Source organism: Pseudoalteromonas sp. DY56-GL79 (genome assembly GCF_041414765.1).
Taxonomy (GTDB): domain Bacteria; phylum Pseudomonadota; class Gammaproteobacteria; order Enterobacterales; family Alteromonadaceae; genus Pseudoalteromonas; species Pseudoalteromonas piscicida.
Genome location: NZ_JANHZS010000013.1, coordinates 57,672 through 152,574, shown reverse-complemented (window position 1 = coordinate 152,574; position 94,903 = coordinate 57,672). Strand labels below are relative to the sequence as shown.

Below are 94,903 nucleotides of genomic sequence, written 5' to 3'. Positions count from 1 at the left end.
AGGCGGCAAGTCGAGCGTCGCGACCAAAACACACTCAGAAGAACAAAAATCAAACAGCAAAGGTCAACAGGCCCTAGGCGATAACAGCATAAATGAAGCACAGATTTTAAAAGGAATAAAAAATGAACAACCATATAAACTATGTAGAATTAGCAGCAAAAGACTTAGTAGCAACACAAGCTTTCTTCGAGCAGGTGTTTGATTGGCAATTTGAATCTTACGGGCCAGATTATATTGCGTTTGCAAATTCAGGCCTTGATGGCGGCTTTTTCCGAGCCGATGTGTCTTCTAAACAAGCGCAAGGTGGAGCGCTCGTAGTGTTGTACAGCGATGAATTGGAAGCCGTGCAAAGCAAAGTAGAGCAAGCGGGCGGAGAGATAAGCAAGGCTATATTTGAATTTCCTGGCGGTCGTCGCTTTCACTTTATTGAGCCGAGCGGCAATGAATTTGCGGTGTGGTCTAAATAACTTGAGTTTAAAAATAACTAGGGCCTGTTGATCTTTCAAGTTTGTTTCTGCAGCAGTTTGATTGGTATTTATACAAGGCAGAGCCAGCGTAGCATAGTCATTCTATGTAAGTCTGGCGATAACACAGTAGAAATGCTAATCAAGCGCTGCCCTTTGGGTTCATCTGAGTGCGCTTTGTTCATTGTTGCTCAACTTTTGCCTAGATTACTAGGCGGCAAGTCGAGCGTCGCGACCAAAACACACTCAGAAGAACAAAAATCAAACAGCAAAGGTCAACAGGCCCTAGTTAACACATCCCTTATTCAAACCTCAGCTTAAATAACCAGGCGATGTGCTGTAAAGCCCCTTTACAGCACACGTAAATACTGAAGTTTTGCTGCAATAATCTTTCGTTTTCAGAACAGATAAAAACTTGAATTCGTTGCTATTGTGAACAATAGTTATTAAACACTGATGCAAGCATCTCTTTGTGTTTGATACCTGCTTACTGCGTAATCAGCCAATAGACTTATCTAACGAGTTTAGATTCAGCGTAGAAGTGCCGATAGTAAGGGCAATCATTGTACAAAACACCGATAAACGCATCATCACCATAATTAGGTTTGATTAGGCAATGAGACGGATATTCTTAGTTGTTGGTATTTTACTCTCCTTAACCATGCTTATGGCCGATAAATTGGCCCTATTCTTACTGTCACCAGTGACTTTTATCATCATCATCGCTTTAGTTTTTTTGTTTGTAGCACTGCTTTGGTGGCAAGCTCAAGATACTAAAAAAATTATGGTTGATGATGACTCTACCGTGCCACAAGCGGTGTTAGACAGCGATGGCGTTATTCTACAAGCCAATGACCAAATGCAATCCATACTGGGTGTTGGCAGCACAGTAATAGGGTTAAAACTTGAAAATTTAATCGCGGTGAGCGGTAACATCCATAGCGAGGGCAAGAGTGGTGCAACAAGCATGTTCGAAGCGCTCGTAACGCAAAGTTATGGTAATTGCACGACCAAATACAGTGGCAAAGTTATTAGTCCTGTTGCTTTACCAATTAAAGTCGCGGATACCGTTACAGGATATCTCTGTTATTTTAATACTAGCAACAGAGAAAATCGCCTCGCTCAGGCACTAGAAGAAGAAAAAGAATTGCTCGAAGTGACACTGAGCTCTATTGGTGATGGCGTGATCTGTACAGACGTAAATGGCGTGATCACTTATATTAATCCAGTCACAGAAGCCATTCTCGCGATGTTAAATGAAGAAGTGGTCGGGCGGCGATTTGATGATGTGATGTCTATGTATCACGAAGAAACCAAAGCTTCGGTGAATCAATTCCCTGAACTTTGCCTAAAGCAAGGCCATACCATTTGTTTACCTGAACTCACTTCCATCACCAATCATCTTGGTCTTACCTTTGCTATCCAAGATTCCTTCTCTCCTATTATAGCTAAAGATGGCAGCTACCTTGGCACTGTAATGGTCTTTCAAGATGTGACAGAGTCGAGATTGATGGCGAAAAAAATGAATCACCTTGCTCATCACGATGCATTAACTGGGTTACCCAATCGCTTATTGCTGCATGACCGTTTAGTGCAGGCTTGTAAACGAGCCAAGCGCATGAGTCACCAGTTTGCTTTGGTATTTATTGACGTCAACAAATTCAAAAAAATCAACGACTCACTGGGGCACGATTATGGCGACTTATTACTCAAAGAAATTGCGAGTCGATTAACTCAGCAAATTCGAGGGTGCGACACCGTTGCCAGAATGGGGGGCGATGAATTTGTGTTACTCATTGACGGGATCAAAGATAAAAAATACGTACGTAAGGTTGTGAGCAAAGTATTGAGTAGCGTTAATGGACAATATTGTTTGCGCCAAGTTAGCCTAAAAGCCACGGTGAGCGCTGGCGTTGCAATTTACCCTGATGATGGTGACAACACGGAAGCCTTGTTAAAGCATGCTGATACCGCAATGTATCGAGCTAAAAAGGCCACACAAACGGAATTTCAATTTTATAACGCACGCCTAGATCACGAGTCGGAACAGCGTTTAGTGCAAGAAAGTCGGATCATTCAGGGATTAGATAATCGAGAGTTTATTCCTTATTACCAGCCTATTGTTGATGCGCATACCCGCAAGATTAAAAAACTTGAAGTGCTCGCAAGGTGGCAACAAGATGAACAATTGTTGGTACCTGAAGACTTTTTTGAAGCGGCATGTGATGGCGATCTGATGGTAGAAATTGGGCAACAGCTCAGAGCACTGGCCTTTCAGGCGATGAAAACATGGTTTTACGAGTACGATAATCTTGTGGTTAGCTTTAATTTTTCGCTTGCTGAACTCACCAATAAAACAGTAATAAAAAACTTTATGGAGCAGGCTGCGCAACATCAGTTGCCATCTCGGCAAATTGAAATAGAAATCAAAGAAGTTGACCTGATAGAACTACTTGATAAAGCACCGGAAGTGATGGCGGAATTAGAGCAAACCGGCATGCGGATCTCAATTGATCATTTTGGTGTTGGGCATACCAGCATGCTGTACTTGCAAAAGCTCACGTTTGAAACCATTAAAATTCCACCAGCTTTCCTTGCGACCCCTCAGTCTGTTGCCTCACAAAATGATATTGCAAAATTGATTGTACAGATGGCAAAGAGCTTGGATGTAGAATGTGTAGCGGTAGGTGTTGAGACAGCGTTGCAAGCTAAGTCCCTTAATCTCAATGGCTGTCACCTTATCCAAGGCAACCACCTTTTTGCTCCCGCTCCAGAGTCCGAGATCACCCCTATTCTCATTACCCACATGAGCGTAGAGCGGCGCAGATTAGGCCAAAACTAGCATTGATAAAATTATCTAAAAAATATTCCTAAAACTTTCCCTTCGTTCGTTTATAGATTTACAGAGCTTCACTCACTTGCTCTGCCAACAACAAGAATGAAGGGAATACCATGAGCAATAATACATCTCGTTATAACAAACATCTTATTGCGCTTGCTATCAGTGGCGCGTTATTGGGTTCGCACACAGCGGTTGCACAAACAAAAGCACAAGAGACGCAAGAAACTACAGAAAAAAAGAAACTACTCGACCTTGAGCGAATTGTCGTTACCGGCAGCGGTGGGCGTGGCCAAACTAAGTTGGAATCATCGGTCTCAATTACCACCTTAAATGCCGAACAGTTGGCGCGAGAAGCACCTCTAGGTACGGCGGATCTGCTGGAAAGTGTGCCAGGCTTTTGGGTTGAAGATTCAGGTGGTGAAACCAACAATAATGTTGCACCTAGAGGACTACGTGGCGGTGAAGGCTTCCGTTATATCGGCGTTGAAGAAGATGGGCTACCTGTGGTGTACGACGGCGTTTGGGTTGATTTTTATCAGCGTCAAGATATCACGATTGAACATATGGAAGCGGTTCGTGGGGGCACCTCAGGCCTACTAACCACCAACGGCCCCGCGGCATTAGTAAACTTTATTACCCGTAAACCAGATGACATTGAAGAAGCGACGATCCGCCTAACTGCTGCCGATTACGGCATGTATCGCGGCGAGTTCTTTTATGGCACACCCATTAGTGACAACTGGAAAATGTCGATAGGTGGCTCATATCGTCGTTCTGATGGCGTGAGGGACACAGAGTTTACCGCAGATCACGGCGGCCAACTTCGACTCAATTTAGTGCGTGAGTTTGATAAAGGCCAACTCACGCTGTCTGCCAAACACCTCAATGACCATACCACTTTCTTTGTGCCTATTCCGCTTAGAGATCAAAGTGACCCTAAAGGCATTGCTGGTGTCGACCCACAACATGGCACCTTAATTGGTAATGGTCAGCGCTTTTTACACTATTTACAGCCTGATGGCAGCTATAAAACACGAGACCTTAAAGATGGGCAGCATACCAAGTTTAGTACGCTAGGCTATCATTTAGATTGGGAGTTAAGCGACCGTTGGCTACTAAATACAGCTGGCCGTTACTCACAGTTTGAAAACGACATGTATATTTTGCTTAACTTCGATAACTCGACGCTGGTCAATGCCAATACCCGACTTGGGCAGCAAGATGTGCAAAATATGCTGGACCAGTTTGCCAGCGATGGCGCCGTTGCCGCACGGTATCGATACGTCGATAGTGGTGAAATACTGACAGATGTCAGTAATTTAAACGGAAACGGCTTAGTCACCACAAGCTACCCGCTTTATTCGCGCTATGATGCCGAGCAGTTTGTTAATAAGCTCAATTTTACCTATGAAGGTGATCAGCATACGCTGACCATAGGGTGGTTATTTGCCTATGTAGATGCGGACTCCTTGCCAGTTGATAAATGGGAATCGCAGTTTTTAACGGAAGTAAAAGACAATGCTCGATTACTCGATATTGTTGCAGTTAACAGCAATCAGCAAGTGGTTGGTCAACTAACTGACCACGGCTCAACGGGTTATGCTCCTGGTTGGGGTCAGGCAACCGCTTATGGTACCAGTACTTCCAACTCTTTATTTATCAATGAACAATATCAAGCAACCGATAACCTTCGTATTGATGGCGGGGTTCGGGTTGAGTGGTTGGAGCTAGATAGCACCGCCTCCGCAACCACATTTGCACAGCCTGTTGCGGGCGCTTTTGACAGCGCTGGTAATGACATAGATAACAATCTTGCCAACAATTACGTCGACATGCCGTCAAACAAATTCCTGTCAAAAACTCGTAGCGAAACCGAAACCGCATGGACGGTCGGATTCAATTATACCTTCTCGGATGATGTGTCAGTATTTGGTCGTTATGCCGATGCATTTGAAATGCCAAGGTTAATGAGCTTTGGTCAGAACATTCACTCAGGGGTTGATGCCGACTTTAATGACAGCGTTAATCTAACCTTTAGCGAATTCGGTACTCGCTATGCTGGCGATTCAATTGGTGCATCACTGACCCTGTTTAGAACTAAATTTAATGACTTAGTGGAACGTAATTTTACCGGCAGCGATGGTGAGGTGGCGAATCAAACGATAGACACTGTCACCGATGGTCTTGAGTTTGAAACAGTGTGGCAGGCGCATGACAATTTACAGCTTGAGCTGACAGGTGTGTTACAAGACCCAAAAATGGAAGGATTTACCGGGGCATTTGCACATTGGGAAGGCAAGCAAGTGAAGCGCACACCTAAAGTGCAGCTTCGGTTAACGCCAACCTACTACTTTGACGACGGTGATATCTATTTAACTATTCACCATTTAGGAGAGCGTTACTCAGACGGGGAGAACAAGTTTGAGCTTCCTGCCTACACCACAATCGACATGGGCGTGAATTATCGCTTTACCGACGCAGTTGCACTGCACGTGAAAGCGACCAATATCAGTGATGAGCTCGGGTTAACCGAAGGAAACCCGCGTGCCATCAACGATGTTCAAGCAGGATACGACTATTACTATGCTCGGCCGATCTTAGGACGCACCATCAGCGCCTCGCTGACGCTGAATTTTTAGGGCCTAATCGGGTTCACCTGAGTGCGCTTAGTTCATTGTTGCTTAACTTTTTGCTCAGCCCACTATGTAGCAAGTCGAGCGTCGCGACCAAAACTCACTCAGGGGAACAAAAATTAAATAGCAAAGGTCATTAGGCCCTGTATTTCCCTTGCTAATTTGCACACTGCCCAGTGCTCATTAGTTCACTCAAGCCCGCTACAAGCGGGCTTTTCTCAGGAAGTTATTTATGAACCAGAGTGTCTTTTATACATTTTTGCAAAGCAGTTTATTGCTGTTTTCTTTGTTGCTCACACCACTTTGTGCAGCGCTACAGATCACCCCAAAACCACTGAGTGCTAGTTTTGGTAACGGTCACTTTAACCTTACCCATGACAGTAAAATTACCTTTAACCAGCATCAAGCTCAAAGCGTTGCGCAGCAATTAGCGACCTTTTTGCGCTCGCCGACGGGCTATCAGTTGCCAGTATCTCAAGCTGATAGCTCAACTAAAAATAGTATTGCCTTTAAGATTGTCGATGCACCGCTATCTCAAGAGGGATATGCGCTGAGCGTGACACCTGAAGGGGTTGAAATACAAGCTAATACTGCGACCGGATTATTTTGGGGGATGCAGTCGCTGCGACAATTACTCCCTGCTGAGATAGAGTCGCGTATGCCCATCAATCAGGCGAGTTGGGCAATACCTGCGGTAGAAATAAAAGATCAGCCCAGATTTTCTTACCGTGGCATGCATTTAGATGTGAGTCGGCACTTTTTCGATGTGGCTTTTGTGAAGCGTTATATCGACTGGCTGGCGATGCATAAATTCAATGTCTTCCAGTGGCACCTAACCGATGATCAAGGCTGGCGAATTGCCATTGATGCGTACCCTAAACTAACCGAGATTGGGGCAACCCGGCCTCATACAGTGGTTGGCCATACCTATGATTATCAACCATTGTTTGATAATAAAACGGTGTCGGGCTTTTATACCAAGGCGCAAATTAAGGAAGTGATTGAGTATGCGCAGGCGCGACATATTGAAGTGATCCCTGAAATCGATATTCCGGGGCATAGCAGTGCGATGCTTGCCGCATATCCCGAGTTATCTTGCCACCAGCGCGCGGTAAAGGTGCAGCCGCAGTTTGGGATTTTTGAAGATGTGTTATGTCCCCGTGAAGACGTGTTTGCGTTTCTTGGTGTTGTATACAAAGAGGTTGCTGAGCTATTTCCGAGCCAATATATCCACATTGGTGGCGATGAGGTGATAAAAAAGCAGTGGCTAGAGAGCCCCGAGGTGAAAAAGTTGATGCAACAGCATCAGTTAACCACACCTGAGCAGGTGCAAAGCTATTTTATTAAACGGGTCGCCAAAATCGTCCAAAATCTTGGCAAAACGGTGATTGGTTGGGATGAAATATTAGAAGGAGGGGTAGCGGATGACGCCGTGATTATGTCTTGGCGGGGCACGGAAGGAGGCATTCAAGCTGCAAAAATGGGCCTTCAGGTGATCATGAGTCCTTATCAATATATTTATTTTGATGCCTATCAATCGCGCAATCTTGACGAGCCTAAAGCTATCCACGGGCTTTCAAGTCTAAAAAACGTTTATCAATATGAGCCGCAGCCCAGCCACTTAACCGCTGAGCAGCAAGCCTTTATTGTTGGTGCGCAAGGTGCACTTTGGACTGAATATATAAAAACACCTCGTCATGCCGAGTATATGCTGTTTCCGCGCTTGAGTGCGTTGGCCGAAACATTGTGGTCGGATAAAACACAGAAGTCGTGGTCTGATTACAGCCAATATCGTTTACCCGCGCTTTTAAAACGCTACCAGCAGATGCACCTTAATACCGCTTATAGTAGCCATAAGCCTATCATTTCAAGTGAGATTAATGGACAGCAGCTCATCGCCACCATTACCTCTGAAATTGCCAACACGGCTATTTACTATACCTTAGACGGCAGCGAGCCAACGCTACAATCGCAGCAATATCAAAAGCCGCTAGTGATAACTGACGAAACGCAGCTTCGCGCCCGCAGTTATGTAAGCGATTTAGGGCAACTGGTAGGCGACGCGCGTTTAACCCTTTCACCTCATTTAGCGCTTGGAAAAGAAATAACGCTTGCCTCGCTAGCTGCCGAAGGCTCTGCGACTAAGCTGCAGGATGGTCAATTTGCTTATGATCAATTTTACAGCGTTGATGATTATGCGATTTTTTACGATACCGATCTTGAGGCGGTTATTGACTTAGATGCGTCAACGCAAGTGCAGCAGGTTAAGCTGGGCTTTGACAGCGGGCGACATAGACAACTGCACCCGCCAACACATATTCAAGTACTGGGTTCAAGTGATAAACAACAGTGGCAAACGTTAGCTGAGGTTAATAATCCGCGTGGGCCCATGTCGGTGTTGTCGTTTGCTCCTGTAAGTGTGCGCTTTTTAAAGGTGGTGGCCATTAATAGTAAGCAATCTGACGATATCCAGATCCCCAAACTTCCCCTGTATATCGATGAAATAGCGGTATATTAATCACCAGCCCTAATGCTAAATTCGTAATTAGGGCATTATTTATGATTCCATTCCCAACTTCCTCGGCTCAAACGTTTACATAGATAGAGTGGCAGCAGTACGCGCTCTATCCGAACAATAACAATATTTTAGGAGCCAACATGTTTGCAAAAAAACAGATAATTACTGCCTCACTGTCAGGCTTAGCCTTGTTGACTGCGAGCCACTATAGCGTCGCACATCCTCACCCAGATAACTTAGCATTACGCTGGCAAGTCGTGGATCATGGCATTGGAGAGAATATCTTTCTTGGCAGTTTGACGATTACTAATAATGGTCTTGAGCCGTTGGATGAGTCTGGCTGGGCGCTTTATTTTAGCTCGGTAAGGCCGCCTGCAAGCGTACTACCAGACTCAGATCCAAATGGTCAGTATGCGCGCCAGCATATTGCCGCGCAGAATCTAAGTTTAGAAAATGCCGATGACGCAAAAAGTGGTGATTACTTTGTACTTAAGCCCACTGCGGGTTTTGCCCCCATTCAACCGGGTGAATCTCGTACTATTGAAATCGTTGCACAGTATTGGCAAATGCTGAAAAACGACTCACCGTCGGGTTTTCACATTAGCTACAATAATCAAGCGCCTCAAGCTGTGCTGGTGGACGTGATGATGGACCCTAGCGATCCAAAACAAACAAAGCAAGCGGTTAACGATAATATGCAGGTGCAAACGTCCGCCATCCGATTCGCCGAAAACAGCGCGACGCACATGACATTGCCGCTGAAAAATCGCTTGGTTCCACAGCCCCATTCAGTGGTCACACCGAATGATGAATTCTTAACTTTGATGAGCCAATTAACCAGTATTTCAGCGCCGACTTCATTGACCAAAGAAGCCTCCTTCTTACAAACTGCGCTGCGCGATATTCTGAGTGGCACATTTGCGATTAATAGCACGGTGCAAAATGGCCCGAACCTTATCAAGTTGCAGCTAGACCCAAATCTCGATACCAATCAAGACAATCAGCCGGACGCAAGTGGTTATAAGCTTGAGGTCGATGCATTTTCGGGGATCACCATTACTGGAAGTGACACCCAAGGGGTGTTTTATGGTATTCAAACACTTCGTCAAATGATCCCAACCACTGTGTATAAAACGGCTAAAAACTCAGCCACTTTGTCCGACAATGCCGTACTACCCGCTAGCACTATTTTGGATGCACCACGGTTTGAATATCGAGGCATGATGCTGGATGTGTCGCGTAATTTCCAAAGCAAAGAAACGGTATTTAAGTTGTTAGACTTAATGGCTTTTTACAAGTTAAACAAATTTGAAATTAACCTTGCCAACGATGAAGGTTGGCGACTAGAAATTCCCGGTATTCCTGAACTCACGGAGTTTGGAGCAAAGCGGGGATATGACCTGAGCGAAAGTACGATGCTGCATACGTTTATGGGAGCTGCCAATGGCTTTGCACCAGGAGATGGGATTGAAAATAAACCCATGGATGAAACCGCTGCAAACTTAGGCACCGCGCCTAGTTATCAGGGCTTTGAAATTGCTCAGCAGAACTTTCTCGGTAAAGGCTGGGGCTATTACACGGTGAATGATTTTAAAGAAATTCTTCAGTATGCCGCTGACCGTCATATTGATGTGATCATCGAATATGATTTTCCAGCCCATGCGCGCGCAGCAATCAAAGCGATGGAATATCGCTACAACAAATATAAAGATAGCGACCCAGTTGAAGCAAATCGTTTTAGGTTGATTGATCCGCTCGACCAGTCGCAGTATTACACCCCACAATTTTATACCGACAATTTTGTTAACCCAGCACTTGAGAGCACTTTTACTTTCCTCAACCATGTAGTGAGAGAAACACGCGCCATTTATGATGCTGTGCCCGATTCGACACTGACTCGGCTACATGGCGGTGGTGACGAGCTGCCACATTTAGGTCCGAATGAATGGTGGGCGCAATCTCCAGCGGTAGATCAAAACCCAGCTACGGCGGGCAAAACCGATGCAGAGCTGTTTGACTACTTCTTTTTACGCTGGAAGCAGATAGTCAATCAGCATGGCTTTGATATGGCAACTTGGGGCGATGTGTTATCGCACAATGGTACGGGTAATGTAAGTTACGGTGAGATATTCCCCGTGTTTTGGAATAACGTGTGGGGTTGGGGCAATGAGCATCAGGCCTACAAATTTGCGAACCAAGGTCACAAAGTGGTGCTGGCCCATGCGACAAACTTGTATCTTGACCTTGCGTATAACAAACATCCTGATGAAATAGGCTATCATTGGGCAGGTTACACAGATACCAAAAAGGCGTTTGAATATCGTCCGTTTAATATTTACGCCAATGCAGAGCGTGACAAGCTGGGCAATCCAGTGCCGTGGGACCCAAAATGGGTGTTACTGAGCGAAGCGGGTAAACAAAATGTTCAAGGTATTCAGGCGCAACTATTTGGCGAAAACCAAAAGTCACCAGAAATTCTTGATTACATGACTTTCCCGAAATTACTGGGTGCCGCTGAGCGTGCATGGGTGCAAGATATGCCAGCGCAAGGCGCAGCGACTACCGAGGCTTGGCACACCTTTACCAACACTTTAGGACAATACGCTCTACCACTATTGGACTATTACCAAGTGGTCGATATTAATGCTCAAATACCACAGCAGGTAGGGGTAAATTATCGTATTCCATTACCTGGAGGCGCGATTGAAGGTGGTAAGTTAATCGTCAATACCCGGTTTGTTGGCATGGCTACGGAGTATTCGGTTGACCAAGGCGCAACATGGCATCGCTATGAAGGGCCTGTGACATTGACCGCGTCGTCTAAAGTACAACTTAGAACGGTGAGTGATTCGGGCAAGGTAAGCCGAGTCGCAACGGTTAATTAAGCAAATTGATTTAAGCAACGCCAGCGAACCTACTAATTTATGGGTTCGCTGCACGCTAACACAAATGGAAGAGTAGGATGCGTATTCATGCCACCGTTATTATCTTTTAAGCGCAAAGCAGTCGATACCACTAAGGTAGCTGCAAACGACGACCTTGCACGTCGCCAGCAAGTAGAGCAGCTGTTTTTAAAACAACAGCAAAAGCTGATCCGCCATATTATGGGCAAAGGGTTAGACAAACGTGAGGCGGAAGACGTTGCCCAAGAGGCGTTTGTGAAGTTGCTTGGACTTGAGCAGGATAATGTCAGCAACTACATCGCCGCGTACTTGTATAAAATTGCAACCAATTTGGCCATTGATAAGCTGCGGCGCAAAGCGCGTAGCCCGTTTGATGATCGTGAGCACGATAGCGATCAAATGCCACAGCCTTGTGCAAGTGCTAACCCTGAACAAAACCACCACAACCAAGAGCTACTTAAAGAAATGGAAAAGTCTCTCGCAAGTTTACCCGACAAATGTAGGCTGGCTTTTTTATTGTATAAAATACGTGGTCAAAGCTATGAGGAGATAGCTTTGACCTTACAGATATCCCCAAGTATGGTAAGAAAATATGTATTACGTGCAGTTCGTCATTGCTACCAGCAGTTACAGCATGAGCTTTGATCATGAGTGTTAAGGATATAAACATGACTCCACTATCTGACGATTTAGCAATAATTGAAGAACAAGCCGCTGATTGGTTATTAGTCTTAGACGAGCAGCAGATCTCACCTCATGACAGCACTCAATATCCACAGCCGCTAAACGCTTGGCTAGCTGAAAATTCACTACACAGTGATGTGTTCAACAAAATGTTGGAGCTTTGGACGCTTTCAGCCCAACTTGACGATGACTATGTTACTCAGCAGCTTGCACAGCTGGATGCACAAAACACCACGGCTGTAACTGACATTAAGCCACAATCCAAACGCCGCGCTCAGTCTTGGTATCTTGCGATTGCCGCTACTTTGCTGCTGTTTGGTTTGGTGACTTTTATGGCACCGGAGCAGCCACTACAGCAAGCACCTGTTGCCAGTGCTAAGCCAGCACCAGTCGATACAGTGTACAGCGAGTTCTTTCAAACTAAGGTCAATGAGCATCGCACCATTACGCTTGATGATAATAGTCAGGTTGATTTAGGGGCCAATAGCCAATTGGCTGTACGCTACAGCAACACTTCAAGAGAACTACTGTTGTACCAAGGTGAGGCGCTGTTTAGCGTGAGTAAAGACAAGCAGCGACCGTTTATCGTGCGCTACCAAAACAGCCAAGTAGAGGCGCTAGGCACGGTGTTTAATGTTCGCGCCAATCCGGCTTCAATTAGAGTTGATGTGCTTGAGGGCCGTGTGGCTGTGACTCAGCAACAAGCAATTAAATTGGCCCAAGGGCAAGCGGTAGAAGTCACACAGCAAGGCGACGTTACCCGTAGTAAAGCCCAAGGTGAAGCGTTGACCATGGCGTGGCAAAAAGGCTACTTAGTGTATCAAAACGCAGAATTAGGCAATGTGCTTAATGATGTGTCGCGATATAGCGAAATCAAAGTGAAGTTAAGCGATCAACGCCTAGCAAAACTGACCTACAACGGCACCTTTTTAACCACTGAAATAAGCGATTGGCTCAATAGTTTAGAAAAGATTTATCCGATAACCGTGATGCAAAAAGGTGAGGAATACACCCTAATCGCGAATTAGCTAAAAGTGTCATAGCAAAGTCACAATATAAGTGGTACAAAGTTTATACAATAATAAATACATTGATTTAAACTATGTTATTCAAGCTATTAATCCCGCTGTTAGCGTGGTTAATATGGTTTGGTGGCGTTGCATTTGCTACCACGGATCATCAATTTAACTTGCCTAAAGCGACTTTGCAGCAGCGTTTACTCGATATTGCCGCGCAAAGTGGCTGGCAGTTAAGTGCAGCCGAAATCCAAGATAACATTAGCGTTGAGCAGATAACTGGCCGCTACACCCTCGAACAAGTCTTGCTCACCAGCTTTCAGCAAGCTGACTACGACTTTTCCCTAGACCCAGAGCAGCAGCGTATTTTTGTGACTCCTAAAAAACTTGAGTCTGCACAACACTTTGAGCGCATTATCGTAACGGGTGTAAGCGGTAAAAACCGTAGCATTTTAAACTCGTCTATTTCAATCACTCAGCTTGCAAGCCTACAACTTGAAAAACAAACACCGTATTCCAGCGCAGAGGCGCTTAAAAATATCACCGGTTTTTGGGTTGAAGACTCGGGAGGTGAAACCAACAATAATGTAGCACCAAGAGGACTTAGAGGCGGCGAGGGGTTTAGATTTATCAGCCTCATGGAAGATGGTTTGCCCGTGACCTATGACGGTATTTGGGGGGACTTTTTTTTACGTCCAGACCTAACCCATCAAGCCATTGAAGCGGTGCGTGGCGGCAGTAGCGGTATTTTTACGGTGAACGGGCCAGCGGCAATGGTGAACTATATCGGCAGGCGAGGTTCAGAAAATCCTTTTAATTTAGTGAAAGTGAGTCAGGGATTGAGCTATGACTACGCTCGTTTTGATGGCGTGTTTAGCGGAGCGTTGAATGATGAATGGTTTTATACGGTAGGCGGGTTTTATCGTACTTCTGATGGTATTCGGGAGCCGGGCTATCAAAGCGACTTAGGCGGCCAAGTGAGTGCGCGCATGAGCTGGTTAACCGACGCATTTGAGCTTGATTTTAGCTATAAACATTTGAACGATAAAACCAGCTTTTACGCGCCCTTAGTGATGCAAAATAGCGGCGAAATTCGAGAGCTGGCGAGCCTGCCTTATGACGATGGAACACTATTGAGCGACGACTTAAGATCGCTCACCTTCTTCACTCCAGAAGGACGCGTGCAGCGTGACTTAGAAGACGCCCAGCAAACACGCCTAAATAGCTACACTTTACTGTTTAACACGCCGCTTTTTGAACACCTTAACCTGAGCAATCGTGCGCGATTTTCAAGCCTAAACAATGACTTGTATACCTTAATGAATTTGGGCAACCAAACCATAGTCGACGCCACAAGCCGATTACAACACGCTGATATCACCGAATTTAAACGCCATTTTGCAAATAGCGCATTGCGCCCTCGATACTTACGTTATTCAGATAACACCTTAGTTGCCAACCCCGCAACGCTTAATGGTAATGGTCTCGTGACCGCTAGTTATCCTTTATATTCACGTTACAAGCAACAGCAGCTGGTAAATCATTTTAGTGTGGATTATCTCCACGCGCAGTGGTCACTGACCCTCGGTCATATTTACGCTCGAAGCGATTTCGACGAGTTACCACTAGATAAATGGCTCGGCGCGTTACTAACGGATGTAAAGCATCAACCCGAGAGGCTGGACATCGTACTGGTTGATGGGCAAGAAAATGTGATTGCCAATTTTACCGAGCAAGGTTTTTTATCTTACGCCGGTCCCGTTTATTTAAGCGGTAGCGGCTTGTCTCAATCACATTCGCTGTATGCCAATATAGACTGGCAGCTCACTGAAAACCTTAGGGTTGACTTGGCGCTGCGTAATGAACACCTGAACCTCACCAGCACACTACTAGAGGGGGTAAAGTCGTACACCGATTCATCAAAAGCCGCTTATTCTCACTATCTCCCGGCTGCCACTTGGCGTGATTCCTTTACGCAAAATGCGCTCAGTATTGGCACAAATTACCAAATTGGCGACGCGATGGCGATATTTGCACGTTATTCCGATGCCTTTGAAATGCCACGGCTCATTAATTACGGCAATGGCCGCGGATGGGCCAAAAGTGAAGAGGAGCGCGTACAGCAAGACTTTGGCGAACCTATTCGCTTGGCGTTAGGTGAAGTTGGACTGCGTTATCAAACCGCTGATTGGCAGTTTAGTGGCGCGTTATTTGAAACCAAGTTTGATCCGCTCCCGCTCACGGTGTATCGCGGCGCGGCTACGACTCAACAAGCCGTTTCAATCAATACCCAAACACGAGGGCTGGAGTTCGAATTTGACTATCAATATAGTCCAGCTTTGCAATTTAGAGCGATAGGTGTGTGGCAAGACGCTGGGTTTTACGGCATTCCTAAGCAATTGCCACAAAGCGAATTTAATGGCAATCAAATAACACGCACGCCGGAGTTACAACTACGACTGACGCCGGAATACAAAGCAGGACCTATTACCGCGGCTATCACTTGGTCGTATGTTGGTAAACGCTATTCGGATATTGCCAATCGGTTTTCCTTACCAGCCTATCAAACATGGGATTTATTTACCGAGCTGGCAATTAATGACAAGCTCAGCGCACAGCTTGAGGTTAAAAACCTCACCAATGCTTTGGGATTGACTGAGGGCAATCCTAGGGACGATTTAAGCCATCAAGAGGCTATCTTTTATGCTAGACCCATTTTTGGTCGCACCATCAAACTTTCGTTAAGTTATCAGTTTTAAGCGAAACCGATATTATTCGAGCAATTCTATTCCTTGACTTAAAGTGAACTTGAAGTTGTATGCTCCTCTTAACCGAATGACAGTGAACAAACGATAAGAGGCAGAGGCAATGCAAAATAGCTTAGATAAAATCGTCAATGATATAAAAGCCAACTGGAGCGGATTAAATTCAAGCACCACAGTAACAGTACGTGAGTTGTTAAGTGAACTTACTCAGTCTCCACCGCACGAGCCTTGGCTTGCGAGCATTATGCGTGAAAGGCTGGCATCAAAAACACTCTACCAAGACCCTGAATATGGCTTTATGTTGCTAGTCCATGCCGAAGAAAAGGGCACGTACCGCCCGGCCCATGATCACGGCGCAGGTTGGGTATTTTATGCCGTGCAATCCGGCGAAATGGAAATGACAACATACAAACCCGTCACCACAGCAAGCGGCGAAACCCACCTTGTATCCCGAGGAACAGACACGCTCAAAGCCGGCGATTGCCGAGTGTTTCTACCCGGCGATATCCACGACACCCGCTGCTTAACAGATAACTTCGTTCAATATCGTTTAACCAGTTGTGACTTTAAAGAAGAGAAACGCTCAGGACGGATGATCCAGTATTTGAGTGAGGTGTAGTGGTTTGCCAAAACTCGAGGCGATAATTGGTTTAATTGTCGTCGCTGACATCTAATCAAGCTGTTTTGAAGGGAGTTTGTGCAAATCTCGGCCGTTCAACAGCTACCATGATAGTTTGCAGTCAATCATGGTAGCTGACGTTCAGACAGCTCGCTTTTTGGACAAAAACGATAAGTTGTATCTACTGATTTAGGTAGCGATGAGATCGCAATAGGAGATCACGGCTTAACGCCCCTATATGTGTTTGCTGTGAATAATTTTAACGGCTAACTGACATAACGAAGTTGAACAGGTTTAAGCGTTGCCAAATTGCTAATACAAATTAGCTGCTTAAAAGCAGCTAATTTGTATTGTTATGCTTACTTAACCGGAGAAGGTTCATATGTGCTATATTTCATCGGCACGGACTAAGTCTTGAAGAATAACTAGGTACTGATTCGCCATATAGTCAATTGCGACATTGATATCAAGGACTGGAAAATTTGCTGTTTTACCAAAAACCGAACGCCCAATTGTTCCTAAGTTTTTTCCATGGGTATCAAAACTGGCAATTCGATAAAGAAAGTAGAGATAACTTAACCTAGTGCCTTGGTCATTACGAACTTGGTCGAGCATGCTGCGTACATCCATGCTTCTATGTAAATTCGCCCAAGACGGATCAGCGAATTCAAGTTCACTCTTTCTGGGAAGTTCAGGTTCATTCGTAAGTTTTAGGTAGTCGCTTTTGAAAGAGTTCAGAAGCTCCTCATATCTGTCATGCTTATTGTTTTGGTCGTCAAAAATATATAAGAGCCTAAAATAGCTTTCCAATAAAGGCCTAATAAGGATATGTGTGATGTGTCGCTCATCTGCGTTTGCGGAATCATCTAAAGAAAACCCTTCGATCTCTTTAAGAGTCCCAGCTATTGAGCGGAAACGAAGTGCCTCCTGGGCAAAATACGAATTCGGGCCAGTGTCAACCGCAATACTTTTCAGAGTAGGAAGTTCTTTTTCTAGAAGCTGGAAGTGATTTGTCATCTAAGCTCTCTTTGAAATATAACATTTTAGTATTTATGCAACATACTGTTTGTGTTGTATAATCGCTTGTTGGACTGAGCCGCTACCAGCTCGGTGTGTCAGAGTTGGTGTTGTTTATGCTATGGCTTTATTTATAAAAAATAGGCTTTTTGGAGGTTATCACTTTCCTAGCTAGTGTAATCAGCTTAGCTATTGTTAAGTAAGTTTTCCCTGCATTGCTCAGCGCTTATTATGTATTCATTACACCTAAATTTGGCTTGATAAGCAATTATATTTTTTACGCGTACAAAGGCCGCTAGCCTGAGCAATTAAGCAGGTTAACTACTTGATTTTACGCATCAGTCCTAATCAAGCATCCCCTCCTTGGCTAATATCAAAGCGCATCCATGCGCTCCTCGTTCATTCTTTTGAAACGACGCAAAAGAACGAACCAAGAAAACGTCGCCCCAGCATCACACTCAATCCTCAAACCCTAAGCCGATATAGTGCAACCGTCTTGTAAGGCACGTCCTTGTGCTGACAAGACTTGGCCGACATCCTGTCGGCACATTGCATATCGGCTTATGCTTTTCGGGCGTGGTATTGACTGTTGTTTTTGGTTTTATCTACTAAAGCAGCCGATTAGCTTACAAGCACCAAAAAAGCTCTCAGCACCGTTTTTCTCCCTCATCACACCCGAAAGTAAATTGCCAATGAGTCATTTCAACGCATGGATGCGCGAAAAGCTGTGACAGGGCCAAGGATGGCCCTTACACCGCGGTGACGTTCATATTGGCGATTTACTTGAGGAGTCAGTGTGATGTCGGGAGTGCCCTTTCTTTTGCTAACTTTTCTTTGGGCATCAAAGAAAAGTAAGTCGTAGCCCATGGACGGGCGTCGAAATCTGTCAGGAGGACGGGCTGACTTTACGATAAATTTCGAGCTATCAGCCGTTATCAAAATAAACCTCCGTGTTTAATATCAAAGCGCATCCATGCGCTTCTCGTTCATTCTTTTTAAACGACGAAAAAGAACGAACCAAGAAAACGTCGCCCCAGCATCACACTTAATCCTCAAATCCTAAGCCGATATAGTGCAACCGTCTTGTAAGGCACGTCCTTGTGCCTGACAAGACTTAGCCGACATCCTGTCGGCACATTGCATATCGGCTTATGCTTTTCGGGTGTGATGGAGGGGAAATCGCGCTGTCTGTTAGTTCTGGTTTTATCTCCTGAAGCAGCTAAGTCGCTTACAAGCACCACAAGAATTTATCAGCGCCTTGTGTCTCCCTCATCACACCCGAAAGTAAAGTGCCAATGAGTCATTTCAACGCATGGATGCGTGAAAAGCTGTGACAGGGACAGGGATGTCCCTTACACAGCGGTGACGTTCATATTGGCGATTTGCTTGAGGAGTCAGTGTGATGTTGGGAGTGCCCTTTCTTTTGCATACTTGTTCTTTGGGCATCAAAGAAAAGTATGTCGTAGCCCATGGATGGGCGTCGAAACCTGTCAGGAGGACATATTAGCCTTACCCTCCATGGCTCGTATCAAAGCGCATCCATGCGCTTCTCGTTCATTCTTTTTAAACGACGAAAAAGAACGAACCAAGAAAACGTCGCCCCAGCAGCACACTCAACCTTCAAATCCTAAGCCGATATATAATACCAATTGCACTAAGTCTCCAATCAATTTGAAGGGTGAAATACCATATTAGCGTCGTTAAAAATTTCTCATTTAGAACAACTAAATAGCAAAATTTTTGCCTAGCTACTAAAGCTATTTCTCCGCTTCAAATTGCTCATTTACCTAATACAATTGGTATCGCAACCGTCTTGTATGGCACGTCCATGATGCCAGACAAGACTTGGCCGACATCCTGTCGGCGTATTGCATATCAGCTTATGCTTTTCGGGTGTGATGGAGGGGGGAATAAGTTGCTTGTGAGATCTTCTACGATTTTTACGATTAAGCTGCTTGCAAGCATTGCAAAAACTATCAGCGTAGCCTCCTAATTCGCAGTGCAGATAGCTTTGTGGGAGGCAAAATAAGTGACACTCATCACAATTAGCAAACGGCGAAACCCACTCTGTATCCCGAGGAACAGACACGCTCAAAGCCGGCGATTGCCGAGTGTTTCTACCCGGCGATATCCACGACACCCGCTGCTTTACAGATAACTTCGTTTAATATCGTCTAACCAGTTGTGACTTTAAAGAAGAGAAACGCTCAGGACGGATGATCCAGTATTTGAATGAGGCGTAGTAAGTTCCTATAGTCGAGGGTGTAATGCTAAAGGTTTTGCTGTTGATTTTCTTGAATAAATAAAATAAAAAAGAAACTTATATCTATTAGTTATATTTCGTGTATAGTGGGTGCCTCAATAAGTTACCTATTAATGTAACATTTAGTTCAAGTTCTTCTCAGTTTCCTTTCGAACCAGTTCGTCATATATGCTCTGCGATATCTTTTCCTTTATTACATACTTAGTGACTAATATTTTTTAATATATCGAGGTATATATGTCTAACAAGATTTTAGGTTCTGTAAAATGGTTTAATGAGTTAAAAGGTTTTGGCTTTATTACACCTGAAAATGGTAGTCCAGATGTTTTTGTTCACTTTAAATCAATTGTAAGTGAAGGCTTTAAAACACTAAATGAAGGTCAAAAAGTAGCTTTTGATGTTGAGCAAGGGGCTAAAGGTCCAAATGCTGCAAACGTTACTTTGGTATAAGTAGCGAATAGACTGGAGAGGACTTCCAGTCAATATCCATCTCTCAAAGTAAAAGTCCGTTTCAATATTAACACCATAATTTCATAAAACTCCATTTAATTGATGTGCGTTTTTTAACTCACATTGATAGGGAGTTTTATGCGTTTTTCGTTCATATTATTTTGTTTTGAGAGGTAGGATTTTAAATTGAAAAAACAGTCGAAAAAAAAGAGTGGCGAAGATGCGGCTCTTGATAAAAGTAAGTCAAATAATATTCACGTTGTAAGAAGAAAAATCGAAGATATTCTGTCTGAACGAGAGCGAAAGAAATTATTGGGACTTTGATTTAAAGAGAAGTGAGTTATGGCTAGACCAAGAAGACAAAGTAGTAAAAAAACACGGAAAGAGGATTTTGAAGGTAAACTTGAACAAGTGGTAGGTGAATATCGTCAAGCAAAAGAAGTGCTTGATGCTCTTACGGAAGATTCGGTCGAATATAGCGAGCAAAAAGATAAGTGTGACAAGCTCTTTGCGCGTGCTGAACGTTTCATCAATAGACAGTCTTAAGACTCATAAACTTCAACATTAAAGCAAATGACAAGGCATGTATCTGCCTTTAACCCCGCTTTAAATTTGCTTACCTGAGTTGCAAAGTTCAAGGAATGAACCAAAAGCTAATATAGAAAAGTTAGCGTTTATCTTAACTAATTCGTCTGAACAAACCCTACATTAGTTCGCTCATCTAAACCACTTCTTTGTTTGTCTAAATAAAGGTAGTGGATCATAGCTACACTAGTTTTTTATACACTACCCTCTGACTCTATGACCAAAATTCTCGCCTCGCCACGAGGATGCGCAATATGCTCAGTGTCAATTGATGCATAAAAAAATATGACCTGTGTGCAATAGGGCAAGCTAGTGGTGGGTGTCAGCGATTTCGTCTTGCTACAAAATCCGTTAATATAAATGAACTAAGGGCCCGATTTGAGCAGGAACGGGCATTCAAAATATCCCTTCGTGTAGTTCACTTAGGCATGGGCTTACATTTTCAAAAAACGACCAATTTCAGACGGGTTTTCAATAGATGGTCAGTATAACTAATTAGTGGTCATATTGAGTACTCTAGTCGAAAATGAGAATATTAAAGAACTGAAATCATTGGTTTTTATGTTGGCGCAAACCTTGCTGTCTCAAGGTTTCTTTAATTTCATAATGGATTAAAAAATGAGAAACCTCGGATATTTTTTGTTTTTACTAATTTTTGCGTCAGGTTGTACTACAAACAATAGAGACCAAAGTCACACTCTCAACGAAGAAAAACGCCAACCAAATGACGTTACTATTGTAGAAGAGGTCGTTTTTGAAAGCGAAGGTGTAAAATTATCAGGGAGCATGTATATACCTAAAGATGCGCGAGCTGCAGTAGTATTAGTGCACGGCTCTGATCCTGTCCCACGAATGACTAAGTTAGCACAGTCACTGGCTAAGAGAGACTTACTAGTTTTGACGTACGACAAGCGTGGGGTTGGTGAATCTGGTGGCGTTTACGTAGGGCCTCAGGTGGGAACCAATAATATAAGTGTTGATAATTTAACTTTGCTTGCGAAAGATGCAAGTGCTGCGGTAGATGTGGTTCATGGTTATGACAAAGAGTTATCGATTGGACTTATTGGCGCGAGTCAGGCTGGCTGGATTATTCCAATTGCCGCACTCAATAATCAATCAGTAGAGTTTATGGTTCTCTTCAGTAGCCCTACAATCACAACTCTGGAACAACTTAGGTTTCAGTTTTACACCAATGGTAGAGAAGACTTTTGGGAAACTCATACTGATGAAGAATCGCGTGAACATACGTTAAATGATCCTGACAGATATGATTTTAAAGCAACGGACCCGAAAATTTCTTTGAATTCTTTATCGATACCTGGGCTCTGGCTCTTCGGAGAGCAGGACATACAGGTCCCAGTCAAAATGTGTATCGAGCAACTGAATAGGATGAAAGCTAAAGGCAAGCCTTTTGAATATGTATTATTTCCATCGCTAGGCCACAATACTAATAAAGCAGAGCCTCTAGATATTGCGATACAATGGATAAAGCAAAATAATTTTTCCCACTAATTCGCAATTGTTGTTTTGCTGATGTTGATCAAATAGAAGAGCGTAGTTAACTAATGGCTCAAATGTGACGAAGCGGCTATGCCGAGCGTCACTGAGCTCTCTTGCTGCTAGGTCGACTTTATGAGCACCCTAAATGAATCTCCGCTTCTGACAGTTCAAGTTTAGACTTGTCCAGTTTAACGGATATCGGTGTTTAACACCGACCCAAACCTTATACGCTACCTTCTGATTCTATGACCAAAATTCTCGCCTCGCCACGAGGATGAGCAACATGCTCAGTGCCAATTGACGCATAAAAAATATCACCAGTTTGCAATAGGGCTGATTGCTCAACGCCATTCTCTTTGTAAAACATGTCAACCGCACCATCTAACACAACAAAGACTTCTTCACCGTCATTAACATGCCACTTATAAGGCTGATCAGTCCAATGCAGGCGGGTTGTAATACCATTCATATTAGCGATGTCTTTTGCGCCCCAAGCGCGCTGTGCTGTGAATGTTTTGCTTCTAATTATTTCCATGATGCTTCTTATTTTTGAATTGCTAATATTCTCAAATTTTTGCGTTTATAGGCTTTGTTGCGTTTGATGAATAGACGGTTACGTAAGGTAGTGCTCAAAAAATCAAGAGCAGTATATTGCTTGGTGCTTTATACAATGTCCAGTTAAAGGGCTCACAAACTATAAAGTTATTTTATCCAGCATAAGCGCAAATAGTGTTGGACGTTACTGTGATCATTCAACTGAGCGATCGTTTTATCCTCTTTCTCATTGGCTAATGCCACTTTGGCTTTAAATTTAGGTGAGTGGTTTCTACGCTTTCATGTCATGGGCATACAAAAGCACTAATGTACCACCTTGTTTTTTGGCTAGTTAGTTGCTGCTTGAACACTGCAGGATAACCTTTTTCTAATAGAACATTTTCGGCCAGTGTTTCTAAAGCATTAGCTTGGACTATTTCATTTTCACTACGTCTAATTGCATAACCTGAGATTTTGTATCCCGATCGAGCATTTACGGACGAAAATAGCTCTCTAACTCTGACTCTGCCTTTTGCTCCTTCCATCTCAAGTTGTTGCTTTATAAACTCTGCTTGTTCTTTAGCGCTAGCTCCAGATGTCGTACACCAAAAGATATCATAATCCCAATCTTCCCAATCAAAAGAAGGTTTAACGCTTCTGTCTGTTCTTAAATTACTATCTTCTTCTATTTGAAATTCTTTCTCTTTTGCAATTATTTTTGCAGTTTCTTGCTTGATCATTGGTGTCCCGCCTGCTTCTAAAACGCCTAACAAGCGGCTTCTTAATTCACCATCCACCATAACTAAAACAAACTGCTTCGCTACTTCCTGCTTTCGCTCGTTTTTTTCTTCTAAAGATAGCTGAACGAGATCATAAATTTTGAAATTAAATTCTCGTTCGGCATTTATCCTCTCACGCTCATCGCGCGCCTCTTTAATTGCAATATCTACGGCAGCAACCTGCTCCTTTAACTCTCGATCTAAATTTGAGACCGAAAAATTTAAAATAGCTACCATCGCAGCTATTGTGACCGTAATAAGAGGTATAAAAACGTTTTGTAAAAATGCACTAAAAGGTTTCCAATTCACCTTTAAATCCTCCAAAAATCCCGTGTTCCTATAGTGGGTTCTTGTTTGCGTCCTTTCGAATATCCAATCCTGACGGTACTCTTATTGGCACTTGAATACACCGAGTCAATTAGTTGAGTCAAGGTTATGCTTGTTGTCGGTTGCTTCGACCAAACACCGTAAAGCAAATATAGCCACTCTTTCGTAGTTCCGCTGTCATTCGGTGCCGACGATACTTAATTTATTCGCTTTCGGTCGTAGCAGTCTGGTTGTGCACAGCGAAAATATCACCGAATTCACTTTGGTGAGTGCAGACCTAAGCGATTACCTTCTGTATCTATAAATAACGCGAAAAAACCGCTTTCGTCTGCATGTGGAGTTTTGGGGGTCAGTATTTTCCCACCGCTTTCTTCTACTTTTGATAGCACTTGCTGTAAGTCTTCACCCGCGTTTAAATACAGAGTGACGCCAGTGCTGGAAGGAGTGTAACCTTCGCCTTGAACAATCACACCTACGGTAGATTGCCCTTCGTACGGGAAGAGTGCCATTGTCATTTCAGACATATCTATGGTTTCAATGGAGACCGCAAAAATGCTGCTGTAGAACTATACGGCGCGGGTTAAGTCGGTTGCTGGAATTTCAAAAATTGATGCGAAGCTGTGCACGTTATCGTCCTTATTTTATTGTGTTTCGGCTAGTTATTGGTGACTAGGTTGGGTTTACTGGGCTCGTTTAAGGCTCAACGAGTTCGACTTTAAGATAGTGCGGGGAGACAACAATTAATTGTAAAAAAGCGACAGGACTATTTATAGAAAAGTCGTGAAAGCGTCATACCTTCGTCATCGAGAAACGCTCGCGGGTTTACCCCTGTGAGTGCTTTAAAGTCCTTAATAAAGTGAGACTGATCATAATAGTTGCTTTTGTACGCGATGTTGGTGAAGTTGCCTTCACGATTTATGAGGAGTGTTAAAGCGCTTTGCAAGCGTACAAGTTTACTTAAATGTTTTGGACTAATACCGACAAGGTCTAAAAACTTCCGCTCTAGTTGGCGCCTTTTGTTGGGATTTGATTTGGTGATTGCATTAACCGATATATCGCCATTTTGTGCAAAGATAATGTCTACCGTTGTTTTTACAATGTGCTCAATTGTCTGCGGGTCGCTGAGCTTGTGAAGGAGAAAGGCCTCTAAAATCTCAATCCTTTGGCTTGTGTTTCGCGCTTGGATGATATCACTTTCAAGCTTTGCGGCCTCATCGGATTTAAACAGTTCGTAAATCGATGTTTCTTGATTTTTTAAGCTCTTTATCGGTTTCGAAATAAAGTGGGAAAAGGCATAAGGAAAAAAGCTGGCTGCAAAGGTGTGAACGTATCCGGTTGGTTGAATATAAAAAGGTGAAACGGTTTGACCAAGTACCATTGCGCGCGGTTGCAATATGTATTCATGTTCTGATGTATAGCGCTTAATATCGTCGCCCAATATAAAGGCCAGCTCAATGCAGCCGTCGGGGACAATACGTTGCTTTGCGGCATTTTTATCTGCAGTAATTTCCAGTGTCCAAAAGCAATTGATAAATGAGGACAAATTTTCACTAGGTAAAAATTTTTCGTAATCCATAAAGTCTCCGTATCAGCTATGGACACTGGTAAATTTAGCAACCGTTTTATGGTCTGCTCTTTAGACGCGCTATACTTGCTACTGACCTTTATTGATATGCTTATTTATCCAATCTTGGTAATAAGATACACGCGTTAATACGGCGGTTGAACCGTATTTTCCTAAAGTATAATTTTCCAAATCGCCCTCAATTTCTCTCCATGCAGCTAATCCAACCAATACCGGCGTAGAGCCTTGATAAATGATTGCTGCGCCGCCGCTATCTCCAGAGCCTAAGGTGCCCTCTAACGGCAACGCATCGGCTCCTTGTTCGAAGGTAAATTTGAGCCAGTGGGCTTTTGCTTCTGTGATCACGTTGTTGTAAACATGCATTTGATAGTCGTCTTGAGTGAAAGCCCAATCTGAGAAAAATTTGGTGACTTGATACCATGCATAGGTCGTTAGGCTTGGTCCCTCAGAGTCATGCTCTTCACCCGTTATCCCCGTTCCGATAGCGCCGCGACCAAACCCAGTTATTTCCATGCCTAACTCTTCATTTCCCTCATATATAGCGATGGGTTGAATGTGTGTTACTGGCTTGCTTAAGCGAATTAAAGCAATGTCTTTGGCGTTATTTAGCTGCTCCATAAGTGGTGCCGGGTCGCCTTCACTCCAATCACCTTCTACCTTTTTGTAATCCGGATGAATAATGATTTGTGCAATTTGATTTTCAACACCATGCACCATGATAGGTTTGTCTTGATAGTCATACATAAACGTATAAATGACGTGAGCTGGTGCCAATAACCAATGCTTATCGATTAACACTGAACCGCCTTGGAATGGCATATCAACATAAAACTGCGGGATGCTGTTAACCTTATACAAGTCAGGGTCAACATCATGTCTTTTGACAACCGCATGGTTCTGAAAAGAGGCAAACATGAGCAAAAAAATGGCAAGGTATTTCATCATTATCCCTTATTTATTATATTGTTATTATTTCCAAAGTGGCCAATAAATCATCATACTGAAACTTTCTTTTCAATGCATCAATAAATGTACCTGTTTTATACTACGCTCTCTCCCTCAAAAATATCTGTACGCTGACCAAATTAAAATAAATAAAAACAAATGGTTATTGTCATGCTATGACGCTAAAAATATTGCAAATTAGCTGGGAAACATGATTGATAAGAAATGTGACTGGTGCAATCAAGTTTGTGAGGTAACAGCATTAAGGTAAAGTTAATTTACGTGATCTAGGCTATTTGCCGTTTATGTAATCAAAAGCGAGTTGCTTGCAAGGAGACCTCTGAAAGCTAACCCGCTTTGCGGCAATCACATAAAATAAATTGAAAGGAACAACGCATGATAAGGATGATATTTGCAACTTTTCTATTGCTTTGGGGCATGCAAGTTGGCGCTCAAGAGCTTATCTTATCGAAGGTCGTCAAGTTAAAGGTCGACTCACCTATCACTATTTCGCATGTGTCTGAAACGTTAGTTTTAGCGTTTAAGGATAGTAAACTGCTTCACGAAACATTAGACCCGCAAAGATTTGTACCTGCTGTTGATTTATCTGGACATGAACATCAATTTGTACGGAGTTTGTTTGAGGTCGATTCAAGAATGAAGTTGCCTGCTTGGCTCCGGGTACTTTCAGAAGAGGTCGCAAGCACCTATCAAATACAGAATGTTCAACAAAAATCTATTCAAGAAATTACGATATTTAGTAGTTACAACAAAGAGGAAGCACACGGGATAGTGTTTGTTCTTGAAGCGCAAGTAATTCATAAAATAGAGGTTGTTGGGCAACAATTACAGTTTCAAAATGTGGTAAATAACATAGCGACAAGGTATTAGGGATCTAATAATCAAAGTGCGGCGCCGTAGAGCCAATCACCGCTGCTCAGCACGTTAAGTTACTGGCTTTCGATTCGCTAAAACTATCTAAGGCTTTGCTGTTAATCCAATCAAGCTTCAAACCTAACTACACACTTGACCTCAAGTTCACTTGAAGTAGTACAGTCACCACTTGTTGATATGGCGCAATGGTAGGAGTGGTAACGCATGATAGAAGATACGGTAAATGCAGAGGATCAAACTGCTCTAGGAGCCAGACAAAAGCGGGTGTTGTTCAGCTTGGCTGTGGTACTCATTTTGCCTACGCTTGGCATGAGTAGTATCAATGTCTTGTTGCCAACACTTGCTGAGGAGTTTGACGTGGGGCAGGCATTGGTGAATTGGGTAGTTGTGGCATATTTGCTTTCGCTTACCGCGTTTATTCTTGGTGCTGGCGCTATTGGTGATAGCCTTGGCCGAAAAAGGGCACTGCGCATTGGGGTTAGCGTCTTTTGCGTGGGCTCCATTGTCGCAGGGCTGAGCGTAAATCTTTGGATGCTGATTGCTGCTAGGCTGTTCCAGGGCATTGGCGCTGCGCTGTTATTATCCCAAGTATTTGCGCTGGCAAGCGTTGCGATGCCAAAGCGTAAAGTTGGACTTGCAATGGGGCTACTCGGTACTACCGCTGCGATTGGCACGGCACTGGGGCCATTGCTAAGTGGCGCAATGCTAGAGTGGTTATCATGGCAGTTCACTTTTTGGTTGATGATATTGCTTGGTGGCGCAGCTAACTTTTTAATTGCAAGATTTCTGCCTGATGATGTTGCAAATCCACCTGAGCCGCAGCGTTTTGATGTTATTGGAAGCGTGTGGCTGTCGGCGTCATGCCTATTTTATGTGTTGGCTATGCCATCGAGTAGTTCGTTTAGTCTTGTCTTGCATAGCGTATTTTTCTTATTTTCAGTGACTTTTATCTACTGTTTTGTACAAAGCCAAAAGCGTGCTCAATTTCCACTTGTGAGTTTGGCTTTTCTTAAACACAAGCTACGCAATGCCTCGTTAATCGTGAGCTTTATAGTTGACGCCATCGCAATGTCGACATTAGTTGTCGGGCCTTTTTATCTTACTTATGCGTTAGGGCTGAGCCCGGTCACGGTTGGTCTTATTGTATCTATCGGGCCTTGTATTGCTGCTGTCGCAGGTTATCCATCAGGCGAGGTGGTTGATCATTTTGGTATCGCGTTTGCTATGTTTTTGGGTTTGCTGATGATCCTCATTGGGACAATTAGCTTTGCAATCCTACCTTCATTATTTGGACTTTATGGCTATGTTGTGGCGTTATTTGTGTTAACTCCCGGAAGGCAGTTGTTTCTAGCGGCTCACCATACCTTTGTGATGACGACAGTAGCCGAAAAAGAAAAGGGCATGGGGTCAGGGCTCATTAATTTATGTAAAAACTTAGGGCTAATGACTGGAGCCTCATTACTTGGTGGTGTATTTAGTGTGTTGTTGCAGGTAAAGAGTGCGGCCTTGGCAAGCTCTGCACAACTTAATATGGCATTTTCACTGACCTTTTTACTCGCTGCACTGTTTATTTTGGTTTCGCTCGTTGCCGTATTTGTGATTAGCCGAAAGCAAGCGTTTTAAAAGTAGAATACGTATCACGAAAAATTTTTTCGTCCTTTTTTCAAACTTAAGGTTTTCTTAATTTTCGCTTTTTAAAGTTTTTACATCAGAACAGGAAAGGTGTGAAAACGATGGGCGAAGCACTACAAGCAACAAACTCACAAAGTCGTCTTAGATGGGCAAACAAGACTTGCGGCGCGCGCGCTGAATTGGAGCACGCTATCCACAGTGGTTTTGCCCATGCTTTTGGCGCTGATATTCATGAGTATTATCCCCTTTTAAGCCATTTAAACTACCGCCAAAGCGATTGCTTTTTAGGTCTTAGATTTGCAGCCAAAGACGCATTATTTGTGGAGCAGTATCTTAATCGTCCGGTAGAGCAGTGCCTCTCAACGGTTTCAGAGCGTAATCATATCGCAGAACTTGGCAATTTGTTTTCAACAGGCCGAATGGCAACGTTAAGCCACTTTATTGTACTGACTCAAGCGCTGCTTGAGAGTGACATCCGCTACTTGGTATTTACGGCGACCAAACAAGTACGTGCATTGATGAAGTTATGCCAAGTCGAGGTTAACAAGATTTCTTTGGCAGACGGCACTATCGCTTCAGCCAAAGATTATGGCAGCTATTACCAATGTGCTCCGATGGTTTGTTCGGTCGATTTACATCAAGCCCAGCAGGTGATCACAAACACTGAAATGTATCAACATTTACTACAAGGACTCGAAGTGGAAATCGCGAGCTTAAAAGAGGCATTTTTATATGTGTGATTTCTTAAAAAAACTGCCACATCAAGACAGTGATGTGATTTTACAGCAAGGGCAAACTCGTCTCACTTTTGCTGAGGTAAAGTCTTACACGCAAGCTTTGGCAGAGCGCTTTATTGTGATGAATGGTGAGGGTGTTGCGGTCTCTCTAGACAACTCTATCGCTTGGTTATTGGTAGATTTTGCACTATTACAAGCGAATAAAGTGTCTATTCCAGTACCTCATTTCTTTACCACAGCGCAAGTTGAACACACCCTTGAGCAGTCAAAAGCAAACTGGTTGATCAGCGATACCAAGCTTGAAAATAGCGCTGAATATTCGGTGTTAGATGTCTATGGTCAAGCAATCTATGTATATCAAACTAGGTGCGAAAGTACGGGAACCTATTTTCCTGAAACGCAAAAGATCACTTATACCTCAGGTTCAACAGGCGCACCAAAAGGCGTATGTCTGTCGGTTGAAAACCAACTTGTCGTGGCGAGCAGTTTATGCGAAACCATCGCACTTAATCGCCCTAAGCACTTGTGTTTATTACCGCTACCTGTGTTGCTAGAAAACATCGCGGGTGTGTATGCGCCGCTGTTGAGTGGTGGCATGGTTGAGGTAACCGAGCTTGCGTCGCTAGGCTTTTCGGGCAGTCAGTTGCTATATCCACAAAAGTTGCTGCAAAAGATAAGTGAAGTACAACCAAATAGCTTAATTTTAGTGCCTGAGCTGCTGCGTTGCCTGCTAAGTGCCACGCAGCAAGGGTGGCAACCCCCTGCAAGTTTACGCTTTATTGCGGTCGGTGGCGCGAAAGTTGACACTGAACTGCTACAGCAAGCTAAACAGCTGGGCTTACCTGTGTTTCAAGGGTATGGACTTTCCGAGTCGGGGTCTGTTGTTGCACTGAATACTGGTGAGCAAGATGGTAGCGTCGGTAAGTTACTGCCTCATATTCAGGCACGTATTGTGGCAGATGAGTTAGAGATCAAAGGGAATAACTTTTTAGGTTACTTGGGCGGCGAAGCGATAGCCCAAGATGCGTGGTTAAAAACCGGCGATAGAGTGTCGAAGCGTGAGCAGCATTTTGTCATCGAAGGCCGGCTAAAAAATCTTCTGATCAATAGCTTTGGACGCAATATTTCTCCCGAGTGGCCGGAGTCCGTTTTGCTTGCCTATGTACCTTTACTGCAATGCGTTGTGGTGGGTGATGGCAAGCCATTTTTAACGGCGCTTATTTATACCCCGACACAACTAACAGCAGCTGTGATTGATAACGCCATTGAGCTTGCCAACCAGCAACTCCCTGATTACGCAAAAATAAAACGTTATGTGCGCGTAGACGAAGCCTTTTCGGTAGGTAACGGCATGCTTACCGCGAACGGTAGACCTAAACGCGACGTGATTTTAGCTAATTTCGCGCAGCAAATTTCAGCGCTTTACTCCCAGAATCAATACGAAGCGGCAGAGTCCGTAGCTTCGGTTTAAAAGGAAAACGACAATGAGCAACTTTTACCAAACCCTACAATCAGAAACGGAACAAGCGCGCCAATATCTACTAAGCGCACCAATTATTCATGATGTTTTTCATGGTCAGATCACCAAAGGCCAATACGTTTCATTTTTACAGCAGGCGTTTCACCACGTAAAGCACACAGTACCACTCCTTATGGCGTGTGGCGCAAAACTAGATGACAGTAAAGAATGGTTGCGAGAAGCAATAGGGCATTACATCGAAGAAGAAATGGGACACCAAGAGTGGATCCTTAATGATATTGCCGCCTGTGGTGTGGATAAAGAAGTAATACGTCATAGCATGCCAAGCTTCGCAACTGAAATGATGGTTTCTTACGCCTACGACAGTATCGCTCGTAAACACCCACTGAGCTTTTTTGGCATGGTTAATGTGCTTGAGGGCACGTCCATCGCACTTGCCGATGATGCTGCTCGTCAAATTGCGAATAAGCTTGGTCTGCCCCGTAGCGCATTTTCCTATTTAACATCTCATGGCGCGTTAGATGTTGAGCATATTGACTTTTTTGCGGGGCTGATGAACAAGATCAGCTGTGAAAAAGAGCAAGCGATCATTATCCACAGCGCTAAACAGTTTTATCGTTTGTATGGCGACGTATTCCGCAACATTGAAGCGATGCCTACAGGTGTTGAATTTGCGGAGGTAAGCTGATGAAAGCAACAAAACTTGCCATTATCACTGGGGCATCTCGGGGGATCGGCCGGGCTATTAGTAAACAATTGGCCATGCATAATTGGCGTTGTTTGCTAATTGGCCGAGACAGCGAAAAATTAAAGCAGGTGATAGCGGGGTTACCGGGAGAACACGATTATCTTGCTTTAGATATCACCGCTGAGGATGCTGCGACACAAATCGCGAGAAAAGCGGCGACTATGGGTGGGGTTGACTTACTCGTCAACAACGCCGGCATTAACACCATGGCTGGGTTTGCTGAAATTTTACCTACTGACTTGAAAAAGCAGATGGAGACGAATTTATTAGCGCCCATGCTAGTTAGTCAAGCCTGTTTACCACAACTGATCTCAAACCATGGCACCATAGTTAATGTAGGTTCAGCGTTTGGTGCTATCGGCTTTCCATATCAAAGCAGTTATTGCGCTAGCAAGTTCGGTCTGCGTGGTTTTACAGAGGCACTGACGCGGGAACTCGATAACCAAGTAGCGGTTAAATATCTTGCGCCACGCGCAACCACAACGGAAATGAATGACGATCGCGCGACAGCTGTAAACCATGCACTAGGTAATCAGATGGACTCGCCAGAGGTCGTCGCACAAGCCTTTATGAAATTGCTCCATAGCAACACCAAACGTGCTGGCATAGGTTTTCCTGAAAGATTTTTTGCGAGACTCAATGGCTTGTTACCAGAGCTTGTTGATAACGCATTAATCAAAAAAGTGAAAACCATCCAAACCATTTTTTCCACTAAGGAGTCATTACGATGAACGCACTAAAAACCTTGTTAGCTTCAGCAACATTACTGGTATTCAGTCAAGGTGCTTGGGCAGCATTTGACGATGATCTTAGCCAAGTCCAAACTAAATGGGCAATGGTAAATTATGAAACCGAGGGCGATGCCCAAGAAAAAGCATTTGAAGAGTTGGTTAAGCAGTGCGTGGCATTTGTTGAACAATATCCAGATCGTGCAGAAGCTTACATCTGGCGTGGTATTGTGCAGTCGAGCTATGCGGGAGCGAAAGGTGGCTTGGGGGCGCTTGGTCTTGCCAAAGAAGCGAAAGCCTCATTCGAAAAAGCCATTGAACTTGATAAAAACGCACTGTCTGGTTCTGCATTAACGAGCTTGGGCACGCTCTATGCTCAGGTCCCAGGCTGGCCAATTGGGTTTGGCAGCGATAAAAAGGCGAAAAAGCTGTTCCAAGAATCATTAGCGATCAATCCGGCAGGAATTGATGTAAACTATTTCTATGCACAGTTTTTATATGACGAACGTGATTATAGTGCCGCACTTGCACACTTGAAAAAAGCGCAGAATGCGCCAAGCCGTCCAGGTAGAGAAAAAGCAGATGAATACCGTCAAGAGGAAGTGGCACAGCTACTGGCGAAAGTCGAAAAAAAGCTAAAAAGAAGGAATAAATGAGGCTATTACTCGTAGAAGACGATGAGCTACTGGCTCAGGGGCTCATCGCATCACTCAAAAAAGAAGGGTATGTCATCGAGCATGCGCCGACGCAAAGACAAGCAATCAGTTTTGTTGAATCTGGTGAATTTGAGCTGGTGGTGCTTGACCTAGGTCTACCTGACGGAGACGGTTTGGCGGTACTCAAGGCGCTGAAAAAAACCAAATCGCAAACCGCTGTGCTCATTCTAACGGCAAGAAATAGTCTTGATGATAAAATTGCAGGGCTGGATTTAGGGGCTGATGACTATTTGGCTAAGCCGTTTGAGCCAAAAGAACTGTTTGCGCGTTTGCGGGTGATTGGTCGACGCTTCACCAAACAAGTGAGCAGCACCTTGAGCTGCAACGATGTCGTGTTAGATCTCGCCAGTCACGAGGTGCTTGTAAGTGGTAGCGCTCAAGAATTACCTCGTAAAGAATATATGTTACTCAAGGCTTTGATGGAAAACAGCGGCCGTGTGCTGTCTAAAACTCAGTTAGAATCTAAGCTTTATGATTGGGGAGAAGCCTTAGGCTCTAATGCTATTGAGGTACATATTCATCACCTCCGTAAGAAAATGCCCGATGGATTTATCAAAACGCTGCGTGGCATTGGCTATGTGGTTGGCAAGGGGGCTTAGTGGGCACGAGAAGCTCGCTTGGAGGTGCTTCAATAACGAGAAAGTTGACCCTAATTTTAGTGTCAGCTTTAGTGCTGACTGCATCCATGGCGCTGCTACGGGGTTATCATTCCAGCATGGCGATGGCACAAGCACAATTAGACAGCCATTTAGAGTCCATCGCAACACTCGTTAATACTCAAGTTACTGCGACTACCCTGCCCAGTGGTGCGAGTAACAACGCATTTTACTTTTTAGTCCTTGAGCACAATCAAGTTGTTGCGGGCAGTGAGCTACTTGCTAAGTACAAGAACAAGCTTAATTATGATGCTGGGTTTAGCACTCAAAATGTGGGGGCGACTAGACTCAGAACCTTCAGCGAAGCGTTCGGTGAAAGGCAAATACTGGTAGCAGAGCCGGTACAAAAGCGTTTTGCCCTTGCTGAAGGCATGATTGTATCTGCAATGACGCCGCTGGTGGTGATCATGCCGTTTCTTGCGGTGTTTATTGCATGGATTATTTATACGGCGTTAAAGCCTTTACGAGATCTTTCTAAAGAGCTTAGACGGCGTAACCCCAAAGACTTTACTCAGCTGGCAGTGCAAAGCGACAAAGCGGAAGTGGCAATCGTTATCGCGACGTTAAATGACCTCTTTCAAAAAGTTGAAGTCGCATATCTTAAAGAGCGTTATTTTGCTTCCGATGCCGCGCATGAGTTAAAAACGCCGATCGCAAGCTTAAAAATCCATCTGCATAATTTAACGCACGATACTAAGCATCCCAGTGCCACTGCTATGTCAAAAGGGCTTGAGCAGCTAAACCATGTGGTTGAACAAATGCTGACGTTAGCGCGTACAGAGCCGGAACTGTGGCATAAGCAATTTGCGCAGCAAGACCTAGTGGCATTAACTCAAGACTTGATTGCTAACTGTTACCCGAGAATCGAACAAAAATCACAAAATATCAGCTTAGAAGCATCAGAAGCGACCATAGAGGGCTGTGAGTTCACATTAACCACATTATTTTCTAATCTAATTGGTAATGCGATTAAATACACGCCAATTGAAGGTGACATAGAAGTAAAAATTCAGCAGCATGCGCAGCGGGTTGTATGGCAAATTGATGATTCGGGTTGTGGTATGTCCGATGCGGAAATAGAGCGAATTTTTGACAGATTTTATCGCGTTGGTGGAGATAAACACCCTTCAGGGGAAAAAGGGGCAGGTTTAGGAATGGCGATAGTCAATCATATAATTGCAATTTATCACGCAGATATCTCTTTTGCTCGCAGTCATTTAGGTGGGCTTAGAGTTTGTGTAAATTTACCGAGGGGGCTGGATGCTAAGGACTAAGGTCTCTTCGCTGTCTTTCGCGCTTGGTTTGCCTTTGGCGACCTGTAGTTTCGCCTTGTGGGCGGAAGAAAGTTATACCATTATTCTTAAAAATCATTTATTTACTCCAGCACAAGTTGAGGTGCCTGCAAATCGTAAAGTAAAGCTCATCATCGAAAATCAAGACCCTCAGGTTGAAGAGTTTGACAGTTTTGATCTTAATCGTGAAAAAGTGCTTTTTCCGAACCGTAAAAGTGTGATTTATATCGGCCCGCTAGCACCCGGTGAATATAGCTTTTTTGGTGAGTTTTCACCAAATACAGCACAAGGTATCGTTATCGTGAAGGAGCCAAGCAATGCTTCTTAATGCAGTGGTGGTGAGCGTGAACCAATTATTACCAGTAACTGTACTTTGGGTACTATTAGCACAATGTACCAATGCTGCTTTACCACTTAAAACGACACTCATCGCGCTGAGTGCGGGGCTAGTCGGCTGTTTTGGCATATGGTTTTTGGGTGGAGAAATAGCCTCGAGTTTTGATTATCGCGGGTTCGAGTTATTGCAAATAGGTCTGTTACTCAGTTTATTTTGCTTAATAATTGCAACAAAACGCACCGGACATACGGCCCTTGCTGCCTTGGCCTTTGGACTAGCAGTGGTATTGTACTTGCACCATTTGGCAAGCTTTGCGTTCTCTTATTCGAAGCCAGCGGATGGTCAAACCCTCGCTATTGGCACCTCGCTTGGTGTGGGGATCTGTTTGAGCTTTTCTATTCTACTCTTCTTTTTCCTTGATTGGTTGAAGAGTAAGCACTTACCTTGGTTGTTGCTGCTGTTATTGGCTTTACACGGTGCGAGTAAGGTGTCGATTGCATTGGACTTGGCGCTTCAAGTGGACTTAATTAGTGCCGCCAGACTTGAAATAGACTTGCGACAAATTGTGGACGAACACAGTGTTGTTGGTCGAGTGCTAAGAGTATTAGTGGGGTATGAGGCAACACCAAATGCTGCAACGCTTGCAGGGTTTGGAGGCGCGTTGATTACGTTCTTGGGATGTACATATTGGAGAACAGCGCATGCGAAATAATGTTTTACTCGCGCTGCTGGTGAGTTTTTTTGGGGTGGTGGCATTTAGTGCAAAAGCGGATGGTATGGTGGTGGACAAAGTTTATCATCCTTATGTAATGCCGCTTGAGCGTGAGTTGGAGTGGCGACTACTATCTCGGCAAACCGAGCAAGGGAACGTGCTGGCACAGCGTTTAGGGCTTGGTTGGAGTCTCACTGAAACAATGACTATCGAAGGTTACGCGATAGGTGAGCGCGACGATGAGGGCAACTTTGACTTGGCGGCTTACGAGTTAGAGTCGCGTTGGCAATTTGTAGAGCAAGGGCGCTACTGGGCGGATATAGGCATATTGTTCGAGCTTGAAAAACGCCATAAATTCGATGCCTATGAAGCTACCGCAGGGTTTTTATTTGAGAAGGAATTTGGCCGCACGAGCCTTACCATGAATGCATTTTTGGTGAGGGAGTGGGGTAAGGACATTGAGGATGAATGGGAATCTGAGTTTAGAGCACAACTGCGCTACCGCTTGTATAGTGCTTTTCAGCCAGCAATTGAAGTCTATGTCGGAGAAGACTTTTTTGGTGTTGGCCCAGGGTTTATCGGACTGCATCGATTTGAAGGTCAAAAACAGCTGAAATGGGAAGCGGGTTTTATTTCGGAGATCAGCCAATCTGGCAAAGATCATAGCTTTAGACTCGCATTGGAATTTGAGTTTTAAGTGTCGCTTTTACTTTGTTTAAATAAAGGGGAGATGCAGCAAAAATGTCATTAGCTTATGGTGCATCTAGCTGCTAACTTTAGAGTCGAACTATAGATATCAAGGAAACGATATGTATCGCACGCTAACTTTATTGGGGTGGTTGTTCGTTAATAGTGCTTATGCACAGGTTGCGCTTGAACGTGATATTCAAGAGCACATAGTGGTTGCGAACAAAGTATCTTTGCAGGTTTATCATGTTGCGGGCAACGAACCTGCCGTTGTTTTTGAAAGTGGTTCTGCAGCGCCTGCAATTTATTGGACACCAGTAATGATGGGTCTCGCGCAGCAAGTACCCAATGCATTGGTGGCCTATAACCGTGAAGGTTATGGCAAAAGCGAGCTTAGCCACAGAGCCTATAGTATTGATACGGATAATCGTAATCTTCGTGAAGTGTTGAGAACGCTTGATATTCGGCCGCCATTTATTTATGTTGGTCATTCATACGCATACTATGTAATGCAAAACTACATCACCTATTATCCAGAGCAAGTTGCAGGCTTGTTGTATGTTGACCCTGTGACCGTTTACTTCATCGATAAAACCCACGCCTTAGCGCAGGATAAGCTACTTAAACCCTTGAGTACTCTGCCAGAAAATACCTTCGGTGAAGCTCTGCGCCGGGAAACTCAAGCGCTAAGTGAAACCGTTGCGAGTGTTCGGGCGCATCAAGCACCTGATCATATACCGTGTCGTGTTATCGTTGCCCAAAGACCATTTGATCCAACTCAGCGCGATGTTAAAGCATGGCGAGAAGGACAAGAAGCGTTGGCATCACATTGTGATTCTGAGCTAATTATAGCCAAGGGAAGTGACCACACCGTACCTATGAATGCCCCGCAAGTGGTCGTGGAGCAAGTGGTGCAATTAATTCGGGAATTAGAGTCAAAAAAGCCTCTCTAGCTTTATGAATATTTTATTGCAATCTCTATTATTTACACAGGGTTAGGGGAATAATGTGTTTAAAAAATAGGGTGTTGAAAAAGCCGTGAAAAAAATATTGATATTTGTCATTAGCAAGTCATATTGATGATTAAAAATACATTGACTTAGGGCGGAATCCCTATATGATGTTCATAGACAGAATTTGAGTCAGTGTTTTAAAATCTCCATTACGTTGTTGTATAAGTGTTTGCTTGTAGTAGTACCGTCCTGAAGTTTTATCCACTCTACAAATTTAGGTCTATGCGCCCACATGGGCATAGCTCATCAATGCGCAGCATTGGTTTTTGTTTTTATATCAGGATTAGTATTATGTCTAACACTCTTACAGGTACCGTTAAGTGGTTTAACGAGTCTAAAGGTTTTGGTTTCATCGCTCAAGAAAATGGCCCTGACGTGTTCGCACACTTCAGCGCAATTACAGGTGACGGTTTCCGCACCCTAGCTGAAGGCGACAGAGTAGAGTTCACAGTTACTGACGGCCAGAAAGGTCCTCAAGCTGAGAAAATCGTTAAGCTTTAATCGCTTAATTGATGAAGAAAAAGCAAGCTAAGGCTTGCTTTTTTTGTGCCTGAATATCAAAAAATTTTCCACTCAGTCAATAAATATAATCGCTTCAGTTTTTGACTATTACTCATCTACTTTCTACTTTACAACGCATTGGCATTACTGATGTCTTGAGTGCTTGACATTTTTATTACTTGATCCAGATCCTGTTATAAATGCAGGGTGTAAATTAATTGGTTTATTTTGTTGTTTAGTGTTGTTTTTGTGTTAATGTTTGTAACTGCCAGCGGCGGTTTATATCAATCCTCGTAATGAAGTTATCTACCTTTGAGTAGATAACGCTTTAATTTTTGCTAAGCCATATGCATTTCAATATTAACCTAAGAGCTTGTTTTAATTTTGAAAGTGTTATCCATAGCTTGCTAATGTGTATAAGTTAAAACGAATTGACATAACTGGCATCGATAACTTAAACAGTGTTTAAAAGGACAATTAAGATGAAGAAAAAAAGCTATTCAATGCTACTAATGTTGGCGCTCACTTCCGCATTTTCTGCTGTTGCTGGAGATATCGAGCAAGGTGTGATGAAAAACCCAACTACTTACTATTCGCTAGACTTTGAACAATCCCCACTAGCTATGCATGCACCTGTCGCGAGAGATGAGTTTTCAATGAGTAGTGCTGAGATCATGCCAATGGCACCGGCTCAAGGGATCACGTATTTTGAGCTGGGTATCGTACGTTCGCAATTAGGCGGCGATCAAACTATTTCACAAAGTCAACTTTCTACAGGAACTAACCACGGTGGCAGCTATCTATTTATCTACGCTTGGCAGTTTGGTTATGGCAATCCGAATAATGCGGTGATGAATGGGATCTCTAAATCAACTGGATTGAGTGAAGCTCGGTGTGGCAACGATTTACACCGTTGTTCGGTTGGGGAAACTGTCACGGGTTGGTTGTATGGTTGGGACTTCTCAGGTCAAGAGTCTGGTCAAGTTAAAGTTTCTTCAAATTCAACAGCTTCGCCATTTGGTACGTCAAGCGACTCGCTTTATATTAATTAGTTTGATTTGAACTAAACACTAAGGTGCATTTGAATAATACTAAATGCACCTATCTAGAATATTTTAGCCATTTAGTCCCTTTCTTTCACTGTTGAGCCTTTCCAAAATCGATATCGAATTTAAATAGTTGGCTCTAGCCTCTTTGGTTTGAGCTGAAAGCGAGTTTGATAAACTAAAAGTATGCTTCATGTCATTAAGTAGATTGTATTTTTGAGATGGATTTTCCACCATAGAAGTTGGTGCACCGATCGCCATCATTTGACCAGTACTGATAAGCCCCCCTTCAAACAACTCTTTAGACATAGCGCGAGCTTCTTGAGCCGAAATATTATTTACATCATATTTAGAGGCAATATTTTGCCAGTTCTGGTGCGCTTGTTTGCCAGCCTCACTGATTGCTACAGTATCTGTGGCTACTACTTCCTGTTTCTCACCTTGTCGAGACGTGGACTGCTGTTGTGCAAGTTGAGAGTATACGGCACTGACATTACTAGATTGATTAATAATCATTGAGAATTCCTTCCATGCATTTGGTTAAATACGATTATTAGCCAGCAATTTTAGTGCCAAAATCTCATCCTAAAGTCTCGGATCGAAAGAGTTGACATCGTCCCTATTAAATTCAGAACGTTGATATTACTATATGCTACAAACTGAAATAGTGAATGGATAGTATATGTCTTTACCTGCTTGCCCCAAGTGCAATTCTGAATATGTTTATCAAGATCAAAGTCAACTAATATGCCCTGAATGTGCTTACGAATGGGACCCAAACGCGACTGCGACCGAGGACGACATTCAAGTAAAAGATGCCAATGGCACACTATTAGTGGATGGCGATAAAGTCACTGTGATTAAAGATTTAAAAATCAAAGGCAGCTCACAAGTCATTAAGATTGGTACTAAGGCCTTGGTAAGGCGCGTGCTCGATAAAAAAGATCATGAGCTTGACTGCAAGGTAGATGGCGTTGGCGAAATGATGGTTACGGCGAAGTTTGTGAAGAAAGCGAATACTTAAGTGGATAAGTGTTCAGAGGTTATGGAGTTTTAAAGCGCCATTGACCTCCGCGAAAGTTAGCGCTCATAAGGTCACTGGAGTCACAGACACGCAAAGCAGAGAAGCCATAGGTAATGACGGAACAACGGTGACATCCATCACTATTTTGACTTTAGAACATAGCGAGCATAGTTTTACGGTGTGCAAACGATGTAATAAATGGGCATAGTGTTGTGGTTCAATAAATCTGGACACTACTTTAGGTGGTATCATTACCACCTGACACTGCCGCGTTAAATACGGCTGTCAAATTTGATCAATATCTAAAAATCAAATCTGACAGAGTAAAGGCAAGCCTTATCTAAATCAGGCTTATGTTTTTTAGACTAGATCTCTGCAGCAACCACCGAAATCTCAACAAGTAATGCATCACGAGCCATGCTCGCTTCTACGCAAGCGCGAGCTGGTGCATAACCTTCAGGCACCCATGCATCCCAAACCTCGTTCATTTCTGCAAAATACTTCATGTCTTTAATATAAATTGTCGCAGAAAGAATGTGTTTGCGGTCGCTGCCTGCTTGAATAAGTAGCTCATCAACTTTCTCAAGCATGGTTTCAGTTTGTGCCCTAATTCCTTGCTCGGCGTCTTTACAGACTTGGCCACATAAATAAATAGTACCATTGTGTTTTACAATGCGGCTCATTCGTTGTTTGGTATCAATTCGTTCAATCACTGTTTTTCCTTTCTAATCGTTACTGTAATCGGCAGGTTTAGGCTGAAATGTTATCTCTTTTTATTGAGATGAGCTACTTGCTTGGTATTGGTTTTTATGAAAAGCAGCGACGATTAAGTGCTACCCATACAAACCAATATACGTGAGAGTATTTTGGATTAAAGCAATTGGGTTTAGCTAGAGCTCCAATACCTTACGGTACGCTTCTGTTTTACTTACTTTCGCAAATGCAATACGTAATCGTTCGACAATGTCGGCTGGTAACTGGTTGTTCGTTGCAAGATAACCTTTTACCGAGAGTGCCTTCACATCGTATAAAAAGGCAAAGTGGTCGGCTGGAAGGTTAAGTTCCGTGGCCATGGTTTTGATATAACGCGGGTCATCAATCACTAAATCAACGCGATTTGCAACGAGTAACTCATATGACTTTTCGATGTCGCTGGTTTGAACAAAGTTAAACCCGAGTGCTTTAAGTGTGCCTTCGGCGATATCACCACGCTGAACTGCTATTTTGTATTGTTTGGCATCCTCAAGTGATTGGATTTTTATGTCCTCACGATAACGATTGGTAACAAACCCTAAATGAAATACAGCAACAGGACCAATCCAATGAAAACTGTCTTCTCTTGCGGGGGTCTTTGCGATGCTATAAATTAAGGTATGTTTGTCATGCTGCGCTAATTTAAAAGCTCTGGCCCAAGGGTAAATAGAAAACTGTCCCTCGAGTTCAGCCGCTTTTAAAATCGCTTTGACCAGAACGGTACTTGAGCCTGCAACTTGGTGGTTTTCTATGGTTTGATTGGGTGGAGAAAGTTCCGTAACAACCTGTAATTTCGCCCATAACGGTAATGGGCTAATCAGCAAAATAAACAGTAGTAGACGTCCAACAACAGCATTCGTCATTAGCAAACAACTCCACACGTTAATGCGTTAATCTATATTTAGCATAGATGGATTTTATTTTTCCGTCATTAACCATTCGTCGCAAGGCGATATTTATTTCCGTTTGTAACTCAGTTAAATGAGGCTGCAAGCGCATATGTACGGGTAATCGGCTTATTTCATAGCAAGATTGAAATTTGCGATACTTTGGTTGTTGTGAAATATAGTAATCTGCTGTCACCGAACCAATCATGATGTAGTCTAAACGCTCATGTTCAAGCTGTGCTAGTAGTTCTTTCTCCGATACATTTTCATAAACAACTATCTTGTCTTCACCCAAGTGCGCTTCAAAATTATCGTAACGATACCCTCTTACTTTGCCGACTAATGCGCCATAAAACTGCTCGGGCCTATGCTTGCCCACACAGCGAGATTGATACCCAAGCAGCACTTCGGTTGAGAAGGCATAGTCGATGCTGTAAATCCCTGGGACGTCTGCTTCGGCCCGCCACGCTTTATTGATCCCAGGTTCAATATCTATTTTACCTTGATCGAAATAGCGCTGTCCTCTGGCGACAGAGAGCGGCATAAACTCAAATTGGTATGAAGTCAGTTTTGCCAACTCTTGAAAAATGTCGACAAAAATACCTTTGGGTTTTCCTTGCTCTTCAAAATAGTAAGGAGGATTGGCACCGTGATAGACCAGTACGGTATAGGTTTTCGCCTGCGCTAATCCGGTTATTAGCAGCAGAGAAAGCATTACTATTTGAAAACACCGCATCGTAATCTTCAGGCTAAAGTAAAGGTATCTTCATAATATGCATGATTTTTAAGCGATGCAATTACTCCTTTCCTGATACCGTATCGAGATAAATACATGAGACTGATTATTTGTCACAAACTATAAATATGGTGAATACTGCTTATATTGAAAATTGTCGACAATTTACAGCGGGGCTGGTTGACGTGCGCGTCAACCAGCACTATATTGTCTACAACTTAAATTACTAAGACTGGCTAACTAATGATGAGCTTTTTTGACGAGCAAGCGGTTACTTCTTCTGATAAAGCATTCTTTCGTATGCGAAAGGAAATTGTAGAAGGTGAAATAACGGCAGGTTCTAAGCTCAGCGAAATGGAATTGTCGACAAAGTATGAAGTCAGCAGAGCGGTTGTTCGCGAGGCAATTAACCGCTTGGAGTCATGTCACCTAGTTGAGCGTAAAGCTAACGTAGGGGCGCGCGTTGTTACCCTCACACCGGAAGGATTGATGGAGCTTTATCAGATCCGTGAAGCACTAGAAGGTATGGCAGCAAGGCTTGCAGCACAGCACATGACTGATATTGAAATTCAAGACCTAGAAGGTTTGTTGTCGAGTCAATTCGATGAAGTCAAAAACCAACATTCTTATTATCAAGAAGCGGGCGATCTCGACTTTCATTACCGCATTATTCTTGGCAGTAAAAATGCGAGTCTTATCTCTATGCTAGTCAATGGACTGTACCACTTGGTACGTATGTATCGTGTGCAGTTAGGGATGGCCGGTCCCCGCGTCACCACGGCATTTGACGAGCATAAACATATCGTTCGTGCGATCAGTAACCGCGACCCAGAACTGGCAGAAATACTGATGCGTCGACATATTCAATATTCTAAAAATAATATCGCAACCAAGTTAGCAAGCAATCAATCACACTTTTAAGAGAGAGCATCATCATGAGCGCAGGAAAAAAATTTCGTGAAGCATTAAAAGCCAATAAACCGCTTCAAATCGTCGGCACTATCAACGCATATAGCGCGATGATGGCAAAGAAAATCGGTCATCAAGCTATCTATCTTTCTGGTGGTGGCGTTGCTAATGCATCTTATGGTTTACCTGACTTAGGAATGACATCTCTAAATGATGTAATTGCAGATGTAAGTCGCATTACCTCGGCATGTGATCTACCTTTAATGGTCGACATTGATACTGGATGGGGCGGCGCATTCAATATTGCAAAAACCATTCGAGATATGGAAAAAGCAGGTGCAGCTGCGGTACATATGGAAGATCAAGTAGCGCAAAAACGCTGTGGTCACCGTCCAAATAAAGAAATCGTGTCGACCGAAGAAATGGTTGACCGTATTAAAGCAGCAGTTGATGCGCGCACCGACCCTGACTTTTTCATTATGGCAAGAACAGATTCGTTTGCACAAGAAGGGCTAGAAGCGGCAATTGAGCGTGCGAAAGCCTATGTTGCAGCAGGCGCTGATGGCATTTTTGCAGAAGCGGTACAAACTGAAGAGCACTATCGCGCATTCAGCGAAGCACTTGATGTGCCCATCCTTGCGAATATCACTGAGTTTGGTAAGACAGAACTTTGGAACAAAGCTGAGCTGGGTGAGTGGGGCGTAGATATGGTGCTTTACCCATTGAGTGCGTTCAGAGCGATGAACAAAGCGGCGGAGCTGGTGTATCAGTCTATTTTAGAAAATGGGGATCAGAAATTGGTACTCGATACCATGCAAACCCGAATGGATTTGTATGATTACCTTGGTTATCACGATTATGAGCAAAAGCTCGATGCATTATTCGCCGAAGGTAAAAATAAGTAAAAAATTAAAGCTGTTGAGGGTTGCTCAGCAGCACAAAATATCAATACCCAGCAGGTAAAAAATTCAGGAGACAATAATATGGCTAAAGTACTAAGTGGCGCGGGCCTTCGTGGTCAAGTAGCAGGAAAAACAGCACTATCAACGGTAGGTAAGTCGGGCTCAGGTTTGACTTATCGTGGCTACGATGTAAAGGATCTAGCTGAAAATTGTCAGTTTGAAGAGGTGGCTCACCTTATCCTTAAAGGTAACTTACCAAACCAAGCTGAACTAGACGCTTATAAAAGCGAGCTAAAAGCAATGCGCGGTTTGCCGCAGGCATTAAAAGAAGTATTAGAACGTATTCCTGCTGACGCACACCCAATGGACGTATTACGTACGGGTTGTTCAATGCTTGGTAACCTTGAAGGTGAAGCAAGCTTTGATGAGCAAGGTAAAGTAACCGATCGCATGCTGGCAAGTTTCCCAAGCATTATTTGTTACTGGTATCGTTTTAGCCATGATGGCGTTCGTGTCGATGTGGAGACGGATGACGATTCAATCGGTGCACATTTCTTACACTTATTGCACGGCGAAAAACCAAGTGAGCTACATGAGCGTGTGATGCACGTATCACTTATCCTTTATGCAGAGCATGAGTTTAACGCATCAACCTTTACAGCGCGTGTTTGTGCCTCAACGCTTTCTGACATGCACTCATGTATTACTGGTGCGATTGGTTCTCTACGTGGTCCACTTCACGGTGGCGCAAACGAAGCGGCAATGGAAATGATTGAGCGCTTTGAATCTGCGGATCACGCAGAGCAAGAAATGATGGGTATGCTTGAGCGTAAAGAGAAGATCATGGGCTTTGGTCACGCTATCTATTCAGAATGTGATCCTCGTAACGAAATCATCAAACGTTGGTCTGAAAAACTAGCGGCAGATGTGGGGGATACCGTACTTTACCCTGTATCTGTGCGCTGTGAAGAAGTCATGTGGCGCGAGAAAAAACTATTCTGTAATGCCGATTTCTTCCATGCATCAGCTTATAACTTTATGAAGATCCCAACTAAATTGTTCACGCCAATCTTTGTTATGTCACGTCTGACAGGTTGGGCTGCACACGTTATGGAGCAGCGCGCAGATAACCGTATCATTCGCCCATCGGCGGAATACACTGGCGAGGAGCTACGCCCAGTTCCTGCCATTTCTGAGCGTTAATCGAACACTGTTCGAATCTATTCTGGCGGTCGCCATGACCGCCTGTTCTCCGTCACCGATTGTTGGAAGTTGTTATGAATACTCAATTCCGTAAACGTTTACCTGATTCTGAGCTTTGCTATTACGATACAAAAGAAGCGGTAGAAGCCATCAAACCAGGTAGCTATGAGACTTTACCTTACACCTCGCGCGTCCTTGCTGAAAACTTAGTACGCCGCGCTGAGCCTGAAAAACTCAATGATTATCTTGAACAAATTATCGAGCGTCGTCGCGATTTGGACTTCCCGTGGTTTCCTGCTCGCGTGGTTTGCCATGATATTTTGGGCCAAACTGCTTTAGTCGACCTTGCGGGTCTGCGTGATGCTATCGCTGAAAAAGGCGGCGATCCGGCTAAAGTCAATCCAGTCGTACCGACTCAGCTGATTGTCGATCACAGCTTAGCTGTAGAGCACGCCGGTTATGAAGAAGATGCATTTGAGAAAAACCGCGCGATTGAAGACCGTCGAAATGACGACCGTTTTCACTTTATCAACTGGACCAAAACGGCATTTAAAAACGTTGATGTGATCCCGCCAGGCAACGGTATTTTGCACCAAATCAATTTGGAAAAAATGTCGCCAGTTATTCAAGCGCGCGACGGTGTTGCCTTCCCTGATACACTTGTTGGCACCGACAGCCACACGCCACACGTAGATGCACTCGGTGTTATTGCCGTTGGTGTGGGTGGCCTTGAAGCGGAAAGCGTGATGCTTGGTCGTGCGTCTTACATGCGATTGCCTGATATTGTTGGTGTTGAAATCATTGGTAAACGCCAACCGGGGATCACCGCAACAGATATCGTACTGGCGATCACTGAGTTTTTACGTAAAGAGCGCGTAGTTTCTAGCTACTTAGAATTCTTTGGTGAAGGTACGCAAGACCTTAATTTAGGTGACCGTGCGACAATTTCAAATATGACACCAGAGTATGGCGCAACCGCGGCCATGTTCTATATCGATGAGCAAACCATTGATTATTTGAAGCTCACAGGCCGTGATGACGAGCAAATTAAGCTGGTGGAAAAATACGCTAAGCTAACTGGGCTTTGGGCTGATTCCCTAGAAAACGTGCAGTACGAGCGTGTACTTAAGTTCGATTTGTCGACGGTGACGCGTAATATTGCCGGTCCTTCAAATCCGCATCGCCGCGTTGCAACTAACGATCTGGCTAATCAAGGTATCGTTAAAGAGATTGAAGCGCCAAAAGATGGCTTGATGCCTGATGGTGCGGTGATCATCGCTGCTATCACTAGCTGTACTAATACCAGTAACCCACGCAACGTAGTTGCCGCAGGCTTGCTGGCACGTAATGCCAATAAATTAGGTCTTGCTCGTAAACCTTGGGTGAAAACGTCTTTTGCACCGGGGTCAAAAGCGGTACGTTCTTATATGGAAGAGGCAAAGCTCCTACCTGAGCTTGAACAGCTCGGTTTTGGTGTTGTTGCCTTTGCTTGTACGACTTGTAATGGCATGAGTGGCGCACTTGATCCGAAAATTCAACAAGAAGTGATTGACCGTGATTTATACTCAACGGCAGTGTTATCGGGTAACCGTAACTTTGACGGTCGAATTCATCCTTACGCAAAACAAGCCTTCTTAGCGTCACCTCCGTTGGTTGTGGCTTATGCAATTGCAGGCACCGTGCGTTTTGATATTGAAAATGGTGTCTTAGGTCGCGATCAAGAGGGCAATCCAGTCACGCTTAAAGATATCTGGCCAAGCGATGAAGAAATCGATGCGGTGATCAAAGAAAGCGTAAAACCAGAGCAGTTCCGCGCCGTTTATGAGCCAATGTTTGACCTCACGGTAGACTATGGAGAAGACAACGACCCACTTTATCAGTGGCGTCCAACGAGTACCTATATTCGTCGCCCTCCTTATTGGGAAGGGGCACTCGCGAGCGAGCGTACCATGAAAGGCATGCGTCCATTAGCGATTTTAGGTGACAACATCACCACTGACCATTTATCGCCATCGAATGCGATTTTGGCAAGCAGTGCGGCGGGTGAATATCTGGCCAAAATGGGCTTACCAGAGGAAGATTTCAACTCATACGCGACACACCGAGGTGATCACTTAACGGCGCAGCGTGCGACATTCGCCAACCCCAAACTATTAAACGAAATGGTGGTAGAAAACGGTGAAGTAGTACAAGGTTCACTGGCGCGTGTTGAGCCTGAAGGCAAAGTCACCAGAATGTGGGAAGCCATCGAAACCTACATGGAGCGTAAACAACCGCTGATCATCGTTGCTGGCGCAGATTACGGCCAAGGTTCGTCTCGTGACTGGGCTGCAAAAGGTGTGCGCTTAGCCGGGGTTGAGGTTATCGCAGCGGAAGGGTTTGAGCGTATTCACCGTACTAACTTAATCGGTATGGGAGTACTACCGCTTGAGTTTAAAGCGGGCACTACCCGTAAAACGCTTGAACTCGATGGTACAGAAACCTATGACGTTGAGGGTGAACCGGCACCTGGCGCTACATTAACTCTTGTGATTAATCGTCAAAGTGGTGAGCGTGTGGAGGTACCTGTGACTTGTCGCTTAGATACCTTTGAAGAAGTATCTATTTACTCTGCTGGCGGCGTGTTACAACGCTTTGCTCAAGACTTCCTCGAAGCGGAAGGCGTATAACCATGAGTCAATTTAAGCCGCAAATTAAAATTCCCGCCACTTATATGCGTGGCGGCACCTCTAAAGGGGTGTTCTTTAATTTAACAGATTTACCCGAGTACGCGCAGCAACCGGGTGAAGCGCGAGATAACTTGCTGCTACGTGTGATTGGCAGCCCAGATCCCTATGGTAAACATACCGATGGCATGGGCGGCGCAACTTCCAGTACCAGCAAAACCGTGATTTTAAGTAAAAGCGACAAAGCTGACCATGACGTGAATTATCTTTTTGGTCAGGTTGCTATCGACAAACCATTTATTGATTGGAGCGGAAATTGCGGCAATTTAACGGCTGCAGTTGGCGCGTTTGCGATTAGTAATGGCTTAGTCGACGCGAATAAAGTGCCAGAGAACGGCGTCGCCGTCGTTAAAATCTGGCAGGTGAATATTAGCAAAACCATAGTAGCGCATGTTCCAATCAGCAATGGAGAAGTGCAAGAGACGGGCGACTTTGAACTGGATGGCGTAACTTTCCCAGCAGCAGAAGTGGTGGTTGAGTTTATGGATCCAAGCGACCCAGATGTTGATATGTTTCCGTCGGGCAATCTCGTCGATACGTTAACTGTGCCTGATGAAGGCACCTTTGAAGTGACCATGATAAGTGCCGGGATCCCAACGCTTTTCTTCCGTGCTTCCGATTTAGGTTATGAAGGTACTGAGTTACAAGAAGCGATTAATGGAGACTCAGCTGCACTAGAGCGATTTGAAAAGATCCGTGCTTATGGCGCAGTTAAAATGGGTTTAATAGGTCATATTGACGAAGCGAAAGTTCGCCAACATACCCCAAAGATTGCTTTTGTTGCACCTGCTAAATCTTATGCAGCATCGAGCGGTAAAGCAGTGGAAGCCAATACCATCGACTTAAACGTTCGCGCCTTATCCATGGGTAAGTTACACCATGCGATGATGGGCACTGCCGCTGTGGCGATAGCAACCGCGGCAGCAATTCCTGGCACCCTAGTTAACGAAGCCGCTGGTGGTGGTGATCTTAACTCCGTAACCTTTGGACATCCGTCAGGCACCTTAAAGGTTGGCGCTGAAGCACTACAAGAGTCTGGCCGTTGGCAAGCTAAAAAAGCCGTCATGAGCCGCAGCGCTCGCGTGCTAATGGAAGGCCGAGTTTGCGTCCCAGAGGCGTAGCAGCATACTAAATTAAAGGCTCTATTCCCAGGAGCCTTATTTTCAAGATAAGAAAACTCCCGAGTTGTTGCTTGGTCGTGAAAGTGTGCCTGCCATTCGGCTTCTTTTTTGATTTCCACCATGCAGACTTGTAATTCATAAGGACGATATGATGTTTGAAGCTTTACTTTCTGTGGCAATCACAACCGCGGTATTACTTGGCTCACCCGGTCCTGCGCCACTTGCACTGGCTGCGACGGGGGCGAGTCAAGGTGTTAAAAAAGGTTTCCCGTTCTTAGCTGGTATTTTGGCAGGACTGCTTGTCGCGGTGATCTTTGCTGCCACTGGGGCTGCAGGGTTACTGGTTAGTCATCCCCAAGTGACACTCATGCTCAAATGGCTTGCAGCCGCCTACTTAATTTATGTAGCCTACAAAATTGCAGCAAACAACGCGGCGCTTGGCAGTGCAGGTGCGCAGCTACCGAGCTTTAAAGATGGGTTTATTCTTAACCTCCTCAACCCCAAAGCCTACGCCGCGTGTATCGCTATTTTTGCGATGGCTTCGGTGCCGGCAAGCTCAAATCTAGTTGCTACGTTACTTGCCGCTAGCGTGTGCTACGTAGTGGCGATAGTGGTCGACACAATATGGCTGGCATTAGGTGGTGTGATTTTTAAAACGCTGAAAGATGAAACCGTGCTCAAGCGGATCCGAGTTAGCTTTGCGTTAACTTTAGTTGTACTTGTTCTTTACGGGCTATTTGTCGTTTGAGTTTGATGGGAAGTCACTGGCATAGCTTTTAGGCTTAAATAGGTGTAATAATCTAAGTTATGTATCCGCCACTCAAAAAAGCCAATGATCGTTCCACCTGGTGAAAAAGACATCCCCATAAGTGATATCCGTGTTGAGTTTTCGGACTCAGCGTTTGCTTTGAGAACGTTAAGAATAGGGGAATATAAACGGTTGGAGCGTCTGTTTTCGCTTAGATATGGTGATGAGTACGATGCCGAAGAGTTATTAAAGTTACGACAACAAAGAGTGCTAGTACCTTTTTTACAAGCTACTGAAGATAAATCAAAGCACTGTATTTGTGTGCGACAAACTCAAACGCGCGAAATGCTTGGCATGATCTTAATTACAGTCGATGACTCAGCGGCGAAAAAAGTATTAGTAGAAGAGAGTTGGTTTATCCACGATGCCCTGTATGACAAGGTGTTTTGTGTACTGGTGACAGAGTATTTGAATACGCTAGGCTTCGCTTTAGTTGAATTTAGAGTCGACGAGCGTAATGATTTAGTACGCCGGTTGGTTGAGCAACTTGGTGCTCACTTTGATGGCATATTACGTCGTGAAGGTGTTTATCGGAACGAGTGCTTCAACCTTGCTGTGTACTCTATTTCTCAGGAAGAGTGGCAGTGCGTTGTTCCTCTGTATTCTATTTACAAAGCATTGCCGCAATAATAATGAAGTTTAAAGTGTGCATTTATGGAAAGTAAACCAAAGTATTTTCGCTGGCAACTAGGCAGACAACAGTCCGGCTATCAAAAAATGTTACTAGCAAGCGCGATGTGGCCAGTTAAGTTTGATATGTATTTAACCTGAGCTTCGGATAATCTATGCCTTTCTAGCAGCCAGTTTTCGCGCTAACTGCGTTGAATTCACTTCCAATAGCCAGCTATTAGTACGTAAATTCGCCTTGTTATCCCCAAAACTCTCTGGCTAGATAAGGAAATAATTTGATTTTAGTTTAAAAACAACCAGTTAGAACATGTCTTATCCAAACCTCAGGTTATTTACTAATGTTTCCAACTGGATGCGAAGTACCACCACATACCGATAAAGTCGTTTCAGGGAAACATTTCAGGCTAAATATTGTGTTAAAACGGGCGAAGTTAGGCGGTGAATTTAAGTGTAAAGATCCGCTTTATAGCAGCAGTCGCATTAAATTTTTGAACCTGAACTCGGGATAAGAAGTTAGTTAATTCATTAAAATACCTAAGTTCAAAAGCGTAATATCACTCTAGCCAGAAGTTATTTCTTAATACAAGGCAAATTTGTGCGTTAATAGCTGGCCTATTGCAAGCAAATTTAACGCAGTAGTAAGGGATAACAGCTGCTAGAGAACAAGTTGTTATCTCGTGTTCAGGTTTTGATAAATCAGAGCATTCCGTTTCTAAAGTGGAAGCTGGTACTCGATTGCTGTTAAGTATCGGCTGGGTCCGTTAGCGCGACTAGCTCGGCAACTTGATAATGACGCATGTTCCGGAATTAGATTCCGTTTCACACTCAATTACACCACTAAAATACTGAGTGACAATAGCGAGTGCAACGCTTAGCCCTAAGCCCAAGCCTTTTTGGGTGCGATTACCGACGACAAAGGGATCAAATACTTTATCTTTGATTTCATGTGGAATACCGCTGCCGTTGTCCGTGACTTTAATCGTATATCCAAGTTTTGAGACTTGAGCTGATATAATCACACACGGGCTTTGCACTGAGTTATCAGCAAAGGCGTGGTAAAACGCATTTTCTATTACAGGTTGGAAAATCTGCTGTAATAACCTCTCTGGGGCGGTGATAGCAAGTGCTTCGGGAATATCGAGGGTAATATCAATATGTGGGTGTTGATTGGCAAGCTCACTCACACATCGTGTGATAAGTGGCTGTAAGTAAACAGGCTTTACTTCTCCTTCAAATCCAGTATTAGTGATGATTTTGAGCTTGTCGATAATACCTGTGATCCGCTCGGTACTATTGACGACGAGCTTGGCACAACTTTCAATATTTTCTATCGAATGCAATAAAGCAGACTTGGCGATTTCATTTTTATTTACCCTTTGTCTTACTCCTTCGACAAGCAATAGTTGGTTACTGGAAGCGGTCATGGCGACGCCAATCGGCGTGTTAATCTCGTGGGCAAGTCCTGGGATCAATCGCACCAGCGTTGCTGACTTTTCGGCGTTTATCAGGCGTTTTTGAGTCTCACTGAGTTCACTGATCGCGTGATTAAGTGCTTTGTTTTTTTCTATTAACTCTTCAGTTTGGCTTTTTACCTCCGTATTTAGATAATCAATAATACTTTTACGGATGGCCGAACGAGAGTTGTACAACGCGATGAGGCTAAGTAATAGCAAGATAAAGCAAACAAACGCGGCGCCATAATAGGACTTTACCTTTTTATTGCTGCTTGCAAGGAGTGAACTGAAATCCTGCTCTCTGCGCTCTAAAAAGGTATTGATGTGCGTCATTATTTGTACTTTACTTTGGAGGTAAGCCTCGCTGTACAAAATCTTGAGGGCCTGTTGATTTTTCCCTGCTGCCACGAGTTCGAAGGCTTCACGCTCAAGTGACACGAGTGCTTCACTTTTATCCTCTGCATTTCGCAGCATAGTTAATTCATCCGTAGAAACCCCGTTTTCTAATAATAATGTCAGCAGCGCTTTTGGTGCTTCTTTTTCAAATGGCGCTTGACCCTCTTTGACCAGTAACATGTCCCAATAGACGCGGTGCAAATGCTTAGGGCGGGGGGAAGTGCCGTTACGGATCGTTAAGATCTCATCAAAAAATTGCTTAAACTTAGGGTTGCCCGTGGCGGCATAAGCCCGCGCCATCATGGTGAGTTGATCTGAGCTGAGTCTTAACTCTTGGGATAACCGAACAAGATTAAAATTCCTTTCTATTTCTTGCTCTTGCGCTTCTTTATTGACGAATGCTAAAAACGTGAACACCACAGAAAGAAAAAAAAGCAGCATGGAGAGCGCTGATATATGGTAGAAGTACTTAAAGCTAAACGACTGACTTGGATGAAGTATGTTGCTTTGACTGACAGCCATGTATTCAACGTTGTTAGGACTCGAATACACAAAGTATAGTTAACCTAAGCTCGGAATAACAATTTGTTCTCTGGCCCGTTGTCATCCCACGTTCTGGTTGATCGTTCTAGGCTTTTGTCACTTTGCCGAAGTGAGAAAGCAGCCAAATGGATAACAAGTATTTGGCTGCTCGATGGGTCTAGTCGAAAGTAAGTACGATCCTGCCGTTAATGTCGCTATTGAGCATATCGTTAAATATATCGTTGATTTGCTCGAGTGGCTTGGTTTCAATAATGGCTTTTACCTTGCCCTCAGCAGCAAACTGCAAGCATTCAGTGAGGTCTTGACGAGTACCAACAATACTGCCAACAACACTGATACCTTTAAGAACGGTATCAAATATAGGAATAGGCATTTCTTCAGGTGGTAAGCCAACGAGCACACAAGTACCGCCGCGCTTTACGCTGTTAAATGATGTCGTAAAGGCTGGCTTTGAGACCGCGGTACAAACTACGGCTTGGACTCCACCTAGCTTATTTTGCATTAACTCTGCGGGATCATTGTGCTTAAAGTCGATACATAAATCGGCGCCAAGATCTTTTGCCAGTGCTAACTTTGACTCACCAGTATCAACCGCAACTACATTCAGCCCCATTGCTTTGGCGTATTGCACTGCTAAGTGACCAAGGCCTCCTACACCAATAATGGCAATCCATTCACCGGGTTTAGCTTTCGATACTTTTAGTGCTTTATAGGTGGTGACGCCCGCGCAGAATAGAGGTGCGGCATCGACAAATGACAAGCCTTCGGGGATTTTTACCACGTAGTTGGCGTCAGCTTTACAGTACTGTGCGTAACCGCCGTCGACGGAATAGCCACTATTTAACTGCTCTGGGCATAAGTTTTCGTTGCCTTTTAGGCAGTGTTCACAATGACCGCAGGCGCTATGAAGCCAAGGTACACCGACTCTATCACCAACGGCTAAATGTTTAACATCGTCAGCTTTTGCGATAACGGTACCCACACCTTCGTGACCGGGCACTAGTGGTAATTTAGGTTTAACTGGCCAGTCGCCATGACAGGCGTGTAAGTCGGTGTGGCAAACACCACAGGCGGCTATTTCAACGATGACCGATCCTTGTGTAAGTTGCGGCTTTTCAATTTCTTGAATTTCTAACGGTTGTTTAAATTGGTGCACTAACGCTGCTTTCATCTTTTTGCTCCTTGATTGAGTCGATAGTAGCTTAGCAGCTATAACTAGAAACAATTTGATCCGAAACAATGAATAAGATGAGAGTAAATAACCTGAGCTGCGGATAATTAATGCCTTTCTAGCAGCCAGTTTTAGCGCTAACTGCGTTGAATTCACTTCCAATAGCCAGCTATTGGTGCGTAAATTCGCCTTGCCTACAGGATGTAGGTACCTTAGCGAGAGCAGGACGCGGAAGCGGTGTTTTCCCTAAAACTTGCTGGCTAGACAAGGAAAAAACTAAGTTGTGCTTTAGCAACAATGAGTTGGAACATTCCTTATCCAAACCTCAGGTTAAATAAAAATGGCGAGCACAATGCTCGCCATTTCATTACTTAATTACAAAAAGTAGGGAGTTATTTTCTTCTACGTAGCAACGCAAGTGGTGCTGCTAGTAGTAACCAAAATAATGAACCACTTGAAGATTTTGATGGTGTCGGCGTCGGCGTTGGATCTGGAGTCGGTTGTTCTGACTCTTCATCCATTAAGTTTGTTACCTCGACCATAATTTTCGCAGGCTCAGATACATTGCCACCGGTATCAGTCGCCACGACTTCAAGCTCAACGCTTTCTAGTCCTGAGTCGAAGTCTAGTTGCTCGCTGTTGGCGACAATGACCTGTCCTGATGAATTAACCGTGATAGCTGAAGAAGTTGAAGCAATAACAATAAACTCAGAAACTGGGTTCGCAAAGTCAGATGCATATTCAACCTCTAGTTGGCCAATAACGGTATCGACCGCTGTATTTTCCTCGACTGAGAATGACTGATCAGCAGTGATGATTGGCGCTTTCGCTGATTCTTCTGACGGAGAAACAATAACTGGTACCGCGCCGTTACTTGATAGAATCATGAAATCATTGTCGGAGAAAGTTAGGTTTGCTGACTCACCAGGTGCAAGCTCTGTTACTTCATTACCAGCATCATCAACGAGCATAGCTAAGCCTTCTGCTTCAGTTGTAGCTACTTCCATTGCTGGTGCTTTTATCATGAAACTATCAGCGAACATTTCGTCTAGAGAATTTGATGGGATCGGCATCCAAGTCTCTTCTTCAGTGCGGAAGCGAATCTTGGCTTCCACTCCGGTTGCGACCTGCTCGGCTGTAAGTCCAAATGCATCGGCACAACTACTCATGGTGACGAAATTATTACCAGATGCAAATTGAATATTAGTAATAAAACCGCTTCCTGAACCATAACCATGAGTAAATGAGATAGCGCTACCAGATAGGAAATTGCCAAACCATTCTTGCTTGCCGTTTTGAACAGTTACATCATAAGTGCCATCTGGCGATGTCCCACCTTCAGCTGGCAAATCGAAATCAGCCATAAAGCCACCTTGATAAGTGTGGATAATAGGTTGATTAGTAACCATGGTCGTCAATAGCATGTAACCGGTATCACACACGTCAGTTGAGACTGAAGTTGTTTCTACAGCAGCACCGATTATATCTAAACGTTCGCTATCACCTGCTTCATCTTTTGCAACCGTTGAAGCAAAAAATGGCTTTAAAGTCGCAGCGCCAGTATTGGTTAATACGTGTCTAGCACCTTGGTCATCAACGACAGGCATAACTTTCGCGTTAGCAGCAGCTTTTGGTAGCACATGATAGACCAAGTGCAGTGCTTTTTCGTCGCCAGACATAAAGTTCAATGCACCATCAAGCTCTAATGTTGTAAGGTCGTGTGTTGCATCCAAGAATGCCATGTTGGCAGAAGTTAATGTCCATTCAGGGAGTTTAGTTGGATCTATAGTTGCTGTAACGTCAAACGAAATGGTTTGCCCTGCAGGAACGGTGATCGACTCAGGAAAGGCCATACTAAGTGCGCCACGCTCAGCGTCGTCAGCAAATCGCTGCTCATATGCCAATGTATAGGTTTGTTCTTGGTTCGAGAAGTTTTTAACGACTACCTTTTTGGTGATAGATGAAGTTTCAGATAGTGAAACCAAGCCAAATGATAGCGCCGCTTGCATCGTATCTTCAGCCCATGCTGCAACCGGAAGGTTTGCCGCTTTTTCAACATCTACAAGACCTGAACCAATAAAGCTGATTGGTGCAAGCGCTGCATTTGGGTTTTGCGAGCGAGGTTCCATGGTAACATCTAAGTTAGCCGCATTCATTAATGTTGCTTTTAGCTCAAAACCATTGCGATTTGGTAGTGCTTCTTTAAGCATACTCATGGCACCAGCAGTAATAGGGCCGGAGAATGAAGTTCCACTTGCTGGAGTAAGTCCATCACCAAGGCCTGGATGTGCAGTCATAATGCTAACACCTGGCGCTGTGATTTCAGGTTTTAATCTTCCGCTGATAGAAGGTCCGCGAGAGGTGAATGACGCGATCATGCCTTCTTTTAGAATGATTGTGGCACTCACATTATAGGCAACATTGTTTCCTGCTAGTAACTGTTGTTTAAGTGCTTTACCTTGGCTATAGCTCAAACCAATTGTCGGGATCTCAATACCTGGAGCACTGCCACCTGGTTCAGTTGGACCACCACCTTCAACATTATTGGCGATCATCACCAACTTAGCGCCTTTCGCTTGGGCGTTTAGCACTTTTTGAGTGAAGTTACAGCCGCCTCGGTCAACAAGGACCGCTTTACCTGTAAAGTCGACGTCGTCTGCAAAAGGATCGCAAGCAATAGATGTGGCATCTCCTCGGTCATTCTTTTCAGTCTCAACAAATGCTAGCGGGGTTGTGTCACTACTAAACTCAAATTCTTCAAAGCCCTCAGGGTTAAAACCTGCCGCACCTGCTTCAGCCGTTTCCCCCATCAAGGTTGCTAAAATGTGCTGACCTTTTATGACAGAGTGCTCCATCGCACCGACTGAAAGTGCATTATCGGTTGTACTAGGGCCACCAACAATAAACGGTGTAGGGCCATCATTACCAGCAGAGATAACAACGTTAGTACCTAGCATCACGGCTTTATCAATAAGCTCTTGTACCGCCCCTGCACGGTTATCACCAAAGTCTCCGCCTAGTGACATGTTAACAACATCCACTCTGTCAGAAATATCACCGTCTCCATTTGGATCCATGGCAGACTCTAATGCTAAAAGCTGGGCTAAACCAGGACAGCTATCATTATCACAGACTGAATACACAAATAGCTCAACATTCGGTGCGATACCGGTTACTGAATGAGATACGTGAGTACCGTGATTAGTACCTACGTCAATTGGATCTGGATCGTTATTGATAAAATCATAACCGCCTAGCACTTTGCCTTGTGGCCAAGCTGGAGTGTCTGAAGGGTTATTTGCTGCAGCTTCATACGCCTCGGCCGTACCAGCGCCGCCAAATGCTTGGTGAGTGTAATCAATACCCGTGTCAAGTACTGCAACACGAATTCCTGCACCTGTAACTTCACCTGTTGAAACTAAAGGCGTTGCTTTTATGTAATCGGCACTGTCAGCCACATTCAATTTATAATCAAATACAGGTAGTACCGAGTGTACTAATGGATTGTTCAGCAGTTTGTTAACCTCTGCTTCTTCGCCATTGACGATAATTGCGTTGGTTAGCTTAGATGTCTTCGCCACAACTTGAAGTGTTGGACTAGTGTTAGCAATTGTAGCCTCTACACTTTGTTGAGTTTGCTGAATACTTGATGTTGCATTTTTAGAATTAATGCCAGCAAGACTTTGTTCAGCCACTGAGGGAGTTGTTAATTTAACTAACCATGTTACAACGTTCTGTGTAGATTTCCTTGTCTGTTTATTCTTTAATTCTGGATATTGACTTTTTAGAGATGGTTTATTTTCAAAGTTATATTGATTGTACGTCGCAGCAGCAACTGTAGAAGACGACAAAGCAGTCACTACGGCGATTGTGAGTGCTGACTTATTTAGAGTTGACATCGGATTTCCCCATCATACTTGTTATGGTTTTTAATTGTTTTATTTACATCCCATTTCAGGATTTGAACAAATATAGTTCCTTTTTGGGTGGCATTTCAACTTTTTGTTACGAAAAGTGGGATTTTTTTACTTTTTTAATTCTTTTCTCATTAACAATTTCATGATGTAGGATCATAAAATGGGAATACGTCTTTTCTCATTGGCTCGAACGTTGCTGAGATGGTGGAGTCAAAGTGTATTAGCAATACAGCAAGTTAATTGAATATTTTTATTGCTAATATCTCCACGCTATTCTTAAATAATAGTTCATTAAAAAGAAGTCCTTAGCCCAATAAGTCTTATATATCACAGGAAAGCAAATGGATCTTAATAGCTTTAACCTCGGATGTTTAGCAGGAATTTTTTCCGCAAATAAGCAGTCTCCTGAATTGACTGTATTGTTTGACGAGTTCGTGCAATGTTTTGGTAAATTGAGTGGCGTTGATACTCAGTTTGATATGAATGATTGGAGTAGTGTTCACACTGAGTATGGTGTAGCCATTTCTCCTGTTCAGGCCGCTAAATGTTCTCAAGAACAGCTGCGTAGTTTGGTTTTTATGCAGGGCGTAAAGGCAGCGATTGAAGATAAATTGAGTGAAGGCTTATCCGAAGTGCGTATTTTATACGCAGGCACCGGTCCCTACGCCACGCTATTGCTTCCATTGTTAGCACTACACCCCAGTCTTCCTATAAAAGCTACCCTAATAGATATACACCCAGAAAATGTCGTAGCGGTGAAAAAGTTAATTGATACTTTTGATGTCGAGCACTGTATCGAACAGCTGGTTTGTTGTGATGCATTAAAATGGCAGGGTGAAGAAAAATGTAGCTTTGATATCGTGATTTCCGAGACGATGACGGCACTACTAAAAAGAGAGCCACAAGTTTGGATCTTCAAGCATCTATTTCCCTACCTCAAAGAAGACGGTATTTTGATCCCTGAGTCTATCGCATTATCGGCAACATTAAATAGAAAAGGGGAGCAAATACACATTGGAGAATTTTTTAACCTACAGAAATCTTCGGTACAGAAACTCAGTGGTGGTGACGATACGCTATTAAGTGGGAAGCTGGTTATCCCAGATAGCCACCAGCCAGGAGATGGCTTTAAGTTGCAAACGGATATCGTCGTTTATGATCGCTACGGACTCGGTGAAAATGAATGCAGTCTCAATATTCCATTTACCATCCCATGTGAAGCAACTAATTTATCAGCTGGCGCTATTGTCAAATATGCATACGTCAATTATGAATCTCCCGAGTTCGTGTTTGACTTCCCATCACCGCCGAGTTTCGTGCAAGATAATTGCCTTGCACCCATAGATGAACAGGGAAAGCTTGGCCTAGTTGGAATAAAAAGTGTTTTTCAGCATTCTCAGCTCATCAAGTATGGTAAGAATATGGCTATGCCTGAAAACCTTTGGTTATGTCAGCAAGCTTTATGTGATGTTTTTAATGTTTCGCTTCAAGATTGGCTAGCGAAGCTCTATCAATCAGTTACTTTAGAGGCTTTTGAGGAGTGGCTAATGGAACAAGAATCGAGATTACAGGATAGCCTTTTTATTAGTGAACTTAATTCAAAACTTCTACTTAAGTATAAAAGCGAATGAGATGGTCACATTAGTTCGAGGTGTTTTTACACAACTTCCAGCTTTGAGCAAAATGGAGAATGCGGATGATAATAAAGAATTTATCTTGAGCAATTCGCTGCTTGCTCATCAGCAGTTATTTTCTGAATCCAACATACACTACTTAACAATCCACTCAGATAGTGAAATAGTTGGCTTTATTATTTTAGCCGTTGAACCAGAACTGAAAAATGTTGAATTTCGCCGTATTGTGGTTGCTAAAAAGGGATTGGGAATAGGGCAAGAAGCGATAAAACAGATGGAAAAATACGTGTTAGAGGAGTTGTGTATAACGCGCATTTGGCTAGATGTTTTTGCAGATAATACTCGAGCGCAATACATATACCAAAAGCTTGGATATCAGCAGTTCGATACGATGCCTGGCTACTTATGGCTCCACATATAAAAATCGGTCATTTCACAGCCGATACGATACTATTCGCGCAAGGCGAGAAAATCTCGAGTGTTTACTTTTTATTAGCGGGATATGGACGATATTTCTACCTAGATGAAAAGGGTAATGAACGGAATAAATCTCTGTTACAAAAGAGCGGGGCATTTTCTTGTTTATCTTGTTACCTGGAAGATCAGCCAAGTCCATTTTCAACGCAAGCGCTAACAGACTGTGTGATTGCCGAAATTCGCTATGCTGACCTAGTCACTGTATCTGAGCAAAACCTCAACTGGGGGCGGTTTGTACGCAAAATGTATGAACAGTTGGTACTTAAAAAAGAGAAACGCGAAGCGGCGTTACTTCAGTTAAGTGCAAAGGAAAGATACTTACGCTTTACCATAGAAAATCAAGCATTAAGCCGCTCGGTTGCATTGCGCCATATCGCGATGTATCTCGGGATCACGGATGTATCGCTGTCGAGAATTAGAAAAGAGCTTGGCTTAACATAGGTTAAGGCGCAGCAACAAAATTCGATTTACCTTATCTCTACATTTTGTCTTAATGGTAAGGAATAACATCATGAAAAAGCTACTGCCTCCTATTTTACTATTTTTATTTGTCATATTGATGCCTGTGGTGTGTTGGTTGGCTGCTGCACCACATTTAATTTATTACCCTTTCAATCTTTTAGGGTTAGTACCGATTGCTTTGGGGCTTGTACTGGCCAAGTCGGGCAGCACAATATTCGCGAAGGAAGAAACCAATATTATGACTTTCAATAAGCCTGATAAGTTAGTGGAGGCTGGGGTATTTCAATATACCCGTAATCCCATGTACCTAGGCTTTGTCATTGCATTACTAGGGCCTGTTGATCTTTCAAGTTTGTCTTTGCAGCAGTTTGATTGGTATTTATACAAGGCAGAGCCAGCGTAGCATAGTCATTCTATGTAAGTCTGGCGATAACACAGTAGAAATGCTAATCAAGCGCTGCCCTTTGGGTTCATCTGAGTGCGCTTTGTTCATTGTTGCTCAACTTTTGCCTAGATTACTAGGCGGCAAGTCGAGCGTCGCGACCAAAACACACTCAGAAGAACAAAAATCAAACAGCAAAGGTCAACAGGCCCTAGGCTATGCTGTATTAATCGGTGGTGCACTCGTGTCATTTTTATTTGTGATTGCTTTTTTACTTATTACAGACAGATGGTACATTCGGTTTGAAGAAAAGATGATGGAACAAACTTTTGGAGATGCCTATTTACGCTATCAAAGGAGAGTGCGTCGTTGGCTTTAAATTCCAAGCATAAATGAGGATAAAATGAAAATGGTGCAAGATATTGATTATTCAAAATCCCTACAAACAATCGTTGATAAGGTGGTTAGAGTTTACCAATCTGGAGATATGCTTACCCAAGATCACCAACCTCAGCGACTCAATATTGAGTTAAACAACGCGCAACAGGTCGTGCGTATGTGGTGGGGATAGCCCCACCCAGTTTGTATATTGATTGATGAAGATGGTGTATTTCGTCTAATCAAATCATTAAAGGTATTAAGATGCACATTGACCTCGTTAAAGTACTTTTTGTTGTAGCTACGTTCACGAGCCTAGCAGCCTATGCCGTTAGCTACGATGAAATTACAGATATTGATGCGCTAGCGGCGCATTTTGATGAGCCCACTTTTGAACAGTACTTCTTAGAAGAAGGTATGGAATTTATTTGGTTTTACTTTAAGGATATTGACCACTCTTTTTTGATTAATACTGAGACGGGAGAGGTCTGCCATCATTTTAAAGGCAAAAAGAGAGAGTCTTGTTTTCCGGCAAGTTATTTTGAGTAAATCTATTTAAAGGAGCTGCGATGTCACACTCAAGTTGTAATTTAGTCCAATCCCCTTGCATCAGAAAGTGTTGTTTGGATGATAAAGATGTGTGCTTAGGTTGCTTTAGAACGTTGAATGAAATCACCAGTTGGACAAGTTACAGCGAAGATGAAAAGCTCAAAGTTTTGGCGTACTGTACGAGGCGCAAACAGCAACATGCTCAGAAATATCAAGGAAATTAAATGAAATTGGTGATTGGGACCGAATCAACTTGGTCATTAAGAGCGCTGTTATAGACAAGCTATTTCCAACCTCAAATCATCAATAGAGATTTTTAAACTAAAAATTCTATCGATGATTTTTCACATATAAAGTACCCAGAAGATTTATTTTTCTATATCCCCTCAAAATCTGAAGTATCCATGTTGATGAACTTGAAATTCTGAATTAACAATTAATTACATTTCTGGTTGAAAAATACCTATCTATTGCCTTTACTTAAACTTCATTCTGTAGACAACTTTATATTCATGTAGATAGGGAAGTTAGTATGAGACATGTCCGCACAAAATTATCCGCTTTGTTTCTATTTACTGCCCTTGGTGGTTGCGGATTAACACCTCAAGAAGCTGGAGTTGTTGGGGCGATAGCCGGGGCGAGTGGTTCCTACCTGTCTACCCATACAGTTACAGGTGAAGTTTATCAAGTTTATTACTTAGGAGTGTTTGATCCTATAAATCAAATTTCTCCCACATTCTACAGAATAACGGTTAGAGGCCAGTCTAATCTACTCAGTGACATGAAATTTGCTTCGGGTTGGGTTCCTGCGCAAGCGATTGATACGTTAACCAGTAAAGTGGAAATGACAAACCAAGGGTTAAATACAGATGCTAAGGGTGGGGCTCAAGTAACCAGTGCTAGACGAAAGTTCGTATTAATGGGACCTGAAGGGGTTAGAGAGGGCCCTGAAAACCACCGTCTCGTTATCGTTATGGGATCTACGCCGCACAACTTCTTTTCAGCTATCGATAGCGCGATGGGAGAATTACTAAGTTTTGAGCAAACCAAAGCAAGTGATCCGATCAATCGTCGCTTGATGGACGAACTTTTGTCTATAGCGCAAGAAAGACAGCTAGTCGAAGGTTTTTGCCGCAACTCACCTAGTTTATGTGTAGAGGGATAGAAACGATGAAGTTGAATAGATTAACACTGCTTCTCCCTATGGCGATGATTATAACTGGGTGCTCAACTTTATTAATAGAAGTTGATGTTTACAACGGTCCATTAAATAGTCAAGCGCCAGAACGCTTAGACCAAGTTGCCGCAATGGTTACCGCTGCCAAGCCTATGCTGGGTTTTATACGAGATACCTATGAATGTGATGACGAATTAAACTCTGTATCGTCAAAGTCATGTAGAAGGATTGATCCCAGTGAAGTGGATAGCTACCGTACATATCCAGGGTCGGGAGTTTACCTCAAAAAAGAAGGGGAAATAACCTACTACCTTGCCAACGAAATACTACACATGTACACCAATGAACAGACTGCACTGCAAGTTTTCTATCACAATTACGAACAACTGATTCAAAAACTTGAATATCAAGAGGTGGTTTACGACAAATATCGACCTAATGAAGTGGGGGATACTGACTTTATTGAGAAGATCTTTGCACAGCAATCTGTTAAAGAGTCTGATGAAATTGATGCTGTAAAGCTTTTTATTGCTCCCTCAGAAAAGGGTATAAATACCAGCTTCAAGACTGTGTTTTGCAAATCAGAACGTCAAGATGACTGCACAAGCCGGAAAATACTTTCAGATTTAGAGCAAGATGAAAGCCTACGTACAGAAATAAAAAGTTTACTAAGCGAAAATATGTTTGAAGAAGAGCAAGCACAACAGGTTGTAGATAAGTTACGAGATCTTGGCCAATCTTACGATGTTGCGTGGCAGGCTGTGAATGGAAGTGTGCTCGCGGCGGCTAAAACCGCAATTTCATTAAATAAGTTGGAACAAGGCGGTACTATACCATTAGAACCGAAAAAACGAGCCGAGCTAAAAAGTTGGCTACTCAGCATATTTGCAGAAAAGCTTGATTTGGGTAAGGTAAAGGCATTAGGACTCCCAAAGTGCCCCTCCGATATAGAAGCAAAGGACGATATTATGGTATATGCAAATTGTGTTATTGCCGCACAAAATGCATTGAACCCGTTAAATATTGCTGCGCCGGCCATGGAGCAGCGGGTGGCGAAAGCGCCTAATGATGGTGGCAGATTGGAAGGTAAGATGACCCAACTCCCCGAGCAAAAGCTGATTCAGATCAGAGGATTAGGAACTGATGCTAGTCGGGGATTAGAGGCTGTGATAAATGATTATAAACGATTTTACTACCGTGGCTGCTATGAAGAAGAAAAGCCTAATTGTGAGTCTGCCGAAGATGTAAAGCGTGAATTTCAGTCTGACTTAAAAAGCTTTTCAGAGAAAATACTATTTTTAGCAAATAATCTTGTTTTACTTCATGGTAACGCAAATCAGGATGAGGACGACAGTAACAGTGGTAAAAATAAACCACAACAAATTAAGAAGTTTATAGCCGTGCTTCAGGCGATAGGAAATTCAACCAAGGTACTCACTAATGATATTGAGAGACAAAACCAGTTTACAAGACGGAACAATGGTGACAACGCGAAGTTGCTGAAAAATGCAATTGCAAACACCATAAGGTCAGAGGCTGGAGCAATTAATGTAACCGAAGATTTAGCGCTTTGGTTAGATAGCGAAGTGCGTTTGAGGTCCGATACAACATGTACTGCTAATAATGGATCTCGTTGCGTTGTTTTAGAGCGTCTAAAGACGACATTGAGAACACGTTGTCTAACGGAAGAATCCGACGATACAGAGATACCGGTTAATTGGCGTGCCAAGGAAATAACTAACTGTATTAGAAATAACTACTCAGATCCAGCAGATGCAGCTCCTGAGTCACGGAGTGAGATGGAAGTGATTTTGGAGAAATATCTGTCTCAATTGCGAGAAGCAACTACAAAACATAACTTACCTAGTTTTGATGAAAACGATCAGTTAGATAGCAAGCTTAATACTGAGCAAGTATGGGATAGCTTAATGTACCATCTTGCGGTGGAGAGAGTGCTGGCGGATAAGCGCGGAGACACAGAGCAAGTTAAACAGCTCAATAAAGCGTTGGAAACCGCGAGATATTTTCGTTCAGAAAATTCATTTCTTCGGGCAACTTCAGATGCAATCAGGATGACAATGAGGTCAACGACCTTGTTGAATGAATTTGAGCTTATACAAAGAAAGAAGTTCTTAAATAGAAGTCTTGTTCAATCAAGTAATGCAATTTTACAAGAATTAGACAATCAGAACTGGCATAACATAAACCGTGTTGCTGTTAAAGGTGGCGGGGATGTCAATTATGTGGTTGCTAAAGATGACATAGGAAACTGGTATATCAAGCAGTATTCCGAAGATAAGAAAGAAATGATTGACTCAATAAAAAGCATTGCTCTTTTTAATATCAAAAAGTCAAATATCTCTAAGCTGACAACTTACGCACCAAGCGGAGTGAGTGAGGCTTCTACTCAATCAACAAGTGAAAAAGTGTATACATCCTTTTTGTATCAACATACTTTACCGCTGAGGAATGAGTTAGTGAAACAAATGGCATTTTTAGCTGATTTGAAGACTACTAATAAGCCATTTTTAGGACTGGAAGAAGCACAGCAGAGTACCGGAAAGATACTAGAAAATACGCAAGAGCTCAAGAGTAGTGTTAGGGGTCAAATTGCTAACGGTGTTTTAGAAAATATTTATTTGCTGGCGAGGTTTTACGAAGGGCTTGGTGACTGCGCCGATGATAATGCTAGTAAACAAGAGCAATGCTCATCAACTAAACAGCAAATAGCAAACAAAGTTAAAAATAGTGTAGCGATAATGCGTCAGCATACAGCTCAGGTCGAGCCTTTTGTACTTGCATTTATAGGTGCTGTACAAGATTAACGTCATAACATTGAGGCATGTGCTCAGATATTATGTAGGCTTAATACATATAGCTTGATCATAAATCGCATAAAGCCTGTGTACCACTTCCGACACAGTTATTAAGTTTTTAGTGTCTCGATTTCGACACATATTTTATCGAGTACGAACTCAATTCTATTGTATTGTATTGATTTTTAAATGAAAAACATTTGGCCTGAAATTTGATTCATCATCTGTATTCTCAAAGTGGAGTACAGAGTATGGATATAAAACTGGCGAAAACAAAGCGCATGCCGCTTAAGAAGCTCGCATTGCTTGTTATTGTGCTATTTGTGGTCGGTTTGGTACTTTTTGCCAAAGCATATACCCAAAGTGCATCAAACGTGGTTTTCCAAGAAGAGTTAATCGTTGCTAAAGTCCAACAGGGCGAGTTTGAACTCAGTGTTAAGGGACTTGGCAGTCTTGCATTGGAAAAACGCCATTTGGTTACCAGTAGTAGTGGCGGGAAAGTCGTTGAAGTGTTGGTTAAACCGGGTGAAATGGTCACTCAAGGTACGCTACTTGCCCGGCTTGAAAACCCATCACTGCGCGAAGCGCTTATTCAAAAACATAGCCAACTTACCAAAATTTCAGCGCAACATGAGGCCGAACTTGCAGAATTAAAGGCAAAAGTGCAAGAGGCTGACACCGCACATCATGATGCTTTGCTGGCTTATAAAGCCGACAAAATTCAGTGGCAGGCGCAAAAAACCTTAATAGAAAAGGGCAATAGCACTATCTCTATGCTTGACCATCAACGCAGCGAGTTTGCAATGCAGCGTAGTCAAAAGCAAGTGGAGTTACAGCAAGCGAGGGTTGCCACTCAGCAAGAAGTGCAACAAGCAAAAGCCAAAGCGCAGCTGGCTGAGCAAGCAAGTCTACGTTCCGAAATTAAGCTACTTGAAGAGAATATTGCAGCGCTTGATGTGCGCTCACCAATCACTGGACAAATTCAGGATGTGCTGATTGAAGTAGGCATGCAATTGTCTAATACCAGCTCGGTTGCAGAGGTGGCAGATCCACGTTTGCTGGTTGCTAAGATAAACATCGCGGAACTAGATGCGCCGCATGTACAAGTGGGGCAGTCGGCTACAATCGATACTTACACCTCGCGTTTTAACGCCATCGTAAAACGCGTTTCCCCAAAAGTTACCAATAGCCAAGTTGAGGTAGAGCTGAGCATTGAAGGCACTTTGCCAAGAGAAGCCAGAGATAAACTCAACATTGAAGGGGTTATTGTAACGAGCCATAAGCCCGAGGCGATATTCGTCGCAATGCCAGCCAATGCTGTTGCAAATAATCAAGCGAGCGTGTTTGTTGTTGATGAACATCTCGCCACGAAAAAAACGGTTAAATTTGGTCAGCGTTCGGTAAACTACATCGAAGTGCTTGAAGGACTTAATAAAAATCAAACTATCATTATTTCCGATATGGAAAAATATACTCAAGATAGCCAAGTGCTAGTGCGTTAACAGGACATCATTATGAACTCAGTCATTCAACTTAATAATATCGAAAAGCGGTTTCAGACGGACGAAATTGCAACTCAAGCGCTAGACGGAATTAATCTCGTAGTAGAGCCCGGCGAGTTTGTGGCTATCACGGGACCGTCAGGGTGCGGCAAATCAACGTTACTGTCAATTTTGGGCTTGATTGATGAACCAAGTAACGGTGAGTACTTTATCAGTGGTAACCAAGCATTTAATTTAAGCTCGGACGAGCGTGCTCATATTCGCGCTAATCATATCGGCTTTATTTTTCAGGCCTTTAATCTTATCAGTGATTTAAACGTGATCGAAAATGTCATGTTACCGCTGACTTATATCGGCGGCATTAGCCAAAAAGAAATGGAGCAAAAAGCCAAAGACGCGCTGGCTATGGTGGGATTAGAAAATCGCATCAATCATTTTCCTTCTCAGCTTTCAGGCGGTCAGCAGCAGCGCGCTGCAGTTGCAAGAGCCTTGATTAACTCCCCAGACCTCATCCTCGCCGATGAGCCGACCGGTAACTTGGACTCAAATAATGCCCAGCAAGTGCTAGGGTTATTAAGCGAGCTTCATACTGCTGGCAAAACGATTTGTATGGTAACGCATGATATCGAATCTACGACTTACGCTAGCCGTGTTATCTCTATGCTAGATGGCACAATTTTAAGAGACAAAAAGCAGCTTGAGCACGCAAGTAAAGTCGTAGGAGCTTAGTATGGGATTACTTCTAGACTTTCGTTACGCCCTGAGAAACATCGCCAAATCAATGCGGTTTACGTTATTGATGATGTTTATCATGGTTGGCAGTTTGACCATATCTTTGATTGGTTTTAACTATATTTATACGGTGGCATTTTCACATAGCCAAGTGGGTAGTGGCAGCCCAGAAATCAGGATCTTTAAGGTTCGTAACCCTATCAGCATGCAAAATCGGTTTGAATACAGCATGTTGCCACAGCTACGAGAACTTGATGAAGTTAAACAACTTGAAGAGTGGCTTTATATTGCGCCAGCGAGTGTTTGGGTAAGTGACGCTGAACGAGGCAATCATTATCGAGGCTCCTATGTTGATGAACGCTTTTTTCAGTTTCTGGACATTAAACCTGCACTTGGGCGATTTTATACTGCTGAGGACTTTGTGGGAGCAGCCCAAAATGTGGTCGTGATTTCAGACTATCTCTGGTTGCATCTATTCCAAGGTAGCAAAGACGTCATAGGGCGCACAATGGTCATTGATCAAAAGCCTTACGAGATAATCGGTGTGATGCCCAAACACAATAACTTCCCGATATTTTCTAAACTTTGGCTGCCACTTAAAGGCAATAACACAGCACCTGCTGATACCATAGATATTATTTATAAGATGCCAAATGAGATCGTAGAGGCAAGGCTTGAGCAGCGTTTAAGTTTATTTTTCACTGATTATGCACAGCAACGAGTTAGTCAGTCAGCACTTGAGGTAGATAAAACGGTTCGTGTTGAATCTATGACCTTGGTGGAATATAACACCGACGGTGAAGCGGTATTTATATTTACCCTGTTTATGGCTGGTATCGTACTTATTTTGCTTATTTCTTCAATTAACATTGGTAACTTACTTTTTGCCAAAATCATCGAGAGACAAAAAGAGTCGGCTATTCGTGCCGCGATTGGCGCGAAAAAATTAAGGGTGGTTCAGCAGCATGCTTGTGAGGGCTTGGTTTACTGCGTTAGCAGTTGGGTCGTGGCGCTATTGCTAACGGATCTCGGTTTGCGAGCGCTGAACTTTTTTATGAATATGATGTTTGGTGGCAAAATGCCGTACTGGTGGTATTGGCAGCTAAATACAATCACCATTTTGGTGTCACTATTGCTGATAAGCTTGGTATTTGCTATTGCTGTGCTGTTACCTGCGGTGAAAACCGCTAACTTTAACATCAATGATGTATTGCGAGACGGCACACGAGGCGCAACCGGTAAACAAGCGGGATTGATGTCAAAACGCCTACTGTCTTTGCAGGTGACCTTAGTGAGCTTTATGCTGATGGCGTCGAGCACCATAGGCTATGTGATGTATTCTATGGCGGGAAATATTGACGGCGAGACCCTCAAAGGGGTGTACTCAACTGAGCTGCAATTTCAAACTGAAAGCGAGTTTTCGAGTGATAAAGCGGTCGAAATGGCAAGCGCATTGGTCGTGGGAATGACATTGGATCCTGCCTTTAAAGAAGGGCGCGTGTATCAACGGGAGATGGAGCTTGATGTGCTAACAAGCGAGGGCGAAGTTTATACCGATAAAATCATAAATATTGAAGCGGTATCTCATCTTTTTGAGCGCGAACTGCAAAGCGGTCGGAACTTCACGGCACAAGACAACACAGAAGCTGCGCCCATAGTGATCATTAGCCAGTCTCTCGCACACGCGTTGTTTGGCAGTGAGGATGTATTAGGGCGCTCACTGATGTTACGTGATGCAAAATGGCCAAGCGCTAAAATAGTTGGTATTGCAGTGGATGAGATGAGCGTTGTTGCTAGCGATCGTCGTCATGAAGTCTATTTTAGTTTTCGTCAATATGCGCCAAAGGAAAATGCAATGGCGGTTAAGTTCATTACTGAGTTGCCGCCAAGCCAAAGTTACGAAGCCTTCTATCGCGTGTTAGATAGGCTCTCAAGCAAGCTCGAAACCAGCTATATTTTTGATCACTACGACAACCATCGCTCTATGATGGGGGCGTTCACCAGTATCATTTATGTGTTTTTGATTGTGGGTGGATTTGCCTTGACGCTTTCTTTAATTGGTATTTATGCCATGGGCCTGAGTAATATCAACAAATCTAGCTATGAAATAGGCATTCGCCGTGCGCTTGGCTCCAAAGATCGCCAGATCATGTTGTTATTTATCAAGAAAAATCTAACCCATACTGTTACAGGGCTGACTATTTCTGCATTAATTTTCTATATCTTGTGTTATCTTGCTGTAGACTTTTTCCGCGGTATTGTGCCATTTAGTGTTATGTTTGGTGCGGGGAGTATCACTTTACTACTGGTATTTGCTGCGGTATGCCTTGCGCTTTATATCCCGGTGAAACGCAGCATAAAAGTCCAACCTGCGGTTAGCTTAAGAATGGAATAATAATTTGAAAAAGGTGCTAATAGTAGACGACTCGCTTGATATTCAAGCGAGTCTGAAGTTTTTACTTGAGGATGAAGGCTACGCTTGCCACGGTGTGGTGACACCAGAGGCGGCATTTGATTATGTCAGTACACAAGAAGTGGACTTGGTGTTATTGGATATGAACTTTACCCAAGACACTACCAGTGGTAAAGAAGGGCTGATGGCGATTGCTAAGCTTATTCAAATCGATCCACTTTTACCCATTGTGGTGATGACTGGCTGGGCGACGCTAGACCTTGCCGTCGCTGCACTAAAGCAAGGAGCGGCCGATTTCATTGAAAAGCCATGGGATGATGAGCGCCTTGCTCATAGCATCAAAGTACAAATCGAAAAGCGAGCTGACAGACAACATTTAGCGCGGCTATCTGCTGAAAACGAACGCCTTAAAAAGCCCCAACAAACGGTCAATTTCGTTACGCAAAGTGAGAAAAAGCAGCGTGTACTGACACAGCTCACCCAGTTGGCACAAAGCGATATGAACATCTTGCTAACCGGTGAAAATGGCACAGGAAAGAGCTATTACGCGCAGTATGTACACGAGCATTCAAGTCGTGCTGATGGCAGTTTTATCTCGATTAATATGGGGGCGGTGAGCGACGAGCTATTTAACTCTGAGTTATTTGGCCATAAAAAGGGGGCATTTACTGATGCGAAAGCAGATCGCGTGGGTGCATTTACACTCGCCAGTAATGGCTCGTTGTTTTTAGATGAAATTGCTAATTTATCTTTGCAGTCTCAAGCAAAATTGCTTCAAGTGCTAGAAGAGCGAAAGTACGCAGCGGTTGGCAGTCACAAAGTCTTGGACAATACTGCGAGGATTATTTCTGCTACTAACTGTCAACTCAATGAAGCGATTGCCAATAATCAGTTTCGCCAAGACTTATATTATCGATTAAATACTATAGAAGTAGAAATACCGCCATTAAGAGCGTGTCCAGAGGATATCTTACCATTAGCAGAGCGCTTTTTAATGCGCTTTAGTCATGATTATAAAAAACCACCACCGAGCATTATGCCCTGTGCTGCTAACGCACTGAGTGCTTATGACTTTCCTGGCAATGTAAGAGAGCTTAAACATATGATGGAGCGCGCGGTATTTACTTGTTCAAATGCTCAGGTATTTGCCAGTGATTTGGCGCTCAACGCTACACCGCACTCAGCGTTGCAATCGATGAATACTGCTACAGTGAGCGCGCCAGAAAATCATGATTTAACACTGGATGAAATTATTGAGCAAGCACTCTTTAAAAGACTGGAATTTCATGGTGGTAACGTATCAAAAGCGGCGAAGAGCTTGGGACTATCGCGCAGTGCGTGGTATCGCAAAATGGACAAATATGAGTAGGAGATAAGCAAACATGTTTTATCGATTTGGACATTGGCTGTTAAGTGCATTACTACTTGTAATTACTAATGTTTTACTCCTTGTGCACGACTATCCAGCAACACTTATTATGTTGATAGACTTAGTATTTGCAATATGTTTTGCATTGCTTGCTTATCAATATGGTGCGACTAGACAAAACACCATTAATCTCATTGATACCTTGTTGATATCACTTCGCCAAGGCGATTATGCGGTACGAGCGGTACACGGCAAAGACACACAATTACGTTCAACGGTGGAACACTTAAATGCGCTTGCGCAAACCATGCAAGCAGATCAGCGTGCGCTGGCCGAGCAAAGCAACTTGCTAAAGCAAATCATTGAAAAGCTTGATTGTGCACTTATCGTGTTTGACAGCGAAAGCGTTGCATTTGCCAACAGCTACGCTGAGCGCACCTTTTTTGATTGCTATAAAGACGATGCCTGGCGCTGGTTTCAATCACTACAAGCTCAGCAAAAGCAAGGAAAGGTTTCGGTGATGCTTGACGGTACCGAGCATGCTTTTTTGCTTGAACACGACAGCTGCTACATTGCCAATAAATCTCACACTTTACTGGTTTTAAAACAGCTTGATAGTATTTTATATCAACAAGAAAAAGACGCCTTACAGCGTTTTGTTCGTATTTTAAGTCACGAGATCAATAACACTTTAGCGCCGATCGGCACGGTAGCGCGCAGCCTTACCAAGCGTTTAAATGGTGAGTTAGATATAGAAAGGTTTAACAGTGGCCTGTCACTTATCAACGAGCGCGCCAATTACCTTAAATCTTTTATGGGCAACTATGCCTCTCTTGCCAAACTGCCTCCTGCGCACAAGCAAATTGTCGTGCTCAATGAGTTTTGCGCTCAGCTACAAAGTATCTACCCTCAACTAAAGGTAGAAAGCACAGCCGACCTGCTCGGTTTTTTTGATACGAGTCAAATCAAACAGGTGCTTTGTCATCTTATTAATAATGCCCAAGAAGCGTGCACGCCTTCGCCACAAGTCACACTCAACATCATCCCAGATGCTGACAAATTAGCGTTTTCGGTCACAGACACAGGCCCCGGTTTTTCCAACCTAAGCGAAGCCGCTGAAGCATTTTACACTACCAAAGCCGATGGCAACGGCATAGGCCTAATGCTCTCTCGCATTATTATTGAAAACCACGGTGGACAACTCAAACTAGGCAATAACCCAAGCGGTGGTGCAAAAGTCAGTTTTAGCGTAGAGCGGGGGGAGTTGAGTACCGTGCCTGCCTTGTGTTATCAACAGGTATATTGATTAGAGAATTAATTCAATTGGTATAAATAGACTTGTGTTTCTTGTCGTTAACTTTAGTCTGCTGAGGCAAGCTTACATCACCATGTAAATAAAGGAAGAAAAATGAAACTTAGGAATGGCATTATAACGTGGGGCTTTGTTATTTTGTCCCCGTTGGCACATGCTGATATCAGTTATATTGATAAAACTCATATATTGAATACGCTTACAAATAACATTGAGCAACAATATGTTGAAGTAAAAAAGATAGATGAAATTTCAGACGCTCTTACAGAGCTCAAAGCAAGTTCTGAATTTACTAATAGTCAGTCACAAGAACAATTTGCCTCGCTACTAACCGCAGAATTGCAAAAGTTTGACAAGCACTTTACTGTGCAATGGCGAAACCCAAATGAAAGCCAGAATAATAAAACAAAGCGTGAATCTTGGTTTACCAAATTAAGTCGGAAAAATTCAGGCTTTAATCGTGTTGAAGTACTCGATGGAAATATAGGTTATGTTGACTTTTGGGGGTTTGATGAATTATCGAAAAACTCAAGAAACATAGCAGAAAGTGTAATGGGATTTGTATCTAATGTAGATGCTCTTATATTTGACCTTCGTAATAACGGGGGCGGCAGTGCTGAAATGGTGCAGTTTATTAGTAGTTATTTTTTAAAGCCAAATACCCATTTAAACAGCATTTATTGGCGAGCGACTGACTCTACTCGTGAATTCCGTACTTTTGATAATGTTAGCGATTCAATTCATCTGGACACTCCCATATACATACTCACGAGCAATGATACGTTCTCTGCAGCAGAAGAGTTTGCTTATAACTTAAAGCACCTTGAACGGGCAACTTTAGTGGGGGAAACAACGAAAGGTGGAGCAAATCCTTGGCAGTTTTATGAGCTAGGCAGCGGTTTTAGAGCTGGTATTCCTATAGCGAAGGCTATTAATCCGAAAACGAAAACAAATTGGGAATCGATTGGCGTTAAACCTCATATTGAAACATCACGGGCTAACGCCTTAGATGTGGCGTATAAAATAGCGCTTAATGAAGTTAAAAAGTCAGTAAGTGATGGGCATCAAATCAAGGAAATTAACGACAAGCTTGAGGAGTTATCGAATAGCACACCATTCAAAGAGACGCCACAAAGCACCATGTAATAATAGCGACCGTTATAATCATTACGAATAGAGGGAAGATTAAGACACCCATCTCAAAGATACAGCCAAAAACGGTTGAAGTTTGTCGTGGGTGTCAGTCTTTATCTGCTCATTATTCTACTTGGGACTGTGTAGTCACATATTTGTTATATGATAATTGAAGTGTTACCAAAATACCTCCAATAATCAAACATACCCAACCAAACGGTGCAAAAGTAGAGTATGAATCACTATATTGACCTGCAAAGTAACTAGCTAGCGAAGTAGCAAAGAAAAACATGGCATAGCTTGTACTTAGTAATGGCTTGAATCCACGTTTAGCAATAATTGACATAAATATTGCCGAGCAAAATACCTCCGCAATAGCTTGAAGTATCATCACAAAAATGATGAAGTCTTTTACATTTGAATTTTTTTAACGCTGTAATTAAGTAGATACCAACTTAATGAAAATATAAGGAAACCAATCGCGACCTTATACCAAGAGCTGACTGTAAAAAACCACCACAAAGTAAAACATAAAACACAAGTAGCAATAACTGTCTTAGCATTTATCGAAAAATCTAACTCGCTCATTATCTGAGGAAATGCTTGATATAGATTTCCACCACCGATTTCAAAATAAGACCAAAATAAAGTCGACAATAAGAAAATGACAACTACTAAGCCAACTCCACTAAAAAAGTTACTGTCATGATTTTGGGTGGCCACATTGGCTTTATGGCTTTGCTGTGGCACCACTGAACGCTGACTATACATGATGATAAATACAAGCGCGTTAACTGCCGCAGCCATTACGAAGGCTGCTGACCAACTCACGTTTTCAACCAAAATACCTATTGCCATGGGCCCTATAAATGCGCCCAGATTTATCACTAGATATTGTCCTGTAAAAATGCTATCGAGTTTGCTCGGTATTTTTTTCAACTGATGCGCTATTAATGTTGGAATGTTGGGATTGAAAAATCCAGAGCCTAACGCAATTAATCCAGCCGAATATAAAAGGTGTTGATTGTCTACGAATCCTAAACTTAAATACCAAAAAAACATTAATAAAATGCCTAGCAAGGTAGATTTAAATGCTCCTAATAAAAAATCTTAGAAAAGACCTCCAATAAATGTTGCCAGATAAACGTACATAGTGAACTGGCCGTAAAAATCAAGCGTTTTAGATTGGTCCCAGCCAGCTCCACCATTTTGGTCCATTAAAAATAGAACAATGAAGGCTCTCACTCCATAATAAGCTAACCGTTCAAGAAAATTAGCTAATAGTATCCACTCAACAGATTTACTAATTGGGTTGTTTTTTATGAGTTTCACTATTAATCCTTTTTTAATTGTTGTTTTATAATTTTGTGTAAATTAAGTGTATTCCAGATTTTGTGGTTTGTGAGTGGGTTGTTGTAAACTATAATGGAATCTACTTTTCTCTAATTTAAATGATTTAAAAGCTCGGGAGCCACTCACCCCAATCATTAAGCCGCTCAGTATAATCTCCTACTGAATATTCTTCATGAGCATGTTTGTTGTAGGAGAAATCACTCATGGTTGCGCACAGCATGGATACATCATCCTGCTGAGCACTATGGGTATATATAAAGTGATTATTTTTACTCACACTCCCTCCTTCTGTTTGAGCACTTTTGCAAAACTACTAAGTCAATATATTCAAGCGATCAATAAAAAACTTGAACGAAATTGCTGATATATCTATTACAGAGTTTGCTTAACACTCTTCACAAGGAAACTTAGTTAACCCGAGCTTTTGTCATTAAACCTATCAAATAAATCATAATCGATGCAAAGCCAAAGAACATAGGTGACTCAACTGCTTACCCATTGCGGGAAAATATTTGATACCATAGCTGCCAACGAAGGTTAGCATGTCGTTAACCGAATATATATTGAAGGTCGGAAATTTACCCCTGATGAAACATTTTAAAATATTTGCCGTAATAATCTCAGTGCTTATTTTCAGTGGCTGCGCCGCCCACATTCAAGAGACAAGTAAAACAGCGAATAGAGCTGTAGGGAACACGCCACAAAGTGTATTTTTGGATATTACTTCATCGCACTCAGTTTCTAAAAGTAAGTCGCTTTCTAACAGCATTAATGAGCTAAAAGCGTTAATAGCCAAAGACTTTAATGGCAGTATTGTTGAGTCTGGAAGTGCAGCTCAAGCACCTTTATCAGTCGAGATCACCATCGAGCACTTTCGTTATGTGTCGGGGCTTGGCCGCTTTATGGTAGGTGTAATGGCGGGTGATGCCGAGCTGAAGCTCAATGTAAAGCTAATAAACACTGACACTAACGAGGTGGTTGGTGAGTCGATACTAGATACTCGATCTGAGTTTATCGAAGGCATTTTTGGTGCAACTACTTCTAGGCAGCTTGAAGCAGTATCTAAGAAAGTGGTGAATATGATTGGCACGGTGGAGCGCGAAGGTAAAACTGATAATACCGCTAACTCTTAGTTGATATTGAAGTTCCAAATAGTCAAAGAAACCTAGTTTTTGACGATGGAGCTCCTGTATACCCATTTGAGCCCACTGATGCGCATTACAAACAAAGGGACGTGAAGCCAATATGAAAACGAAGTTTGTTGATATTGCACTTGTTTTAAGAGCCTTGATGTTAACTGTCGCGACTGGCGTATTTTTTAACGCGAAAGCGTGGGGTAATCACAGCCCACAGCTGTTGCGTGATAGCGCAGTTAGCGATGTACAAGCGCCCTTGGAAAATCCAGATTTAAAAGGGCTACGGACTTACGTTGATGACTGGGTCAAAAAAGCCATGGTGCAATATAACCTGCCAGGAGTCGCGGTTACTATAGTCAAAGACGGTGAGGTTGTATTACTCAAAGGCTATGGATTTGCTGATGTATACAGCCAAGCTATGGTTAAACCGAATAAAACATTATTTCGCATCGGTTCTATCACCAAAACAATGACCGCACTTGCAGTGATGCAGCTGGTGGAGCAGGGTAAACTATCTATAGATACTGATATCAATGAGTATCTGAGCGAATTTAAAATACCTGACACCTTTAAAGCGCCTATTACAATCCGTGCCCTATTAAGTCATCGAGCGGGTTTTGAAGAAGCGGATGCCGGTAACTTGTTCGTTGAAAGTGCCTCAGAAATGCTCAGTACAGAGCGATATCTCGCAACACATATGCCCAAGAGAATTTGGCCACCGGGTGTTAATGTATCCTATTCCAACTATGGTTTTGCTTTGCTTGGTTATCTGGTCGAGTTGCAGTCGGGTATGGATTTAGCGACTTATATGGAGCAACATATTTTTTCTGTACTGGGTATGCAAAACACGACATTACGAGAGCCAGTAAAAACCAGTGCAGCCTTAACTGCGATGAAACCTGAGCTACAACAACAGCTTGCAACGGGGTATTTTAGGGATAGACAAGGCAATAATATCGCCAAACCTTTTGAATTTATTGGGCATGTAGGTGGTGCGGGGGCCATTTCTGCAACTGCACATGATATGGCGCTTTATATGTCAGCTCTGATGGGTGACAACAACCTGTTCGTGCAGCCAACCACCCAAAAAACAATGATACATCGACTATACGACGATAGACCGCTGGCGACAGGGATTGCTCATGGCATGTTTGATGGCAAGCTTAAGGGTTATGAGCGGCGTCATCACTCTGGTGCCACACAGACGTTTGCCGCCAACATGATGATCTTTCCTGAAGTTCAACTGGGCATTTTTGTTTCAACTAACGTGTTGGGTAGCGGGGCACACTTTGTTGAGGCTTTACCGACTGCGATATTGAATAAATTTTATCGCAACAAGTCGATAAGATCTGTAAAGCCGTCGCAGCTCAGCACATCTTCCCAAGCAAACATCTACACGCAAGTTTTAAAACAGCAAGTTAGCCAACCAAACTTTGAAGATTATACAGGAACATTTCTGAGTACTCGTCGTTCGTATACTCAACTGGAAAAACTGGCCGCATTAGATGCGGCGGCTGAGATAGCCATTGATGACCAAAATAGGTTAGTTATGATGGTTGCAGGGAATAAAATAAAACTGAAGCACCTTGAAGCGGACGTCTTTCAAGCCGGAGCTCGAGACGCGCCTATTTTTTACTTTTATCGCGATGGGACTGGGAAGGTAAATCGTTTTTCGGCGAGTATGTGGTCTGGCGATTATGAACGAGTAAGCTTCTTACAAAGCCCACTTTTCTTCAACTTGGCGTTGGCGATAGCTTCGTTGTTATCTATATCCACTTTGCTGTTCAGTTTTGTTCGAGCTCGCAAAAGCAAAAGGCTTGACCAACTTGAAAAGTTGGCATGTTTTAGCTCAAGTATGATACTTGCAGCGGTGCTGGGCTTTATTTTAATGAATGCCGGTATTGTGTTTGATGAATATCAATTTCACGCAAGCTTTCCCACCGTAGAGGTAAAGCTGCTACTGTCTTTGGTGATTGCAATCGTTCTCACGACCTTTTTGAAAGTGCTAAGTCTTCCAATCATGTTGCGCATGAGTGATTTGTATTGGTTTTATAAAATACACTATGTGATTTTTACACTGAGTTGCTTAAGTTTTATTTATGCATTTTGGATTTGGAATGCGGTTGGATTTAACTATTTTGACTAGATTTATAAAGTTATCAGTTAGTCGAAATTACGGACCCGCTCTCGCTGATTTTAAAAACATTGAGTTAGCTTTTTAAGCTAAACTTCAGCTTCAGATTGAAAATGGGTCGATTTATGAAAAAAGCCGCTTTACGCGGCTTTTTTCCTTACTTCTTGTACTTTTCAAACCAAGCGAGCGTGTGCTCGATTTTGCTGATCATCCGAGAAGGACGGCCTGCAATTCCATGTGGCGCACCTGGAATTTTGACCAGTACAGAGTCAATTTTACGTAGCTTAAGCGCTTGGTAGAACTGTTCAGTTTCGGCCATTGGCGTGCGCAAGTCTTCTTCACCCGTCATTAGCATGGTTGGTGTGGTTACGTTGCCAACGAGCGAAAGCGGTGAGCGCTGCCAATAGTGTTCCATATGCTCCCATGGCATACCTGGGAATTGCGTTGGAATTTGACCAAGGCCACTGTCAGCGGTAAGCACTTTACTCAGCCAGTTGATCACAGGCTTTACGACAACAGCAGCGTTGAAACGGTTAGTTAAGCCAATTGCGTAGGCTGTTGCGATACCACCTGCAGAACCGCCAGCAATAAACAGATTATCTTTGTCGATAAAGCCTTTCTCAAGCATAGCGTCTACCCCTGAGTTATGATCGGCAAAGTCTTCTTTCGAGCTGTATTTGTACTTGAGCAACATCGCAAAGCGTTCGCCGTAAGAGCTGCTGCCTCTGTGATTGTCGTAAAATACCACATAACCTTCGGCGGCATAACGCTGTAATTCTGCTGAGAAATGGGGGCCGTAGGCTAAGTGTGGGCCACCGTGAATTTCTAGTAGTAATGGATATTGTCTTTTTGGGTCAAAATTTGGTGGCGTAATATACCAGCCCTGAATTTTCTCCCCGTCGAACGATGAGCTATAGGTGATCTCATGCACTTTTCCAAGGGTTTTATGTGCAAGTAGGTCTTCGTTAAGGCGGGTTAATTGCGCTACTTTGCCTTTTCTTGTCGTGATTGCGATGTCAGCAGGGCGCTCACTCGAACCTTGCGTAAAGGCAATTTCCCCATCAAAGTTAGCACTAAATTCACCGCTTAGATAAGGGCGACCAAGGGTTGTGCCTGAGAGCGTATCTGTGATGTCGGTAATTTTGCCTTTTGTGGTGATGCTCGCGAGCTTTCGCTTTCCGTGGTCATCGTAAGTCATCGCCAGTCTATCACTGCCAATCCAAGTTGGGTCTTGGATTGAGCGGTCGAAGTCTTTGGCAATCATGTGGGAGGTTTTGTCCTGCCAATCCATAATATTCAGTTTGCTATTACGGTAAGGGTTAAGCGCATTCGATGCACTAAGATAAGCCAGCTTTTTCCCATTTTCGGAAAAGCTAGGTGCGTACTCACGACCAGGAGCCGACGTAAGCTGGGTGATATTACGGTTAAAATCAACTTCGAATAAGTCGCCTTCTAGGCGCTTGTATTCCCAGTCTGCAATGCGGTTTGCGGAAAACACAATCGCCTTTGCGTCTGCTCGCCACGCGAGTTTCCCACTATGGTGATAATTACCAGAGGTTAATTGGCGTGGCGTGCCGCCTTCACTCGGTAACACGAAGATCTGGCGATAGCCGGGTTTGATAAGGCCACTACCATCAGCTTGATAGTAGGCTTTGTCGATAACAATGGCAGAATCGGACCACTTCGCGCCTTTTGGTTTTTCTGGCATTTTGGCAATGACCGCTGGCTTTTCGGCAACCTTTTGGCTAAAAGCCAACCATTTGCCATCTGGTGACCAAGTTAAGCCACTGATCCCAGATTGCAACTGTGTAAGTAGTGCCGTACGGTTTTGAGCAAGATAATGCACATGAATTTGTGTGCTACCAGATACATTGCTCACAAAGGCGATTTTACTACCATCTGGCGACCAACGAGGCTGACTGTAATTGTTTTCATCAGAAAAGAGTGGCGATTGTGCGCCTGACTTAGTATCGACCAGCCACAGGTTTTGTCGCTTAGCATCCTTCATTACATCATTGCTGTTACGCACATATACCACTTGAGTACCATCTGGTGATATTTGCGGGTCGTTTGCATATTCCAGCTCAAAAATGTCTTTAGCCTGTAATCCCACCTCAGTCTGTGCGACTGTTGGCAATGCAGCGCAAGCCAGTAAAGTGCAAATGAGCGTCCGTTTCAATCCAAAAGGCATAATGCCACCCTCTATATAATTTTTATTTAGGGCTACATAGTTATTCAGGTGCAATTCAATGTCACCTAATACGCGATGGAACGAAATAAAAACTCGATGTGTCAAATAAAATGGGAGTGACTGGCTGTTTGTTGTGTGAAATCAGGTGAAAGTTGCGGATGTTTGAAGTGAGTGTCCGTAAGTTATCTGCGCGCAAGTTATCTGAAAAAATGAGTGTTCACCAATGATGGAAAGCCGCTCAAGCTGCGCCGCTATCATTCCTTGAAGGCGGCACATAATTTAAGTTTTATTTAGCTGCTAGCGTTATTATTAATCTAGCTTGATTAAGCTGATTTTTTGGCTAATAGCTCTTGGCGCACGAGTTCAGCTCCTGCGCTCAATGCAGCGAGCTTACCTCTTGCCACTTCACGAGAAAGTGGTGCCATACCGCAGTTAGTGCATGGGTAGAGTTTGTCGGCGTCAACAAATTCAAGCGCTTTGCGTAGTGTGTTGGCAACTTCTTCTGGCGTTTCGATGGTGTTGGTTGCAACATCAATCGCACCAACCATCACTTTTTTACCACGGATCAACGCTAACAAGTCGATTGGCACGTGAGAGTTATGGCACTCTAAAGAGATGATATCGATATTGGATTTTTGTAGCTTAGGAAACGCCTCTTCATATTGACGCCATTCTGATCCTAAGGTCTTTTTCCAATCGGTGTTGGCTTTAATGCCGTAGCCGTAGCAGATATGCACAGCGGTTTCGCATTTGAGTCCTTCAATAGCACGTTCAAGCGCCGCAATGCCCCAATCGTTGACCTCGTCAAAAAATACATTAAAAGCAGGTTCGTCGAATTGAATGATATCGACTCCAGCAGCTTCCAGCTCTTTGGCTTCTTGGTTCAGGATCTTCGCAAATTCCCACGCTAGCTTTTCACGGCTTTTGTAGTGGTCATCATACAGCGTATCTATCATCGTCATCGGACCTGGCAATGCCCATTTGATAGGTTTGTCTGTTTGGCTGCGTAGAAACTTGGCATCTTCAACAAAAACCGGCTTTTGGCGAGATACTGGGCCAACCACGGTTGGAACACTGGCATCATAGCGGTCGCGAATTTTTACCGTTTGACGCTTCTCAAAGTCCACACCGCTTAGGTGTTCAATAAAAGTGGTTACAAAGTGTTGACGGGTTTGCTCGCCGTCACTCACGATATCAATCCCTGCAAGTTGTTGTTCTTGCAAAGCAATACGTAGCGCATCGTTTTTGCCATCAATAAGCTCATCGCCCTCTAGTTTCCAAGGTGACCACAGGGTTTCTGGTTGAGCAAGCCAAGCGGGCTTAGGTAAACTGCCAGCAGTAGACGTTGGTAATAGTGTTTTCATAATAAATGCTGTTCCATATTCCCGTTGATTATAAAGCGTAATTTGCAGACCACTGTTCAAGCACGTTTTGGTAAGGCTTGATAAAATGCTCTTCGGCAAATCGACCTTGTGCAATCGCCAACTGGCTGCGCTCTTCGCGGTCATAAACAATCTGTGTTAATGAGTGATCTAGGTTTTTCAAGTTTGGCTGATAGCACTTGCCTGCAACCGCATTGGCGTTGTAAATCTCAGGGCGGTAGATCTTTTGGAATGTTTCCATGGTGCTGATGGTGCTGATCAACTCCAGATTGGTGTAGTCATTCAGTAAGTCACCAAAGAAGTAAAAAGCCAAAGGTGCAACGCTATTTGGTGGCATAAAGTAGCGCACCTGTAAGCCCATCTTTTTAAAATATTGCTCAGTTAATGATGACTCATTTGGCTGATATTCAAAGCCAAGTACCGGGTGCTGATTTTCAGTGCGGTGATAGGTTTTGTTATCCGATACACTTAGGCAAATCACCGGTGGCTTACTAAAGTGACTCTTGTAAGCTTCTGAATCGACAAAGTATTTAAATAGCTTACCGTGTAAGTCGCCAAAGTTAGCTGGGATGCTGAATTTAGGTTGATCTTTATTATGATCAAGCAATAGCACACTAAAGTCGTAGTCACGTACGTAAGATGAGAAGTTGTTACCAACAATTCCCTCAATGCGTTCATTGGTTTTGTGGTCAACGATATTGGTTTTTAACACCTCAATTGACGGGAAAGTTTGTCCACTACCTGCAATATCCATATCAACTGAGACTATCTCAAGCTCAACAGAATAACGATCGCCTTTTGGGTTATCCCAGTTAGCTAACGCGTTAAAGCGATTATCAATCATCTTTAGGGCATTGCGTAAGTTTTGCTGGCGGCTTTCGCCTCTTGCTAAGTTAGCAAAGTTAGTGGTGATCCGCGTGCTGTTTGACGGATGGTAATTTTCGTCAAGACGAATGCTCTTAATAGTGAAAGTAAACTCGTTATTCATGTTCTTCAGGTATCCAATTCTAATGCTAACGCGCTCGGTAATTACGTTTCACTGCGGTAAACAGGTATCCACGGGGACGCAGTGACAGTGCCGAACATTAAGTGATGTGAGATTTATACGTGGATCATAAGATGAAGAAAAACGGTTTTATTTCACATAAAACATGAGTCTGATTCATGAGTTACAAAAATAGATGCCGCTTATTGAGTCGCATATGCAGAAAATATGAGCAATTGTAGAGTAAAATTCACTGGAAATCTGAAAGTCTAGACTGCTAAATGTCTAAGTTGCATTTGTTTCAAGTAAAACGTGAGGAATATTCAAGGCTTATCTAAGCCAAAAGCACCAATGGCAAAGCGTTATGTTGTTATACTCGCCAGCGCTTAGGTGGCAGAAAGGCTAAAAGCAACGCCCATATTGCTCACTTAAGTGATTGCGCCTCAATGAAAAGAAGAGATAAGTGGAATGAGTGAGTTGATATTGTTGTTTGTGTATTGTGCACTACTCGGTAGTGTTGTCGGCTTTTTAGCCGGGTTGTTAGGTATTGGCGGTGGGCTGGTTATTGTTCCGGTGCTTAGCAGTATTTTACTGTATTTTAACGTGTTACCACCGGAGCAAGTGGTCATAGCCGCTGTAGCGACATCGCTGGCATCCATTTTATTTACTTCTACCTCATCGGCAATCGCGCATCATAAAAATGGCAATGTACCGTGGGATGTAGCGCCGTGGATAATGACGGGCGTTGCACTAGGCGCGCTTATCAGTGGTTTTTTGGCTGCGCTGTTACCCGAAAACGCAGTGCGTATTGTATTTGCAGTAAGCGTGGTATTGATAGCAATAAAAATGTTTTATAGCAGCAAAAATGAGAGCACAACCCAAAGGCAGTTGCCAAATAAAGGCATACTTACGGTATTAACGACGATCACCGGTGGTTTATCCGCAATGATAGGTATTGGCGGTGGAGCGCTTCTGGTACCGCTGTTGACGTTTTTCTCTGTTGATATGAAAAAGGCCATAGGATGCGCTTCTGCATGTGGCATTGTTATCGCGCTTTTTGGCTCTGTTGGCTACATTAGCTCGGGCAGTGCGCACTTTGCACTCTCGGATGGTTTCGCCGGATTTGTTTATTTACCAGCCCTTTTTGGGATTGTGTGCACGTCTTGGTTTACGGCTCCAATGGGGGCTAAAGCCACGCATCACTTGCCTGTTGCCACGATTAAAAAGGTATTTGCGGTGCTGCTGTTAGTGATGGCTGTGAATATGGCGGTGAATTAAAAAGCTGGCGCTGTTAATGCGTTCTTTTTTTGGTAAAGTTGTTCGAGTTTTGTTTTATCAAGCGCTATCAACCTTTGGCAAAAATTGAAATTAAAAGACTTATCAAAGAGATCCAACTCTTATTTCCTGAAGTTGTTCCTTTGATGGCCGAGCATGAAAATTGCGCAACAAGCTTTCGCATGGAAGCATTTGCAAACCTGACTACTTATGCCTTTAACAACGGTGAGTTAGAGGCCGCAGCGGCATATCTAGACTATATAAACAACAAGCTAACTAACGCAAGTCCGCCACTGTGCAATTTTATTGATGCGTATTATGTGGAGCATCTCTTTTGGCGTGCAACCCAACGAGGTATAGATTTAGGATGGCCGCTGCTCCCAACCAACTTAAAGCAGCTTTATCTCGACTTTCATGGAAACATACCTACCCCGAGGACGTAATTCAAAACTGGCGCAAATTCAATTGAGTGGGTATATTCAATCGTGATCCACATATAGTCGAATACACGGGTAGAGAGATGATAAGAGAGATAACTCGGGATGATTTTGAGTCGTTTTGGCCAACATTTTCAGAAGTGATCCAAGCGCAAGAAACGTATGCATTTGACTCAACCATGAGTATGGAGCAGGCATTTTTACTTTGGTGCGAAACGCCGCTCAAAGCCTATGTATTTGTTGAACACGGTGAGGTACTTGGCACTTACTACTTAAAACAAAATGCACAGGGCCCGAGCAGTCATATATGTAACTGTGGTTACATGGTGTCGAGTTTGGCTCGTGGTAAAGGAATTGCACGGCTGATGTGTGAACATTCCCAGCAACAAGCGTTAGCGCTGGGGTTCGAAGCCATGCAATTTAATAGCGTGGTATCGACCAATGAACTGGCGATTAAACTTTGGCAAAAGCTTGGTTTTACCATTGTGGGCACTATTCCCAAGGCTTACAAGCATCCTAGGCTGGGTTTGGTCGATAGCTATGTTATGTACAAATGGTTGGCTGAATAAAGTGGACAGGCTTTAAACTAACGTGGAAAATGTTATTTTGCGCAGTCGATCAGTATTTGTTTACTGCGCATAGCCTTAAGTAAAAAGCTGATAAGCCGCTTGACGTTGGGTAAGGATTTTTTTGTTGGATGGGTTAAGATCCATAAATCTGCATAGTGTTCACTCGCTGGTGCAAATTCGATTAAATTAGGAAAATGCCTTGCAATATAATGCGCCCCTCTGATCATACCAAGCCCTTTGGATGCAGCCTGATGACGCAGCACTAAATCTTCGATTGATAGAGAAATTGGGGCGTTTGGATAGGGCGTATCAAGTAGCCAAGTCGGTCTTTCTGTTACGCTGGCGGTTATCCAAGAAACGTTTTCACTCGTGCGTTTATCGAGATAGTCTTTATGCATGAAGTAGCCAAGTGAAATCGGAAATAGCCGGTGACCAACTAAGTGCTCATCCGGAACGTGAGAAGCTCGGATCACAACGTCGGCCTCTGATTTCTCTAGATTGGAAAGTGCATAGGTAGTATTTATCGACAGCGTGAGGTAAGGATTGTTTTGCTGAAATTCATGTAATTCGTCTAACAAGACAAACTGCAAAATCGCTGGGGGGATAGATAGGTTTATTTGTTGCTTTAACTGCTTAACCGAAGTGTTAATTTGGCTTAAGTGAGGGGCAAGGCAGGCTTCCATATTTTCAGCGGCACTGAGCAGCTGCAGTCCCAATTCAGAAAACGTGACTTTGCCTTGCGAAAGCATGCATATATCAAGACTAAAGCGTTGATTTAAAACATGTAGCCTGCGAGATACCGTCGTGTGGTTTACGCCGAGAACTTTGGCTGCACCTCTGAGTGTATTGGCGCGCTTTAAGGCAAGCAGTAATTGAAAGTCATCCCAGTTTTCCATGCCTACAACACCAAAGTTTAGATGCAATTAAAGTAAAGTGTTTTTCGCATCATGTACAGCGAACGCAGATATTTTCCATTCACCATCAACTAAATAGACGTAATAGCTTGCGCCTACTTTATTAAAAAGTGCGCCTGATTGGGTGTATCGCTCAGCGATGTTGCTCACCAACGCAATATTTTTATCAAGAAAATGAATACTGACCTTGCTCCATTTTACGTGACTGACACCTTGTTCTTTTAGGCGTGTTAAGAATACTTGCACCTGTTTATTCATTTGCGTTTGCGTGATCACGCTCGGCTTTGAACGTGATGACATTAACATAAGCGTATCTGTGTACAGTTGAGGGCTGGTTGGTAAATCACCAGTTTGCAGATAATGGTTGTATTTACTCATGTAGCTGTCGAACAGTTTATTGATTTTAGTTGTGTCCGTTTCTGCTAATAACTGGCTACTAAAAGTAAATAAAATAAACAGGATTGCGGTTCTCATAAGATGTTGCTCCAAGTCATTTTTTTATGAGTCTAGCAGGCAAAAGCTGGTTTTATGTGGATTATTATGTGTTTGCTATGTTGCGCTTACGCACCACGAAACTAAAGAATTTTACCTCAAATACAGGGTTAGCCTAATTGCCTAGTCATCAAATTACAGGTGAAGCAGGCTTCTTATCTGCAACATAGCGATAGTCGAAAATCAGCAACAATGTAGTGCGGGATTTCGGATTGAAATGGATGCTGCAACCCTTACTCTATGGTGTAACTCAAACCGTTAAGGATTGTTATGACTTCACTTGCTAACATGCCATTTTCTTTGCTCGAATTAAGCCCGATGAAAGAGCAAGATACCGTTTCACAAACCCTCGCTAACAGCGTAGCTTATGCGCAAAAAGCGGATGAACTCGGTTTTAAACGCTTTTGGATGGCTGAGCATCACAATATGCGTGGCATTGTCTGCGCAGCAACCTCCGTATTAATAGGGCATATTGCCGGACACACTCACAATATTCGGGTGGGGGCGGGTGGAGTGATGTTGCCAAACCATCCGCCACTAGTCGTCGCTGAGCAGTTTGGGACGTTAGAAAGCCTGTATCCAGGGCGTATTGACTTGGGGTTAGGGCGCGCGCCAGGCAGCGATCCAATTACCAGCCAAGCACTGCGTCGCGATGACAGACGTGCAGAACAATTTGATGACGAAGTCGCTGAATTACAAACCTTGCTCGGGCCTTATGATGGTCGCTCCTCGGTGCGTGCCATTCCGGGCGAAAACACTAAGGTACCGATCTGGTTGCTAGGTTCAAGTTTATACAGTGCCCAGCTCGCCGCAAAGCGAGGTTTACCTTATGCATTTGCGGGCCACTTTGCGCCACGATTCGTGCATGATGCTATTGCGCTTTACCGTCGCGATTTTCAACCATCAGAGGTATTAGATAAACCTTATGTAATGCTTGGTTTACCGGTAGTTGCAGCGGATACCGACGAGCAAGCGCAGTATTTAGCTACCACGTCAAAACAGCGTATCTTAGCGTTGATGCGAGGTCAGCCATTGTGGTTGAAACCCCCTGTTGACTCGATGGAGGGGCTGTGGAATGCCCAAGAGCAAATGCAAGTCGAAAGCTTTTTAGGGCTATCTGTTGTTGGTAGTCCCGCGACGGTTCATCATAAACTCAGCATGATTAAACGTGAGTTAGCGGTCGATGAGTTTATTTTTACCAACGATTTATACGAGCTAAGTGATAGAAAACATGCGCTTGAAATCTTGGCGGGCTTAATATAGCGGTAATAGGTCCTAAGCAAGCAGCTTAGGTTACACCACTGATTTTAAGAATGATTATAGATAGGCCACGGATGTGGCCTTGTCAGTCTCTATACAAAAAGTACAAAAATCGTACTTTACATAATCACACAAGGAAGGTGAACCGCAACAGATACGCAATCTACACGTGTTCCGACAGCTTGAGGGCGGTTGTTGTACTCTTGCTTCCCTCCCGCGATATTTGGTGTTTGAGCAAGGTTAAGCTGAAGCGACTGAGATGAAAGCGATTTCAAGCTTGTCTTTTTTATTTTTAATTTCATTACTTATTCCTTAGTTATCAATATGTTATTTTAAGTTTATTTACCCACCTTATCCAATTGGGTCGAATCACATTTTCATGTTTTTGCAATGATGTCAAACTTTTGAGTTTTGTGGTTTTTATGTAACTAAATTGTTTTAACCGGGTGTTGTAACTTTGTAAGCTGAACTACATGGATTCTTTAAGTTATGATTACCTAGTAGTCAATAAATAATGGTAAGGAAAAATGATGGATCAAGTTGTGCGCGTCGGGGTTGGCGTGGTCATAATGCACGATAATAAAATTTTGCTTGGTGAGCGCATCGGTGCTCATGGCGCACATACTTGGGCAACGCCGGGTGGCCATTTAGAGTATGGAGAGGACATTGAGGCATGCGCAATAAGAGAGGTGCATGAAGAAACGGGGCTAGATGTTGTAAACGTTGAAAAGCTGGGTTTTACTAATGATTATTTTGCCGATGAGCAGAAACATTATGTCACTCTGTTTGTCATGGCAAGGTGCGATACTCATAATGCAGAAGTTAAAGAGCCAAATAAATGCAAACAATGGCAGTGGTTTTCGCTTGATAAATTGCCGCAGCCTCTGTTTTTACCTTTGGTGAACTTTTTAGAAGAAAACAACACACTTTATCAGAACTAAAATAACAATTGGGGCATAGCATGGAAGAGATAGTCGTTAGATATATTCACTTTATCGGTATTTTATTTTTGGCATCAACGCTCGCGATTGAAAACATACTACTCTCCAAATCAATGAGTAGTCAGAGCATTAAGCGGTTAGCGGTAGTTGATGGCTTGTATGGTGTCAGTGCGCTTGTAACCCTTGGCGCAGGATTAACGCTATGGTTTGCAGTTGGCAAGCCCAGTGAATTCTATACTAAAAACCCGATTTTCCATGCCAAAGTCGGACTATTTTTGTTAATCGCTTTGTTATCTATCATTCCGACTGTGTTTTTATTGAAGCACCGTAATACAACAGCAGCTAATTTGTCTGTGCCCCAGCGCATCATCGTCATTAAAAGGCTAGAAATGCTGTTACTTTTAGTTTTACCGTTACTTGCTGCGCTTATGGCAAGAGGCTATGGGTTGCCCTCATCATGAAACAAAATATTGTCAATATTGCGCTCGTCGTCAAAGACTACGATGAGGCCATCGACTTCTACGTCAATAAACTAGGTTTTGAATTAATAGAAGACACCTATCAACCTGAGCAAGATAAACGCTGGGTGGTGATGGCACCGCCTAACTCTCATGGTACGGCGTTACTACTTGCCAGAGCTTCTACACCAGAGCAGCAGAAGTTTATTGGTGATCAAGCTGGTGGGCGGGTATTTTTATTTTTAAATACAGATGATTTCTGGCGTGATTATGAGCGCATGAAGTCTATTGGTATTCAGTTTATTCGCGAGCCACAAGAGCAAGATTATGGCACGGTTGCTGTATTTGAAGATCTCTATGGCAACCGCTGGGACTTATTGCAACTAAACCCAGATCATCCCTTGGCAAAGAGATGATCTCAAAGTTACCAAAATGGGTTGAGATCTGCGTCGAATGTAAAATATTATTATTTAATAATAGCCAATGTCTTTGACTTATTAATTGGTGGTTAGTATTGAGCAAATTCCTCTGTCTTAAAACTAAACAGAGAAAAATGAACAATTAGACTTTCCAAAAGACACAACCTGTCTCAATTCTGCTGTAACATACGTAATATTAAGTAAGGGACTAGATTCAAATTTTATGAAGAGCAATATTCTTGCAAATCGTTTAGCTGATATCACTGCCATGGCTTATGCTGGGCATTCACTAAATATTGATGAGTTGGCTGAAAAGTATCAAGTCAGCACTAAAACAATTCGCCGAGATTTTAATCGGCTGTGTGCTATACTCGAACGTTGTCCTGATACAGGCAATTACCTACTTTCGGCATCCGCTAAAGGCCAATATAACGAAAAAGATCTTGTCCGCTTAATTGACGCCATTGGACTTAAAAAAGCGTTTCCACTGAAAGCTGCTCAGTTTCTTCGTCGTATTATTAATGACTCGACCAGTGACTGTTATCACTTTCAAGAACAATCTCTTGAGGTGGATTTTATATCATCGCTTCATAGTTCCTTTGAGACTGCGATTAAAAATAGACAGACCGTTAGCTTCTTATACAAAGAAAAATCACGAACAGTCTCGCCATACCTCATGGTTTATAGCCACGGCAGTTGGTATTTAGCAGCCATGTCTGAAGGTGTATTAAAGACTTTCTCTCTTGCACGCATCAAGTTCGTGTGTGTCCAAAAAGAGCACTTCGATTATGACCCGTCAGTTGTCGAGAAAATCAAAGAACAAGACACTATTTGGTTTGGACACCCTATTTTTAACGTAACATTGGAAGTGTCGCGAGATGTTGCGTTTTACTTTGAACGCAAAGTCCTTCTACCAAAACAAAAAATCATCGAGAAGCGACAGGACGGCTCACTCGTCATTTCCTCCTCTGCATGGCAGTACAACCAAATAGTTCCGATTATTCAATATTGGATACCCAATATTCGCGTTATCTCCCCGAGTGAACTCGATGGCTATATCCGAGAAAATCTAACGTCCTGGATAGCCCAAACAAGTAGCGAAATTGAAAGCGCAGTGTTATGAAAAACAAAACGAAATATATACTCTTTGCAGCCTCTATGAGTGCAGGAAAATCTTCCCTTATTAATGCACTTCTCGGTCAAGAATTACTGCCAGCTGGCAATGAAGCGACGACAGCCAAAGTCGCAAGTATAACCGTTGGTGCGAAGACGAGGGCGAAGCCGGGCGCAAAGGCTTATTCCCACTCAGGTTCCATCGTTGCATCGAGCAACACACTTTGCGCAGAACAAATAAGAGCATGGAACCGTTCGGATGAAATCAGTGCTTTTGATGTTGTCATTCCTCATTCGGGGAGCAAATTACACTCAATGTTGGCAGGCTACACCCTGATTGACACTCCAGGAGCGAATAACAGTAGGGACGACCGCCACAAGGAACAGTTTATTCGTGCGATAAAGACTTACCCGAAAAGTCCGATTCTTTACGTGCTAAATGCCACGCAACTCGGCACAACAGATGATGCGGAGATCATTCGCACGATACGAGAAATCAATCCAAAACAATCCATCATCTTTGCATTGAATAAAGTAGACGCTCTAGATGAAGAAAAAGGCGAGACCGCTAAGCATTATGTGTCTCTCGCGCGCACATATCTGGAAGGTCTGGGCTACAAGAAAACCAAGATCATACCGCTCATGGCACAGTCTGCATTGATAGCGAAAAAATCGCTCAATCACCTTGATCTTGGGCGCGCCGAGCGAAATATCCTCCGCACTGAATTAGAGCGTTTTCGAGAAAAACCCTTCCACTTCAACAGTGCGGCTGCCGCTCCCCAAATGCTGAAAAAGAATGTGCGAAAAAGGCTCGCAAGAATTTCGAAAGGAAAATTCCCCGCGATGAGCAAAGAAGAGCTGAATGCCTTCGTTGACTACACCGGCTTAAGCACGGTGAACGCTCTCATCATGGGCGCAGCGTAAATACTGCCTGACTAAAACAATTTATCTCATATAAAAACGACACTTTACTATGAATCACATTGCTATAACACATAACCCATTTTTAGTAGAAACCGAATTTCTCATTAATGGTCACTCACCATCTGAAAGCTCCAACATCACGACATATAGCGCTAAGCGCCTCCAACTGTGGGTAGAACAGATTTTTGATGACTTGCAGGCGCTTTTTAACGGCAGCAAAGACTTCTTTATTGAATTCACCGGCGTAGAATCGGATTTCAATGACATTAAAGAAGCTGCCAACAATGCAATCCAAAAAGGCATGTGTGTTGAGCTGAAGTTCAATCCTGTATCGCCTGCTGAAGAGCGACTGGAAAAAATCAAATCGCTAATGACACGTGTCAGCAAAGAGTCATCAAAGTTTGCCGACTACCTAGCGAATAGCGATTTAAAAGCCAAGCAAGACTTCGAAGATGCATTGAACAATGATTTTGACGCGTATGTGGTCGCCACCATGTCTTCAGGCAAATCCACCTTTATTAACGCGATGCTGGGACAAGACTTGCTGCCGGCAGCGAATGAAGCAACCACTGCGACTATTGCCCACATTTTCGACAACAAAACCCAAGGCGACGCTTTTTACGGCGAACGTTTCAACAGCAATAGCAATCGCATTGAGTGTAATGACGCCGTTGACTTGGAAACAATGAAGGCGTGGAACGATGACAATGAAACTAAAACCATCGCGTTGAACGGCAATATCCGCGCGATCAAAGAAAACAACAATGTCCGTCTCGTACTGACCGACACCCCAGGACCGAATAACAGTCAAGATCCTGAACACCAGCGCACGACATTAGGATTTATCCAGGATTCAAAGCGTAATCCACTCATTATCTATGTGTTGAATGCAACACAGTTGGGCACTAACGATGATGCTCTGTTGCTAAGACTTGTTGCTGACACAATGAGCAAAGGCGGTAAACAAAGTAAGGACCGTTTCCTGTTTGTGGTAAACAAGATGGACATGTTTGACCCCGAACGCGGTGAGAACATTGAAGAAGCGCTAAATCGCGTGAAAAGCTACCTCGAAAAGAACGACATTCACGATCCTAACCTCTTCCCTGTGTCCGCACGTATGGCCTACCTGCTGCGTAAGCAAGGTGAATTAACTCGTGCAGAGCGTAACGACAAAACAAATATTGCCGACCTGCTGCTCGAAGAGCCAAGCATGGCGTTCCCGCAATATATGTCGGTAAGCACCTCTGCAATGTCTGCGATGCAGGAAAAAGCGCAACATGATGAAGCGTTGCAAGACAAAACCATGTGGCGTGCTTTGCTCAATAGTGGCTTACCGGGTGTTGAAGCTGTTATCGATGAGTACATCAATAAATACAGTTTCCCAATGCGACTAAACCGTGCGCATTTGGCCATGTCTGCGGCTATCGAGCGTGGAATGCAAGAGGCTGAGTTAATCAAACAACTGGAGATTGATGAGCAAGCGCTTTCGATACTGCAGTCAGAAATTCACAGCCTGAAAGCGCGTCGTGATCAGGGCTTCAATACACAAGCCTATAAAGAGCAACTCAAACAAGAAGGTCGAGACCTGCCAGAAGCCGTCCACGACACTTTGAACATGTTGGAAAAGCAAGCTTTTTCAACGGTCGAAGAACTAGGTGAGCATTATAATGGCGACAGCACTATCCGAGACGCTGAATCCATGCTCGACATGACCTCAAGTGAGATTACATTTAAGTTCAATCGATTTATCAACGAATACGAGCAGGCATTTGTGCACTCACAAGAGGTTATTAAG

87 protein-coding genes and 1 pseudogene (1 of these 88 running past the window's edge) are annotated in these 94,903 nt (G+C 43.3%); 66 read left to right on the top strand and 22 right to left on the bottom strand.

Going from position 1 to position 94,903, the window contains the following annotated elements:
• Nucleotides 1–122: 122 nt before the first annotated feature.
• The 10 genes from NO992_RS11345 to NO992_RS11300 all read left to right on the top strand — a co-directional run bounded on the left by NO992_RS11345 (nucleotide 123) and on the right by NO992_RS11300 (nucleotide 16,444).
• A complete protein-coding gene (locus tag NO992_RS11345) occupies nucleotides 123–467 on the top strand; it encodes a VOC family protein (RefSeq protein WP_010603872.1) in 345 nt (114 codons plus the stop codon).
• 132 nt (nucleotides 468–599) lie between these two features.
• Nucleotides 600–785 carry a hypothetical protein gene (locus NO992_RS11340; protein WP_371377167.1) on the top strand — a complete coding sequence of 62 codons (186 nt, stop codon included), beginning with the start codon at nucleotides 600–602 and terminating at the stop codon, nucleotides 783–785.
• 295 nt (nucleotides 786–1,080) lie between these two features.
• A complete protein-coding gene (locus NO992_RS11335; protein WP_371377158.1) occupies nucleotides 1,081–3,306 on the top strand; it encodes an EAL domain-containing protein in 2,226 nt (741 codons plus the stop codon).
• A gap of 110 nt (nucleotides 3,307–3,416) precedes the next feature.
• Nucleotides 3,417–5,945, top strand: a complete 2,529-nt coding sequence (locus NO992_RS11330; RefSeq protein WP_371377155.1) for a TonB-dependent receptor domain-containing protein — start codon at nucleotides 3,417–3,419, stop codon at nucleotides 5,943–5,945.
• A 226-nt stretch (nucleotides 5,946–6,171) separates the two neighbouring features.
• Nucleotides 6,172–8,457, top strand: a complete 2,286-nt coding sequence (locus NO992_RS11325) for a beta-N-acetylhexosaminidase (protein WP_371377152.1) — start codon at nucleotides 6,172–6,174, stop codon at nucleotides 8,455–8,457.
• A gap of 140 nt (nucleotides 8,458–8,597) precedes the next feature.
• Nucleotides 8,598–11,342 carry a family 20 glycosylhydrolase gene (locus tag NO992_RS11320; RefSeq protein ID WP_371377149.1) on the top strand — a complete coding sequence of 915 codons (2,745 nt, stop codon included), beginning with the start codon at nucleotides 8,598–8,600 and terminating at the stop codon, nucleotides 11,340–11,342.
• An 87-nt stretch (nucleotides 11,343–11,429) separates the two neighbouring features.
• Nucleotides 11,430–12,005 carry an RNA polymerase sigma factor gene (locus NO992_RS11315; RefSeq protein ID WP_017218716.1) on the top strand — a complete coding sequence of 192 codons (576 nt, stop codon included), beginning with the start codon at nucleotides 11,430–11,432 and terminating at the stop codon, nucleotides 12,003–12,005.
• Between the two features lie 23 nt (nucleotides 12,006–12,028).
• Entirely contained in the window at nucleotides 12,029–13,072 is a 1,044-nt protein-coding gene (locus NO992_RS11310) for a FecR family protein (protein WP_371377145.1), read from the top strand.
• 74 nt (nucleotides 13,073–13,146) lie between these two features.
• Entirely contained in the window at nucleotides 13,147–15,819 is a 2,673-nt protein-coding gene (locus tag NO992_RS11305; RefSeq protein WP_371377142.1) for a TonB-dependent receptor, read from the top strand.
• Nucleotides 15,820–15,928: 109 nt separating this feature from the next.
• A complete protein-coding gene (locus NO992_RS11300) occupies nucleotides 15,929–16,444 on the top strand; it encodes a hypothetical protein (RefSeq protein ID WP_371377138.1) in 516 nt (171 codons plus the stop codon).
• Between the two features lie 387 nt (nucleotides 16,445–16,831).
• Here NO992_RS11300 and NO992_RS11295 read toward each other — a convergent pair whose 3' ends face one another.
• The gene (locus tag NO992_RS11295) at nucleotides 16,832–17,461 is read right to left on the bottom strand and encodes a hypothetical protein (RefSeq protein WP_371377135.1); all 630 of its coding nucleotides are present in this window, start codon (nucleotides 17,459–17,461) and stop codon (nucleotides 16,832–16,834) included.
• A gap of 2,500 nt (nucleotides 17,462–19,961) precedes the next feature.
• Here NO992_RS11295 and NO992_RS11290 point away from each other — a divergent pair.
• From NO992_RS11290 to NO992_RS11275, 4 genes are all read left to right on the top strand, one after another.
• On the top strand, nucleotides 19,962–20,174 hold the full coding sequence (locus tag NO992_RS11290; protein ID WP_010375758.1) for a cold-shock protein: 213 nt from the start codon (nucleotides 19,962–19,964) through the stop codon (nucleotides 20,172–20,174).
• A gap of 186 nt (nucleotides 20,175–20,360) precedes the next feature.
• Nucleotides 20,361–20,498 carry a hypothetical protein gene (locus tag NO992_RS11285; protein ID WP_019647480.1) on the top strand — a complete coding sequence of 46 codons (138 nt, stop codon included), beginning with the start codon at nucleotides 20,361–20,363 and terminating at the stop codon, nucleotides 20,496–20,498.
• An 18-nt stretch (nucleotides 20,499–20,516) separates the two neighbouring features.
• Complete coding sequence (locus tag NO992_RS11280; protein WP_010375761.1) at nucleotides 20,517–20,720, top strand: hypothetical protein; 204 nt, start codon at nucleotides 20,517–20,519, stop codon at nucleotides 20,718–20,720.
• Nucleotides 20,721–21,377: 657 nt separating this feature from the next.
• The gene (locus NO992_RS11275) at nucleotides 21,378–22,271 is read left to right on the top strand and encodes an alpha/beta hydrolase family protein (protein WP_371377131.1); all 894 of its coding nucleotides are present in this window, start codon (nucleotides 21,378–21,380) and stop codon (nucleotides 22,269–22,271) included.
• Nucleotides 22,272–22,482: 211 nt separating this feature from the next.
• On the opposite strand, the gene NO992_RS11270 is transcribed toward NO992_RS11275, so the two are convergent.
• The 5 genes from NO992_RS11270 to NO992_RS11250 form a co-directional block, all read right to left on the bottom strand.
• Nucleotides 22,483–22,794, bottom strand: a complete 312-nt coding sequence (locus NO992_RS11270; protein WP_010603857.1) for a cupin — start codon at nucleotides 22,792–22,794, stop codon at nucleotides 22,483–22,485.
• Nucleotides 22,795–23,098: 304 nt separating this feature from the next.
• Nucleotides 23,099–23,881, bottom strand: a complete 783-nt coding sequence (locus NO992_RS11265; RefSeq protein ID WP_211856712.1) for a hypothetical protein — start codon at nucleotides 23,879–23,881, stop codon at nucleotides 23,099–23,101.
• Nucleotides 23,882–24,156: 275 nt separating this feature from the next.
• Nucleotides 24,157–24,423, bottom strand: coding sequence for a VOC family protein (locus NO992_RS11260; protein WP_371377126.1), 267 nt, complete (start codon nucleotides 24,421–24,423; stop codon nucleotides 24,157–24,159).
• A gap of 239 nt (nucleotides 24,424–24,662) precedes the next feature.
• The gene (locus tag NO992_RS11255; protein WP_371377123.1) at nucleotides 24,663–25,475 is read right to left on the bottom strand and encodes a DUF6597 domain-containing transcriptional factor; all 813 of its coding nucleotides are present in this window, start codon (nucleotides 25,473–25,475) and stop codon (nucleotides 24,663–24,665) included.
• Nucleotides 25,476–25,553: 78 nt separating this feature from the next.
• The gene (locus tag NO992_RS11250; protein WP_371377120.1) at nucleotides 25,554–26,429 is read right to left on the bottom strand and encodes a trypsin-like serine protease; all 876 of its coding nucleotides are present in this window, start codon (nucleotides 26,427–26,429) and stop codon (nucleotides 25,554–25,556) included.
• Nucleotides 26,430–26,825: 396 nt separating this feature from the next.
• Here NO992_RS11250 and NO992_RS11245 point away from each other — a divergent pair, with 396 nt between their 5' ends.
• From NO992_RS11245 to NO992_RS11175, 15 genes are all read left to right on the top strand, one after another.
• Nucleotides 26,826–27,320: a hypothetical protein gene (locus NO992_RS11245; RefSeq protein WP_371377117.1), complete on the top strand. Its 495-nt coding sequence runs from the start codon at nucleotides 26,826–26,828 to the stop codon at nucleotides 27,318–27,320.
• Between the two features lie 207 nt (nucleotides 27,321–27,527).
• Nucleotides 27,528–28,946, top strand: coding sequence for an MFS transporter (locus NO992_RS11240; protein ID WP_371377114.1), 1,419 nt, complete (start codon nucleotides 27,528–27,530; stop codon nucleotides 28,944–28,946).
• A 110-nt stretch (nucleotides 28,947–29,056) separates the two neighbouring features.
• Nucleotides 29,057–29,695 carry a thermostable hemolysin gene (locus NO992_RS11235; protein ID WP_371377111.1) on the top strand — a complete coding sequence of 213 codons (639 nt, stop codon included), beginning with the start codon at nucleotides 29,057–29,059 and terminating at the stop codon, nucleotides 29,693–29,695.
• Nucleotides 29,688–31,163 carry an AMP-binding protein gene (locus NO992_RS11230; RefSeq protein ID WP_371377107.1) on the top strand — a complete coding sequence of 492 codons (1,476 nt, stop codon included), beginning with the start codon at nucleotides 29,688–29,690 and terminating at the stop codon, nucleotides 31,161–31,163. The genes NO992_RS11235 and NO992_RS11230 overlap by 8 nt, the downstream gene beginning before the upstream one ends.
• Before the next feature lie 13 nt (nucleotides 31,164–31,176).
• Complete coding sequence (locus NO992_RS11225; RefSeq protein ID WP_371377103.1) at nucleotides 31,177–31,860, top strand: TenA family transcriptional regulator; 684 nt, start codon at nucleotides 31,177–31,179, stop codon at nucleotides 31,858–31,860.
• On the top strand, nucleotides 31,860–32,651 hold the full coding sequence (locus NO992_RS11220) for an SDR family oxidoreductase (RefSeq protein WP_371377100.1): 792 nt from the start codon (nucleotides 31,860–31,862) through the stop codon (nucleotides 32,649–32,651). The genes NO992_RS11225 and NO992_RS11220 overlap by 1 nt, the downstream gene beginning before the upstream one ends.
• Complete coding sequence (locus tag NO992_RS11215; protein WP_371377097.1) at nucleotides 32,648–33,304, top strand: tetratricopeptide repeat protein; 657 nt, start codon at nucleotides 32,648–32,650, stop codon at nucleotides 33,302–33,304. The genes NO992_RS11220 and NO992_RS11215 overlap by 4 nt, the downstream gene beginning before the upstream one ends.
• Nucleotides 33,301–33,963, top strand: coding sequence for a response regulator (locus tag NO992_RS11210; RefSeq protein ID WP_371377094.1), 663 nt, complete (start codon nucleotides 33,301–33,303; stop codon nucleotides 33,961–33,963). The genes NO992_RS11215 and NO992_RS11210 overlap by 4 nt, the downstream gene beginning before the upstream one ends.
• Nucleotides 33,963–35,294 carry an ATP-binding protein gene (locus NO992_RS11205; RefSeq protein WP_010370236.1) on the top strand — a complete coding sequence of 444 codons (1,332 nt, stop codon included), beginning with the start codon at nucleotides 33,963–33,965 and terminating at the stop codon, nucleotides 35,292–35,294. The genes NO992_RS11210 and NO992_RS11205 overlap by 1 nt, the downstream gene beginning before the upstream one ends.
• The gene (locus NO992_RS11200) at nucleotides 35,281–35,640 is read left to right on the top strand and encodes a cupredoxin domain-containing protein (protein ID WP_253106203.1); all 360 of its coding nucleotides are present in this window, start codon (nucleotides 35,281–35,283) and stop codon (nucleotides 35,638–35,640) included. Before NO992_RS11205 ends, NO992_RS11200 begins: the two co-directional genes overlap by 14 nt.
• A complete protein-coding gene (locus NO992_RS11195; RefSeq protein ID WP_010370233.1) occupies nucleotides 35,630–36,361 on the top strand; it encodes a hypothetical protein in 732 nt (243 codons plus the stop codon). Before NO992_RS11200 ends, NO992_RS11195 begins: the two co-directional genes overlap by 11 nt.
• A complete protein-coding gene (locus NO992_RS11190) occupies nucleotides 36,351–37,058 on the top strand; it encodes a hypothetical protein (RefSeq protein WP_371377090.1) in 708 nt (235 codons plus the stop codon). The genes NO992_RS11195 and NO992_RS11190 overlap by 11 nt, the downstream gene beginning before the upstream one ends.
• Before the next feature lie 112 nt (nucleotides 37,059–37,170).
• Complete coding sequence (locus NO992_RS11185) at nucleotides 37,171–38,001, top strand: alpha/beta fold hydrolase (protein ID WP_371377086.1); 831 nt, start codon at nucleotides 37,171–37,173, stop codon at nucleotides 37,999–38,001.
• A gap of 351 nt (nucleotides 38,002–38,352) precedes the next feature.
• Nucleotides 38,353–38,562, top strand: a complete 210-nt coding sequence (locus NO992_RS11180) for a cold-shock protein (protein WP_010370225.1) — start codon at nucleotides 38,353–38,355, stop codon at nucleotides 38,560–38,562.
• 482 nt (nucleotides 38,563–39,044) lie between these two features.
• Nucleotides 39,045–39,614, top strand: a complete 570-nt coding sequence (locus tag NO992_RS11175; protein WP_239359716.1) for a DUF4879 domain-containing protein — start codon at nucleotides 39,045–39,047, stop codon at nucleotides 39,612–39,614.
• 63 nt (nucleotides 39,615–39,677) lie between these two features.
• Here NO992_RS11175 and NO992_RS11170 read toward each other — a convergent pair whose 3' ends face one another.
• Complete coding sequence (locus NO992_RS11170; RefSeq protein WP_371377083.1) at nucleotides 39,678–40,124, bottom strand: hypothetical protein; 447 nt, start codon at nucleotides 40,122–40,124, stop codon at nucleotides 39,678–39,680.
• 166 nt (nucleotides 40,125–40,290) lie between these two features.
• Between NO992_RS11170 and NO992_RS11165 the strand changes: the two genes are divergently transcribed.
• Nucleotides 40,291–40,632 carry a zinc ribbon domain-containing protein YjdM gene (locus tag NO992_RS11165; protein ID WP_010370215.1) on the top strand — a complete coding sequence of 114 codons (342 nt, stop codon included), beginning with the start codon at nucleotides 40,291–40,293 and terminating at the stop codon, nucleotides 40,630–40,632.
• A 365-nt stretch (nucleotides 40,633–40,997) separates the two neighbouring features.
• On the opposite strand, the gene NO992_RS11160 is transcribed toward NO992_RS11165, so the two are convergent.
• The 3 genes from NO992_RS11160 to NO992_RS11150 all read right to left on the bottom strand — a co-directional run bounded on the left by NO992_RS11160 (nucleotide 40,998) and on the right by NO992_RS11150 (nucleotide 43,008).
• Entirely contained in the window at nucleotides 40,998–41,345 is a 348-nt protein-coding gene (locus tag NO992_RS11160) for a RidA family protein (protein ID WP_010603817.1), read from the bottom strand.
• Nucleotides 41,346–41,522: 177 nt separating this feature from the next.
• The gene (locus tag NO992_RS11155) at nucleotides 41,523–42,248 is read right to left on the bottom strand and encodes an ABC transporter substrate-binding protein (protein WP_010370203.1); all 726 of its coding nucleotides are present in this window, start codon (nucleotides 42,246–42,248) and stop codon (nucleotides 41,523–41,525) included.
• A gap of 19 nt (nucleotides 42,249–42,267) precedes the next feature.
• On the bottom strand, nucleotides 42,268–43,008 hold the full coding sequence (locus NO992_RS11150) for a substrate-binding periplasmic protein (protein WP_371377077.1): 741 nt from the start codon (nucleotides 43,006–43,008) through the stop codon (nucleotides 42,268–42,270).
• A gap of 246 nt (nucleotides 43,009–43,254) precedes the next feature.
• Here NO992_RS11150 and NO992_RS11145 point away from each other — a divergent pair, with 246 nt between their 5' ends.
• From NO992_RS11145 to NO992_RS11110, 8 genes and pseudogenes are all read left to right on the top strand, one after another.
• A complete protein-coding gene (locus NO992_RS11145) occupies nucleotides 43,255–43,929 on the top strand; it encodes a GntR family transcriptional regulator (RefSeq protein ID WP_171039514.1) in 675 nt (224 codons plus the stop codon).
• A 14-nt stretch (nucleotides 43,930–43,943) separates the two neighbouring features.
• Nucleotides 43,944–44,822 carry a methylisocitrate lyase gene (gene prpB, locus NO992_RS11140; protein ID WP_371377074.1) on the top strand — a complete coding sequence of 293 codons (879 nt, stop codon included), beginning with the start codon at nucleotides 43,944–43,946 and terminating at the stop codon, nucleotides 44,820–44,822.
• Nucleotides 44,823–44,900: 78 nt separating this feature from the next.
• On the top strand, nucleotides 44,901–46,022 hold the full coding sequence (gene prpC, locus NO992_RS11135; protein WP_010370193.1) for a 2-methylcitrate synthase: 1,122 nt from the start codon (nucleotides 44,901–44,903) through the stop codon (nucleotides 46,020–46,022).
• A 74-nt stretch (nucleotides 46,023–46,096) separates the two neighbouring features.
• On the top strand, nucleotides 46,097–48,691 hold the full coding sequence (acnD, locus tag NO992_RS11130) for a Fe/S-dependent 2-methylisocitrate dehydratase AcnD (protein ID WP_069020951.1): 2,595 nt from the start codon (nucleotides 46,097–46,099) through the stop codon (nucleotides 48,689–48,691).
• 2 nt (nucleotides 48,692–48,693) lie between these two features.
• Nucleotides 48,694–49,869, top strand: coding sequence for a 2-methylaconitate cis-trans isomerase PrpF (prpF, locus tag NO992_RS11125; RefSeq protein WP_045963644.1), 1,176 nt, complete (start codon nucleotides 48,694–48,696; stop codon nucleotides 49,867–49,869).
• Nucleotides 49,870–50,017: 148 nt separating this feature from the next.
• Nucleotides 50,018–50,617: a LysE family translocator gene (locus tag NO992_RS11120; RefSeq protein ID WP_371377069.1), complete on the top strand. Its 600-nt coding sequence runs from the start codon at nucleotides 50,018–50,020 to the stop codon at nucleotides 50,615–50,617.
• Nucleotides 50,618–50,701: 84 nt separating this feature from the next.
• Entirely contained in the window at nucleotides 50,702–51,307 is a 606-nt protein-coding gene (locus NO992_RS11115) for a GNAT family N-acetyltransferase (protein WP_017217738.1), read from the top strand.
• A 329-nt stretch (nucleotides 51,308–51,636) separates the two neighbouring features.
• Nucleotides 51,637–51,816 (top strand): annotated as a pseudogene (locus NO992_RS11110) (hypothetical protein); the annotation flags it as partial.
• 261 nt (nucleotides 51,817–52,077) lie between these two features.
• On the opposite strand, the gene NO992_RS11105 reads toward NO992_RS11110, so the two are convergent.
• From NO992_RS11105 to NO992_RS11095, 3 genes are all read right to left on the bottom strand, one after another.
• A complete protein-coding gene (locus NO992_RS11105) occupies nucleotides 52,078–53,679 on the bottom strand; it encodes a sensor histidine kinase (RefSeq protein ID WP_371377064.1) in 1,602 nt (533 codons plus the stop codon).
• A 178-nt stretch (nucleotides 53,680–53,857) separates the two neighbouring features.
• Nucleotides 53,858–54,871 (bottom strand): alcohol dehydrogenase AdhP, encoded by a 1,014-nt coding sequence (gene adhP, locus NO992_RS11100; RefSeq protein ID WP_069020955.1) that lies wholly within the window; start codon nucleotides 54,869–54,871, stop codon nucleotides 53,858–53,860.
• Nucleotides 54,872–55,263: 392 nt separating this feature from the next.
• Complete coding sequence (locus tag NO992_RS11095) at nucleotides 55,264–58,770, bottom strand: S8 family serine peptidase (RefSeq protein ID WP_371377061.1); 3,507 nt, start codon at nucleotides 58,768–58,770, stop codon at nucleotides 55,264–55,266.
• A gap of 359 nt (nucleotides 58,771–59,129) precedes the next feature.
• On the opposite strand from NO992_RS11095, the gene NO992_RS11090 reads away from it, so the two are divergent.
• From NO992_RS11090 to NO992_RS11015, 16 genes are all read left to right on the top strand, one after another.
• Entirely contained in the window at nucleotides 59,130–60,419 is a 1,290-nt protein-coding gene (locus NO992_RS11090; protein WP_010370168.1) for a hypothetical protein, read from the top strand.
• Nucleotide 60,420: 1 nt separating this feature from the next.
• Complete coding sequence (locus NO992_RS11085) at nucleotides 60,421–60,843, top strand: GNAT family N-acetyltransferase (RefSeq protein ID WP_371377058.1); 423 nt, start codon at nucleotides 60,421–60,423, stop codon at nucleotides 60,841–60,843.
• Complete coding sequence (locus tag NO992_RS11080; protein ID WP_371377055.1) at nucleotides 60,828–61,340, top strand: Crp/Fnr family transcriptional regulator; 513 nt, start codon at nucleotides 60,828–60,830, stop codon at nucleotides 61,338–61,340. The genes NO992_RS11085 and NO992_RS11080 overlap by 16 nt, the downstream gene beginning before the upstream one ends.
• Before the next feature lie 70 nt (nucleotides 61,341–61,410).
• Complete coding sequence (locus NO992_RS11075) at nucleotides 61,411–61,764, top strand: isoprenylcysteine carboxylmethyltransferase family protein (protein ID WP_371377052.1); 354 nt, start codon at nucleotides 61,411–61,413, stop codon at nucleotides 61,762–61,764.
• A gap of 40 nt (nucleotides 61,765–61,804) precedes the next feature.
• Complete coding sequence (locus tag NO992_RS11070) at nucleotides 61,805–62,122, top strand: isoprenylcysteine carboxylmethyltransferase family protein (RefSeq protein ID WP_371377170.1); 318 nt, start codon at nucleotides 61,805–61,807, stop codon at nucleotides 62,120–62,122.
• Between the two features lie 24 nt (nucleotides 62,123–62,146).
• Complete coding sequence (locus NO992_RS11065) at nucleotides 62,147–62,314, top strand: I78 family peptidase inhibitor (protein WP_371377048.1); 168 nt, start codon at nucleotides 62,147–62,149, stop codon at nucleotides 62,312–62,314.
• A 71-nt stretch (nucleotides 62,315–62,385) separates the two neighbouring features.
• Complete coding sequence (locus NO992_RS11060; RefSeq protein ID WP_371377045.1) at nucleotides 62,386–62,670, top strand: hypothetical protein; 285 nt, start codon at nucleotides 62,386–62,388, stop codon at nucleotides 62,668–62,670.
• A gap of 20 nt (nucleotides 62,671–62,690) precedes the next feature.
• Complete coding sequence (locus NO992_RS11055; RefSeq protein WP_088532884.1) at nucleotides 62,691–62,894, top strand: DUF1289 domain-containing protein; 204 nt, start codon at nucleotides 62,691–62,693, stop codon at nucleotides 62,892–62,894.
• A 308-nt stretch (nucleotides 62,895–63,202) separates the two neighbouring features.
• Nucleotides 63,203–63,835, top strand: a complete 633-nt coding sequence (locus NO992_RS11050) for a hypothetical protein (protein ID WP_371377043.1) — start codon at nucleotides 63,203–63,205, stop codon at nucleotides 63,833–63,835.
• Nucleotides 63,836–63,840: 5 nt separating this feature from the next.
• Nucleotides 63,841–66,672 (top strand): hypothetical protein, encoded by a 2,832-nt coding sequence (locus NO992_RS11045; protein ID WP_371377040.1) that lies wholly within the window; start codon nucleotides 63,841–63,843, stop codon nucleotides 66,670–66,672.
• A 242-nt stretch (nucleotides 66,673–66,914) separates the two neighbouring features.
• Nucleotides 66,915–68,165 (top strand): efflux RND transporter periplasmic adaptor subunit, encoded by a 1,251-nt coding sequence (locus NO992_RS11040; protein ID WP_371377037.1) that lies wholly within the window; start codon nucleotides 66,915–66,917, stop codon nucleotides 68,163–68,165.
• A gap of 12 nt (nucleotides 68,166–68,177) precedes the next feature.
• Nucleotides 68,178–68,894, top strand: coding sequence for an ABC transporter ATP-binding protein (locus NO992_RS11035; RefSeq protein WP_371377034.1), 717 nt, complete (start codon nucleotides 68,178–68,180; stop codon nucleotides 68,892–68,894).
• A gap of 1 nt (nucleotide 68,895) precedes the next feature.
• Nucleotides 68,896–71,292, top strand: a complete 2,397-nt coding sequence (locus NO992_RS11030) for an ABC transporter permease (protein WP_371377031.1) — start codon at nucleotides 68,896–68,898, stop codon at nucleotides 71,290–71,292.
• A gap of 4 nt (nucleotides 71,293–71,296) precedes the next feature.
• Nucleotides 71,297–72,679, top strand: coding sequence for a sigma-54-dependent transcriptional regulator (locus NO992_RS11025; RefSeq protein ID WP_371377028.1), 1,383 nt, complete (start codon nucleotides 71,297–71,299; stop codon nucleotides 72,677–72,679).
• 13 nt (nucleotides 72,680–72,692) lie between these two features.
• A complete protein-coding gene (locus NO992_RS11020) occupies nucleotides 72,693–73,985 on the top strand; it encodes a PAS domain-containing sensor histidine kinase (protein WP_371377025.1) in 1,293 nt (430 codons plus the stop codon).
• Nucleotides 73,986–74,087: 102 nt separating this feature from the next.
• The gene (locus NO992_RS11015) at nucleotides 74,088–75,137 is read left to right on the top strand and encodes a S41 family peptidase (RefSeq protein ID WP_371377022.1); all 1,050 of its coding nucleotides are present in this window, start codon (nucleotides 74,088–74,090) and stop codon (nucleotides 75,135–75,137) included.
• 399 nt (nucleotides 75,138–75,536) lie between these two features.
• Here the strand turns inward: NO992_RS11015 and NO992_RS11010 are convergent, their stop codons facing one another.
• From NO992_RS11010 to NO992_RS11000, 3 genes are all read right to left on the bottom strand, one after another.
• A complete protein-coding gene (locus NO992_RS11010; protein WP_371377018.1) occupies nucleotides 75,537–76,205 on the bottom strand; it encodes an MFS transporter in 669 nt (222 codons plus the stop codon).
• Nucleotides 76,206–76,235: 30 nt separating this feature from the next.
• Nucleotides 76,236–76,457, bottom strand: coding sequence for a hypothetical protein (locus NO992_RS11005; RefSeq protein ID WP_371377015.1), 222 nt, complete (start codon nucleotides 76,455–76,457; stop codon nucleotides 76,236–76,238).
• A gap of 124 nt (nucleotides 76,458–76,581) precedes the next feature.
• A complete protein-coding gene (locus NO992_RS11000; protein ID WP_371377012.1) occupies nucleotides 76,582–76,755 on the bottom strand; it encodes a hypothetical protein in 174 nt (57 codons plus the stop codon).
• 310 nt (nucleotides 76,756–77,065) lie between these two features.
• Between NO992_RS11000 and NO992_RS10995 the strand changes: the two genes are divergently transcribed.
• Nucleotides 77,066–77,611, top strand: coding sequence for a DUF4410 domain-containing protein (locus tag NO992_RS10995; protein ID WP_017217720.1), 546 nt, complete (start codon nucleotides 77,066–77,068; stop codon nucleotides 77,609–77,611).
• Between the two features lie 112 nt (nucleotides 77,612–77,723).
• Entirely contained in the window at nucleotides 77,724–79,760 is a 2,037-nt protein-coding gene (locus tag NO992_RS10990) for a serine hydrolase domain-containing protein (protein ID WP_371377008.1), read from the top strand.
• Nucleotides 79,761–79,905: 145 nt separating this feature from the next.
• On the opposite strand, the gene NO992_RS10985 is transcribed toward NO992_RS10990, so the two are convergent.
• The 3 genes from NO992_RS10985 to NO992_RS10975 form a co-directional block, all read right to left on the bottom strand.
• Nucleotides 79,906–81,939 carry a prolyl oligopeptidase family serine peptidase gene (locus tag NO992_RS10985; RefSeq protein WP_371377005.1) on the bottom strand — a complete coding sequence of 678 codons (2,034 nt, stop codon included), beginning with the start codon at nucleotides 81,937–81,939 and terminating at the stop codon, nucleotides 79,906–79,908.
• A gap of 323 nt (nucleotides 81,940–82,262) precedes the next feature.
• The gene (locus NO992_RS10980; protein ID WP_010370114.1) at nucleotides 82,263–83,303 is read right to left on the bottom strand and encodes a methionine synthase; all 1,041 of its coding nucleotides are present in this window, start codon (nucleotides 83,301–83,303) and stop codon (nucleotides 82,263–82,265) included.
• A 28-nt stretch (nucleotides 83,304–83,331) separates the two neighbouring features.
• On the bottom strand, nucleotides 83,332–84,309 hold the full coding sequence (locus tag NO992_RS10975; RefSeq protein WP_010370111.1) for a DUF1852 domain-containing protein: 978 nt from the start codon (nucleotides 84,307–84,309) through the stop codon (nucleotides 83,332–83,334).
• A gap of 465 nt (nucleotides 84,310–84,774) precedes the next feature.
• Here NO992_RS10975 and NO992_RS10970 point away from each other — a divergent pair, with 465 nt between their 5' ends.
• From NO992_RS10970 to NO992_RS10960, 3 genes are all read left to right on the top strand, one after another.
• On the top strand, nucleotides 84,775–85,584 hold the full coding sequence (locus tag NO992_RS10970) for a sulfite exporter TauE/SafE family protein (RefSeq protein ID WP_371377002.1): 810 nt from the start codon (nucleotides 84,775–84,777) through the stop codon (nucleotides 85,582–85,584).
• 29 nt (nucleotides 85,585–85,613) lie between these two features.
• Nucleotides 85,614–86,024, top strand: a complete 411-nt coding sequence (locus NO992_RS10965) for a hypothetical protein (protein ID WP_371376999.1) — start codon at nucleotides 85,614–85,616, stop codon at nucleotides 86,022–86,024.
• Nucleotides 86,025–86,101: 77 nt separating this feature from the next.
• The gene (locus tag NO992_RS10960; protein ID WP_010370100.1) at nucleotides 86,102–86,587 is read left to right on the top strand and encodes a GNAT family N-acetyltransferase; all 486 of its coding nucleotides are present in this window, start codon (nucleotides 86,102–86,104) and stop codon (nucleotides 86,585–86,587) included.
• 32 nt (nucleotides 86,588–86,619) lie between these two features.
• Here NO992_RS10960 and NO992_RS10955 read toward each other — a convergent pair whose 3' ends face one another.
• Nucleotides 86,620–87,483 (bottom strand): LysR family transcriptional regulator, encoded by an 864-nt coding sequence (locus NO992_RS10955; RefSeq protein WP_371376995.1) that lies wholly within the window; start codon nucleotides 87,481–87,483, stop codon nucleotides 86,620–86,622.
• 27 nt (nucleotides 87,484–87,510) lie between these two features.
• The gene (locus NO992_RS10950; RefSeq protein ID WP_010370094.1) at nucleotides 87,511–87,975 is read right to left on the bottom strand and encodes a hypothetical protein; all 465 of its coding nucleotides are present in this window, start codon (nucleotides 87,973–87,975) and stop codon (nucleotides 87,511–87,513) included.
• 288 nt (nucleotides 87,976–88,263) lie between these two features.
• On the opposite strand from NO992_RS10950, the gene NO992_RS10945 reads away from it, so the two are divergent.
• A complete protein-coding gene (locus NO992_RS10945; RefSeq protein WP_371376992.1) occupies nucleotides 88,264–89,256 on the top strand; it encodes an LLM class flavin-dependent oxidoreductase in 993 nt (330 codons plus the stop codon).
• 116 nt (nucleotides 89,257–89,372) lie between these two features.
• On the opposite strand, the gene NO992_RS10940 is transcribed toward NO992_RS10945, so the two are convergent.
• Nucleotides 89,373–89,555: a hypothetical protein gene (locus NO992_RS10940; RefSeq protein ID WP_017217709.1), complete on the bottom strand. Its 183-nt coding sequence runs from the start codon at nucleotides 89,553–89,555 to the stop codon at nucleotides 89,373–89,375.
• Nucleotides 89,556–89,783: 228 nt separating this feature from the next.
• Between NO992_RS10940 and NO992_RS10935 the strand changes: the two genes are divergently transcribed.
• The 6 genes from NO992_RS10935 to NO992_RS10910 all read left to right on the top strand — a co-directional run.
• Nucleotides 89,784–90,194 (top strand): NUDIX hydrolase, encoded by a 411-nt coding sequence (locus tag NO992_RS10935; protein WP_088532905.1) that lies wholly within the window; start codon nucleotides 89,784–89,786, stop codon nucleotides 90,192–90,194.
• A 20-nt stretch (nucleotides 90,195–90,214) separates the two neighbouring features.
• Complete coding sequence (locus NO992_RS10930) at nucleotides 90,215–90,655, top strand: DUF2214 family protein (protein WP_371376989.1); 441 nt, start codon at nucleotides 90,215–90,217, stop codon at nucleotides 90,653–90,655.
• Nucleotides 90,652–91,068 carry a VOC family protein gene (locus NO992_RS10925; RefSeq protein WP_371376986.1) on the top strand — a complete coding sequence of 139 codons (417 nt, stop codon included), beginning with the start codon at nucleotides 90,652–90,654 and terminating at the stop codon, nucleotides 91,066–91,068. Before NO992_RS10930 ends, NO992_RS10925 begins: the two co-directional genes overlap by 4 nt.
• 226 nt (nucleotides 91,069–91,294) lie before the next feature.
• On the top strand, nucleotides 91,295–92,194 hold the full coding sequence (locus NO992_RS10920) for a helix-turn-helix transcriptional regulator (protein ID WP_371376983.1): 900 nt from the start codon (nucleotides 91,295–91,297) through the stop codon (nucleotides 92,192–92,194).
• On the top strand, nucleotides 92,191–93,108 hold the full coding sequence (locus NO992_RS10915; protein WP_371376980.1) for a dynamin family protein: 918 nt from the start codon (nucleotides 92,191–92,193) through the stop codon (nucleotides 93,106–93,108). The genes NO992_RS10920 and NO992_RS10915 overlap by 4 nt, the downstream gene beginning before the upstream one ends.
• Before the next feature lie 49 nt (nucleotides 93,109–93,157).
• Nucleotides 93,158–94,903, top strand: partial view of a dynamin family protein gene (locus NO992_RS10910; protein ID WP_371376977.1) — the 5' portion only. Its footprint extends 543 nt past the window's final position; the window shows 1,746 of its 2,289 coding nt (coding positions 1–1,746); its start codon is at nucleotides 93,158–93,160; the stop codon falls past the right edge of the window.

What these genes read in the sequence shown, in the direction of transcription:
- NO992_RS11345 (WP_010603872.1), top strand. Translation starts at nt 123, where the DNA reads ATGAACAACCATATAAACTATGTAGAATTAGCAGCAAAAGACTTAGTA.
- NO992_RS11340 (WP_371377167.1), top strand. Translation starts at nt 600, where the DNA reads ATGCTAATCAAGCGCTGCCCTTTGGGTTCATCTGAGTGCGCTTTGTTC.
- NO992_RS11335 (WP_371377158.1), top strand. Translation starts at nt 1,081, where the DNA reads ATGAGACGGATATTCTTAGTTGTTGGTATTTTACTCTCCTTAACCATG.
- NO992_RS11330 (WP_371377155.1), top strand. Translation starts at nt 3,417, where the DNA reads ATGAGCAATAATACATCTCGTTATAACAAACATCTTATTGCGCTTGCT.
- NO992_RS11325 (WP_371377152.1), top strand. Translation starts at nt 6,172, where the DNA reads ATGAACCAGAGTGTCTTTTATACATTTTTGCAAAGCAGTTTATTGCTG.
- NO992_RS11320 (WP_371377149.1), top strand. Translation starts at nt 8,598, where the DNA reads ATGTTTGCAAAAAAACAGATAATTACTGCCTCACTGTCAGGCTTAGCC.
- NO992_RS11315 (WP_017218716.1), top strand. Translation starts at nt 11,430, where the DNA reads ATGCCACCGTTATTATCTTTTAAGCGCAAAGCAGTCGATACCACTAAG.
- NO992_RS11310 (WP_371377145.1), top strand. Translation starts at nt 12,029, where the DNA reads ATGACTCCACTATCTGACGATTTAGCAATAATTGAAGAACAAGCCGCT.
- NO992_RS11305 (WP_371377142.1), top strand. Translation starts at nt 13,147, where the DNA reads ATGTTATTCAAGCTATTAATCCCGCTGTTAGCGTGGTTAATATGGTTT.
- NO992_RS11300 (WP_371377138.1), top strand. Translation starts at nt 15,929, where the DNA reads ATGCAAAATAGCTTAGATAAAATCGTCAATGATATAAAAGCCAACTGG.
- NO992_RS11295 (WP_371377135.1), bottom strand. Translation starts at nt 17,461, where the DNA reads ATGACAAATCACTTCCAGCTTCTAGAAAAAGAACTTCCTACTCTGAAA.
- NO992_RS11290 (WP_010375758.1), top strand. Translation starts at nt 19,962, where the DNA reads ATGTCTAACAAGATTTTAGGTTCTGTAAAATGGTTTAATGAGTTAAAA.
- NO992_RS11280 (WP_010375761.1), top strand. Translation starts at nt 20,517, where the DNA reads ATGGCTAGACCAAGAAGACAAAGTAGTAAAAAAACACGGAAAGAGGAT.
- NO992_RS11275 (WP_371377131.1), top strand. Translation starts at nt 21,378, where the DNA reads ATGAGAAACCTCGGATATTTTTTGTTTTTACTAATTTTTGCGTCAGGT.
- NO992_RS11270 (WP_010603857.1), bottom strand. Translation starts at nt 22,794, where the DNA reads ATGGAAATAATTAGAAGCAAAACATTCACAGCACAGCGCGCTTGGGGC.
- NO992_RS11260 (WP_371377126.1), bottom strand. Translation starts at nt 24,423, where the DNA reads ATGTCTGAAATGACAATGGCACTCTTCCCGTACGAAGGGCAATCTACC.
- NO992_RS11255 (WP_371377123.1), bottom strand. Translation starts at nt 25,475, where the DNA reads ATGGATTACGAAAAATTTTTACCTAGTGAAAATTTGTCCTCATTTATC.
- NO992_RS11250 (WP_371377120.1), bottom strand. Translation starts at nt 26,429, where the DNA reads ATGATGAAATACCTTGCCATTTTTTTGCTCATGTTTGCCTCTTTTCAG.
- NO992_RS11245 (WP_371377117.1), top strand. Translation starts at nt 26,826, where the DNA reads ATGATAAGGATGATATTTGCAACTTTTCTATTGCTTTGGGGCATGCAA.
- NO992_RS11240 (WP_371377114.1), top strand. Translation starts at nt 27,528, where the DNA reads ATGATAGAAGATACGGTAAATGCAGAGGATCAAACTGCTCTAGGAGCC.
- NO992_RS11235 (WP_371377111.1), top strand. Translation starts at nt 29,057, where the DNA reads ATGGGCGAAGCACTACAAGCAACAAACTCACAAAGTCGTCTTAGATGG.
- NO992_RS11230 (WP_371377107.1), top strand. Translation starts at nt 29,688, where the DNA reads ATGTGTGATTTCTTAAAAAAACTGCCACATCAAGACAGTGATGTGATT.
- NO992_RS11225 (WP_371377103.1), top strand. Translation starts at nt 31,177, where the DNA reads ATGAGCAACTTTTACCAAACCCTACAATCAGAAACGGAACAAGCGCGC.
- NO992_RS11220 (WP_371377100.1), top strand. Translation starts at nt 31,860, where the DNA reads ATGAAAGCAACAAAACTTGCCATTATCACTGGGGCATCTCGGGGGATC.
- NO992_RS11215 (WP_371377097.1), top strand. Translation starts at nt 32,648, where the DNA reads ATGAACGCACTAAAAACCTTGTTAGCTTCAGCAACATTACTGGTATTC.
- NO992_RS11210 (WP_371377094.1), top strand. Translation starts at nt 33,301, where the DNA reads ATGAGGCTATTACTCGTAGAAGACGATGAGCTACTGGCTCAGGGGCTC.
- NO992_RS11200 (WP_253106203.1), top strand. Translation starts at nt 35,281, where the DNA reads ATGCTAAGGACTAAGGTCTCTTCGCTGTCTTTCGCGCTTGGTTTGCCT.
- NO992_RS11195 (WP_010370233.1), top strand. Translation starts at nt 35,630, where the DNA reads ATGCTTCTTAATGCAGTGGTGGTGAGCGTGAACCAATTATTACCAGTA.
- NO992_RS11190 (WP_371377090.1), top strand. Translation starts at nt 36,351, where the DNA reads ATGCGAAATAATGTTTTACTCGCGCTGCTGGTGAGTTTTTTTGGGGTG.
- NO992_RS11185 (WP_371377086.1), top strand. Translation starts at nt 37,171, where the DNA reads ATGTATCGCACGCTAACTTTATTGGGGTGGTTGTTCGTTAATAGTGCT.
- NO992_RS11180 (WP_010370225.1), top strand. Translation starts at nt 38,353, where the DNA reads ATGTCTAACACTCTTACAGGTACCGTTAAGTGGTTTAACGAGTCTAAA.
- NO992_RS11175 (WP_239359716.1), top strand. Translation starts at nt 39,045, where the DNA reads ATGAAGAAAAAAAGCTATTCAATGCTACTAATGTTGGCGCTCACTTCC.
- NO992_RS11170 (WP_371377083.1), bottom strand. Translation starts at nt 40,124, where the DNA reads ATGATTATTAATCAATCTAGTAATGTCAGTGCCGTATACTCTCAACTT.
- NO992_RS11165 (WP_010370215.1), top strand. Translation starts at nt 40,291, where the DNA reads ATGTCTTTACCTGCTTGCCCCAAGTGCAATTCTGAATATGTTTATCAA.
- NO992_RS11155 (WP_010370203.1), bottom strand. Translation starts at nt 42,248, where the DNA reads ATGACGAATGCTGTTGTTGGACGTCTACTACTGTTTATTTTGCTGATT.
- NO992_RS11150 (WP_371377077.1), bottom strand. Translation starts at nt 43,008, where the DNA reads ATGCGGTGTTTTCAAATAGTAATGCTTTCTCTGCTGCTAATAACCGGA.
- NO992_RS11145 (WP_171039514.1), top strand. Translation starts at nt 43,255, where the DNA reads ATGAGCTTTTTTGACGAGCAAGCGGTTACTTCTTCTGATAAAGCATTC.
- prpB (WP_371377074.1), top strand. Translation starts at nt 43,944, where the DNA reads ATGAGCGCAGGAAAAAAATTTCGTGAAGCATTAAAAGCCAATAAACCG.
- prpC (WP_010370193.1), top strand. Translation starts at nt 44,901, where the DNA reads ATGGCTAAAGTACTAAGTGGCGCGGGCCTTCGTGGTCAAGTAGCAGGA.
- acnD (WP_069020951.1), top strand. Translation starts at nt 46,097, where the DNA reads ATGAATACTCAATTCCGTAAACGTTTACCTGATTCTGAGCTTTGCTAT.
- prpF (WP_045963644.1), top strand. Translation starts at nt 48,694, where the DNA reads ATGAGTCAATTTAAGCCGCAAATTAAAATTCCCGCCACTTATATGCGT.
- NO992_RS11120 (WP_371377069.1), top strand. Translation starts at nt 50,018, where the DNA reads ATGATGTTTGAAGCTTTACTTTCTGTGGCAATCACAACCGCGGTATTA.
- NO992_RS11115 (WP_017217738.1), top strand. Translation starts at nt 50,702, where the DNA reads ATGATCGTTCCACCTGGTGAAAAAGACATCCCCATAAGTGATATCCGT.
- NO992_RS11105 (WP_371377064.1), bottom strand. Translation starts at nt 53,679, where the DNA reads ATGGCTGTCAGTCAAAGCAACATACTTCATCCAAGTCAGTCGTTTAGC.
- adhP (WP_069020955.1), bottom strand. Translation starts at nt 54,871, where the DNA reads ATGAAAGCAGCGTTAGTGCACCAATTTAAACAACCGTTAGAAATTCAA.
- NO992_RS11095 (WP_371377061.1), bottom strand. Translation starts at nt 58,770, where the DNA reads ATGTCAACTCTAAATAAGTCAGCACTCACAATCGCCGTAGTGACTGCT.
- NO992_RS11090 (WP_010370168.1), top strand. Translation starts at nt 59,130, where the DNA reads ATGGATCTTAATAGCTTTAACCTCGGATGTTTAGCAGGAATTTTTTCC.
- NO992_RS11085 (WP_371377058.1), top strand. Translation starts at nt 60,421, where the DNA reads ATGGTCACATTAGTTCGAGGTGTTTTTACACAACTTCCAGCTTTGAGC.
- NO992_RS11080 (WP_371377055.1), top strand. Translation starts at nt 60,828, where the DNA reads ATGGCTCCACATATAAAAATCGGTCATTTCACAGCCGATACGATACTA.
- NO992_RS11075 (WP_371377052.1), top strand. Translation starts at nt 61,411, where the DNA reads ATGAAAAAGCTACTGCCTCCTATTTTACTATTTTTATTTGTCATATTG.
- NO992_RS11070 (WP_371377170.1), top strand. Translation starts at nt 61,805, where the DNA reads ATGCTAATCAAGCGCTGCCCTTTGGGTTCATCTGAGTGCGCTTTGTTC.
- NO992_RS11065 (WP_371377048.1), top strand. Translation starts at nt 62,147, where the DNA reads ATGAAAATGGTGCAAGATATTGATTATTCAAAATCCCTACAAACAATC.
- NO992_RS11060 (WP_371377045.1), top strand. Translation starts at nt 62,386, where the DNA reads ATGCACATTGACCTCGTTAAAGTACTTTTTGTTGTAGCTACGTTCACG.
- NO992_RS11055 (WP_088532884.1), top strand. Translation starts at nt 62,691, where the DNA reads ATGTCACACTCAAGTTGTAATTTAGTCCAATCCCCTTGCATCAGAAAG.
- NO992_RS11050 (WP_371377043.1), top strand. Translation starts at nt 63,203, where the DNA reads ATGAGACATGTCCGCACAAAATTATCCGCTTTGTTTCTATTTACTGCC.
- NO992_RS11045 (WP_371377040.1), top strand. Translation starts at nt 63,841, where the DNA reads ATGAAGTTGAATAGATTAACACTGCTTCTCCCTATGGCGATGATTATA.
- NO992_RS11040 (WP_371377037.1), top strand. Translation starts at nt 66,915, where the DNA reads ATGGATATAAAACTGGCGAAAACAAAGCGCATGCCGCTTAAGAAGCTC.
- NO992_RS11035 (WP_371377034.1), top strand. Translation starts at nt 68,178, where the DNA reads ATGAACTCAGTCATTCAACTTAATAATATCGAAAAGCGGTTTCAGACG.
- NO992_RS11030 (WP_371377031.1), top strand. Translation starts at nt 68,896, where the DNA reads ATGGGATTACTTCTAGACTTTCGTTACGCCCTGAGAAACATCGCCAAA.
- NO992_RS11020 (WP_371377025.1), top strand. Translation starts at nt 72,693, where the DNA reads ATGTTTTATCGATTTGGACATTGGCTGTTAAGTGCATTACTACTTGTA.
- NO992_RS11015 (WP_371377022.1), top strand. Translation starts at nt 74,088, where the DNA reads ATGAAACTTAGGAATGGCATTATAACGTGGGGCTTTGTTATTTTGTCC.
- NO992_RS10995 (WP_017217720.1), top strand. Translation starts at nt 77,066, where the DNA reads ATGAAACATTTTAAAATATTTGCCGTAATAATCTCAGTGCTTATTTTC.
- NO992_RS10990 (WP_371377008.1), top strand. Translation starts at nt 77,724, where the DNA reads ATGAAAACGAAGTTTGTTGATATTGCACTTGTTTTAAGAGCCTTGATG.
- NO992_RS10985 (WP_371377005.1), bottom strand. Translation starts at nt 81,939, where the DNA reads ATGCCTTTTGGATTGAAACGGACGCTCATTTGCACTTTACTGGCTTGC.
- NO992_RS10980 (WP_010370114.1), bottom strand. Translation starts at nt 83,303, where the DNA reads ATGAAAACACTATTACCAACGTCTACTGCTGGCAGTTTACCTAAGCCC.
- NO992_RS10975 (WP_010370111.1), bottom strand. Translation starts at nt 84,309, where the DNA reads ATGAATAACGAGTTTACTTTCACTATTAAGAGCATTCGTCTTGACGAA.
- NO992_RS10970 (WP_371377002.1), top strand. Translation starts at nt 84,775, where the DNA reads ATGAGTGAGTTGATATTGTTGTTTGTGTATTGTGCACTACTCGGTAGT.
- NO992_RS10960 (WP_010370100.1), top strand. Translation starts at nt 86,102, where the DNA reads ATGATAAGAGAGATAACTCGGGATGATTTTGAGTCGTTTTGGCCAACA.
- NO992_RS10955 (WP_371376995.1), bottom strand. Translation starts at nt 87,483, where the DNA reads ATGGAAAACTGGGATGACTTTCAATTACTGCTTGCCTTAAAGCGCGCC.
- NO992_RS10950 (WP_010370094.1), bottom strand. Translation starts at nt 87,975, where the DNA reads ATGAGAACCGCAATCCTGTTTATTTTATTTACTTTTAGTAGCCAGTTA.
- NO992_RS10945 (WP_371376992.1), top strand. Translation starts at nt 88,264, where the DNA reads ATGACTTCACTTGCTAACATGCCATTTTCTTTGCTCGAATTAAGCCCG.
- NO992_RS10940 (WP_017217709.1), bottom strand. Translation starts at nt 89,555, where the DNA reads ATGAAATTAAAAATAAAAAAGACAAGCTTGAAATCGCTTTCATCTCAG.
- NO992_RS10935 (WP_088532905.1), top strand. Translation starts at nt 89,784, where the DNA reads ATGGATCAAGTTGTGCGCGTCGGGGTTGGCGTGGTCATAATGCACGAT.
- NO992_RS10930 (WP_371376989.1), top strand. Translation starts at nt 90,215, where the DNA reads ATGGAAGAGATAGTCGTTAGATATATTCACTTTATCGGTATTTTATTT.
- NO992_RS10925 (WP_371376986.1), top strand. Translation starts at nt 90,652, where the DNA reads ATGAAACAAAATATTGTCAATATTGCGCTCGTCGTCAAAGACTACGAT.
- NO992_RS10920 (WP_371376983.1), top strand. Translation starts at nt 91,295, where the DNA reads ATGAAGAGCAATATTCTTGCAAATCGTTTAGCTGATATCACTGCCATG.
- NO992_RS10915 (WP_371376980.1), top strand. Translation starts at nt 92,191, where the DNA reads ATGAAAAACAAAACGAAATATATACTCTTTGCAGCCTCTATGAGTGCA.